The sequence below is a fragment of the Roseiarcus fermentans genome (genome assembly GCF_003315135.1).
Lineage (GTDB): Bacteria > Pseudomonadota > Alphaproteobacteria > Rhizobiales > Beijerinckiaceae > Roseiarcus > Roseiarcus fermentans.
The window spans coordinates 57672-157632 of record NZ_QNRK01000015.1 but is presented as its reverse complement, the minus strand read 5'-3'; the positions used below and the strand labels follow the sequence as shown (position 1 = coordinate 157632).

Below are 99961 nucleotides of genomic sequence, written 5' to 3'. Positions count from 1 at the left end.
ATGCCCGCCTCCCGCGAATCATGGCCCTTCTATCTATCACGCTGTTTCCGCTTCAGGAATCCCCAACCATCGAGTCAATCACGCGGAAACCGTATGATTTCTCTGCCGGGGCCGGCGCAATCTGGTGGCAAAGTCCGCGCTATGGCGCCTGCCTGAGGGTCCGGACGCAAAGGCTGGCTTGTCAAACTCGTCAGCCATGGGTTCTTCTGGCGCATCGATTCCGCGCTCGCCAACCTGCGGCGACGGTTTGCCGGTTCCGACGGTCACGCGTACACTGATGCGCCTCGAAGAGGATCTCATGCGCGACATTCTCGATCGTCGGCAAGCCCCCGCCCGGCGCCGCTTCGACGTCGACGGCTACGACCGGATGGCCGAGGCCGGAATCCTCACGCCAGACGACCACGTCGAGCTGATCGGAGGGGAAATCTTCGCCAAGCCGCCGATCGGCAGCGCGCACGCCGGAAAGACCAACCGGCTCAACCGGCTGTTCGCCGGCGCCGCGGCCGACGGCCTCGCCCTCGTCAGCGTGCGGGGCCCGCTGCGGCTCGACGCCTGGAACGAGCCCGAGCCGGACGTGATGCTTCTGCGGCCGAGGAACGGCGACTACAAGGATCGCCACCCCGGCGCGGCCGACGTCCTCCTCCTGGTCGAGGTCTCCGAGAGCTCTCTCGCCTATGACCGCGGGACAAAGCTTCCGCTTTACGCCCGGTTCGGCGTGCCGGAAGTCTGGATCGCCGATCTGCGGGGCGCCGCGGTCGAGGTTTACCGCCAGCCGGACGGCGGGGCCTACGGCTTCACGCAACGGCTGACCTCGGGGCCGCTCGCGCCGGCCCTCGTCCCCGGCGTCGCGATCGACGTCGGCGCGCTCCTGGCGTGACCGGCGCCGCTGGCGGCCGTCGCCGGAAGGCCGGCCGCGCCCGCGGCGCGACGACCCGGTGCGTGAGGCGGCCGACGGCCGACCCGCTTCCCGTCACGGCAGATCGGACAGGGTCTTGGGCCCCGGTCCCGGGGTGATCAGCGCCGGCCATTGATGCGAGCCGAACGGCGCCATCGGCGGCAGATTGACCGGAATGTCGCGCTTCTTGTCCTCGTCGATCACCACCTGGCGGGCGTCGCCGCCCATCAATTCGTAGTCCATCAGATGGTAGTCGCCGAAAAAGGCCGCGCCGACCGAACGGTCGGCGATGATCCGGGTCATCGACTCCATCATGTCGTCCGGCGTCGTGGTGAACGAGATGGTTTCGATCAGCAGAAGTCGATCGTTGATCGCCTCGGGCGGGAAAAACTGCGCCAGCACGGCGAACAGGACGTTGTTTTGCCGGGTGACATAGATCGTATTGCTCGCCGCGTAAGTCTTGTTCCATGCGTCGCCGAGCATCGCCTTCCAGCCTGCGAGGACGTCCATCCAGTGCTCGACCTGCGTCTGCGCCGCCCAGGCGACGTTCTTTTTCAACAGCGGTCCCTGCTTCTTGGCGAAGTCCTGCAACAGATCGGCCGAGATCGCGTTCGCCGCGAGCGTAGCGTCCATGAAGGCGATGTTGTTTTGCAGGATCGCCCGGCTAACGGGCTTCCAGTCTTCGCGCATCGGCGCGGCGTCGAGCCCGTCGAGGGCGGACTGCATGCGGCTGCGGTACGCGAGCAGCGGGCCGCGCCACGTCCGGTCGTCGGGGCTGTCGAGATAGGGAAGGACCACTTCGGTCAGCGCCATGGTGCTGTGGCCGACCGACTTGAGCAATTGATAGGTGATCGGAACCGGCGGCGCTTCGAGCGGCGCCATGCCCGGCCGATAGAGCAGGAAGCGTCCGCCCGCGCCGGTAAACAGGCCGAGAACGATCGGATGTTCGGCCCGAATGGTGTTTTGGAACAACCGCGCTGCGTTCGTGTAGAGTTCGAACATGGTCGTGTTGAGCGCGAGGATGTTGGCGACGCCGACCTCGGCCGGGCTCGACGTCTCGACGCCGACGATCTCCCCGAGGCGGCTCGACGCCATGTCGGCGTCGGCTGGCGCTGCGCCGAGCGCGACGGCGACCGCAATCGCTGCGCCGGCGCCGCCGAGCGCTTTTCCAAATGACTTCATTGACCGTCTCCTCATCCCCGACTACGGGCGCGGGCACTCAGCCCCTGTTTCGACCCAGGCCGAGATGAGCGCCCTCGCCTGATCCTGCGTCCCCGGGGCCGGCTCGCGGCCCGATCCGGGCGCCCACGCCCAGCCGACCAGATGATCGCCGCCGACATGCTCCACGAGCGCCGCCAGCGAGCGGCCGCCGTTTCGCGCCGGATCCCGGATCTGGGCGCAGATCTCTCCGAGCGTCCTTCCTTCCCAGCCCATCTCGCGCGGCGCGAGCCGCCAGGCCGGATTGCCGGGGACCCGCGCCGGTTCGAAATTCGCCGCCTGATGGCAGACCGGACATCGGAGCGCCGGAAGTCCGAGTCCGTCCGGTCCGCGCTCGACCGGGGGTTGATGCAGGCGCGCCGTGTCGCCTTGGCGCGGACGGTCCCCGGCCGGATGGCAGTTCATGCAGCGCGGACTGGTCAGCACTTTGCCGAGCTCGACGAAATAGGCGGCGGACCGCTCGGCCGGATCGCTGATCGACGAAAAGCTGTCGACGCTGCGAAGGGGGGCCGGCGCGGCGAGCGTCGCCGCGAAAGCAGTCAGAACGACGGTCGGCAGGGCTGCGGCCGCGACGAGCGACGACACGGCGAGGCGGCTCGTCACGGCGACCCCTTGCGAAGATAAAGCGCGGAATCCGCAAGGACGACGTCGCGCACCGCCTCGTGATATTTCACGTAGCCGGTGCAGCGGCACAGGTGGCCGTCGAGCGCCTCGGCGATGGTTCTTTCGAGATCGGCGCGCGCGATCGGCGTCCTCGCCAGGCGCTCCAGCAGGACCTGGGCTTCATTGAGGAACCCGGCGGTGCAATAGCCGCACTGGAAGGCGAAGTGGTTGATGAACGCCCGCTGCAACGCCGACAATTCGCCGCCCTTGGCATGGCCTTCCACGGTGCGGATCGCCTTGCCGTCGAAGCTCGCGGCTGGAACGATGCAGGTCGGGCTGGTTTCGCTCGCGCCGTCGGCATTGTCGACGATGATCGCACAACTGAGGCACTGTCCGACGCCGCAGCCGAACTTGACGCCGGTGACGCCGAGATATTCCCGCAAGAAATCGTTCATCGACAGGTCGTCCCGCACCGCGCTGGGACCGTGAGCGACGCCGTTGACGGTGACGGTGATCGACTTCATCGCGGCGCTCCGGTTCGGATCGCGTCCGCGAGCATGGCCTGCGTCACCGGCAGCGAGCGAAAACGGCAGCCGGTCGCGTCGAAGATCGCGTTGAGCAGCGCCGGGACGACGGGAATCATCACCACCTCGGCCATGCCCTTCGGGCGTTCGTCCGGTTCGACCGGCGCCAGCACCTCGACCTCGAGCGCGTGCAACGGCAGGTCCGAGGCCCTGGCGACGAGATAGCGCCCGAGATTCCAGGTTCCGTCGCCGGGTCCGCCCTCGTAGGGCGGCAACGATTCGAGCAGCGCGTAGCCGACCCCCATGGCGAAGCCCCCTTGCGCCTGGCCGATCACGATTTCCGGCGCCAGCGCCCGTCCGCATTCGAGGACGCTGTAAGCCCTGGCGATGCGGATCGCGCCGGTCGCCCGCTCGACCTCCACGCGCACCAGGGCGCCGCAGAGCGAGGCGTAGCTGGTCCCGATCCGGTTGTAGTCGGTCGGCGGGAACGCGACCGCAGAACGGTCGAGACGGACGAAATCGCCGCTTCCGCGCCGCACGGCGAGGGCGTCGATGTCAGCCGACCACGCCTCCTCGTCGTCGACCCGGAAGGCGGCGCTCGACCAGGCCCAGCGGTTGAAGCCGTGCGTCATCGCGGCCGTGACGCCGTTTTGCGCGTGCGCCCGGGCGGCGAGATCGGCGAGGGCGAGCGGCGCCAACCCGGGCATGACGAGTTCGCCGTCTTTCCACAACGCTTGCCGCCACGCTCCCGCCAGCGGATCGGACTTCGGCACGCGCCACAGATCGAGCGCCGCCGGCCACAGTCCGTAACGGAAGACGATGCGCGCGGCCTCGGCCGCCGCATGCGTTCCGACATGGGCGCCGATGGAAGCGGTGCTGGCGGAACTGATGGCCGGGACCCAGCGCGGGTTCTGCTGCGCGGCGTCCTGCATCTCCTGACTGATCCGGTAGGGGTCGCTCGAGGTGACGAGGCCGAGCGGGTCGAACGCGTCGATCCGGGCGGTCGCGACCTCGTCGGCGATGCGGCCGAGATGGGCCGCGACCCGGTTGGCCGCCGCGGTGCCGATCCCGTTGCCCATCTCGACCGAGTCGCAGGCGATCGAAATCATCCCGCGGGCGTCGATCGCGACCGATCCGAGCGAGCAGTCCGCGCCGGAGCCGTAGTCCTTGGCGGCGCAGGCGACGCCGGTTCCGACGAGGACGCCAGCAGGGGCGCCGGCCCTGGCGTCGGCGCGGTCGCGCCAGATCGGATGCGCCTCCAGCTTGTCGAGGATCTCCGGCGTCCGGACCGACACGATATAGGCGTTGCCGGCCAGGGTTTTCCCGCCGGTCGCGAGGGCGTTGCGGCGGCGGAACGCGATCGGGTCGAGCGGCAGCGTCGCGCAGATCTCGTCGACCAGGGTCTCGAGCGCGGTCATCGTCTGCACCGTGCCGTAGCCGCGCATCGAGCCCGCGGTCACGCCGCGCGAATGGAAGGCGTAGGTCGTGATGTCGGCCTTCGGGGCGTAGTAGATTCCGAGCGCGGCGTTGGCGCCGACGGTCGCGACGTTGGCGGAGAAATTGGCCAGCCCGCCCCCGTCGAGCGCGTGGTCGGCGGCGAATGCGACAATCTTGCCCGTCGCGCGCTCGACCCCGATCTGGGTGCGCATCGCGAAGGCGTGCCGCTTGACGCCGGACTGGAACTGATCGAAGCGCGTGTTCGCCAGCCGGACCGGACGGTCCGGAACGAACATCGCCGCCAGCGCCGCGTAGAGTGGGAACGGCGTGTGGTCGCGGCCGCCGAACCCGCCGCCGCAGGAGGCGAAGTGCATGGCGATGCGCTTCGGCCGAACAGCCTGGTCAGCCGCGCCGAGCATGAAGGCGACCGAATCCGCCGCCTCGTACGGGGATTGAACCCCGAGCACCAGTTCGAGAGTCTCGCGCCCGGCGTCGTACCAGGCCAGCGCGCTTTCCGGCTCGAGGAACATCGGATCGACCGACTGGGTCCGGAATTCACGATCCAGAACCAGCACCGCCGGGTCGTGCGTCGCGAGGTCCGCGCGTATCTGCTCGCCGATGGCTGCGACCCTGGCGTAATCCTGTCCCGTCGGGATCGGCAGGCGGGCCCAGATCGGGCGCTTCCCGTTCGGCGCCGTCTCGAATTTTCCCGGACTGACCCAGCCGTCCTTGACCGGCGAGACAACATCGGGGGCCTCGGGCGTCGGCCCTCCCACGCGGGTGAAGCGGAACGCGCCGTAGCCGGGCGTCTCCACCGGGGCGGTTTCCTCGCCGAATTTTGCGAAGGCCGCGTCACGCAACGCCATGCGCGCCTGGTCGAACAGGTCGAAGTCTGCGAACACAAGCAGCGCGAGCGGTTGGCCGAGATAGAGCGGCGTCGTGTCGACCGGGCAGAACAGGTCGCCTTCGTAAAACGCGGGAACCCGCACGCCGATCCGCGCGACGTCTGCGGCGGTGACGAGCGCCGTCGGAGCGAGCGCTCCGCCGAGCGCCGAGAGGTCGAGGCCGCGGAAGACATGGGTCGCGTCGGCCGCGCGCAGCATGAGCGCGTGCGCCGTTTTCGACGGCCAGCCCGGCATGTCCCCGGCGCGGAAGTCGGATGCGTAGAGCTTGGCGCCCGTCACCTTGGCGACGCCGTCGATGCGGCCGGCCGCATGGATCGCCGGATTCCAGCTCCCGCGCCCCGGCATTGTCTCGCGTGTGTCGAAATCGAGCGGCGCTGCGCCGGCCAGACGGGTAAAGCTGAGTGTGATTCCGCTCGCGACCACCGAGCGAACGAAATTGCGCCGCGACATGGGCATCGAATTCTGCCTCAACTCGGCATTTCCTCCACAGTCTCGGTGCGAGACTCGACCAGAAGGCAAGCCAATAGCTGGCCGTTCGACTTCGGCGGCCTGGACCTGAATCAGTCTCCTTGCGAAAAAACCGTCCCCGATCCACTGCAAACATGTTAGCAAGAGCCGGCGATGATAGCAAGCCGACGGCCCGGCTCAGGCCTCGGACGGCGGCTTGCGCGCGAGACGGCTGCGCACGAGGATCAGCGCGATCGCCGCCGAGCCGAGGCGGGCGACGGTGTTGTCGGCGCGGCTGGTCAAGATGATCGGCACGCGCGCGCCGAGCACGATGCCGGCCATGTCGGCGTCGGCCAGATAGACGAGCTGCTTGGCCAGCATGTTGCCGGCCTCGAGATCGGGCACGACGAGAATGTCGGCCTGTCCCGCGACCGGCGAGACGATGCCCTTGGTGCGCGCCGCCTCCAGCGAGACGGCGTTGTCGAAGGCGAGCGGCCCGTCGAGCACGCCGCCGGTGATCTGGCCGCGGTCGGCCATCTTGCACAGCGCCGCAGCGTCGAGCGTCGAGCGGATGTCGGGCGAGACGGTCTCGACCGCCGACAGGATCGCGACCCTCGGCGTGACGACGCCGAGCGCGGTGACGAGGTCGATGGCGTTCTGGACGATGTCGCGCTTGTCGATCAGCGTCGGATAGATGTTGACCGCGGCGTCGGTGATGAACAGCGCTCGCGGATAGGCGGGCGCGTCGATCGCGAACACGTGGCTGATGCGGCGGGCGGTGCGCAGGCCGGTGTCGGCCGCGACCACCTCGTGCATCAGTTCGTCGGTGTGCAGGGCGCCCTTCATCAGGGCCTCGACCTCGCCCGACCGCGCCATCGCCACGGCCTTCGCCGCCGCCGCATGACTGTGTTCCGTGGCGACGATCCTCAAGCCGGCGATGTCGACGCCGTGGGCCGCGGCCGCCTGGCGGATCTTGGCTTCCGGCCCGATCAGCACCGGCTCGATCAGGCCCTCGCGCGCGGCCTCGACCGCTCCGGCGAGCGAGGCCTCGTCGACGGGATGCACGATCGCGGTCCGGATCGCCTTCATCGAGCGTGTGGCCTCGATCAGCTGCCGGTAGCGCCGGCCCTTCTCGCGCATCTCCGTCACATAGTCCTCGCGCGGCTCGGCGACGACCGCCTTCTTCGGCGCCACCACCTCGGCGCTTCCCGACATGGCGAGGTCGCCGTGCTGGTTGGTGGCGCGGACGCCGACGGTGACGCGCCGGCCTTCCGGCGCCTTGCCGGTGACCTTGGCGACGATCGTCATCACATCGCCCGGCCGGGCGGGGGTGGTCGTCTCGATCGTCTGGCTGACCAGCTTCGTGCCCGAGCCCGGCAGCCGCCCGGCGATCAGGGCGTTCATCAGCGCGCTCGCCCAGCCGGTCTGGCCGGCGTCGACGGCGAAGGCGCGGCTGGCGGCGACCGCCGGATCGACGAGACCGGCGCCCATCGTGGCCGCCTGGGTCGCGAGCAGAGAAAAATCCTCGGGCGTCAGGGTGTGGACGAACCGCTCCTCCTGGCCGACCTCCAACTGGTCGAACGGACGGTTACCAACCTCGGACATGAACCGCTCCCCTGTCGCGGCCGGTAAGTCCCGGACGCGATCTCCGCCCCGGCCTTTCCTTAGCCCAGGTCGCGGCCGGCGCGGATTGACGCCGATCAAACCGTGGACTCGATCGCCGATGTCTATAGGGTTCGGCCGGACGCGCAAGGTCGCAGGCCTTTGGCGTCGCCGTTCCGGAGCCTCGCCATGACCGGACCCGACGACAGCGGACAGGAGGCGACATTCCGCTTCCTCGCCGATCCCGCGACCCACGGCTCGCGCGGGCCGGTCGAGCGGATCGACACCGCGGGCGCGGTTGTCTTTCTCGCCGGCGACGACGCCTACAAGGTGAAGCGGGCGGTCAGGTTTCCGTTCATGGACCTCTCGACCCTCGAGAAGCGCCGGGAAGCCTGCGAGGCGGAGATCGCCGTCAATCGCGACAACGCGCCGGGCGTCTATCTCGCCGCGCTCCCGGTCGTCAAAACGTCCGGCGAGTTGACGATCGGCGGCGAGGGCGAGGTCGTCGAGTGGCTCTGCCACATGCGCCGGTTCGACGAGCGCGCGACGCTCGACCGGATCGCAGAACGGGAAGGCCTTTCCGACGCCCTCGTCGACGCGATCGCGCGCGCGGTTCGCGGCGCGCACGCCCGCGCCCCTTCACGCGACGGGGCGCGCGCCGCCGCCGAACTCGAGACCTATATCGAGCAGAACGACGCCGCCTTCGCCGCGCGGCCGGACCTCTTCCCGCAGGCCCAGGCGCGCCGCCTGACGCGGGAGACGCGTCTCGCCTTCGCGGTGGCGCGGCCGACCCTGCTCAGGCGCGGGCGCGAGGGCTTCGTGCGCCGCGGGCACGGCGACCTGCACCTGAGCAACATCGCCCTGATCGCCGGCGAGCCGGTGCTGTTCGACGCGGTCGAGTTCTCCGACGCGATCGCCAGCGGCGACGTGCTGTACGATCTCGCCTTCCTCATCATGGACCTCGAGGCGCGCGGCCTCAGACGGGCCGCCAACCGGCTGCTCAACCGCTATCTGGCCCCGGAACCGCCGGAAGCGCTCGCGGGACTTGCCGCGCTGCCGGTCTTTCTGAGCCTGCGCGCCGCGATCCGGGCGAAAGTGGAGGCCGCGCGCGGCGACCGCCTTCGGGACGCAGAGCGCGAGGCGGCGTTCCGGCTGGCGCGCGGCTATTTCACGCTCGCCGCGGGATTCCTCGCCTATGTCGCGCCCCGGCTGGTCGCGATCGGCGGCCTCTCGGGCTCGGGCAAGAGCGCGCTCGGCGAGACGCTCGCGCCGCGCCTCGGCCGAGCGCCGGGCGCCCTGTGGCTGCGCAGCGACGCGGAGCGCAAGGCGATGCGCGGCGTGGCGGAGACGGTCAGACTGCCGGCGGACGCCTATGCGCCGGAGGCGACCGCGGCGGTGTATCGTCGCCTCGAGGACAAGGCGCGGCGCGCGCTCGGCGCCGGCGCCGCAGTCGTGCTCGACGCCACCTTCGCCTCGGGCGCGGCCCGCGCCGCGGCCGGCCGCGCGGCCGCCGAGGTCGGCGTCGCCTTCGAGGGCCTCTTTCTCGAGGCGCCGCTCGCGGTCCGGATCGACCGGGTCTCGTCGCGCGGAAACGACGCGTCGGACGCCGATCGGGCGGTCGCGGAACGCCAGAGCGCCGACCCGCTCGCCGAACGGGGATGGAGCGCGGTCGACGCCTCCGGGACGCTCGGCGCGACGGTCGCGCGCGCGGCCGCGAGGCTCGGCCTCGAACCCGACTCGATCGCGGGGCAGGGGCCGGGCATCACTTGACCGACTTCGTAAAATCGTTGTTACCTCCTGTTCATGCCGGGTTCAGCGGAATTCAGGCATGGCGGCGCGAGCCCGGCCATTCGCCGCATCGCCGACATCTGGCCTTCGAGTCGAAGGGCTTTTGCGACCGGAGCGAACTCGGGGAGTGAACATGAGAATCCAATCGTTCAGGACCGCGGCGGCGGCGTTTCTCGTCGCGGCGGCCATGGGTTTGACGGCGACCGGCGCGGCGAGGGCCGAGAGCGTCATGAAGGCGTGCGGCGCCGAGTGGCAGGCGGCCAAGGCGAGCAACACCACCAACGGGCAGACCTGGCAGGAGTTCCTGAAGGGTTGCCGGACCCGCCATGCGAGCGCTCCGGCCGCCGCCGCTCCGGCAGCCGCGCCCGCTCCGGCGGCCGCTCCCGCTCCGGCGGCCGCGCCCGCCCCCGCGCCCGCGCCGATGGCTCCTGCGCCCGCCCAGGCGGCCCAGCCCAAGCCCGCTCCCGCGCCTGCGCCGATGAAGCCGATGGCCAAGCCCACGGGCGCAGGCGAATTCAGCACGGAGGCCGAGGCCAAGGCGCGCTGCCCAAGCGACACGGTGGTCTGGCTCAACACCAAGTCGCACATCTACCACTACGCGGGCACGCGCAGTTACGGCGTGACCAAGCAGGGCGCCTACATGTGCGAGGCCGACGCGGTCGCGGCGGGCGACAGGGCGTCAAAGAGCCGCATCGGCAAGAAGGCGCAGCAGCAGTAGCGCGCGCCTCCGAGTCGCGAACCGACGCGCCGCCTCGTTCCGGACGAGGCGGCGTTTTTCGCGCCTGCCTCGGCTCGCCTACCCGCCGCCCCAGGTCAGGAACAGGCCGATGTCGCCGAGGACGCCGTCCACGTAGGAGACGATCCGGGCGCTGAAGCCGAAGCCTTGCGGCTTGAGCTCCTTGCGCCAGCGGTCGTAGACGTCGGCGGCCTCGCCGCGCAGGGTCTCCTCCCAACCCTCCTCGGCGACGTCGATTCGCCGGCCGCCGTCGGTGCACAGATCCGAGGGGAATTGGAGCAGCAGATACTCCGTCTCGCCCTCGCTCGCGGCGAGCCTGGCGTGATCGAGCATGTCCTGCCAGAGCTGCGCGTCGACATGCCGATCGACCAGCGCCTTCACCTGGCGCCGCCGGTCGAGCTCGGTCGCTTTTTTCTCTCTCTCCTTGTGGTCGACCGTCTCCGACTTGAAGGAGTTCACCCGGGCGCGAAAGTCCGTTGCCGAAACCGCCAGCGCCGCCGGGGGCGCCGCGGCCGGCGCCTGCATCATGCGGATCGCGGCGCCGTCGCCATGCGACGCGGTCGGCCGGTCAAGCCCGCCGCGCAGGGACGAGCCGCCGATCAGGGATTCGAGGAAGCTCAGGAAACCCGCGCCGGGCTCCTCGTCCAGACGGGCCTTGGGAAGGCTCTCGACCACCTTCAGGAGGTCCGCGCGACTGACGACCCCGATCACCTGTCCGTTGTCGATGACCGGAAGCCGCTTGACGCGATGGGCGATCATCGCCTCGGCGATGTCCTGCGCCGACGCCTGCGGGCCGATGGTGACGAGCGGCGCGGACATCACGCCGCGCACCGGCTGGTCGCCGTGGCTGGCGAAGGCCGCGTCGGCGCCGGATCCCTCGGCCAGCATGCCGAGCCACCAGGCGCGGCGCGCCTCGTTCTGCCCGAGCAGGTCGCCGTCGCTGACGATGCCGATCGCTTCGCCCGAGGCGTTGAGAATCGGGATCGCGCCCACCCCCTTCTCCAGCATCAGCCGCGCCACCTCGCGGATCGTCGCGGTCTCCTCGGCCACGATGGCCGGCGCCGTCATCAGGTCGCTCGCGCGCAGGCGCAGGGCGCTCTCGGATTGGGTGTGCGTCATGCTCGGTCCTCGGATTTTTTCGCGCTGTGGGGGACGCCGTGCGAGCGCCCCAGCGCCCGGACGCGTACGCCGGCCAGACGACCGGACGTTGACACACAAATCGCCTGTCGATGCAAGGTCTTTCGAAACGGCGGATCGCGCCGCGGTCGGGCGGGCGCAGCGATGGGAACCCTCGATGGCGGCGCCCGTCGCCTGCCGGGCGGGCCCACCCGGCGACCTCGGGCGGTTGCGTTCCGGCGCCTTCCCGGCGCCGCCTCCATGTTGGGAGTGATCTCGGCTGGAAATGGATGCATAGTTCGCCGTCCCGGGCCGCGAGAGCCCGTCGTCCGCACGCGGGGGAACGCCATGTACGCCCAGGGGCTGAACAGCACGGATCCGGCGGCGGTCGAGGCCGAGGACCCGGACAGGCTCGCCGCCTTCCAGGCGCGCATCGACGCCGAGGAGAAGATCGAGCCCAACGACTGGATGCCGGCGCAGTATCGCCGCACGCTCGTGCGGCAGATCTCCCAGCACGCCCATTCCGAGGTCATCGGCATGCAGCCGGAGGGCAACTGGGTGACGCGCGCGCCGACGCTCGCGCGCAAGGCGCAGCTCCTGGCCAAGATCCAGGACGAGGCGGGACACGGGCTCTACCTCTATTCGGCGGCCGAGACGCTCGGGGTGACGCGCGAGGCGCTCTACGACCAGCTGCTGTCGGGCCGGGCCAAATATTCGTCGATCTTCAACTATCCGACCCTGAACTACGCCGACATGGGCGCGATCGGCTGGCTCGTCGACGGCGCGGCGATCATGAACCAGATCCCGCTCTGCCGCTGCAGCTACGGCCCCTACGCCCGCGCCATGATCCTGGTCTGCAAGGAGGAATCGTTCCACCAGCGGCAGGGCTACGCCATCATGGTCGCGATGTGCCGCGGGAGCGCGGAGCAGCGCGCCATGGCCCAGGACGCGCTGAACCGCTTCTGGCAGCCCTCGATCATGATGTTCGGCCCGCACGATTCGAACAGCACCCATTCGGAGCTGTCGATGAAGTGGAAGATCAAGCGTTTCACCAATGATGGCCTGAGGCGGAAATTCATCGACGCCACCGTGCCGCAGGCGCATTCCCTCGGCCTCACGATCCCGGATCCCGATCTCCGCTTCAACGAGGCGACCGGCCACTGGGAGCACGGGGCCATCGACTGGGACGAGTTCGCCCGTGTGCTCGGCGGCGACGGCCCGTGCAACCGGCAGCGGCTGAAGCATCGCCGGGCAGCCGAGGCCGAGGGCGCCTGGGTTCGCGAGGCCGCCGCCGCCTACGCCGCAAAGCGCCGCGGCGCGAACGAGCGCGCCGCTTGACGCAAAGCCATGAGGATCCCGACCATGACCGAAACCGCGACCCCCTTGTGGGAAGTGTTCGTCCGACCGCGCAACGGGCTCGCCCATCGCCACGTCGGCTCGCTGCACGCGCACGACGCGATGATGGCGTTGCAGGCGGCGCGCGACGTCTACACCCGCCGCGGCGAGACGCTGTCGATCTGGGTCGTCCCGTCCTCGGCGATCGTCGCCTCCGACCCCGCGGAGAAGGACATGATGTTCGAACCGACGGCGACCAAGATCTACCGGCATCCGACCTTCTACGACGTGCCCGACGACGTCGGCCACATGTGAGGCTTTCGCTCATGAGCTTCGCCTCCTGCGATCCCCGCGCCGCCTGGCTGATGCGCCTGGGCGACACGACCCTCGTTCTCGGCCATCGCATGACCGAGTGGCTGTCGCGCGCCCCGACGCTCGAGGAGGACATCGCGCTCGCCAATCTGGGGCTCGATCTGATCGGCCAGACGCGCCTCTTCTACACCCGCGCCTGCGAACTCGAGGGCGGCGCGCGCGACGAGACCGACCTCGCCTACCGCCGCGCCGAGCCCGACTACCGCAATCCGCTCCTCGTCGAGCAGCCCAACGGCAATTTCGCCGACACGATGGCGCGCCATCTGATCTTCGCAGGCTTCGCGACGCCGCTCTACCAGCGCCTCGCGGCGTCCTGCGACGCCGAGACGGCGGGGATCGCGACCCGCTCGGCGCGCGAGACGACCTACCATCTGCGTCATGCGGGCGAATGGATGATCCGGCTCGGCGACGGCACCGACGAAAGCCACGAGAGGGCGCAGGCGGCGCTGGACGATCTCTGGCCCTATGTTCCCGAGTTGTTCGAGGCCGACGACCTCGACCGCGCCGTCGCCGCCTCCGGTTTCGGCGTCGATCCCTCGACCCTGCGGGACGACTTCGACGCCGCGGTCGACGACGTCCTCGCCCGCGCGCGGCTCGCGAAGCCGGCCGAACCGCGGGGGCAGCGCGGCGGCAAGGCCGGCCGGCACAGCGAGCATCTCGGCCACATTCTGGCGGAGCTGCAGTATCTGCAGCGGGCCTATCCGGACGCACGGTGGTGAGCCAAGCTCCCGTCGACCCGGTCGCTGACCGCGCCCGCGCTCAACGCGCGCGGCTACAGGCCGCCCGCGCCGCGGCGGCGCGCGTGACCGACCCGGAAGTCCCCGTGCTCGGGATCGACGACCTCGGCATCCTGCACGACGTCGCCATCGACGAGGCCGGGACGGTGACGGTCACGATTCTGCCGACCTATTCCGGATGTCCGGCGATGGGGGCGATCGCGCTCGGGATCGAGGCCGAACTCGCCAGGGACGGCTTTCCCGAGGCGCGCGTGAAGCTGACCAACACGCCGGCGTGGTCGACCGAGCGCATGAGCGAGGCGGCGCGCGAAAAACTGCGCGCCTGCGGGATATCGCCGCCGGAGCGGGCCTCCGGCAAGCGCGCGCTGTTTTCGCCGTCACCCGACGTCGTCTGCCCGCGCTGCGGCTCGCCCGACACCGAGCGGGTGTCCGAATTCGGCTCGACCGCCTGCAAGGCGCATTGGCGCTGCCGCGCCTGCCGCGAGCCGTTCGACCACTTCAAATGCATCTGAGACGCCGATGAGCCGCTTCCATTCCCTGGAAATCGTCGACCGCAGGCAGGAGACGGCGGACAGCGTGTCGCTCGCCTTCGCGGTGCCCGAGAGCTTGCGCGGCGCCTTCGCGTTTCAGCCCGGCCAGTATCTGACCGTCAGGGTCACGATCGACGGCGAGGAATGCCGGCGGTCCTACTCGATCTGCTCGGGGGCGGACGAGGGCGAACTGCGCATCGCGATCCGCGCGGTCGAGGGCGGCCGGTTCTCGCGTTTCGCGGCCGAATCGCTCGGGCGCGGGGCGCGGCTCGACGTCGCGCCGCCCGAAGGGCGGTTCACCGCCGAGATCGGCGCCGACCGGCATTACGCCTTCTTCGCCGCCGGCTCCGGGATCACCCCGGTGATCTCGATCGTCCGCTCGACCCTCGCAGCCGACGCGAGGGCGCGCGCGACCCTCGTCTACGGCAACCGGACGAGCGCGAGCATCATGTTCCGCGAGGCGCTCGACGACCTCAAGGACCGCTATCTCGGCCGCCTGGCGGTCTTTCACGTGCTGTCGCGCGAGCGGCAGGCGTTCGACCTGCTGAACGGTCGGATCGACGGCGCGCGCGTCGCGCTGTTCGCGCGCACGATCGTTGCGCCGGCCGACGTCGACGCCTGGTTCCTGTGCGGCCCGTTCGGCATGATCGAGGACGGGCGGACGGCCCTCCTCGCCGCCGGCGTCGAGCCGTCGCGGATCAAGGCGGAACGCTTTTCCACCGACGGCGCGCTCCCGCCCGCCCCCGGGCCGGCGCCGGCGCGCGCCGGGCACGAGGGGGAAGCGCAGGTCGACTGCATCCTCGAAGGCCGCTCGCGCCGCATCGCGGTCGAGCCGGGGCGGCTGATCATCGAGGCGGCGCACGGGCAGGGGTTCGAGATCCCCCATTCGTGCAAGGGCGGGATGTGCTGCACCTGCCGCTGCAAGGTGCTGGCGGGCGCGGTCGCGATGGACGTCAACTACTCGCTCGAGCCCTGGGAGCTCGAGGCCGGCTTCGTGCTCGCCTGCCAGTCCCGGCCGCTGACGCCGGCCGTGACGCTGGACTTCGACGCGGCGTGAGAAAAGCCGGCGAGACCGGTTTTCGAGTTGGTTTCGAGCGACGGCAAGGGCTTGCGTGGCCATTTGCGTCCCGCCGTCACAGCCGGGCCGCTTCTCCCGACCTCGTCTCGAGCGTGTCGAAGGACGTTCGAGGGGGACACGGACCCCGTGCGCGCGGATCGGCGAGGTCGATCCGGGCCAGCGAGCAGGCGAGCGCGAGGCGATCGGCCCCGCGTTTCCCCGATCGCGCGTCCATGCTATTGCGCGGACGGCTTTCCGAACCACTTTTCGCTGATCTGCTGGTAGGTGCCGTTCTCGGTCAGCTTCAGCAGAGCCGCGTTGACCGAGTGCCGCAGCTCGGAGTTGAGCGGGAAGATGACGCCGTAGTTCTCCGTCTTGAACGGCGCGCCGACCAGACTGAACTTGTGGGTGGCGTCGTTGTTGACGAAGTATTGCATCACCGGCGCGTCATAGACGACGGCGACAGGCGCGTCATGCTGGTCGGCGCCGTTGCTCACGGCGGCGGCGGCCTCGACGAAGTTGGGATATTGCATCACCGATGCGTTGAGAGCCCTGAGGAAGGGGACGGCGGTCGAGCCGCTGACGGCGGCCACGCGCTTGCCCGCGAGGTCGTTGGGACCCTTGATGTCGGTTCGCAGCGACGACAGGGTCATGGCGCTCGCGAGCAAGCCGGTGACCGAGGCGAAGGCTGCGAGGCAGGTGAACGTCCAGATGTAGTTGAACAGCCAGCCCGCGGCGCCGCCCGGCCTGCCCTCGGCCACGAGCAGCACCTTTTCCGCCGTCCATCGATACGCCTGCGCGACGCCCGGCCAGTAGGACCGAGAGACCGGCCAATGCGACGACCCGGACAAGCGGTGCGTCAGCCACGCGACGTGCGCCGGTACGAGAAGCGCGACCAACGCCAGGCCGATCGCCGCGTACAGCCGCGGCGACAGCAGCGCGTTGAGCCAGTCGAGCATGCCGCCCCCTTCCGACGCCACCATGATCTGCAGGCCGGAGCGGAACATGGGCTGGGAGAAATCGAGCGTCTTCTCGCGCTCGGCGGTGATCGAGACGGCCGAGATGCCCACCGGGTTCCCGCCGCTTCTCACGGCGTCCAGCAGTTCGATCAGAGTGGAGTAGGGCTGCAGGTGACTCCTGATCCCCGCTTCGCTCGCGATCGCGCGCCACAGATCCACGCTGAAGCCGGAAAGCTCCCCGGAACCGTCCCTGATGACGAAGGGCGGCACGACGCGCGTTGCGACCGCCAAATCATTGACGCCATTTGGCGCCGTGGAGCCGGTTTGCGCGGTTGCAGGCGCCGCCAGCAGGGGTAACAGAAGAGCGAGCGCGCGGAAAACACGTAACCAGTCGTAGTGAAAACCCAATTGCCGACTCAGCAGATCATGTATATTGCGAACCATAAGCCTATGCCCCCCATATTAGCGATGATGCTGGCGTCAGCGAGTGCGTAACCGGGCATCAACTTGCTCATTCTGGTTGATTTTTTTTAGTTGTAATTGCAGTAATGAGCACAATTCGAGAATAAATGTTTATCTGAATAAATAAAACGTGAGTCATATTGTGGATTTTATCGATCCTTGGGCACGGCGCTAACGAGGAATTAGGCCATTCTTCTGACACCGAGGGTCTCTTATCCAACAAGATTACGACGTAAACTAATTACCAGATCGCCAAGCGTACTGCAAGCGCGGCGTCAGGGGGAAAGAGACGGCGCTATTGGGTCTAAACAATATTATGAATTTTTTGCGACGCGTCATGATTTTGGTGAAGCGGGAGAATTTCTCCCACGACGCTGACGTTGGGGAAGTTACCCTTCGCAGCCTCCGCTTTTCAATCGACGCTCACTATCGGCAGTCCGGCGACCCAGCGTTTCACGAACTTACGAGGCCGATGCCCTTGACTCTTTTGTAGCGTGCTTGTCTCACTGTTAACTTAAAGTACGGGATGAAACGCGCACGCCGACGGTGATTTGAATGTCTACCCGTTCCCTGCAGGTCACTGAGTTTCTTAGGCGCGCGTCCGGCTCGAAGCGGCTCGAAGCGGCGGCGCCGTTGGATCACTTGGCGCTTGAGCCGCACGACCACGACAGGATCATGACCGCTCTGCGGAAAGCGGACGCAGGGGAACCTCTCGACGAGGCCGAACAGTTCGCGATCGAGGCGATCGTCATCCCCGATTATCGCCCCGCCCTCGAGATTGTGGCGAACGACTACGGCCCGGTCGCGAACCCGGCGTGGTCGCGCCTCAATGACGAGGACGTGCGCGCGCGGCTGAAGCCGCTCTTCCGTTCCGTCGGGCGGATCCAGGTCGACGGCTACCCGGGGCATCCGCTCTTCGGCGCAGGCTTCGTCGTCGGCCCCGACCTGGTCATGACCAATCGCCATATCGCCGAACTCTTCAGCGTCGGCGTCGGCAAGAAGCTGATGTTCCTGTCCGGGAGAAGCGCGGCGATCGATTTCGACCACGGCCCCGACCGTGGCGGCGACGCCATGCCGGTGCGTGAAGTGGCGATGATCCACCCCTTTTGGGACATGGCCCTGCTGCGGGTGGAGGGGTTGACCGACGCGCATCCGGCGTTGTCCCTTCAGGTCGACGCCGACGACGAATTTGCGGATCGGGACGTCGTCCTTCTCGGCTATCCCGCGTTCGACTGGCGAAACGCTTCGGGAGTCCAGGAACGGGTTTTCCGGGGCAATTCCAATGCGAAGAGGATGAGTCCGGGACGAGGCGTCGGTCGCCGGTCGCTGGCGAGTTTCGGCCACGAAGTGTCGGCCTTCGCCCATGACGCCTCGACGCTCGGCGCCAACTCCGGCGCGGCGATCATCGACCTCGAGACCGGAAACGTCATCGGACTTCACTTCACGTCGCGCTACCTCGAGGCGAACTACGCGGCGCCCGCCTGGGAGATGGCTGGAGACCCGCACATCGTCGAGGCCGGCGTGAATTTCGCCTCGTCCGTCCGCCCGAGCTCGGCGCGCGGCGCCGAATGGTGGAAGTTCGCGCTCGAGGGAGCGGCGGCGCTGGCCGCGCTCGGCGGCGCGGCGATGCTGGCGAGCCAGGCAAGCGCGGCCGAACCCGACGCCGGCAAGACGTCGCCGGACGCCGGCGCGCCCGTTTCCGGCGCCCATCAGCCGGACGCAAGAGCCCAGGGCGGCGACGCCGCCGTCGCCGACCGCGTCAAGAAAGCCGCGCTGGAGGCGCTCAAGGGCAATTCGATCGAGGAGGCGGCGCTCAACGCGCTCGGCGACTCGTCGCTGGCCAAGCTGGCGCGGGCGGCCGCCAGCAACAACGCCATCAGCAAGGCGGCGCACGATGCGCTCGGCGGCACATCGCTCGGCCAGGCCGCCGGCGCCCTGTTCGGCGACAACCCCCTGGCCAAGGCGGCGAGCGCCGCATTCGGCGGCGCCGCCCCGGGCAAGGCGTCCGACGCCGGCGGCGCTCTGGCGGGCCTGGCCGGCCTGGCGGGCGGCGGTCCGCCGGATCTCTCCGCGCAGTTCGCGGCCCTGACCGGCGGCGCAAGCGCGACATTGCCAGCAGCGAACGGCGCGCCGGTCACCGTTCCCGTCCAACTCAACCTGCGCATCAACGTCGTGTCCGGAGTCGGGTCGGACGGCTCGCCGGGCGGCGGCATCCTCCCGGTTGGCGCCGAGGGCGGGATCCCGGTCAATTTGAACTTCAGGTTCGAACACGAGATCAATCACACCGGCGCGGTCAACCACTCGGGCGAGGTCAATCACAGCGGGGGCTCCGGGGGCTCCGACCCCTTGAAGAGCCTGCAGAGCTTGACAGGCATCAAGGCTCCGGGCGGCGTGCAGAGCCTGTTGACGAGCGGGCTGGGCGTCGGCGTCGGCGCCGGCGTCGGCACGTCTGTCGGCCCGATGGTGTCCGCGCTGGGGTCCGCTCTGGGGTTCAAGAGCTCCTCCGCCGCAGCCACGCCGGCGTCGCCCGCCGCCGCCCCGACCGGCGCGTCCGCCGCCGTTCCGGCCGGCGCGTCCGCCGCCGCTTCGCCCGGCGCGTCCGCCGCCGCTCCGACCGGCGCGTCGGCCGGCGGATCGGCGACCCCGGGATCAACGGCGGGCGGTCCGGCGGCTTCAGGGGCCGGAACGGAAGCCGCCGGGCCGGCGGATCCTGGCCCCAAGCCCGGGGACGGGGAGCCGCAGCCGGGGGCTCCGGCGCAGCACGCTCATTCTCATTCCTTGGCAAGCAGCGACTCGCTGGCGCTGCCAGCCACCTCCGATTCGGCGAGCGGACCGCTCGGCGTCGAGAGCCCCGACAACGGAAGCGCCGCGCCGAGCGCCGCGAGTTCCTTGCCGTCCCTGTGGAGCTTTGCCAGCGCCCCGGCGACCACGGAGGCGCCGGCGCCGGCGCCGGTGGTGCGTTCGCTGGCGTCGACGCCCCCGCCCAGCCCCCTTCCGCAACCTCCCGATCCAATCTCCAAGATGATCCATTCGGTCTTCCCGGACCCGCCAACGTATTTTCCATCGACGTCCATCCCCGAACCCTCGATGGCCGTCATGGGGGCCATCGGCTTCGGGGCGCTCTTCGGCCTGGCCTCCGTACGGAAATGGAGCCGGGCGCGCGCCGGTCCCGGCGGCAGGCGGGGCGCGCCCTCCGGGCCGCGCTCCGCGTAGTGGAGACCCCGCGCGAACAGGCGCGCGGGGGACGTCGAGACACCCCAGGGCGCGCGCAGGCGGCGCGCGCGCCCGGACGGCCCGCCTCAGTCTTTCGGGCGCAGGTCGACGATCCGCTTCGCCTTGCCCTGCGAGCGCTCGACGCCGCCGGGATCGACCACGCGCACCGCCGCCGTCACGCCGACGACCGACTTGATGTGGTGCGCGAGTTCGCGCGCGCCGCGTTCGCGCTCGGCTGCGCTCGCCGCATGGGGCCGCGCCTCGACCACCACCGTCATCGCGTCCATGCGCTCGTGACGGCCGAGCTCGATCTGGAAGTGCGGCGACAACGTCTCGCACTTCAGCGTCTGCTCCTCGATCTGCGACGGGAACAGGTTGACGCCGCGCAAAATGATCATGTCGTCCGAGCGCCCGGCGATCCGCTCCATCCGGCGCATCGAGCGCGCCGTGCCCGGCAGGAGCCTGGTCAGGTCGCGGGTGCGGTAGCGGATGATCGGCATCGCCTCCTTGGTGAGCGAGGTGAAGACGAGCTCGCCGGGCGAGCCGTCGGGCAGGACCTCGCCCGTCTCGGGATCGATGACCTCGGGATAGAAGTGGTCCTCCCAGATGTGCGGCCCGTCCTTGGTCTCGACGCATTCGCAGCTCACGCCCGGCCCCATGACCTCCGAAAGGCCGTAAATGTCGACCGCGTGCATGTCGAAGGCCTGCTCGATTTCGGCGCGCATGGCGTTGGTCCAGGGCTCGGCGCCGAAGATGCCGACCTCGAGGCTGCAGGCGCGCGGATCGAGGCCGGCCCTGCGGAACTCGTCCAGGATCGCCAGCATGTAGGATGGCGTCACCATCACGATTTCCGGCTTGAAATCATGGATGAGCTGCACCTGGCGCTCGGTCATGCCGCCCGAAACCGGAATGACCGTGCAGCCGAGCCGCTCCGCGCCGTAATGCGCCCCGAGGCCGCCGGTGAACAGGCCGTAGCCGTAGGCGACGTGAACCTTCATGCCGGGCCGGCCGCCCGCGGCGCGGATCGACCGCGCCACCACCTCGGACCAGACGTCGAGGTCCGCCTTGCTGTAGGCGACGACCGTCGGCTTGCCGGTGGTGCCGGAGGAGGCGTGAAGGCGCGCGATGCGCTCCTGCGGCACCGCGAACATGCCGAACGGATAGGTGTCGCGCAGGTCGGTCTTGGTGGTGAACGGGAATTTTTTCAGGTCGTCGAGGCTGCGGCAGTCCTCCGGGCGGACGCCCGCGGCGGCGAATTTCGCGCGATAATGCGGCACGTTGTCATAGGCGTGGCGCAGCGTGCGGCTCAACCGCGCGAGCTGGAGCGCCGCGATCTCGTCGCGCGAGGCGATCTCGATCGGATCGAGGCTCTGGGTCCGGGAGGCGAAAGTCGTCATCGGCGGGTCCCCCCTTTGCGCTTCAGAAGAACGTCCCCGGCGCCGTGCGGCTGATGCCGCGGAACTCGGCGATCGGCGTCCCCTGTTCGTCGGCGACGCTGACGTCGTAGACGCCGCTGCGGTCGACGCGCCGCACTTCACGCGCGGTCGCGGTGAGCCTCGACCCCTCGCGGGCGGGCCTGAGATAGGTGATCGAACAGTGCTGCGCGACGCAGCGCTGGTTGTGACTGTTGCAGGCGTAGGCGAAGGCCGTGTCGGCGAGCAGGAAGATGAAGCCGCCGTGGCCCGTGCCGTGGCCGTTGGTCATCGCCGCGGTCAGGAGCATCGACAGCGAGGCCTCGCCCGGACCGACCGCCTCGATCCGGATGGCGTGTCGCTGCACCGTGTTGTCTTCCGCCGACATCAGATCGGCGCACCTGCGCGCGATGTCCTGGGGCGACACCGGGTCAGCCCTTGCGGCCGCGAAAGTCCGCCGGCCGCTTTTCCAGAAAGGCGCGCACGCCCTCGACATATTCGTCGGCCGCGCCCGCCTCGCGCTGGAGGTCGCGCTCGCAATCGAGCTGCGCGTCGAGGCTGTTGGCGGACGAAGCGAGAAAGGCGCGCTTCATCAGGCCGTAGGCGTGGGTCGGACCGGCCGCGAGCCGCATGGCGAGCTCGCGCGCGACCCCCATCGCCTGGTCGTCGTCGACCGCGCGCCAGATCATGCCCCAGGCCTCCGCCTGTTCGGCCCCGATCGGATCGGCGAGCAGCATCAGGCCGCGGGCGCGCGCTTCGCCGACGAGCCGGGGCAGAAACCAGGTGGCGCCGGAATCGGGCACGAGGCCGATGCGCGCGAACGCCTGCAGGAATTTCGCCGATTTCGCCGCGACGACGATGTCGCAGGCGAGCGCGATGCTGGCGCCTGCGCCCGCGGCGGCGCCGTTGACCGCGCACACCACCGGCTTCGGCAGGGCGCGCAACGCGCGCACCAGCGGATTGTAACGGGTCTCGATCGTCTCGCCGAGATCGGGCCGTTGGCCCGCCGGCGCGACCGCGCGGTCGGCGAGATCCTGGCCGGCGCAGAAGCCCTTGCCCGCGCCGGTGAGCAGGACGACGCGGCAATCCTGGTCCTCCGCCGCGCGTCGCAGCGCCGCCGCCAGCGCCTCGTGCAGCGCGACGTTGAAGGCGTTCATCCGGTCGGGGCGATTCAGCGTCAGCGTCAGCACGCCGCCCTCCTGCGCCTCGATGAGGACCGGTTGCGGCGATGGGTCGGCGGCGTCCGCCATGGTCGTCCTCCCGAGACGATTGCGAGCTTGTTTGGGAGCGGACTATAGATTGACCGACCCGCCGGCAATCGCAATCTGCGCGGCAGGGAGCGCGTGGCGCCGGGGCGGAACCAGGGACCGATGAGCGAAGCCTTCCTCTGCGACTATGTCCGCACGCCGATCGGGCGCTACGGCGGCGCGCTCGCGACCGTGCGCGCCGACGATCTCGCGGCGATCCCGGTGCGCGAGCTTCTGCGGCGCAACCCCGGCCTCGCCGGGGCGGTGGAGGAGGTGGCGCTCGGCTGCGCCAATCAGGCGGGCGAGGACAACCGCAACCTGGCGCGCATGGCGCTCCTGCTCGCGGGGCTGCCGGACGCCGTGTCCGGGGTCACGCTGAACCGCCTGTGCGCCTCGGGCATGGACGCGGTCGCCGCCGCCGCGCGGGCGATCAAGGCGGACGAGATCGAGCTCGCCCTCGCCGGCGGCGCCGAATCGATGACCCGCGCGCCGCTGGTCATGGGCAAGGCCGAGACGGCGTTCCAGCGCTCGGCCGAGACGTTCGACACGACGATCGGCTGGCGCTTCGTCAACCCGCGGATGAAGGCGCTCTACGGCGCCGACTCGATGCCCGAGACGGCGCAGAACGTCGCCGACGACTTCCGGATTTCCCGCGAGGACCAGGACGCCTTCGCGCTGAGATCGCAGGCGCGCGCGGCGGCGGCGCAGGCGAACGGAACCTTCGCGGCCGAGATCGTTCCGCTCGAGATCAGGGACCGCAAGGGCGCCGTCACGAGTGTGGCGAGGGACGAGCACCCGCGCGCCACCACCCTCGAGGCGCTGGCGAAGCTGCGCGGCATCGTGCGGCCGGACGGCAGCGTCACCGCGGGGAACGCCTCCGGCGTCAACGACGGCGCGGCGGCGCTGGTCGTCGCCTCGGCGGCGGCGGCGGCGGCGCACGGGCTGACGCCGATCGCCCGCGTGCTCGGCTACGCCAGCGCCGGCGTCGCGCCGCGGGTGATGGGCGTCGGCCCGGTTCCGGCGGTGCAGACGCTTTGCCGCCGGCTCGGCCTGACGCCCGCGGACTTCGACGCGATCGAACTGAACGAGGCTTTCGCCGCCCAGGCTTTGGCCTGCCTGCGCGGGCTCGGCCTCGCCGACGACGCCGCCCATGTCAATCCGAACGGCGGCGCGATCGCGCTCGGCCACCCGCTCGGCATGTCGGGCGCGCGCCTGGCGGGAACCCTCGCGCTCGAACTGCGCCGGCGCGGCGGCCGCTACGGCCTCGCCACGATGTGCGTCGGGGTCGGACAGGGGGTCGCGCTGGCGATCGAGCGGGTGTAGCCGGGGGCGCGTCAGGTCTCGGGCGGCTCGGGCTCGCCCCGCTTGCGCGTGACCGCCTTGCGGGCGGACGCCTTGCGATCCTCAGCGGTCCGGCCGACGTGCGGCCTTCGCCCCAATTGCCGCCAGTCGGTTTCCTGCATGGCGACGCCGAAGAACCGGGCGGCGCTCTTGATGTTTTCGAAGGCGCGCGCCCGGTCCGCGTCCGCGACCGGGACTCTGTCGCCGGAATGGGCGACGGCGTCGGGCGCTGGACGCGCGTCCGTCGGCGGCGCCTTCAGCCGATCGGGAAGCTGCGCGCCGTCGGCCGACTCGCCTCGCCCGCCCGGCTCGCCTTGCTTCTCATGCGGCTTCGCGGTCGTTTCCATGGCCGTTCTCCGTCTGTCGAAGGGGGAGACGCCCTGCTCCTCCGGTCCCTGCCCGTGGTCCGGGAGGAGCGCTCCGCGCCCGGTCCCGCCCCACGTGCGGATGGGACCGCAGATTCCGCGTCACGCGGCCTTGCGATTCAGGCCCTGCGTGGCGAGCGTGCTGAGAAGCTTGTCGGTCTTGATCTCTTCCTGCAGCGTCTCGTCGAGCAGTTTCGCCGCCTCGTCGAAGCCGAGCTCCTTGGCCCAGCTCTTCAGCGTTCCGTAGCGGCTGATCTCGTAGTGCTCGACCGTCTGGCCGGAGGCCACCAGCGCCGGGTCGAGGGCGTCGGTTCCCTTGAACGCCTCCATGAACTCCTTCGCCTCTTCGATGATGCCGAGGATCGCCTCGCAGGTCTTGCCGCGTGCCGGCTTGCCGATCTGCTCGAAGATCTGGTTGAGGCGTTCGATCTGCCCCTCGGTTTCTTCGCGGTGGGCTTCGAACGCCTGCTTCAGTTCCGGAGTCGTCGCCTCCCTGGCCATTTTCGGCAGGGCGCGCAGGATCTGCTTCTCGGCGAAATAGACGTCCTTGAGGGTCTCGGAGAACAGGTCCTCGAGCGGGTTGGCGGTCTTGCGGGTGGGCATGGCGGACTCCCTGGTGGCTTCGTGTCCCGCCGCCTCAACACTCGGGCGCACCATTGGTTCCGCGCGCTGTCGCCTCTTCTCCCCCCCCGAGACCGCCGGCAAGCGCAACGGGCGCGACGCGCCGGCGCCGGACGTCGGCGTCGGCGCTGAGCGCCGGCCGATCCGTTACCGGCGGCGTGACAGAGACCCACGCGGACGCAGCCGCCGAGCAGGGCCGACTGCGTCGCGAACGGCATCTGCTGTTTGCCCGCCGCCAGTGTGGATCGCGCAGGATAAGACGACCCTCGTCCTGGCCATGTGTCCGTCCCTTTGCGGGCGTCAGTCGTCGCGCTCGGCGGCGGCGTCGCTGCGACTCTTCAGCAACGCGACGAGGCTTTCGTCGCGGCGATGGACGAGATCGGCCATGGCCCGGCCGCCCGCTTCGCGCCGCATCGCCTCGATGACCTCGGCTTGCAAGGTTTCGTCGAGCGCGGGGCTTCCCAGTTCGGCCCAGAGCTTCTGCTGCACCGGGGCGAATTGCTGCATGAAGGCCGCCATGCCGCCGACCCCGCCCCCGAGGTGATAGGTCAGAAACGGACCCATCAGCGCCCAGCGCAAACCGGGACCGTCCGTGATCGCCTTGTCGATGTCGACGAGGCTGGCGACGCCGCTCGCGAGGAGGTGGATCGCCTCGCGGAACACGGCCGCCTGGATACGGTTCGCGACGTGGCCGTACACTTCCTTGTTGAGGCGGATGGGCGACTTGCCGAGCGCTTCATAGAACCTCGTCGCGCGGTCCAGCGCCTCGGGCGCCGTCTTTGCGCCGCCTGCGACTTCCACCAGCGGCATGATGTGCGGCGGGTTGAAGGGGTGGCCCAGCACGACCCGTTCGGGGTGGCGACACCGAGTCTGCATCTCGCTCACGGTGAGCGCGGACGAACTCGACGCGATGAGCACATCCGGCCGGATCAGGCCATCCACGGTCTCGAGCAGCGCGACCTTCAGGTCCGCGCGTTCCGGGGCGCACTCCTGCACGAAGTCGGTCCCCGCGCAGGCTGCGGACAGGTCGGAGCGATAGCGCAGACGCGAGATCGAGGCGTCGGGCGCGAACCCGAGTTCGCCGAGGAGCGGCCAGGCCGCCTCGACGAATGCGAGGAGCGCCCGTTCGCAGTCGGGACCGACGTCGTAGGCGACGACGTCGAGTCCCTTCGCAAGAAACAAGGCGCACCAACTCGCCCCGATTGTGCCGGCGCCCAGCACCGTCACGCGCGCGACACCGGCGATCGTGGTCATGGGCTTACCCTCGGCTGGCGGTGTCGGCGTCGACCAGAACGGCGACCAGCAGCGCGGTCTCCGACCCCCGATTGACCCATGCATGGTTGGTGCCGCGCTGGATCACGCAGTCGAACGGCTTCAACGTTCTTTCTTCTTTGTCGAGCAGCAGCGTGATCTCGCCCGAAAGCAGGATGATGTAGTCGGTCGTCTTCGACCGGTGCATCCCCGGATGGCGCGAGGTGTCCGGTTGCAGATGCGCGCCGTTCATCGCGGCGAACCATTCCGCGTTCGCCTTGCGCTTCTCGGCGTCGGAGAGGTGGGCGGTTTCCGATTCCGGCGCGATTTCGAAGTAGCGGAACAGCGTGCCGCCGGCCGGCGGCTCGAGCCGATCCGATCGCTCGGCGTGGTCGATCCCGTCGCGGGGATCGACGGGCTCGTCGCCGGTCACCCACATCTCGGTCAGCACGGTGATGCGGTTCGACGCGACGCCGTCGATCAGCACGCCCGACTTTCCGTTTTCATCGTCCGTCGTGACGATGCGCCGGAACTCACTCATGATTTGTTCTCCGTCTTTGCGTTGCAACGAGGTGGCCGTCAGGCGCTGCGTTCCTTGAGGCCGAGGACCGCCAGGACGATGACCAGTCCGAAGATCACGCTCTTCATGGCGACTGGCAGCAGCAAACCGGTCAGGACGGTGGTGAGCGCGGTCAGCAGGAGCGCGCCGCCGAGCAAGCCGAGGAAGTGTCCCCGGCCGCCGGTCATCAACGTTCCGCCGATGACGACGACCGCAATGGCGGGCAGCAGATACGGCTCGCCCATGTCGTTGAACGCCTGCCCGGAGAACCCGACCAGCATGACGCCCACGATCGCCGAGCAGCCGCCGCTGAGCGCGTAGGTGCGGACCAACGTGGCGTCGACGGGAACGCCGGAGAAGAACGCGGCCGTGCGGCTGGCGCCGACCGCCTTCAGCCGGCGCCCGTAGGCGGTGTGACTGACGAGGATGGTCGCTGCGGCGACGAACAGCGCGAAAGCGAACACGACCGGCGTCATGCCCCAGAGGCGTCCCGTCATCAGCCAGGCGATCGCCGGAGGCGCGACGCCGCTCGGCGTTCCGTTGGAGTAGACGAGCGAAAATCCGGCGATGACGCCGTCCATCGCCAGGGTCATGATCAGCGGGAACATCCCGAACAGGACGATGCCCAGTCCGTTCAACGCGCCGATCAGGCCGCCGACCACGACCACCGCGGGGACCGCCCACAAAGCCGCGCTGTTGGAGGCGTCCGCCCAGGCGGTGAGCAGGATCCCCGCGAAGGTGATCACCGCCGGCATCGACAGGTCGAGGCCGCCGCTGATGACGACCGCGCCCTGGCCGAGCGCGAGGACCGCCATGAACGAGGACAGCACCAGCAACGAATTGAAGTAGGTGCTCGGCGTCGTGCGCGCTCCGAACAGGAGGGCCGTGAAGACGAGAATCAGGAGCAGCGCGCCGTAGGCCGGCGCCACGAACCGAAGGGTCGGCGCATTTCGCGTGACCCAACGCGCCAAGCCGCCTGCGGGCAGGGTGTCGTCGTCGCGCACGGCGCGCGCCGTGGTCGCCTTCGGCGAGGTCGCCTTGCGCGGCGCGCTCGGCGCGCCCGTGTCGCGCCACGCGGCCCATTTGAGGCGCAGGGCGCCGACGTGATTCCACACCGGCGCGCCGCGGCCCAGCGAACCGCTGAGCACGGCTGCAATCAGCAGCGCGCCTTCGACCGTCGACGCATAGTAGGTCGGCACGTTGAACACGAGCAGCAGGTTGACGATCAGCATCAGCGTCAGCGCGCCGAACACCGTCCCGACGCAACCACCGCGGCCGCCGGCGAAGGAGGTGCCGCCGAGCACGACGGCGACGAAGATCGGCAACAGCATCGGCGGTCCGACCGTCGGGTCGCCCGATCCGGTTTGCGCCGTGAGGAACACGCCCGCGGCCGCGTAGAACACGCCGGCCAGGACATATACGGCAAATTGCACGGTCCGGACGGGCACGCCCTTCGCGCGCGCCGCTTCGCGGTCGCTTCCGGCCGCGTAGAGGTAGGTTCCGAACGGCGTCGCGCGCATGAGAAACCAGATCGCGATCGCGGCGGCGAGGAACACGGCCGACATCGGCAGCGCGCCCGCGATCGCATCGCCGGTGAGCGCCGCCGAATAGTCGGGCGGGACCGCGCCGCCCGGCTGTTCGAGGATCAGAAGCGTCAGACCCTCGACGATGAACATCGTGGCCAGCGTCACGATCACGGGTTGCAATCGAAGGAAGACGATGAGGAAGCCGTTGAAGGCGCCGACCGCGGCGCCGGCCGACAGGCCGAGAAACGTCCACAGCGCCATCGACGCGGGCGTCGCCGTGACGTGCGCGGCGATCAGGCAGTTGGCGAGCGAGATCACCGCGCCGGCGGAGAGGTCGAGCCCGCCCGCGATGATGACGATGGTTTCCCCGATCGCCGCGAGCGCGAGCGCGGTCGCGCTGTTGGCCGTGCTGGTCAGGTCGTAGTAGCTGAAGCCGTTGGGAAGCTTCAGCGACAACAGCAGGACGACGGCGACGAACGTCGCGACGGCGACCAACAGGCCATGGTTGCGCTTCATCATGCGCTGGAGGACGCGCGGCGCGCGCAAGGCGCTCGGGACGGCGCTCACGAGGCTTTCTCCATCGTCCCGGGACCGGAGCCGGCGTCGGCCCCGAGCATGCGCCAGCCGATCGTCGCTTCCGTCATCTCGGCGCCGGTCAGTTCGGCGCCGACCCGGCCGCGATAGAGGACGAGGACACGATCGGCGAGGCCGACGAGTTCCGGGACCTCGGTCGAATAGAAGAGGACCGCGCCGCCGGCGTCCGCGAACTGGCGCAGTAGACCATACATCTCGTGCTTGGTTCCGACGTCCACGCCAGGGGTCGGATCGAACACCAGCAACACCTTGCAGTCGGACAGCAGCCACTTGGCGAGGACGATCTTCTGCTGGTTGCCGCCGCTGAACGAGCCGGCCGCCTTGTGGTGGGCGCGCGGGTGCACCTGAAGCCGGGCGAACGCCTGGTCGACGACGGCGCGCTCGCGGCGGCGATCCACCCAACCGAAACGGGTGAACGTGTCCAGGGTCGCGAGGGAGGCGTTTTCGCCGCCGGTCATGGTGAGCGCCAGGCCTTGAATCTTGCGGTCTTCCGGCACCAGACCGACGCCCAGCCCGGCCCGGATCGCATCGCGGGGCGAAGCGAGCCACACCCGCCGGCCCGCGACTTCGAGCGAGCCGGCGTCCAGACGCTCCACCCCGAACAACCCGTTGAAGAGTTCGAGCTGGCCCATTCCCTGAAGGGCGGCGACGCCGAGAATCTCTCCCGCCGCCAGGCGAAGCGAGACGTCTTGCAGGCGGTGGCCGATCGTCAGAGTCTTCGCCTCGAGGACGGGCGCGCGCGCCGGACGGGAGGCGTCGCGCCGGCGCGGAGGAAAGGCCGCCCCGACCGAACGACCCATGATCAGGGTGAAGACGTCGGCGTCGGAAACGTCCTTGGCGGCGAAGCTGCCGACGTGTTTCCCGTTGCGCAGCACGGACAGGGCGCTGCAATAGTCCCGGACTTCCTGCATCCGATGGGTAATCAGGACGATTGTGGTTCCGGCCGAGCGCAGGGCGGCGATCCGGTCGCCGAGCCAGCGAACGTCGCGTGACGACAACGCCGCGGAGGGTTCGTCGAGCAGCAGGATCTTCGGCCTTCGCGAGATCGCCCGTGCGATTTCGATCTTCTGGCGCACCGAGAGGTCGAGGTCGCGCACCTCGTCGGCCGGGTCGATGTCGTGCAGCTGCAGGTCGGCCAGAACCTGCGCGACGCGCCGGCGCGCCGCTCTTCGATCGCGCAGGAACCCGAATTTTCGCGGCTCGTCGGGGAGAAGGATGTTCTGTTCGACGGTCAGGTCCGGAACCAGCGGGATTTCCTGAAACGCGGTTTCGAGCCCGAGGCGGCTCGAATCCTCGCGGTTCGCGAGCTGGACCGGACGGTCGAAGAATGCGATCTCGCCGGCGTCGGGGCGGACGACGCCGCTCAGGATCTTCACCAGCGTGGATTTCCCGGCGCCGTTCTCGCCGAGCAGCGCGTGGGTCGCTCCGGTTTCGACGGCGAAGGTCGCGTCGGACAACGCGACAGTTGCGCCGTACCGCTTGGCCACGTGATTCAGCGCGATTGCGAGGGTCATCGACTCAGCACACGGTGATTTGCCGGCCGCGACGCGGCGTACACCCGCTCGACCGGCCGCAAAGGTCGGAGGCTGGCGAACGTCGTGTCGCCCGCCTCCGAAGTCTCGTCTGTGGGATGCTTCAAGCCGCCGTCAGTCGGGCTGGCCGACCAGCGCCGCCTTGAAGCCGACTTCCGGCGTCGCCGGATTGTAGATGACCGAGAACCAGCCCGACGGAACCAGGCCGGGGTCGAAGGTGTTGCAGCCGCCCTTCAGTTCCTCGAAGCTGCCTTCCTTGCACAGCTTGATGTTGTCGTTGGTGACGACGTCGAGCGGCATGGTGGTCAGCTTGTCGACCTTCTTGCCTTCCAACACGTCGAGCGCCAGCTTGAGCGCGAGGGCGCCGGCGCCGGGGTGGCTTTCGAGCGACACGCCCGGCGCGCCCATCGGAACATAGGTCCCGCCGGCGCCTTCGGCCGCGCCCTTGGGCAGCATCATGACGCGCATCCCGTTGGTGCCTTCGGCGCCGCAGGGGATGAGGGTCTTCAGGCCCGACTCGATCTCGAGCGACCACGACTGGATGCAGGCGGTGGCGCCCCACACGCCCTGAATGTCCTCCCACTTGCGAGTCGCCATCGCCTCGGTGAGCCCCTTGCGCGCGACCGCCTGCGACCACATGCCGTTCGGTTCGGCGACGATCTTGATGTCGGGATATTTCGCGAACACCGCATGCGCGGCCTTGTTGCGGTCGGTGTCGACCGACGTTCCGGGAACGCCGGTGACGAAGATGAGGTTGCCCTTGTGGTTCATCGCCTTGGCGACCCATTCCGCGCTCAGCGTCGCGAGCTTGGTCTGGTCGGTCACGACGTTGTAGGCGCAGGGTTCGGTGACGGAGGAATCGTAGGCGAACACGACGACGCCGTGGTCGCAGGCGTTCTTGATCGCCGGGTTCAGCGCTGTCGGCGAGATCGGATAGACGATGATGGCGTTGGCCCCGGCCTGGACCATCGCGTTGATCTGCTGGATCTGCTTCTGGGCCACCGGTCCGGAGACCTGAATCTGCAGGTCCACCTTGTCGGAATTGGCTTTCGCCATCGCCGTGACCATGTTCTGCGCCTCGGCCTGCCAGTCGTTGCCGACGTAGCTCATGCTCAGGAAGACTTTATATTTCTTGTCGGCGGCGTCGGCGGCTGTGGCTGTCAAGGCGCCGGCGGCGAGCAAGCTGGCGAGCCCGACGGATTTCATGATACCGCTCATCGTCATGCGTAACCTCCCCATAGTCCATGCCGCAGGTCGTTGCAGCGAACAGCACGGTGCAGCACACGTCACTTGCTCTTGCTTTGTCGGCAAGGCGCAAGGCTGTGCAATTTGTGGTAAGACGCCGGCCGCGGTCGCGACGGATTGGGATCGCGACGCCTCTGGGCCTGTCTTATCGTCGCTTAAGCTATCTGCTATCGAGACGCGCGAAAGGTTTTCCGCCGACAAATGGGGGGTCTTGTGGCGACAAAATCAGAGCGCTCGCGAGCCGGGTTCTCGCCGCCCCTTTGTGGCGGCGTCGATGGATGGTAAATAACGATCAGGGAGAGCGCTTCGTTGCGAAGGACGGACGCGCGTCGATCGCCGAACGGGGCGTCGCGCGTCGGGAGAGGCGGGTACGGCATTGATGCACAAGACATCGAGCGCGCCGCGATCCATGAGCGCGCGGTTCTACCCGCCCTACAAGCTGTCGGTCCTGGCCGAGGTGATGGGCGATTTCGGGTGCCCGAAGCCGACCGTTCTCCATGGGACCGGCCTCGACCCCGCGTCGGTCGACGATCCTCGAACCCGCACCTCGATCGAGCAATATCTGACGGCCTGCGCCAATGTGCTCCGGTTCTCGAGGGAGCCGGCCATCCCGTTTCTGGTCGGCAAGAAACTGCATCTCTCGGCTTACGGAGCCTACGGCTTCGCGCTCCTGTGCAGCGGAACGGCGCGCGAGAGTTTCACGCTCGCGCTTCAGTATCATTCCCTGGCCACTCCGGTCCTGGCGATCGACTGGTACGAAAACGCCGAGCACTTCATCTGGACGTCGCCGGCGGAAACGCGCCTCCTTGTGAAGCCCGATCTCAAGCAGTTCATCCTGGCGCAGCAGCTCTCCCAGCACTACATTCATGTGAAGGAGGTCGTAGGCGGCGACGTGACGCCGCTGCGAGCGGAATTCGCGTTGCCGAAGCCGGAAACCTGGCGCGTCTTCGAAGAGCACCTGGAGTGCCCGGTCTTCTTTGATCGTCCGAGGACGGAACTGGTCTATCCGAAGTCTGTGCTCGACGTCGTCCCGCCGATGACCAACCGCGTGACGGCGACGCTGATGCGGGAAAACTGCGAGTCTCTGCTCGGCCAATCCGACGCGCTGCCCGACATCGCCGGGGAGGTGTTCCGCATGATGATGGACCGCCCGGGCCGGTTCCCGACGATCGAGGACGTCGCGGATGCGCTCGGCATGACCGACCGAACCTTGCAGCGCCGGCTGTCGGCGCAGAACAAGACGTTCTCCGACATCTTCGACGACGTCCGGAAGGTGCTGGCCCTCGAATATCTCAAGTCGACCCAGGCCAGCGTCGAGGAGATCGCGGAGTTGCTGGGCTTCGCCAACGCCGCCAATTTCCGAAAGTCGTTCCGGCGTTGGACGGGAAAGCGGCCAAGCGCGTGTCGTTCGGCGCCTTGAGCGCCGCGCGAACGCAGCCGCCGCGGCGGCGATCGGCCCCACGCTCGCTTCAGCCTGCGCCCGACCCGGTTGCCCCTCGGCGATGTCCCTATGGTATTCGACTTCGATCCAGTCCGGCCCGCGGCCCGAAACCGCGGCAGGCCGGAGCGTGGTCGAGGGAAAAGGCATGACGACGACGATGCGCAACCGGTGGACAAGGCGCTCGCTGACCGCGCAGGCCATGGGCGAGATCGACCCCGTGACGAAGGGCGTCGTGCCGCCGCTGCACCTGTCGACCACCTACGTCCGCGACGAGGACAACGGCTATTCGTCCGGCTTCGTCTACGGCCGGCCCGACAACCAGACGACGCGCGAGGCGGAAGCCGTGCTCGCCATGCTGGAGGACGCGGAAGCCGGCGCGCTGCTGTTCGCCTCCGGCTCCGCCGCGGCGACGGCGGTCTTTCTGGCGCTCTCGCCCGGCGACCACGTGGTCGCCTCCAGGGTCATGTACTGGGCGTTGCGCAACTGGCTCGCGACCGAGGGCGCGCGCTGGGGGCTCGCCGTCGAGTTCGTCGAGTCCGACGACCTCGCCGCGCTCGCGCGCGCGGTCAGGCCGGGCGCGACGAAGCTCGTGTGGATCGAGACGCCGTCGAACCCGCTGTGGACGATCACCGACATCGCCGCCGCCGCCGACATCGCCCACCGGGCGGGGGCCAGACTCGCGGTCGATTCGACCTGCGCTTCGCCCGTGCACACGCGACCGCTCGCCCTCGGCGCCGACATCGTCATGCACTCGGCGACCAAGGTGCTGAACGGCCACTCCGACGTGATCGCGGGCGCGCTCTGCGCACGCGAGGACGACGCCTTCTGGAACGCCGTCAAGACGGTGCGGAAAGGGCAGGGCGGCATTCTCGGCCCGTTCGAGTCCTATCTGCTGATGCGGGGGATGCGGACGCTGCACGTGCGTCAGGAGCGCCAGTCGGCGTCGGCGCTGGCGCTGGCGGAGCGCCTCGCCGCGCACCCGCTCGTCGCCCGCGCGCTCTATCCCGGCCTGCCCCAGCATCCCGGCCACGACCTCGCGGCGCGTCAGATGGAGAACGGGTTCGGCTATATGCTGTCGATCCAGGTCCGCGGCGGCGAGGCGGCCGCGATCGGGACGGCGGCGCATGTCGAGTTGTTCAAGCGCGCGACCTCGCTCGGCGGGGTCGAGAGCCTGATCGAGCACCGCGCCTCGATCGAGGGGCCAGGGTCGCCGTGCCCGGTCGACCTCCTGCGGCTGTCGACCGGCCTCGAGGACGTCGACGACCTCTTCGCCGATCTGGACCGGGCGCTGCGGGCCGGACACGCGTGAGCCCGCGCCGCCCCTGCGCTGACGCGCCACATGTCGGAGGGGCGCGACGCCGGGTAGGAGGTCGTTGGGGGCGTTCACCGCCAGGCGATCTTGTCATGCGACTCGAAGACATCGTGCAGACTCGTCCGCTTTCCAACCGGGTCCTGGCGTTCGCCGCGCCGCAGGCGAACGACAATCTGAGTTTCGCCGAGCGCGTGAAAGCCGAGATCGCGCAGGCCGCGAGGGCGGTCGGCGAATCCTACAGCCAGCGCGAATTGGCCGGATTCGCGACCGACGCCAGCGCAGTCCTGCAATCGCTTCGTGTGAGGCTCGCGGCGCGCCCGACCTGACGCGACGCGCTACCCGCCCGCCGCGGGCGACGCCGAAACCCGCGCGCGCGCCGTGAGCGCGGCGAGCGCCTCTTCGGCGGCGCGGACGCCGCTCGCGCAGGCGCCGTGCGCGGTCGAATAGTCGCTCGGGTCGGTCGCTTCGCCGGCGAAGAAGACGCGGTCCTCGAAGGGCCGGGCGAGGTCCTGGCGCGCCGCGGCGGAGCCGGGCAGGGCGTGGCTGTAGCCGCCGCCGATGCGGGTCATCCGGCTCCAGCCGGTCGCGACCAGCGGGCGAAGTTTGGCCCGGACGTCGGACCCGAACAGGCCCGCCAGTTCGTCGGTCGCAAAGGCGAAACCGGCCGCCGGGCCCTCGCGTTCGAGGATCTCCGCCCCGGCGCCGCCGAAGAAGCCTTCGATCACCGGCCATCCGAACGAACGGATCATGTAGGCGCCGGTGCGCGCGTCGCAGGGACGTCCCATCACGTGGCTGTCCGGCTCGAACGGCCCGTCGCCGAGAATTTCCAGAAACACTTTTTCGTTCCGTCCGAGCGGCAGGCGCGCCGCCGCATCGAGCCACGGCGCCAGCGCCGGGGGAAGCCTGATCGCGCCGCTGCTCAGCACCGCCGTCGAGACCGTCACGATCACGGCGCGGGCAAAGATGTCGCCGGACGGCGTGGACAGCGCCACGCCGCGCCCGGCGAGCGCCAGCGCCTCGACCGGCGTCGCGCAGCGCAGCGCCACGCCGCGGGGAAGGCTCGCGGCGACGAGGGTCCCGTAGCCGGAGGGAAGCCGCCAGTTGCCGCCGCCGGCGGCGTCCTCGTAGGCGAGATAGTCGGCGACGGAGAGGTCCTTCAGCGCTGCGCCGTTGAGATAGCCGGCGATCGCCTCGATGTAGCCGTTCCAGGGGTCGCCGGATGGAAGCGCGTCCGCGGCGCAGTCGCTGTCCGGCGGCGACTTGGCGAGGCGCCGGCTCCAGGCCGCGAAGGCCAGGTCCGCCGCCCTTTGATCCGCCTTGGGAAAACCGAGGTCGCGGTGCTGCCGATCCCAGGCCGGCGCGCGCCTGTCGACCGCGAAACCGCACGCCTCGGCGATCCGCGTCCAGGGGTTGCGGGTCGCCGAATGCAGCCATTCGCAGCCGAGATCGAGCGGCAGGCCGGCGATGACTTCGGTGAAGGCGCGGCCGCCGATGCGGGCCGAGGCTTCGAGAATTGCGACGGAAAACCCGCTGTCCGCCAAGCGGCGCGCGGCCCCGACCCCGGCGGCTCCCGCGCCGATGATGACGACATCGGGATCAGCGACCATCCCGGCTCCACGAACCGCACGAAACCCGGAGGCTCATAGGGCGCGGGATCGGAACGGGCAAGCCCGCTGGCGGGACGTCCCGCCCCGGGCGGCGGGTCTCCGCCGCTCAGGCTCGCCACGGTTCAAGGGGCGCGGCGATCCGCGCCGCGCCCCTCCGACTTGAATGGGTTACGAAGTCGCCTTGCGGACGGCGTCCTTCGCGTCGCCGGCGGCCTTGTGGGCCTCGCCCTTGACCTTGTCGACCTTGCCTTCGGCCTCGAGCGACCTGTCGCCCGTCACCTTGCCGGCCGTTTCCTTGATGGCGCCCTTGGCCTTGTCGGCCGCGCCCTTGACGTGTTCCCGATCCATGAAACTCTCCTGTTCGTGGAGCGCAGCGTGGACCCGTGACCGCCGACTTCGGCGGACGCGAGGTCCGCGCTCGCGAGAGCGGAGCCTGACGACGGCTCCGCTGCGACCCAACGCCCCGGTCGAGGTACGGTTCCGGGAGAAAAAAAGGATTCTCGCAATCGCCGGACGCGGCGTCAGCCGCGCAGCGCCTCCCCCGCGTCGAGCGGCGGCGTCAGGAAGGCTGCGGCGGAACCGAGGGTCTTCCGGCCGCGGTTGACCTCGCGGCGCGCGATCGCGCGCAGATGAACCTCGTCCGGCCCGTCGGCGAAGCGCAGCGCCCGGCCCCAGGTCCAGAGGTCGGCGAGCGGCGTATCGGGCGAGAGGCCGGCTGCGCCGAAGGTCTGCATGGCGCGATCGAGGATCGTCACCTGCATCCGCGGCGCGACCGCCTTGATCATCGAAATCTCAGCCGCCGCCGCCTTCGCGCCCATCGTGTCGATCATCCAGGCGGTCTTGAGGGTCAGGAGGCGCGCCTGTTCGATCTCGCAGCGCGACAGCGCGATCCATTCCGCGATGGGCCCGTGCTCGTGCAGGTACTTGCCAAAGGTCTTCCGCTCCAGCGCGCGCTGGATCATCAGCTCGAGCGCCAGCTCGCACTGACCGATCGAGCGCATGCAATGATGGATGCGACCCGGCCCCAGGCGCGCCTGCGCCAGCGCGAAGCCGCTTCCCTCCTCGCCGAGCAGGTTGGCCTTCGGGACGCGCACGTCGCGGAACAGGATCTCGCAATGGGTTTCGGCCGACAGATGATTCATCACGCTGATGTTGCGCACGATCTCGACGCCGGGCGCGTCCATCGGCACGAGGACCATGCTCTGGCGGCGGTGCGGCTCGGCGTCGGGGCTGGTGAGTCCCATGACGATCGCCACCTTGCAGCGCGTCTGGAGCGCCCCGGTGATGAACCATTTTCGTCCGTTGATGACCCAGTCGTCGCCCTCGAGCTCGATGCGGGTCGAGATGTTGGTCGCATCCGACGACGAGGAGTCGGGCTCGGTCATGGCGAAGCACGAGCGGATCTCGCCCTCGAGCAGCGGCTTCAGCCAGCGCTCGCGCTGCATGGGGCTGGCGAAGAGATGCAGAAGCTCCATGTTGCCGGTGTCGGGCGCCGAGCAGTTGAACACTTCCGACGCCCATTGCAGCTGGCCCATGATCTCGGCGAGCGGGGCGTATTCGAGGTTGGTGAGGCGCGTGCCGGGCTCGTCGGGCTTCAGGCCGGGCAGGAACAGGTTCCATAAGCCCTCCGACTTCGCCAGCGCCTTCAGTTCGTCGACCACCGGCGGCGGGTTGAGGCCGGCCGCGACCTCGCGCCGCCAGCGGGTGGCGTTGGGAATGACGTAGCGGTCCATGAACTCGCGCACTCGCGCGCGCAGCGCCTCGACCTTCGGCGAATATTCGAAATTCATGGTCTCACTCTCCTTGATTGTTCCGTCTTTGGTTGCGTCCCGCGCAAGTTCATCCGCCCGGCGTTGCGAGCGAGGCGAAGCCTTCCTCGCAACGCCGTCTGGCCTGCATCGCAGTCATGTCTTCGCGTCGCCGGCGCCGCGCCGCGGCGCGCCAAGAGCCTCGATGCCGCCGATCGCGTAGGCCACCGCTCGATCCAGCACGGCCGCGACGTCTCTGGTGTCGCAGCCGTCGTCGGACAGCGCCTTCAGCCGCTTGAGATGGGTGTCGGTGCACTGATGCGGCAGCGCCGTGGCGAAGTGCAGCGCCCAGCAGACCTCGGGTCTCGGCAGATGCGGCAGAGCGCGGGCGAGGGCGGCGAGAAAGCCGCGCAGGTGGCTGACGTCGGTTTCGAGGATTTCGCGCAAGTCCGGCGTCGCCTCGGCGAGCGCGCGCGCGATGAAGCGCGACGCCGTGTCCTTGCCCGAGGCCGGGTCGCGCCACAGGATCGGCGGGCCCATCAGGGCGCGCAGGATCTCCTCGAGCGGCGCGTCGCCGCCGTGCCGCGCCTCGGCCTCGCGCAGCAGGGCGTTGCGCTCGCGATTCAGTTCCTTCGCCCGGACGGCGAAGACGGCGAGCAGCAGTTCGCTCTTCGATCCGAAATAGTAGCTGATCGCCGCGAGGTTCACCGCCGCCGCCTCGACGATGTCGCGCACCGACACGCCGTCGAATCCGCGCTCGGCGAACAGCCGTTCGGCGGCGAGGAAGATCCGCTCGCGCGCGTCCGCGGCGGCCGGCGGCGATCCGGGGCCTGGCCGGACCTTCGACGTGGCGGGAGCCGCCTTTCCGGCGCCCCTGGCCTGCCGGGGGCGGGCGGCGCTCTCGCCGGAGCGGCGGTCGACAGGACGTTGCGGCAAACCGGCCCCCCTTCGCCGTTGCGACCGGAAGGCGCTTCCGGCGCGCTTCGACCAACCGGACGATAGCCGCTCCGGCATGAAAGTTCAAACGTTCGTTTTAGAGCGCCGCCGCGGCTTCGGAAAGGCCCGGCGCCGGCGCGGCGACGCGAGCCCTGCACCGGCGACGAGGCCCATCGTCGCCCGGCCGGCGGCGCCCTCCGATCGCCGGCGAAGGTTGACCCGCCGCGCCCAAGCTGCGAAAAACCGCCGCAGCGGCGTTGCTGCAACCGCCAAAATCCTTCAAAAAAGGCCAGAAGAATCGAAGTCGAGGCGGGTTGCGGCCTTTTTCGAGGGTGGGCGAGCATGGCGAATCGACTCGAGACGGCGGCCCAGACTGCCCGCGACCCGGTGCAGATCGATCTGGCCCTGCAGGGCGGCGGATCGCACGGCGCGTTCACCTGGGGCGTGCTCGACCGGATTCTGGAAGAGCCCTGGTTGAAGATCGAGGCGATCTCCGGCGCCTCGGCAGGCGCGATGAACGCTGCGGTCCTCGTCAGCGGCTACATGCAGGGGGGCGCAGAGGGCGCGCGCAAGGCGCTCGACGGTTACTGGGCGAGCGTGGCGGAGGCCGCCCGGTTCAGCCCGCTGCAGCGCTCGCCGCTCGACCGGCTGATGAACCGCTGGAGCCTCGACACCTCGCCCGCCTATCTCGCGATGGACCTGATGTCGCGGATGATCTCGCCCTACAGCCTCAATCCCCTCGGCCGCAACCCGATCAGCGACATCCTCGAGAAGAGCATCGATTTCGCCCATCTCGGGGAGGCGTCGATCAAGCTCTTCATCACCGCCACCAACGTCCACACCGGGCGCGGCCGCGTGTTCCGCAACAAGGACGTCACGCCGGACGTGCTGCTCGCCTCGGCCTGCCTGCCGACGATGTTCCAGGCGATCGAGATCGACGGCGAGCCCTACTGGGACGGCGGCTACGTCGGCAACCCGACGATCACGCCGCTGGTGCGCGAGAGCGACGCGCTCGACGTCATCCTGGTCCAGATCAATCCGACCCTGCGGGCCGAGACGCCGCGCACGGCGACCCAGATCCTCAACCGCCTCAACGAGATCTCGTTCAACTCGCCGCTGATGAAGGAATTGCGCATGATCGCGCTGCTCCGCCAGGCGGCCGACCCCGGCGCCGGCGAGGGCGCGCGCTGGGCGCGCATGCTGATGCACACGATCGCCACCGACAAGCTCGCCGAATACGGGGCCTCGTCCAAGCTCAACGCCGAAGGCGAATTTCTCACGATGCTGAAGGCGGACGGGCGGGCGGCCGCCGACGTCTTCCTCGGCGCGCACGGCGCCGACCTCGGCAAGCGGTCGACGACCGACCTCGACGCGCTGCTGGCGGAGGTGTGAGACGATGAGCCAGTCCGATCTGATCGGCCTCGCCGGGATCCTCGTCGGCCTCGGCGTCCTGATCGCGCTCGCCTTCAGGGGCTGGAGCGTGCTGCTGCTCGCGCCGATCGCGGCGGTGATCGCCGCCCTGTTCGCGCGCGAACCGCTGCTCGCGCACTGGACCCAGACGTTCATGGGGAGCGCCGCGGGGTTCTTCGCCCAGTTCTTCCCGCTGTTCCTGCTCGGCGCGCTGTTCGGCAAGCTGATGGAGGATTCGGGCTCGGTGACCGCGATCGCCGACTTCATGAGCCGCAAGCTCGGGCCCCGCCGCGTGATCCTGGCCGTGGTGCTCGGCGGCGCGATCGTCACCTACGGCGGCGTCAGCCTGTTCGTCGCCTTCTTCGTGATCGCGCCGATGGCGCAGAACCTGTTCCGCTCGGCGGGCATCCCGCGGCGGCTGATGCCGGCGGCGATCATGCTGGGCACGGCGACCTTCACCATGTCGGCGATGCCGGGCACGCCGTCGATCCAGAACACGATTCCGATGCCGTTCTTCGGCACGACGCCGTTCGCCGCGCCCGGACTCGGCGCGATCGCCTCGGTGATCATGCTGGCTTTCGGCCTCTGGTGGCTGCAGCGCCAGGAGGCGAAAGCCAAAGCCATGGGCGAGGGGTTCGGCAGGGGCGCGCTGCCGTCGGCGGTCATGCTCGCCGACGCCGAATCGCTGCGCGAGCGCGCGACGACGGCGCACGAGTTCGATCCGGCCGAGATTCTTCACGGCGAGCAGGCGAGGACGCAGCCGTCGTTCGCGGCCGCGGCGGCGCCGATCGTCGTCGTCATCCTGGTCAATCTGGCGATGTCGCTCTACGTCCTGCCGCGGGTCGACCTGAGCTTCCTCGCGCGGCCCGAATGGGGCGGCGTGACGCCGTCCGCGGTCTCGGGGGTGTGGGCGGTGATCGTGGCGCTGACCGCGGCCATCGTGACGGCGCTCGCGCTGAACGTGCGGCGCATTCCCGATCTGCGCGCGACGATGGACGCGGGCGTCAACGCCGCCGCGCTGCCGGTGATCAGCGTCGCGAGCCTCGTCGGCTTCGGCGCGGTGGTGGCGGCGCTGCCGGCCTTCGCCGTGGTGCGCGACGCCGTGCTCGGCATCGGCGGCGGCCCGCTGGTCTCGCTCGCGGTCGCGACCAACGTGCTGGCGGCGCTGACCGGCTCGGCTTCCGGCGGCCTGACGATCGCCCTCGACGCGCTGGGCCCGACCTTCATGGAGCGCGCGGCGCTGATCGGCATGGACCCGGCGCTGCTCCATCGCGTGGCGGTGATCAGCTCCGGCACGCTCGACAGCCTGCCGCACAACGGCGCGGTGGTGACGCTGCTCGCGGTCTGCGGCTCGAACCACGGCGAGGCGTACAAGGACGTGTTCATCGTCGCGATCGTCGGCGCGCTCATCGCGCTGGCGGTGGTGGTGGCGCTCGGGACATTCGTCGGGTCGTTCTGATTCCGGCGACGTGGACAATTCAGCGGCTCTTTGCAAGGACGGAAACGTGTCTCCATCCGGCTTTCCTTCGATACCGGGGCGCAGGGCCCGGCTGGCGGCGCTGGCCGTCGTGGCGCTCGCCTTCGCCGCCGCCGGCTGCAAGCGCGAAGAAGCGGCCGAGGCGCCTCCGCCGCGCCCGGTCCGGACGGTGATCGCGGAAAGGACCGAACTCGGCCAGTCGGTCGTTCTCACCGGCCAGATCCTGGCGGAGAAGGAATCGGCGCTCGCCTTCCGCATCGGCGGGCGGATCATCGAACGCTCCGCGGACGTCGGCCAACGGGTGACGCCCGATCAGGTGCTGGCGAAGCTCGACCCGCAGAACGAGCTGAACGCGCTGCGCTCGGCGCGCGCGGCGCTGTCGGCCGCCCAGGGGCGCCTCGAGCAGGACGCCAACCAGTTCCAGCGCCAGCAGCAGCTGCTCGACCGCGGCTTCACCACCCGGGTCCTGTTCGATCAGGCGCAGCAGGCCTTCCGCACCGCACAGGCGTCCGTCGACGACGCCAAGGCGCAACTCGAGATCGCCGAAGACCGGGTCGGCTTCACTGAACTGCGGGCCAACCTCTCGGGGACCATCACTGCGCGCCGCGCCGAGGCGGGCGAGGTCGTGCAGCCCGGACAGACGGTGTTTCAGGTGGCGCGCGACACCGGATGGGACGCCGTCTTCGACGTGCCGGCCCAGGTGATCCGCTCGGCGCCCGCCGACGCAGACATCGTCATCGCCCTGACCGACGACCCGACGGTCACGGCCAAGGGACGCGTCCGCCAGGTCGATCCGCAGGCCGACCCGATCACCCGCACGTTCAAGGTGCGCGTCGCCGTGACCGACCCGCCGGCCGCGATGCGGCTCGGCGCAACCGTGACCGGGCGCATGGACACGGCGTCGGGCAAGGGCATCTCGGTTCCGGCGAGCGCGCTCACCGCCGTCGACCGCAGTCCGGCCGTCTGGGTGGTCGACCCGACGAGCCAGACCGTGGCGCTGAAGCCGGTCGAAGTCCTGCGCTTCGACCCCGGGACGGTGGTCATTTCCGGCGGGCTCGACGGCGGCGAAATCGTCGTCACCGCCGGCGTCCAGGCGCTCCATCCCGGCCAGAAGGTGCGGGTGCTCGGGGCGCAGTCATGATCGGGCCCAATCTCTCCGATTGGGCGCTCAAGCACCGGTCGTTCATGGTGTTCGCGATGCTCGCGATCACCCTCGCCGGGATCATGTCCTATTATCGGCTCGGGCGCAGCGAGGACCCGGCGTTCACCTTCCGCACCATGATCGTGCAGGCCGCCTGGCCGGGCGCGACCCTCGACGACACGCTGAACCAGGTGACCGAGCGGCTCGAACGCAAGCTGCAGGAGACGAAGGGTCTCGACTATCTTCGCAGCTACACCAGCCCCGGCCTCACCACGATCTTCGTCAACCTCAAGGGCTCGACGTCGGCTTCCGAAGTGCCGGACATCTGGTACCAGGTGCGCAAGAATGTCGGCGACATCCGGCGGACGTTGCCCTCCGGCGTGGTCGGGCCGGGCTTCAACGACGACTTCGGCGACACCTACGGACTGATCTACGGCTTCACCGCCGACGGCTTCACCCACCGCGAGCTGCGCGATCGGGTCGAGGACATCCGTTCGCGCCTGCTCAACGTTCCCGACGTCTCCAAGATCGAGATCCTCGGCGCGCAGGACGAACAGATCTTCGTCGAGTTCTGGACCCAGGTGCTGGCGGGCCTCGGCATCGACCGCGCCGCGCTCATCGCCGCCTTGCAGGCGCAGAACGCCGTGATCCCGGCGGGCGAGCTGCAGACCGGCGACGAAAAGCTGTCGATCCGCGTGACCGGCGCCTTCCGTTCCGAGAATGACCTTCTCGACGTCAATTTCCTGTCCAACGGCCGCCTGATCCGGCTGCGCGACATCGCCGAGGTGCGCCGCGCGCTCGCCGACCCGCCCCAGCCGATGTTCCGCGTCAACGGCAAGCCGGCGATCGGGCTCGCGATCGCCATGCGCGACGGCGGCGACATCCTGGCGCTCGGCCGCAACGTGAAGAAGGCCCTCGACGCGGCGATGGCGGACACGCCGATCGGCATCGACGTCGCGCTCGTCTCCGACCAGCCCGTCGTCGTGAACAACGCGATCGGCGAGTTCATGGAGTCGCTGTGGCAGGCGATTGCGATCATCATGGCGGTGAGCATCGTCAGCCTCGGGATCCGCCCCGGCGCCGTGGTCGCGCTGTCGATCCCGCTGACCATGGCGATCATCTTCCCGATCATGGAGTATCTGAACATCGACCTTCAGCGCATCTCGCTGGGGGCCCTGATCATCGCGCTCGGGCTGCTGGTCGACGACGCCATGACCACCGTCGATGTGATGACGTCGCGGATGGCGGCCGGCGAAAGCAAGGCGAAGGCGGCGACCTTCGCCTACAGTTCGCTCGCCTTCCCGATGCTGACGGGTTCGTTCGTGACCGCGGCGGGCTTCGTGCCGATCGGCTTCGCCAAGAGCTCGGCCGGCGAATACACGTTCTCGATCTTCGCCGTCGTCACGATCGCGCTGATCGTGTCGTGGTTCGTGGCGGTGCTGTTTGCGCCGCTTCTCGGCGTCTGGCTCCTGAAGGCGCCCGACAAGGCCAAGCCGCAGAAGCCGAGCCGCATCGTCGGGATGTTTCGCTCGATCCTGCTCGCCGCCATGCGTCGCCGCTGGCTGACGGTCGCCCTGACGCTCGGCTGTTTCGTACTCTCGGTCCTGGCGCTGCCTTACGTGCCGCGGCAGTTCTTCCCCGCCTCGGACCGGCCGGAACTGGTGGTCGACCTGACCCTGCCGCAGAACGCCTCGATCTATGCGAGCGACAAGGCCGCCGCGAAGCTCGACGCCATGCTGAAGGACAACCCGGACGTCGCCAGCTGGAGCAGCTACGTCGGGCGCGGCGCGATCCGGTTCTACCTGCCGTTGAACGTCCAGCTCGCCAACGACTTTTTCGCGCAGGCCGTCGTGATCGCCAAGGACGTCGCGGCGCGCGACCGGCTGAAGGCGATGCTGGAGACGAAGCTCGCCGAAGACCTGCCCGGCGTGGTCGCGCGCGTTTCGCCGCTCGAACTCGGGCCTCCGGTCGGCTGGCCGGTGCAGTATCGGGTGAGCGGCCCCGACCTCGCCCAGGTCCGGTCGATCGCCTTGCAGCTCGGTCAGGTCATGGGCGGCGACGCCGGGCTCAGGCGCGTAAACTACGACTGGATGGAGCCCGCCCGCAAGGTGCGCGTCGAGATCGACCAGGATCAGGCCCGGCTTCTCGGGCTCAGCTCGCAGGCGCTGTCGTCGTTCCTCAACACCGTGATGACCGGCGCGCCGATCACCCAGGTGCGCGACGACATCTATCTCGTCGACGTCGTCGCCCGCGCCCAGGACGAGCAGCGCGTGTCGCTCTCGACCCTGCGCGGCCTGCAGGTGCCGTTGCCGAACGGGCGCACCGTGCCGCTCAGCCAGATCGCGAATTTCGAATTCGATCAGGAATATCCGCTGATCTGGCGGCGCGACCGCACGCCGACGCTGACCGTCCAGGCCGACGTCGCCGGGGGCGCGACGCCCGAGGCGGCGGTCGAAGCGCTGGCGCCGGCGATCGACACGCTGCGGTCGACGCTGCCGAAGGGCTACAGCATCGCCGTCGGCGGGACGGTCGAAGAGAGCGCCGCGTCGCAGGCTTCGGTGTTCGCCAAGGTGCCGGTGATGCTGTTCCTGATGCTGCTGTTCCTGATGGCGCAGCTACACAGCTTCAGCCGGTTGGCGCTGGTGCTCAGCATCGTGCCGATGGGCCTGATCGGCATCGTCGGGGCGCTGCTCCTGGCCGGGCGGCCGCTCGGCTTCGTCGCCATCCTCGGCATCCTGGCGCTGATGGGCATGATCGCCCGCAACGCGGTCATCCTGATCGAGCAGATCGAGACGGAGCGGCGCGAGGGGCGCGGCGCCTGGGACGCGGTGGTCGAGGGATCGGTCTCCCGCTTCCGGCCGATCATGCTGACGGCGATTTCGACGGTGCTGGGCTTCATTCCGATCGCCCCGACCGTGTTCTGGGGCCCGATGGCGTTCGCCATCATGGGCGGCCTGTTCGTCGCGACCGTGCTGACGCTGCTCGTGCTGCCCGCTCTCTATGTGATCTTCTTCCGGGTCCGGGAGACGCCCGAGGCCCGGGTTGGCGCCAGCTCCCGCGCCCAGGCGGTGACGGGTTGACGATTGCCTTTGGGAAAGGAGACCAGAATGAACACGATGGACCGGCGAAAGTTTCTGGTCGCGGCGCTCTGCGGCGCGGGCGCGGGACTGGCGCTCGCTCCCCTCGCTGCGTCGGCGCTGCCGCTCGACGCCGGCGCCGCCGGCCGGCTCGCGGGCGAGATGAACGACGACGTCGAGCGGGCGCAGGTCGTCATCGTCAACGGACGGCCGCGCCGGCGCCGCTGGGTCTGCTGGTGGCGCCGCGGCCGGCGCGTCTGTGGCTGGCGCTGGGTCTAGGCGGGCGGGGCCGCCGATGAACGCGCCGCTCGCACGCGGGCTCGGCTTTCTGCTGCTCTGGCTCGCAGTCGCCGGCCCCAGGCCGTCGGACCTTCCGGTCGGCGTCGCGGTCGCCGCCGCGGCGGCCTGGACCAGCCTGATCCTCGCGCCGCCCGCCGGCGCGCGGCTGAACCTTTCCGCCGCGCTGTCCTTCCTGATCGAGTTTCTGAGCGGGTCGCTGTCGGCGGGGCTCGATGTCGCCAGGCGCGCGCTTGCGCGCACGCCCGACCTCGAGCCCGGCATGCTCGAAGTTCGGCTCGCGCTCGCGCCCGGCTTCGCCCGCAACGCCTTCTGCATCATCGCCAATCTCATGCCCGGAACGCTGCTGACCGGCTTCGACCCCGACGACGCCCACAAGGCCTGGGTGCACGGCCTCGACGTTCGCCAGCCGATCGCCGCCGATCTCGCGGCCGAGGAGGCCGCTTTCCTCAGGACGCTCGGCCATGACTGACGCCCTTCTCGTCGCCGCCGGAGCGATCCTTCTGACCGTCGCCGTCGGGCTCGTGCGCGTGCTCTACGGCCCCCGCGAGGTGGACCGGATGATGGCGGTGCAGCTTCTCGGCACCGGCGGCGTCGCGGCGCTGCTCCTCGCCGCCGCAGCGACCGAGGTCGCGGGCGTCGAAAACGTCGCGCTCGGGTTGGCGCTGCTGTCGAGCTTCGCCTCCGTCGCCTTCGTCGTCGCCTCCCCGCGGGCCGACCGCCGATGAGCGCGGCCCTCGACGTGTTCAGCCTCCTCGCGATCGGCGCGGGCGTGTTCTTCTTCGTCGCCGGGACGGTCGCGCTGGTCCGCTTCCCCGATTCGCTCTCCCGCCTGCACGCGCTGACCAAGGCCGACAATCTCGGCCTCGGGCTGGTGGTGATCGGATTGCTGCCGCGCGCCGGGTCGCCGCTGGCGGCGTTGAAGCTCGTCGTGCTCTGGGCGCTCGTGCAGGTGTCGAGCGCGACGGTCGCGCAACTGATCGGCGGCGCGCTGAGGCGCAGGGACGCCGAGACATGACGGTGTTCGACGCGCTCGACCTCGCGATCGCCGCGCTCGTGCTCGGGGTCGCCGCCTGGACCATCGCCGCCCGCGAGATGTTCAGCGCGGTCGTCGGCTACGTCGCCTACGGGCTCTTGCTGGCGATCGTCTGGGTGCGCCTCTACGCGCCCGACGTCGCGCTGACCGAGGCCGCCATCGGCGGCGGCGTCACCGGGGTCCTGCTGGTCGTCGCCTCGAAGCGGCTCGGCCGCCTGCCGCAGCCGGAGGCCGGGCCGGGCCTCGGCCTGAAGCTCGCCGCCGCCGGGCTCGCCGCGCTGGTCGCCGGCCTGATCGCGGCCGCCTTGCTCTATCTGCCCGACCCCGCGCCGTCGCTCGCGCCCGAGGCCGACCGCCATCTCGCCCAGACCGGGCTCGGCAACGCGGTCACCGCGGTGCTGATCGCCTATCGCTCGTTCGACACGATGCTGGAAAAGGTGGTGCTGGTGCTGGCGGTGGTCGGCGTCTGGTCGGTCGCGCCGGACCGCTTCTGGGGCGGCCGGCCGGCGCCGCTCGGGCCGGCCTCGCCCGACCCGGCGCTCGTCTTCCTCGCCCGCGTCCTGGCGCCGGTCGGACTCGTGATCGGCGTGCAGATCTTCTGGGTCGGCGCGGACGAGCCGGGCGGCGCCTTCCAGGGCGGCGCGATCCTGGCCGCGATGGCGATGATCGTGATGATGGCCCGGCTGATGCGGCCGCCGCGGATCGGCTCGCGCCGGCTTCGCCTCGCGCTGATCGCGGGCCCCGCGGTGTTCCTCGTCGTCGGGCTCGCCGGGCCGTTGATCGCCGGGAGCTTCTTCGCCTATCCCGCCGGCTTCGCCAAACCGCTCATTCTGTTCATCGAAGCCTTCATGGTGCTGTCGATCGCGGCGACGCTGCCGCTCCTGGTGGCGGGGCCGCCGAACGGGGAGGGCGAGCCATGAGCCCGGGAACCATTGCCGGCTTCGTCGGCGCCGGGCTCGTCGGCCTCGGCCTCTACGCCCTGGTGGTCGACCCGAAGCCGCTGCGCAAGCTGCTGGCGTTCAACCTGATCGGCAGCGGCGTGTTCCTCGTCTTCGGCATCGTCGCCCGGCGCGGCGCGACCGGCCGCTTTCCGTTCGATCCCGTGCCGCAGGCGATGGTGATCACCGGCATCGTCGTCGCCTTCGCCGCGACCGCGCTCGCGGTCGCGCTGATGCTCCGCCTCGCCGAGGAGACCGGGACGGTCAGCCTCGATCCCGACGCCGGAGCGAAGCCGGACGACGGAGCCGAGGACAAATGATGCGGCTTCCGGACGATCGACGCGATGGGGCGCGACTCCTTCCCCAGCCCTTGCTCTACGGCATGCACACATCTCCTTGCCGGCGCGATCTGCGAGCGACGAACGGCGTCCCCGCCCCCCTTGTGGGGGCGGGACAGGGTGGGGGGTCTCACGGACCTCTCAGTTTCGCGGCTGGAAAGGCCCAAAACGTCGAGTTCAGCGTAACCCCCCTCCTCGTTCCTCCCCCACAAGGGGGGAGGAGGCGCACGGCGCCGACCGGTTTCGTGCGGGCCCCAAGATGTGTGCATGCCGTAGAGCCCTTGCTGGGAACGGTGGCCCGCAGGGCCGGATGGGGTGTGGCCGGCTGCTTCGATGCGCGTCGGATTGCACGATCGGCGCATATGGGAATGCACGAGCGTCGCCGCAAATCGGCGGGCGAGGGGACCTGCTTTCCGCACCCCATCCGGCCCCTCGGGCCACCTTTCCCGGCAGAGCCGGGGCAGGGGCGCCCCGCATGACGCCGGCCGACGTCCCTACGGCGGGCGGCGCGCTGCTGGCGCTGGCGATCCTGCTTCCCGCGGCGGGCATCCTCGCCTCCTTCGCCCTCGGCGGCCGCTGGCCCGAGCGGATCGCGCTCGGCTCCGCCCCGTTCGCGCTGGCGCTGGCGCTCGCCATCACGGGCGAAGTCTGGCGCGCCGGCCGGCCGATCGTTTACGCCATCGCCGGCCTGTCGCCGCCGCTCGGCATTGCGCTCCGCGCCGACGGCGTCTCGGCGGTCATGTTGGTGGTGACCGCGCTGATCGTCCCGGCCGCCGGCCTTTACGCGCGGCCGTTGTTCGCGACGCCGCCCGACGGGCGGGAGACGCGCAAGGCGTTCACCTTCTGGATCATGCTGCAGGCGATCAGCGCCGCGCTGGCGATCGTCTTCGTCAGCGGCGACCTGTTCAACCTCTATGTCGCGCTCGAGCTGCTCACCTTCGCCGCCGTGCCGCTCGCCTGCGTCGAGGGCAAGCCGGAGACGCTGGCGGCCGCGCTGCGCTATCTCCTGTTCGCGCTCGTCGGCTCGATCTTCTACCTGCTCGGCGCGGCGCTGCTCTACGGCGCCTTCGGCACGCTCGACATCGCGCTGCTCGCGGAGCGGATGCGCCCGGCGCCGGCGGTGACGGCGGCGGCGGCGCTGATGACGGCGGGGCTGCTCGCCAAGACCGCCCTCTTCCCGCTCCACCTCTGGCTGCCGCCAGCGCACGCCAATGCGCCGGCGCCGGCGAGCGCCGTGCTCTCCGGCCTGGTCGTCAAGGGCTCGTTCTTCCTGACCGTGCGGCTGTGGTTCTATGTCCTGCCGGCGCTGCCGGCGATCGGCTTCGACGCGATCCTGGGCGCGCTCGGCTCGGCGGCGGTGCTGTTCGGCAGCGTCATGGCGCTCCGGCAGCCGCGGCTGAAGCTCCTGATCGCCTATTCGACCATCGCCCAGATCGGCTACCTGTTCCTGATCTTCCCGCTCGCCGCCGGGGTCCACCCGTGGACGGCGATGGGGTGGAACGGCGGCGTGATGCAGGTGCTCGCCCATGCCTTCGCCAAGGCGGCGATGTTCCTCGCCGCCGGCCTCGTTTACGAGTCCCTGGGGCACGACCGGATCGATAAATTCGCCGGCGCGGCGCGGGCAATGCCGCTGACCTTCCTGACCCTCGGCCTCGGCGGCCTGTCGCTGATGGGCCTGCCGCCGAGCGGCGGCTTCGCCGCGAAATGGCTGCTGCTCGGCGCGTCGATCGCCTCGGGGCAGTGGGTGTGGGCGCTGGTGCTGCTCGCGGGGGGTCTGTTGGCGGCGGGCTATGTCTACCGCATCCTCGCCCCGGCGCTGGCGCGCGCGCCGATCGTGCTGAAGGCGCCGCCGCGGCGGGCGGGCGAAGCGGTGGCGCTGACGCTCGCCCTGGTCGCGGTCGCGCTCGGCTTCATGCCGGACGCCTTCTTCCGCCTTCTTGACATCGGCCGGCCGGCGCTGGCGACGGCGGGCCTGCCATGAGTCTCCTCGGCCCCATCCTGCTGGCGGCGACCCTGGCCGTCCCGGCGGCGTTTCTCGCCGCGTGCTTCGTTCCGCGCTGGCGGGACGAAGCGCTGGCCTGGCAATGGCTCGCCCCGGTCCCGGCGCTGCTCGCAGCCGCCGCCGCGCTGGTCGCCGGGCCGTTCGACCTCTCGGCGCCGGCGCTCAAGCTCAGCCTGCGGCTCGATCTGCCGGCGGCGCTCCTGCTGGCAGTCTCGGCGCTGCTGTGGATCGCCGTCGGCGCCGGCGTCTTGCGCGCCCCCGCCGCGCCGCTCGACCGGCGGGTGGCGGTGTCGTGGCTCCTCACCCTGATCGGCAGCCTCGGCGTGTTCGTCGCCGACGACCTCCTGTCGTTCTACCTCGTCTATGCGCTGGTCAGCATCCCGGCCTGGGGTCTATTCGCCTTCGACCCAGCGCCGGAGACGCAGCGGGCGGGGCGCGTCTACATGGCGATGGCGCTGCTCGGCGAAGCGTTTTTGCTGGCGGCCTTCGTCCTGCTCGCCGCCGGCGAGCCGCACGGCAGCCTCCGGATCCCCGACGTGGTCGCGGCGCTGCCGGTCTCGCCCTGGCGCGACGCGGCGCTGGCGCTGATCGTCGCCGGCTTCGGCGCCAAGATGGGCCTGGTTCCGCTCAACGGCTGGATGCCGCTCGCCTACGCCGCGACGCCGATTCCGGCGGCGGCCGTGCTCAGCGGCGCCGGCGTCAAGGCGGGGGTGATCGGCCTCGTCCGCTTCCTGCCGCTCGGAATTCCGCTCGTGGGATGGGGCGAAGCGCTGGCGGCGCTCGGCTTCGTCACCGCCTTCTATGGCGTCCTCGTCGGCGTGACCCAGCCAAACCCCAAGGCGGTGCTCGGCTATTCGAGCGTCAGCCAGATGGGCGTGATCGCCGCGGCCCTCGGGATGGCGCTCGCGGCCGGCGACGCGGGCGCCCCGGCGCTGGTGGCGTTTTACGCCGCCAACCACGTGTTGGTGAAGGGCGCGCTGTTCCTCGCCGTCGGCGCCTTTTCCGCACGCGGCGTGCGCCCGGGCCTGTGGTCGCTCCTCGCCCTCGCGCTGGCGCTGAGCCTCGCGGGGCTGCCCCTGACCGGCGGCTTTCTCGCCAAGGCGGCGTCGAAGCCTCTGTTCGGATATGGCTTCGCCGCGCTCCTCGCCGCGGCCTCCTCGGCGGGCAGCGCGCTCCTGATGCTGCATTTCTCAGCGCGCCTGCCGGAGGCGTGGCGGTACGAGGCGACGGCGAGCCCGGGGCCGCTGGTCCGCTTCTGGCCGGCGGCGGCGCTCGGCGCGCTGGTCCTGCCCTGGCTGCTGTTCCCGTTCGTCGGCGCGGTCGGCGACGCGCTGTCGCTGGCCAAACTCTGGGACGGGCTGTGGCCGATTCTGCTCGGCGGGCTGCTCGCCTATGCGCTCGCGAGCGCGGCGGACCGGCTGCCGCGCATTCCGGTGGGCGACACGATCGTCGTCGGCGAGGCGGCGTTCGCCCGGATGCTGCGGGTTGGCGCGCTGTTCGACCGGCTCGACGCCGCCTTCAGCCGCTGGCCCGCGGCCGCGTTGGCGCTGCTCGCGATCGCGCTCGCGCTGGCCTGGGCGGCGGCGCCGTAGCAGTCAAGCCTGACGCTTGGTTCCCACGCCGCGGGACCTGACCCCGCCCGCGGATGGCGGAAGCCGACGTTTCGCGGTCGCCGCAGACGCGACCCCTGGACGCCTCGATTGGCGGCGGAAGCGGACGTACCGAGGTCGGCAAGTCTTCTCGAAGGGCCAATCCGCTATTTGTTCGCGCCGGACCGAGCCTGAATGAAACCGACGATCAGGCGGCGCAGCTCTTCGGGCTGCTCGTTGATCATGTTGTGGCCGCAGCCGGGAAGACCCGCGAGCCAGGTGTTCGGGCGAGTCTCCGCGATTCTGAAGGCGTTCTCCGGCACGGCGACACGGTCGAGGAGGCAGGTGATCGCGAGCATCGGCGCCGTTCCGCCCATGCTCCAGGCGTCCTTTGGCGTCGCATCGCTGGCCTTGGCCTCAGCGGCTGCGACCGCCGGGAACTCGCCTTCGCCCGCGTCCTTTTCGGCAAGACGCTCGTTTCCAGGGGCGTACATCAACCTCGCCTGCAACGACAGCCATTCGGCCTTGGGCACGTCGGGGTCGAGGTACCGCTTGTAAAGCGCCATCGTTTCCTCCGAGGGCAGGACCTCGCCGCCAGCCCCGACCAGAATGATCGTCGCGACGCGGTCCGGCTTTGTCTGGGACGCGGCGCGCATGACCCTGTTGCCATAGGTCTTGCCGGCCAGATGGACCTTCTGCGCGCCGAGCGCGTCGGCGATCGCCCACACGTCGTTGCCGTAGTCGACCAGCGTCAGGCCGTCGATCGGACCGTCGCTCGCGCCGATCCCGCGGTAGTTGTAGACGACCGTGCGAATGCCGGCGGACGCGATGGCCTTGGCGAGATCCGTCAATTGCGACGCCGGCCGTCCGTTGCCGGCCGCCAGGATCAGCGTTTGCGGTCCCTCGCCGAAGACGAAGGCTTCGATGGTCTGACCATGCGCTGAGATCAACCGCCGCGCATCGTCGCTCGCCCTCGCGCGAGGTATTGACGCCAGACCGAATGCGCCGATGGCCGCCGCCGCCGCGATCGCCGTGAACAATCGTCTCGCCGTAAGGGTCAAAGCTTGAACGCTCATCCGTCCCCTCCATTGGACCCGTGTATCCTGCAGCCCGAGGCCGCGCGCTTTGCTGCGATCCGTCAGGTCGCCTTATACACACTCTTACCTTCGTTGATCCTTTCGGCGACCTCGAGCGCGATCAAATCCTCAGGCTTCACCGCGAGCGGGGGCGGCTTTCTCGCCAAGGCGGCGTCAAAACCGCTGTTCGGCGCCGGCCTCGCCGCGCTCCTCGCCGCCGCCTCCTCGGCGGGCAGCGCGCTCTTGATGCTGCATTTCGCGGCGCGCATTCCGGTGGGCGACACGATCGTCGTCGGCGAGGCGGCGTTCGACCGGATGCTGCGGGTTGGCGCGCTGTTCGACCGGCTCGATTCCGTGTTCCGCCGCTGGCCGGCCGCGGCGCTCGCCCTGCTGGCGATCGCGCTGGCGCTGGCCTGCGCGGCGGCCGGGGCGGGGTAGGGCGCTTTCGCTCCACGGCACGCACACATCTCCGGGGTCGCGGAACCCCTTCCCCAGCTTTGCTGGGGAAGGTGGCGCGAAGCGCCGGATGGGGTGTGGGCCGACGCACGAACCTCGAGCCATTTGCACGGGCGGCGACGCGCATGGCGACCCCTCCATGCGTGACGTCCTCCTCCTCCGAAGCGGGGCGCATGGCATGACCACAGACGCGAAGCCGTAGCCGCCGGCGTCCGGCTTTCCGCACCCCATCCGGCGCTTCGCGCCCCCTTCCCCAACCTTCGTTGGGGAAGGGGCGCCGTCCCGGCCGCGCTCCCCGGCGGGGACAACCTCAAACCCCGCTGTCACCCTCGATCTCCACCCGCTGCGGCGCGAGCAGGCTCACCCGGCCGCCCGCGCCCACCGTCAGCGCCTGGACGTAGAAATGCGTTCCGCGCCCTTCCGGCCCCATCACCGGCGAGGGCGCCGAGACCACGGTCAGCGCGCCGCAGGCGCCCGTCCAGTCGACATGGCGATGGCCGTGCATCACCACGAGCCGCGCGGCGTAGGGCACGAGCTGGCGCAGGAACCAGGCGCCGTTGATCAGCGACGTGGCGATCCGTTCCGAGAAGGCTTTCACCGGCCGCGGGTATTCGGTGACGTGATGGTGCAGGGCGACGATCCAGCCCGCGTGCGGGTGCGCGTCGAAGGCCGCGGTGAGGCGTCTCGCCTGATCGGCCGGAATCATGCCGAGCGCGTTGGTGAACGAGAAGTGGGTGTCGGCGTTGGAATCGAGGATCGCGACGCCGAGCCCGGTTTCGCCCTCGGGCGGCAGGATCAGCGGGAAGGCGTCGTTCCAGAGCCGCTGCAGGCGGCGCGACAGGGCGAACCCGCTCCGGTCGGCGAACGCCTCGATCGCCGCCCGCGACGGGTCGAGCGCCTCGGCGAGCGGAACCCAATCGCCAGAGGCCGTTCTCGGGGAGAGGGCAGGGGTGACGGGCGAGGCGACCGGCTGCGGCGGCTCATCCCCCGCGCCCCTCATCCTAACCTTCTCCCCGCGAGCGGGGAGAAGGGACGTAAAGACCCGGTCGCCCTGAACCGCGGCGATCGCCGAGAGCGTCCGCATCCGCCGCAGCGCCTTCATCGGGCTGAACGGCAGGTCGAGCCGGGCCGGGTTGGCGCGGTCGACGATGTTGACGTCGTGGTTGCCCGGCAGGACGAGCGCGCGCGCAGCGAGCGCCGGGAAACGGCCGAGGATGGCGAGGAACTCCTCCCATTCCGCCGACGTCCCGGCGTCGGTCATGTCGCCGGTGAAGAGGACGAGGTCGACCGGATCGGCGGCGTGGACCGCGGCGAGCCGCTCGAGCGCCCGCTCGAACCGTCCGTTGCCGCGCGCGCCGGCGCGGCCGCTCTCGATCCTCGTGCCGAAGCGCTCGCCGACCACGTGCACGTCCGAGAGATGGGCGACGCGCCAGACGCGGGCGCCGGGCGGCGGCGCGGCCGGCGCGAGATCGAGCGGCTGGTCGGCGAAAGCCTCGACCACGCCCCAGATCAGCGAGGCGATGGCGAGATAGGCCGACATGACCACGATGGTGTTGGCGATCGTCGGCAGGAGCAGATGGCGGGGCGAGGCGAGATCGGCGACCGAGCCGATCCAGCGCGTCGCCGGCCAGACGAGGACGGCCACGCCGGCGGCGAGGACGAACAGGATCACCCCCGCCGCGGCGCAAGCCACCGAGCGCATCCGCGCGAGCTTGGGGCCGGTGCGACCGCCGAGCCACCGCTCGGTCAGATGGCGGATCGCCTCGCGCCAGAAGGCGTAGCCGGGCTGCACGGCGAGCGCGTTCAGGGACCAGAAGTTTTCCTCGATCAGCCGCAAGACGGGGCGCCAACCGTAGGCCGTCGCGACCGCGACCGTGATCGGCACGGCCGCCAGGACGATTCCGGTCGCCTCGGCGAGCCGGCTCGCGGCCTCGCCGATCCAGCCCGTCAGGAACAGCGGCGCAAAGCCGAGCAGGACCGCGGGCGCGAGAATCTGCGCCGTCCAGATGGCGGCGAGCTTGGGCAGGCTGATCTCGCCGATCAGGCTGCCGGCGATGGCGAGCAGCGAGCGCTGCTTGGGCGCGGAATGGTCGTTCTCGAAGTCGCCGCGGCGCGGATCGAGGATCGCGCGGGGCGGCGTCCGGGTGTCGGGCGGGGGCAGGTCGTTCATCGCGGCGCTCGCAGGGTCGCGACCCGCATAGCAGGGCGGGGCCGGCATCGATAGCGGGCGGGCGTCGCCGCGTTGCCGACATCGCGAAGCGCCGTGGCCCGTCATCGCGAGGCGCGAAGCGCCGTGGCGATCCAGGGGGACGGGCCGAAGCTTCGGTCCAGCGGCGCCGCCGCCTGCCCCGCCGCCCGGCGCAGCGGCCCTGGATCGCCGCGTCGCCCTGCGGGCTCCTCGCGATGACGGTGTTGACTGAAAGTGTGGGTCGCGCGGCAACGGCCGAGGCGGCCGTTCGCGATGAGCCGGACAGGGCGCGCCCCGGGAGGGGCTGCGTCCCGCCGCCCGGGCGCGCGGGGATGCGCGCCCTCCCGCTGAGCGGCGCGGCTGCAGAGCGGCCCGCGGCCGGAAAATTTGCCGCGGGCGACGTTTGCGCTATGGAGGCCGCGCGCCGCGCGTCGGGCGGCCGGCCAGTCAAGGGGCGAGAGAGCGATGACGTCGGACTCTGTTTCGCGCGCTTCGCTCGCGATCGTCGCCGCCGTCGCGCTGGCGGCTGCGGCCTATTTCGCCGACACGGTGTTCGCGCCGCTGACGCTGGCCTTGTTCATCATCGCGCTCGTCTGGCCGTTTCAGCGCTGGCTCCAGTCGCGCATTCCGGCCCTGCTCGCGCTCGCCGTCACCATGACGCTGACGGTCCTCGCCATGCTCGTGTTCGCTTCGCTCGCCGCCTGGGGCTTTGGGCGGGTCGGCCGGTCGCTGATCGCCGATTCGGCCCGCTACCAGGCGATCTACGACGCGGTCGTGGACTGGCTCGACGGCCACGGCGTATCGGTCGCAGGCCTGTGGGCCGAGCATTTCAACTGGAGCTGGCTCTTGCGCGGCGCCCAGCAGATCACCGGCCGGGTCAACACCACGCTCGGCTTCTGGATCATCACCCTGGTCTACGTCATTCTCGGGCTGATGGAGGTCGAGGACGCGGACCGCAAGCTGCGGGCCTATCTCAGCCCCGACACGGCGCGCGTCGTCGCCGGCGCCGCCGCCGACACGGCGCGGAAATTCCGCAAGTACATGCAGGTCCGCACCCTGATGAGCGTCGCGACCGGCTTGCTGGTGTGGGCTTTCGCCGCCGCGACCGGGCTGCAGTTCGCCCTCGAATGGGGCGTCATCGCCTTCGTCCTCAACTACATCCCGTTCATCGGGCCGTTCATCGCCACGCTCTTCCCGACCTTGCTGGCGATGGCGCAGTTCGCCACCTGGCAGGCGGCGCTCGGCGTGTTCGTCTGCCTCAACGTCATCCAGTTCGTCATCGGCAGCTACGTCGAGCCGCGGGTGTCGGGCGCGGTGCTGGCGATCTCGCCGTCGGTGGTGCTGCTGGTGCTGTTCTTCTGGACCTTCCTCTGGGGCCTCTACGGCGCCTTCATCGGCGTGCCGATCGCCATCGCCGTGCTGACGGTTTGCGAACACGCGCCTTCGACCCGCTGGATCGCCGACCTGCTCGGCGGCCCGCTTCCCGGGGGCGTCCGGGAAAAGGCGCCGGCGCGCCGCTGAGGCGAAGGCCCGTCGGCGGCCCCGCGGCCCGCGCTCTCCTCCTGGCGTCGCGCCGGGGCGCGCCAGTCAGGACACGAGGGAGCGGCGCGCATGGGCTCACAGCGCGGTCTTCGCCCACGCCGTCGCCGCCGCCAGCAGCGCAGCTGCGAGCGCCGGCAGCGCCAGGGCGGAAAGCCCGAACGCGCCGTAGGCCGCCGCGCCCGTCACGCCGCCCGCGACGATTCCGAGCCACAGAGACAGATAGGGCAGGGGCGCCGACGCGGGGCCGGCGCCGCTCAGTGCGTCGGCGAGCGCCTCGCCGAACTTGACGAGCGAGCCGGTGACGTAGGTGAGCCCCGTCGTCGTTCGCCCCGCCGAATGCAGGATGCCGTTCTGCGCCCCCATGGCGAGCGCCATCAGGAAGCCCGAGGCGAGCGGCGGCGCCGGGAGGCCTGGGACGAGGCCGAGACACGCCGCCTCCAGCGCCAGGAGAGCGGGTCTGCGCCATGCCCCCGCGGCGTTGGCGATGAGGCGCCCGACCACCACGCCCGCGACGAACGCCGCGATGATCGCGCCCGCCGGCGCTGCGCCCGACCACGACATCTGCCCGGTCTGGATGGCGAACTGGGTCGAGTTGCCGCTCATGAACGAAACGAACAGGCCGCCGAGGAGCAGGAAGCCGACCGCGTCGACAAATCCGGCGAGCGCCAGCAGCCCCACCGCCAGCGCCAGGTCGTCGCGTTCGGAAGGAGTCACCAGAATCCTCTCGCGGGCGTTCACGCCTTCCGCGTAGTCCATTGCCGGGCGAGGGCCAAGAGGCCCCGCCGCGGCGGCGCGGCGGGGCCTCTGCGGCTCAGGTGGTTCCGGCGAAGCTCACGAGCCCGTCCACGCCGAATCTCGCAGGAGGCGCGGCGCGCAAGGGCGCGTCGCGGCGCCGGCGCGCGCCCGCCTCGGCGACAGCCGCGCCAGACGGGTCGCGCCCGCCATGGCCAGGAATCCGATAGCCGTGAGCGCGATCGAGCCGGGTTCCGGCGTCTGCGCGGCGACCGTCGCCACCTCCTCGCTCCAGTAGGATGGAAGCCGGTCGTAGAGATCGCCGTCCGACGCGGTCATCACCTGGTCGGTGATATAGACGTAACCGACGTTGCGTACGTAGGCGAGCGCGACGTCGGCCGCCATCCCCGCCGCCGAGGTTTCCCCGGACACGATGTTGCTGAAGGTAGGCGCGGGGTGGACGTAGACCCAGCTCGGCGGCGCCGTGGCGGGATAGGTGGCGGCGTTCACTTCGACGGTCGTCAGCGTGTCCGCCGCAGCCAGATAGGTTTGACCCGTGGTCGTTCCCGGGTTCCCGATCACCTGGTAGGGCCCGAGCGCCCGGACGAAGCCGTAAAGCTGCTGGTAATAGGGCAGGGCTGCCGCGGAAACGCTCATCTCGTCGACGAAGAAGCCGTCGATCAGGCCCGGGTACTGGGACAGGTAGGTCTCGATCTGGGCCTCCATCGCGCCGACCGGCGCGGCGCCGTAGAGCGTGTCGATATAGGCCACGACCGTGCCGCCCGCGCTTTCGAACCCGGCGAGCGCGGCGGCGTAGCTCGGATCCGCGCTCGTATCTGGGCCGCCGACCGGATTGAAGATCGCGGTGATCCCGACCTTTCCGGCCGACGCCGTCATTTGCGCCCAGCCGTCGGTTTGCCCCTCGGTTCCGCCCGTCCCCGGATCGAAATAGGCGGGAACGAGAAGGCGCATGTCGCCGGCGCGCGAGGCCGTGGGACCAAAGGCCACGACGACGGCCAACGCCAGACCCGCCGCCGCCCGTCGGACGAAAGGCCGCCTGCCGCGGCCGACCGGGGAGGAAATGCGGGACCCGGATTCCCGCGAGGCCTGTTCTATCCACATTGTGCCGCCCCTTGCCCCGCTCACGGAGCTCGTTCTGCCGCGGCTTCACTGTGAATGCAGGCGGTCGACGGCGCAATTTCATTTTGCTGACCAGGGTCAGACGCCGGCGGCACGCCGCGCAGGGCGGCAGGTCGGCGAAGACCGCTGCGCCGCCCGCGCCTGGATCGCTTCGTGCCCCTCGGGATTTCTTGCGATGACCGAGAATGGCGTCCAGCCCGTGCGGTCAGCGCCGCCGGCGCGGCAGGAACGCAAGTCGCTGTGGCCGGCGCCGGCCGGACGGCCTACCCGGCGCCGATCCGCTCGACCGACCGCGGGGCGCCGCCGTTTGCGCGCGCCGTCTGCCCGCGTCGCCTCGATTGCGCCATCGCCCCGGCCATGGCGACCATCCCCAGCGCGGTGAGGACGACCGCGCCCGGCTCCGGGACCGCCGCGCCGCTCGCCGCGACCGTCGCCACTTCCGCGTTCCAGTAGGACGGCATCCGGTCGTAAAGAAAGCTGTCGGTCGAATACATCGATTGGTCGGTCACGTAGACGTAGCCGGCGTTGCGTTCGCGGGCCAGCGCGATGTCGGCCGCCATCCCGGAGACGCTGAACTGGTCGGAAATCGTGTTGACGAACGACGAAGCGGGCTGGGCGGCGACCCAGGACGGCGGCGTGGCGGCCGGGTAGGCGGCGGCGGCGCCTTCGAACGTCACCAGCGTGTCGGCCGCGGTCAGGTAGGCGCGATGGGTGTCCCCGCCCGGGTTCCCGATCACCTGATACGCGCCGAGCGATTTCACGAATGCATACAGCGCCTGATAGTACGACAGACCGGAATAGTGACTACTCATGTTGTCGATGAGAAAGCCGTCGATCGCCCCCGGATACTGAGACAGGTAGGCTGTGACTTGAGCTTCGGCATCGGCGAGCGGCAGCGCGCCGTCATGCGTGTTGACATAGCCGACGACTCTGCCGCCGGCGCGTTCGAGGTTTGCGACGGCGACGGTGTAGATGGGAACCGCGCCCGAATCCGGCCCGCTGTTCGGGCTGAGGATCGCCGTGATCGGAACCTTGCCGGCCGACGCCGCCAGCTGCGCCCAGCCGTCGGTGTATCCTTCCGTTCCGCCGGCCCCGGGCGCGAAGTAGGCGGGGACGAGCAGACTCAAGGTTTCGGCGCGGGCCGCCGCTGGAACGCAGGCGGCGATCGCCGCCGCCGCGATCGCCGCCAGGCGACGAGGGCGAATGGGCCTCCGGTTCTCGGTATCGGCCAGGATTCCGGATCGAAATCCCCGAGTCGATCGACGGGCGTCCATGTTCGCTCTCCCTCGTTGTCAATTTTTTCTGTTACAACTTAAGTCCTATTGTGAATGCATCTCGTCAAAACGACAATTCACTTTTTCAGACGATAGTCTTGATGCGTTTATTTATAATGTAAACTAAGCTGCTGGTCAGCGATCCCGCAGGAATCTAGTCGGGCGAGGCTGCCGCCGCGGCCTCGCGGCGGCCAACGAAACCGGCGGCGACGCCGGCGACGTCCGTTTTCGAAGCCCCCGGTCGCGGGCTGCCCGTCCTTGCGAGTAACTGCCAACCCCGTCATTGCGAGGAGCGAAGCGACGAAGCAACCCATGCCGCCGCTTGCCTCCTGCGGAAAAAATCGCTCCGTCTTCTGCTCGCAACGAAGGGCGGCGGGACGATCAGAGGGCGCAACAGCAGCCCAGCGGCCCTGGATCGCTTCGCTTCGCTCGCGATGACGGCGCTGTTCGCTGCCGGCTTGGGAGTTACCCTTGCGCGCCGCGCCGCGCCGCGCCCCGAGCGCCGGCCCGCGAGCATCGGATCCGCGCTGCTATCGCGCGACGTCGACTGCGACGTGTCGCGTCTCGACCGCAGCCGGCTCCCACGCGCGCCGGTACACGAACACGATGTCGGCGTGGCCCGGGCTCAGCCCGCGAATCGACCACAGCCGCTCGCCCGGCGCGCCGGGTCTGTCGCCGCCGCTGCGACGGCCGTCGTCGGCGATCGCGACGATGTCCAGTCCCCGGCTCGCCGCCGCGTCGATCGCCCAGGCGTAGCCGGTCGACGGGTTCTCCGGGAGGATCAGGGCCCGGATCTCGCCGGGCGCGAGGCGGATCGCCGGCCCGCCTTGGGCGAACAGCGGCGCGGCGATCGACGCGCACATCGCGCCGAGCGCAAGCGTCAGCAGCCCGGCCCTGGTGGCTTTGCGCATGCCGGCTTCCCCTCCGTCCTCAACCTCCGCCATCTTCCGGCCGGCCACCGGCGCATTCAAGGGATCGGAGGTCGCAGGCAAAGCCCGGGGGCGACGGGCCGACGGCGCGCGCCCTTCCCTCGCCGGGGGGTTTCGTGTAAGAGCGCGTAAAAATCGCGAGGCCACGCGTTTTCGCGCCAGCCGGCGCATTCCCGTGACCTTCCCGTCGCAATGACAACGCTGGAGAGCGCTCCGGCGCTCGTGAGCAACCATACCCCCATGATGAAGCTTCGCAACATCGCCATCATCGCCCACGTCGACCATGGCAAGACGACCCTCGTCGACCGGCTGCTGCAGCAGTCCGGCGCCTTCCGCGACAACCAGCGCGTCGCCGAGCGCGTGATGGATTCGAACGACCTCGAGCGCGAGCGCGGCATCACCATCCTCGCCAAGGCGACGTCGGTGGTGTGGAAGGACATCCGCGTCAACATCGTCGACACGCCCGGCCACGCCGATTTCGGCGGCGAGGTCGAGCGCATCCTGTCCATGGTCGACGGCGCGATCGTGCTGGTCGACGCGGCCGAAGGCCCGATGCCGCAGACGAAATTCGTCGTCGGCAAGGCGCTCAAGATCGGCCTGAAGCCGATCGTCTGCGTCAACAAGGTCGACAAGCCGGACGCGCGGCCGAGCGAGGTGGTCAACGAGGTGTTCGACCTGTTCGCAGCCCTCGACGCCACCGACGAGCAACTCGACTTCCCGATCATCTACGGCTCGGCCAAGCAGGGCTGGATGTCGAATTCGCCCGACAAGCCCGCCGTCGACATGGCGGCGCTGTTCGACCTCGTGCTGAAGCACGTCGAGGCGCCCAAGGTCGGCGCGGGCGGGTTCCGCATGCTCGGCACCCTGCTCGAGGCGAATCCCTATCTCGGCCGCATCGTCACCGGCCGCGTCTTCTCCGGCTCGATCCGGACCAACGCGCCGGTCAAGGTTCTCGACGTCGAGGGCGATCTGGTCGAAACCGGCCGGGTGTCGAAGATTCTCGCCTTCCGCGGCATCGAACGGGCGCCGATCGACGAGGCGGTCGCCGGCGACATCATCGCCATCGCGGGCCTGGAAAAGTTCAACGTCGCCGACACCCTGTGCAGCCCGGAGGAAGTCGAGCCGCTGCACGCCCAGCCGATCGACCCGCCGACCCTGTCGATGACCTTCTCCGTCAACGACAGCCCGCTCGCCGGCACGGAAGGCGACAAGGTGACGAGCCGCGTCATTCGCGACCGCCTGTTCAAGGAGGCCGAGGGCAACGTGGCGCTGCGCGTGGACGCTGCGCCGAACTCCGACGCCTACATCGTGTCGGGGCGCGGCGAACTGCAGCTCGCGATCCTGATCGAGACCATGCGGCGCGAGGGCTTCGAACTCGGCGTGTCGCGGCCGAAAGTGCTGTTCCGCAAGGACCCGGAGACGGGCGAATCGCTCGAGCCGATCGAGGAGGTGGTGATCGACGTCGACGAGGAGCACTCGGGCGTGGTCGTGCAGAAGATGAGCGAGCGCAAGGGCGAGATGATCGAGATGCGCCCGTCGGGCGGCGACCGCCTGCGCCTCGTGTTCCTCGCTCCCACCCGCGGCCTGATCGGCTATCTCGGCGAACTGCTCACCGACACCCGCGGCACCGCGATCATGAACCGCCTGTTCCACAACTGGGGCGCTCACAAGGGCGAGATCGCCGGCCGGCGCAACGGCGTGCTGATCTCCAACGACGCGGGCGAGGCGGTCGCCTACGCCATGTGGAACCTCGAGGACCGCGGGCCGATGATGATCGAGCCGGGCTGGAAGGTCTACCAGGGCATGATCGTAGGCCAGCACACGCGCGACAACGACCTCGAAGTCAACGTGCTCAAGGGCAAGAAACTCACCAACATCCGCACCCACTCGAAGGACGAGGCGGTGCGCCTGACGCCGCCGATGCAGATGACGCTGGAAAAGGCGCTCGCCTACATCCAGGACGACGAACTGGTCGAGGTGACGCCGAAGTCGATCCGCCTGCGCAAAGGACTGCTCGACCCGAACGACCGCAAGCGCGCCGAGCGGGCGAAGGCGACGGAAGGCGCGGTGTAAGCCGCGCGCGCCGAGCGCGTCTACTGGCGCGCCGGCGCGACCCGGTTCCAGAATTCGTCGAACTCTCTCGTATCGAAGAAGGCGACCGCGTTGATCACCTTCCCGTCGCTCATGCGAAAGTACCAGGTGTAGGTGTTGCGATAGGGCTCGCCGTCATTGGCCGTGGCGGCGGCGTCGAAGAGGGCGATCACCATGTCGCCGTCCGCATAGATTGCGCGCACCTCGGGAACCAGTCGCGTCGCCATGCGGGCGTTGAAGGGGCCGATCACCTCGTCGAGAAAGGCCTGCCGGTTGGGGTAGGTCTTCGACAGCGGAGACGAGCCCACGATCGTCCAATCGGCCTCTTCAGCGAGAAGCTCGAACGGGCTGCCCGTCCCCGCGCGCCATCTGTCGAAGCTCGCCTGGACGATCGCCCTGTTGCGCTCTGTTTCTGTTTGGCTCTGCATCTTCCTCTCCCGGTCGTGGCGTCACGGAGTCGACACTCATGGGGCAAGCGCGGCGATCAGCATGCGCTGCGCCGGCGCCAGTCGAGCGGCGGCCTCCTCCGGTACGCCAGCCCCGCGAAGCATGGCCGCGATCGGATGGAAGGCGATCGACGCCTTGCCGTCCTCGCGCTCCCGCACCAGCGCGCGCAGCGGCAGATCGAGCGCCGCCAGGGGCGTCGCGAGCATGATCGGCGTGCCGCCCTTGGCGGCGCCGTAGATGAGCACCGTGGCCGGCGGCATGGTCAGGCCGACGCCCCGCGCGTTTTCGGCGTGATCGATTCGGGCGAAGATCGTCATGCCGCTGTGCGCAATCGCTTCGACAAGACGTTCGACCGTGGCGTCGAAAGGCAGCGGCGATGTATGCTCGACGATGTCGGGCGCCTCGAGGTCGCTCATGATCCTGTCTCCTCGCTGAGATCGACAACCAGTTTCCCGCGCGCCGCGCCGGTCTCGATTGCGCGATAGGCGTCGTTGACCGTGCCGAGTGTGAAACGACGTGGGTCCAGGGCGGGCGCGAGCTCTCCGGCTTCGGCGAGCGTCGCCGCCTCCGCCAGGATCTCGCCGTGATGGGTGCGCCCCTCGCCGGTCAGCAGCGGCAAGAGCGTGAAGACGCCTGAGTAGCTGGCGGCCCGGAACGAGAGCGGCGCCAGCGCGTGCGCGCCCCAGCCCAGAGCGCTGACGACGTGGCCAAAGCGCCGCACCATGAGGAAGGCGGCGTCGAGCGACGCCCCGCCGGCGGTATCGAATATGATGTCGAAGCCCTCGCCGCCGGTTTCTCGCGCCACGACCTCGGCCGGCGCCTCCGCCTTGTCCACGAAACGCGCGCCCAGCCGTTCGATCGCCGCCCGCGCGGAGGGCGAACCGGCGCCAAAGGTTCGTGCGCCTCTCGCGCTGGCGATCTGCAACGCCATCTGGCCGACGCCGCCGGCGCCCCCCTGAACCAGGACACGCTGTCCGGCGCGGACGGCGGCGCGATCCACCAGGCCCTCCCATGCGGTGATGAAAACGAGCGGCACAGCCGCCGCCTCGCGCATGGTGAGGTTTGTCGGCTTATGCGCCAGGAGGCGCGCGTCGGCCGCGATGAACTGAGCGAGCGACCCCGGGTGACCGCCGACGCCGCCGGCCATGCCGTACACCGCATCGCCTTCCCGAAACGCCGTCGTATCCTTGCCCACCGCCGCCACGACGCCCGCCATGTCCATTCCGAGGATGGCGGGCAACGGCTGACGCGCGTGGTCGCCCAACCCGGCGAGGATTTTCGTATCGAGCGGATTGACCGCGCTGGCAGCCACCCGCACCAGGACTTCGCCTGCCCCCGGACGGGGCGTGGATACCTGCACAAGCTCGAGCGGCTCGCCCTTCGCCTGAGCGAGCGCGGCCTGCATCAGATCGGGAACGCGGGCCACGGTCAGACCCCGCTCTGTTCGAGACAACCGCGCACCAGCGCGCCAAGATCCGCAGCATGCGTCTCCAGCGCGAAATGTCCAGCGCCGAGCGGTCGCGAACCCATACGGCTGGGGCGTCCGGAGGGCCGGTCTCGCGAGAGGCGACGTCGACGTGGCCGACTGTCTGAGAACGAACGACGGGACGCACGGAATCGCCCGCGAGTCGGTCGGAATTCCGCATCGTGCGGCTGGCCAGGCGCGGGCCAAGTTGACAGCCAACCGGCTGTACCCGCGAATTTTTTCGATCCCGAATGACCGTCGCGTGACGACTGTCATACGGAGCGGCGCGCGCCGCGTTAGAATCCTCGGCGTCCGGAACCGGGAGCGACCATGAAAGCGGTGGCGTTCGCCAACAACGATGTCGCGGTGGTCGCGTGGACCTTCGGCGGCAGGCTGCCGAATTGCCTCGGCTTCGCGGTCTACCGGATCGACGTGCGCGCCGGAACCGAGACCTGCCTTCCCGCCATGGCGACCTTCGAGGGGCAGGATGCGACCGCGCCGGGGCGGACGACCGCCGACGATCCCGTGCAAAAATTCTACTGGAAGGACGTCTACGCCAGGCGCGGCGGAACCTATCGCTACAAGATCGTGCCGATGGGCGGGACGCCGGGCGCGCTCCAGCCGATGCCCTACGGCCCCGCGATCAGCAACACCATCCAGCTCAGTCCGCACTACGGCGCGCTGTCGGCCTATTTCAACCGCGGCATTCTGGCGACCCAGGCGACGGCGCGCGCGCTCGACGCCGACGCCAGCGGCGGGTCGATGGTCGAGAAACTCGAAAAGCACATCGATATCGTCGGCGACCCGCTGCGCAACGACCTCATGGGACAATTGATCGAGGCGCTGACCACGCTATCCGACCAAGCGGCGAGCGACGGCGGCCAGACCTATTGCGCGCTCTACGAGTTCGAGGACCCGGAAGCGATCGACCACTTGAAGAGGGTCGGCGCCAACGCCCATGTCATCCTGTCCAACATGCCGAGCGGCAAGGGCGAGGAGAAAACCAGGGACGCTTACGCCGCCGAGCGCGAGGAGATCCGGCAGGCCGGCCTCGATGCGATCGACCGGTTCATGCCGAGCGGCCACATCGGCCACAACAAGTTTCAGGTGCTGGTCAAGGACGGCGCTGAGGCGGTTCTGTTCGGCTCGACCAACTGGACCGCGCATGCGCTTTGCGCCCAGACCAACAATTCCATCATTGCGCGCTCCCCGGCGCTCGCCGCCGCCTACCTCGACTACTGGAACCGGCTGAAGGACGACACCCACCCGCCGGGCGAAGGCGGCAAGGCGGAGCAGTCGGCGGAGTTCCGCGAGCAGAACGCCGAAAAAATTCCGCCGATCGCGCTCGAGGACGGGAGCGGCGAGGTCGACCTCTGGTTCTCGCCCAACACGCCGCACGCGCGGGCGAGCAGGCCGGGAAAGGACGAAGAGGTCCCCCCCGATCTCGCGCAGGCGTTCGAGATCATCGCCAACGCCCAGCAGGCGATCGTTTTCCTGGTCTTCGAGCCGGGGAAACCCAGCATCATCGATGCGATCGCGGAGGCCCAGAGGGCGAGGCCGTCGCTGTTCGTGCGCGGCGCGGTCACCGCCTCGAGCGCGGCCGGCGAATTCCAAACCGCGATCACCGGAGGCGAGGCGGCGCCGCACAAGCATCGCAAGGGCGATCCGCCGCTTCCCGAGGACTACCGGGTCATCCACGCCCGCGGAATCACCGCGAGCGACGCGTTCGGGCAGTGGGAAGCCGAGCTCAACCAGGCGGGACATGCCGTCATCCACGACAAGATCGTGGTGATCGACCCGTTCTCCGACACCTGCGTCGTCGTCACCGGCAGCCACAACCTCGGCTACCGCGCCTCCTACAACAACGACGAGAACCTCGCGATCATCCGCAATCATCGCGCGGTCGCGGAGGCTTACGCCGCCCACTGCCTGGACGTCTACGACCACTATGCGTGGCGCTACTGGCTTGCGACCGAGGGCGACGAGGCCTGGCACTTTCTGGCGGCCGACGACACGTGGCAGAACGCCTATTTCTCGCCCGACAACCGGGTGAAGTCGGCCGAGCTCGGATTCTGGCTCGCGGCCGTTCCGGCGGCCGACGCACTGCCGACGCCGAACGTCGACGCCTCGACCCGCGCGAGGCCGGCGCTGCAGGCCCAGACCGGCGGGCTCTCGCCGTCGAGCGGCCCGCATTCGGCCGCCGAGGGGCGCGGCTCGCGCCAGGGGCGGATACCACCGCGCCGTGACGAGGACGCTGGCGACTAGAGCCGCTTTGCGGTTCGGTAAACGCGATTCCACGGTCGCCTTGTCCGCGAAGCGGGCAAGGCGGCCGCAGGCCGGGTGGGGAGGAGGCGCACGGCGCCGACCGTTTTCGTGCGGGGTCCAGATGTGGGCATGCCGTAGCCATCGCGCCGGGGCGGGAGGCGCCCGTCGGCGCCTTGCCGCGGCCTCACGAGCCTACTTGCGTTCGACACAATCGCGCGGCACGATTCCCTCACGAACGCTTTGGAGCTGCCGCCTTGCCGACGCCCGATTCGCCCCGAGACTATCGGGAATACAGCAGCGGCGAGATCATCGCCGACGCCGCCGTGCACGGGATCGCGATCGTCGCCGGGGTGATCGGCTTCGCCGTGCTGTTCCAGAAGATCGCGCTGCATGGCGCGATCGCGGACGGGCTGGCGATGGCGGTCTACGCCGCCGGCTTCTTCCTCTTGTTCGGCTTCTCCTGCGCCTACAACGTCACGCCGCCGTCCGACGCCAAGGCGATCCTGCGGCGCCTCGACCACGCCTCGATCTACCTGATGATCGGCGGCACCTACACCGCGCTGCTGTCGCAGGCGCGCGCTTCGCCCGGGCTGGTGGCGCTCGCCGTCGCCGTCTGGGTCGCGGTCGTCGCCGGCGTCACGCTGAAGATGTTTCTGCCCGGCCGCCTCGACCGCTTCGCCGTCCGCCTCTATCTCGCGCTCGGCTGGTCGGCGATCTTCGCGGCGAAACCGCTGGTCGACGCCCTGCCGCTCGATTCGCTCGCGCTCGTCCTCGCCGGCGGCGTCGTCTACTCGGTCGGCGTTGCGTTCTTTTTGTGGGAGAACCTGAAATTCCAGACGGCGATCTGGCACGCCTTCGTCGCCGTCGCCGCCGCCTGCCAGTTCGTCGCCGTGTTCTTCGCCATCGGGCGGTGATCCGCCCTGGGCGATCGGACCCGGTCCTTTACTCCGCCTTCCAGAATTCGCACCGGTGCTCCCGTTCGAACATGTCGGTCGACAGCACGAACGACCGCTCGCCGGCTTGAAGCGACAGCGCCTGGCCGGCGGCGTTGTAGACCGGCCAGGCCGCGCCGTTCCGGTCGCGCGGAACGCCCTGCGCGACGAAGCCGCTCCAATAGGCCTTCATGCTCGCCGCCAGCGCCCGCTCGCCCTCGTTGAAGCGCGGCGCGATCGGTTCGCCGTTGTCGAAGCTCGGGAACAGATAGGCGAGCTCGGCCGCGTGGCCGGCGCCCCACTCGTAGGCGCCGTGCGTGCGCGTCAGGCCCGGTCCGCTCCTGTGCCCGAATTCGTAGGCGTAGACGGGCGCGTATTTCGCGACCTCCTGAATCAGCTTCAGGCTGGAGCAGCCGCCGATGCCGGCGATCAGCCCGGCGTCGGTCGCGATCCCGCCCGACAGGTAGGCGCCGGCATAGGGGTCGGCGTCCCGCGGCCAGGGATATTGGGCGAGAACCCTGTCTGCCCTGGCGCCGAAGGTCTCGCGAACCCATTTCGTGTAGTCGGCCTCGCGCCAGCCGATGTTTCCCTGATCGAACGTCCGGCCCTCGTCGCGGTTGGCGCCGATCACCATCGCCACATGCTGGAACAGCCCCTGCGCCACGGCCTGATGGGGCGGCAGCGGCAGCATGCCGGTCCCGGACGTCGGAAGCGCGGCGACGCCCGGATAGGGGACGTCGATGAGCTTGCCGGTCGGCGCGGCGCGCAGGCACGCGGCGGCGTCCGGCCCGGCGCAGCCGACCCGATCGGCGATCTCTTCGGCGTTGGCGCGGGCCGCGGCGAGGGGGACGCTGACGCAGGAGCCGCTCTGCATCATCGCCTGGGCGAACAGGCCCGCCGAACCGGGCGCCGTCAGATGCGCGCAGACGGAATAGCCGCCCGCCGACTCGCCCCCCACCGTCACCCGCGCCGGATCGCCGCCGAAAGCCGCGATATTGGCCTGCACCCAGCGCAGCGCCGCCTGCTGGTCCATCAGCCCGAAGTCGCCCGAATCGCCGGCGATCGCGGGGTGGGCGAAAAAGCCGAGGGCGCCGAGCCGGTAGTTGAAGCTGACCCCGACCACGCCCGCCTGTTCCACGATCGAGGTCATGTCGGCCTGGTTCGAGCTGCCGTTGATGAAGCCTCCGCCGTGGATGAAGACGTAGACCGGCAGCCTCGCGTCCGCCGCCGTCTTCGACGGCCGCCACACGTTGATGAAGAGGCAGTCCTCCGATTCCGAGCGCGGGCCGTTGGTGCTCGCGGCGGCGGCGCATACGGCGCCGAACGCCTTGGCGTCCCGGACGCCGGTCCAGCCCTCGACCGGCTGCGGCGGGCGCCAGCGCAGGTCGCCGACCGGCGGCGCGGCGTAGGGGATCCCGAGAAACCCTTCGACGCCGCCGTTGGCGAAGCCGCGGACCGGCCCGGAATCCGTCCGCATCACCAGGTCGTCCGGGTCCTGGGCCCAAGACGCCTGCCCCGACAGCGCGGCCGCTGCGGCCACGAGCGCAAAGCACAGGGAACGCATTCGTCCTCCTCCCCAAGCGTCGACGACGCCGCCTTCGTGGCCGGCGCGGGAGAAAGCGTAGCAGTCTTCAGCGCCGCGGCAAGAGGAAGCCCGCCTCAGGCGCCGCCGCAACTGTGCTGCGAATCCGGAAGGGTCCACGAATCGAGCGTGCGCAGGTTGGTGGTGGTGTAGATTTTTCCGCGCGCGTCGCCGGGCGGGCAAGGGGCGGGGATGAACACCAGACAGATCAGCACGTGGTCGCCGCGCCGGGAATTGATGATGGCGGGGACCTTGTCGTAGCTCACCTGAAAGCCGCCGTTGCGGAACGAAACCGATGTCCCGCTGCTGAACGTCGTGTCGCCCTCGAGCCGCGGGCCGATGTCGGCGATCACGCCGCCGCCGCAGGTCAGGATGCGGCCGGGCAGGGGATCGCCGGGCGCCGGTTCGGCCCGCGCGATCGCGGCGCCGAGCAGGAGAATGGCAGCCGCCAAACATGTCCGCACGTCGTCTCTCCCCCGGGCGCGCGCGCCTACGTCACCTCGAGCGCCAGCCGGCCCGTCACCGTCTTGCCGTATTCGTTGACCGCCTCGACGTCGACCCGCCAGGCGCCGGGGGCGAGGTCGGCCGGCAGGCGGGCGGTCCAGAGGTGCGACGACGGATCGGCCTTGACCCACGCCTTGCGGGTCGCCTCGTTGCGGGAAAACACCTCTTCGACGAAGGGGTCGGGACGCAGCTCGCGTTTCATTGCGACCGGCGGCCGGTCGCCGATCCGCATCGTCACGTTCGTCTTCTCGCCGGCGTCGAACACGTTGGCGACCAGCGTCGAGGCGCCGAGCGCGGCGCGGGCCACCGGCGAGCCGAGCAGCTGCTCCTGCCGGAACGCCCGGTCCGTCTCCTTGGCGATGCCGTGAAATCGGCTCAGGACCGAGAGCCGCATCTGCCGGCCGTTCGGCTCCTTGGCCGGCACGAAGCGCGTGGAATAGTCCGAGCCGTCGATCGACAGAATGTGAAAGCCGTTCGGCGTGCCGTCGCGGCTGTCGGCGGAGGCGACGCCGCGATGGTCGAACGGCCCGCTCCACCACGAGCCCGACAGCGCCGTCAGCACGTGCTGATGGTGCGGCGTCTCGCCGCTCCAGCCGTCGTCCTTGCCGAAATAATGGTGCTCGGTGGTGTGCGTGTGGCCGGAGAAGCTGACGGTATGCTTCCGCCCTTCGAGCAGCGCGAAGAACGCGGCCATGTTGGCCGTGTTCTGATAAGCCTCGGTCCCGAGGAAGGTGCGCAGCGGAATGTGCATGACGGCGACGATCAGCGTCTCGGGGGGCGTATGCGCGAGCAGGTCGCGGACGAAGTCGAGCTGCGCCGCGTCGAAGCGGCCCTCGTATTTGCCCGAGCCGCGCGGCTTGGTCGGGTCCGGGCCGAGATAGTCGACGTTGTCCAGCATCAGGAACAGCGTCTGCCCGTAGAAGAAGGCGTAGTAATTCGGTCCGTACACCCGCTTGAACGTTTCGCGGCTGTATGTGCGGTCGGGCGCCTCGAAATTGAGGTCGTGGTTGCCGCCGATATTCCACCACGGCAGGCCGATCGTGCCGATGATGGCGTTGAGGCGCGGGTAAAGCGACAGGTCGTCGAACATCACATCGCCGGCGGTGAGACCGAATTGGGCGTTCGTCCCGCTGAGCGCCTGGATCAGGTCCTCGCGGATGAAGTCGACTTCCGCCTCGTTCTCGGGCTGCGGGTCGGTGATCAGCACGACATCGAACGCCTTCGGCTCGTCCTGCCTTTTCAGCGCGAAATCGAGCGAGGCGGGCAGGGGGCCGGTCGGCGCGATCCCCTCGAACAGGAGACCCAGCGACGCCGGCGAGCCGATCGGCCGATGGTGGCGGTAGAAGCGCGGCAGGTTGGTCGCCGGGTCCAGCGGCGGCCCGTAGCCCGCGGGCTTGACGACGAAGATCGTCGCTTCGTCCGGCAACGGCAGCGCGTAGCGCCCGTCGGGGCCGGTGACCGCGACGTCGCGGCCATTGGACACCAGGACGCCGGCAAGGCCGGGGTTGCCGGGTCCCGCCGCGCTGGAGCCGTCGCGATCCTCGAACACGACCCCCGACACGGTCGCCGCCGCCTGGGCCAGCGCCGGAGCGGCGTCGACCGCCGCCAACGCCAGCGAGCCGGCCGCGGCGAGAAGCGCCTCGCGCCGGGTCAGTTCGATGTGGTCCGCCATGCTCGGCCTCCGCTCGGGAACGGCGATCAGACTACGCGGGCGCGACGGCAAGATGAAGGTCCGCCTTTCGTCCGCAGGCGGGAGACGGGGGTCCCGGCTGCGGCCGGCCGGGAGGGCGGGGATCGCGGCGTCGCTCGGGGCCTTGTAAAGCGGCTCGCGCATCGCCATATAGGGGGCTCGATATTCAGCAGGACACTTTTTGCCGTGGGCGATTTGCTTCGCCCGTCGTGATTCTCCTCCTTCAGAAATCGAACCATCACGTGATTTCCGCGCAGCGGAGTCGCGTTCCTACAGACAGACTAGGCAAGACATCATGACGACAGGCACCGTTAAGTGGTTCAACGCGCAAAAAGGTTTCGGATTCATTCAGCCGGATGACGGCGGGGCCGACGCCTTCGTTCACATCAGCGCCGTCGAGCGCGCCGGCATGACCGATCTGCGCGAAGGTCAGAAGATCAGTTTCGATCTGATCAAGGACGCGCGCAGCGGCAAGATGTCGGCGGGAAATCTCCAGACCGCCTGAGCGACGCCGCGCGACCCCGGGCGCGCGCCTGCGGCCTCTGGCAAGCGGTCCGCCGCCCGACGTGAAATGAAGGGTCAGGTTCGCTCCTGGCCCTTTCTGTCGAGAGAGGCCAACCATGGCTCAGCAGAAATTCGCGATCGGTCAGATCGTCGAACACGACACCAGAAGCACGCCGAAATCTCGGCCTGACGGGCCTTTCAAGGTCGTTCGCGTCCTGCCCTCGGAAGAAGGCGGTACGCAATCCTATCGCATCAAGAGCGACCGCGAGGCGTTCGAGCGGACCGCCAAGGAATACGAAATCATCGCCGTCGTTCGCAAAGCCACGGAAGACGCGGAAACCGTATTCGCGTTCTGAACGCGCAGCCGAACACGGCTCGTCGCGGCGTTCCCGCGGCCGCGCGTCGCTACCCGACCTGACCGCGGTGCCGCAAGAACGCGTCCGCCAGCACGCAGGCGACCATCGCCTCGGCGATCGGAACGGCGCGGATGCCGACGCAGGGGTCGTGGCGGCCCTTGGTGACGATCTCCGTCTCCTCCATCGCGCGGTCGACGGTCTTGCGCGGCGTCAGGATCGACGAGGTCGGCTTGACCGCGAAGCGCGCGACGATCGGCTGCCCGGTCGCAAGGCCGCCGAGAATCCCGCCGGCGTGGTTGGAGAGGAAGCGCGGCCGACCGTCGTTTCCCGCCCGCATTTCGTCGGCGTTCTCCTCGCCCATGAGTTCGGCCGCGCCGAAGCCGTCGCCGATCTCGACCCCCTTGACCGCGTTGATGCTCATCAGCGCGCTGGCCAGCTCCGCATCGAGCTTGCCGTAGATCGGCGCGCCCCAGCCGGGCGGGACGCCCTCGGCGACCACCTCGAGCACTGCGCCGACCGACGACCCCGCCCGTCGCACCGCGTCGAGATAGTGGACGAAGCGCCCGACCGCCTCCGCGTCCGGGCAGAAGAACGGGTTCTTCCCGATCTGGTCCCAGTCCCAGTTGCGCCGGTCGATCGCGAGCTTGCCCATTTTCACCAGCGCGGCGCGGATCGTCACCCCGGGAATGACTTTTCGGGCGATCGCGCCCGCAGCGACCCGGGCGGCGGTCTCGCGCGCGGACGAGCGCCCGCCGCCGCGGTAGTCGCGAATGCCGTATTTGGCGTCGTAGACGTAGTCGGCGTGGCCGGGCCGGTACTTGTCCCGGATCTCGCCGTAGTCCTTCGAGCGCTGGTCGACGTTGTCGATGAACACGGCGATCGGCGTTCCGGTGGTGACCTGGCGGCCGGTCGCGTCGTCGGTCATGACGCCGGAGAGAATGCGCGCCGTGTCGGGCTCCTGCCGCTGGGTGGTGAAGCGCGAGGTTCCGGGCCGGCGCCGGTCGAGCTCGGCCTGGATGTCGGCGGCCTCGAGGGCCAGGCGCGGCGGGCAGCCGTCGACGACGCAGCCGATCCCCGCCCCGTGGCTCTCGCCGAAGGTCGTGACCCGGAACAGATGGCCGAAGGTGTTGTGCGACATGGGTAGGCTCCATAGCGGCCAGCCTCGCGCCGCGTCAAACGGCGCGCGCGCCCGCGTGTCGAAACCTTTGCGAACTCCTGTAACAGACCGCCGCCCGGCGACGAACAGTCTTCGAGCCGCTGTCGGCTCGCCACGGAGGATTTTCATGCCCAAGACGTTCGCCGCCGCCTGCCTCGCCTGCGCGCTGGCGCTGTCGCCGCTCGCAGCCGTCGCCCAGACCGACACGTCGGGCGGGGCCATGCCGGACAAGTCGATGTCCATGGCGCCGAAGAAGCCGATGGCGAAGCATCATTCCATGCACAAGAAGCCGATGGCCAAGCCGGGCATGGCCAAGAGCGGGGACATGCAGCCGAAGATGTGAGCCCGCGCATCGCCGCGCCCGGCTCGATTGCGGCGGCCCGCGGTCGGGCCGTTGGGCGAAGGGCGGTGCGAGGCGCACGCGGCGGCGGGCGAACGGTCGCCTTCCGCGTCCGCCGGGCGTTCATCTTCAATTCATCCGCGGCGGCGCACCCTCTCTCGATTACTGGGCCGAAGAGCCCGCAACGGAGAGAGGACTCTCGATGCTCATGAAGCTCGTCGCCATGTTCAGGAAATTCGCCGCCAGGGTCGCCGCCGTCGGCCTCAGCGCAGCGCTCGCCTTCTCGCCGCTCGCCGCCTTCGCCCAGACGGACGCGGCGCCGGCTGCGCCCGCGATGTCCGCGCCCGCCGCCTCGGACGCGGGGACGCCGGCCAAGGCGCCGATGAAGGCGAAGAAGCCGGCGAAGAAGCATACCGCGAGCAGCAAGAAGACCCACACCGCCAAGAAGAGCGCCGCGCCGGCCGACGCCGCGCCGGCTGCGCCCGCCGCTGGGGCCGCGCCCGCCAATCCGCAGTGACCCGAAAACCGTAGCCTCCCGAGGTCGCCCTGCGACCTCCTTTCGCGCCCGCCCCGTCCTTCGCGACGGGGCGGTTTTTTTTGTCGGCGCCGTCGGCTTCCGCGCCGGCGGGCCGCGTGCGATCGTGACGCGACGGAGGCGAGCGTCATGGCGATGGTGGAATTCTGGTACGAGTTCGCGAGCACCTATTCCTATCCGGCCGCGCTGCGCGTCGCCGCGCTCGCCGCCGAACGCGGCGTGGCGCTCGCCTGGCGGCCGTTTTTGCTCGGGCCGGTGTTCGCGACCCAGGGATGGCGCGACTCGCCGTTCAACATCTATCCCGCCAAGGGGCGCTACATGTGGCGCGACCTCGAGCGGATCTGCGCGGCGCGCGGCTTGCCCTTCCGCCGGCCGGAGCCCTTCCCGCAGAACAGTCTGCTCGCCGCCCGGGTCGCGCTGGCGCTCGACGGCGACGACCGGGCCGGGTTCTCGCGAAACGTCTATGCGGCGGAATTCGGCGAGGGGCTTTCCATCGCCGACCGGGCGTTGATCGTCCGGCTCGTGGCCGACCTCGGCCTCGACCCCGAGGCGATCCTCGCGCGGGCCGAGAGCGACGCCAACAAGTCGAAGCTCAAGTCCGAATGCGCGCGGGCGATCGCCCTCGGCGTCTTCGGCGCCCCGACCCTCGCGACCGAAGACGGCGAACTGTTCTGGGGCGACGACCGACTGGAGCAGGGGCTCGACTGGGCGGCGGGCGGAGGCGGGTGACGGTCGAATCCCGCGGCTTCCCCCTCATCCGGCGCTTCGCGCCACCTTCCCCCGCAAGGGGAAGGAAAACCTTTCCCACAGGGAGAGGGACAGCGGCCGGAGGCCGCAGGGCGAGGGGCCGCCGACGCGGATCCGGTCTGGGATGGTGCGCGTCTCGCGCACCCACGACCTAACCCCCGAGCCTCGTCAGCCACGCCTCCGCCTGGGCGCGGACGTTGGCGGGCGCCGTGCCGCCGTAGGAGGTCCGGCTCTCCACCGAGCGCTCGACGCCGAGCACCCCGAACGCCTCCGCGGTGATCTGCTTCTCGACCGACTGGAGGTCGGCGAGCGTCAGGCTCTCGAGCGCCGCGCCGCGCTCGCTCGCCAGCGCCACGATCCGGCCGGTGACGTGGTGCGCCTCGCGGAACGGCATTTTCAATGTCCTGACCAGCCAGTCGGCGAGGTCGGTGGCGGTGGCGTAGCCCGACCCGGCCGCGGCCTTCATCCGCTCCGGGTTCGGGGTCAGGTCCTCGACCATGCCGGTCATGGCGGCGAGGCAGAGCGACAGGGTCTCGAGCGCGTCGAAGACGCCCTCCTTGTCCTCCTGCATGTCCTTGGAATAAGCGAGCGGCAGGCCCTTCATCACGGTGAGGAGGCCGATCAGCGCCCCGACCACCCGCCCCGTCTTGCCGCGCACGAGTTCGGCCGCGTCCGGGTTGCGCTTCTGCGGCATGATCGAGGAGCCGGTCGAGAAGGCGTCGCTGAGGCGCACGAAGCCGAACTGCGGCGTCGTCCACAGCACGATCTCCTCGGCGAAGCGCGAGAGATGAGTCGCTGAGATTGCGGCGGCGGCGAGCGCCTCGAGCGCGAAGTCGCGGTCGGCGACCGAGTCGAGCGAGTTCGCCGTCGGCCGGTCGAAGCCGAGCGCCGTCGCCGTCGCCGCGCGGTCGATCGGGAACGAGGTGCCGGCGAGCGCGGCGGCGCCCAGCGGGCATTCGTTGAGGCGGACGCGGGCGTCGCGGAAGCGCCCCGCGTCGCGGCCGAGCATCTCGACATAGGCGAGCAGGTGGTGGCCGAAGGTCACCGGCTGCGCCGATTGCAGGTGGGTGAAGCCCGGCATCACCATGCCGGCGCAATCGCGGGCCCGCAGGGCCAGCGCGCGCTGGAGGCCTTCGACCTGGAGGAGGAGCGCGTCGATCGTGTCGCGCACCCAGAGGCGGAAGTCGACCGCCACCTGGTCGTTGCGCGAGCGGGCGGTGTGCAGGCGGCCGGCCGCCGGCCCGACGATTTCGGCCAGGCGGCTCTCGACGTTCATGTGGATGTCTTCGAGCGCGCGCGAGAAGGTGAAGGTCCCCGCCTCGATTTCGCCCTTGACTTCGTTCAATCCCCTGGCGATGGCCTCCGCGTCCGCCGCCTCGACCACCCCCTGTTGGGCGAGCATGGCGACATGCGCGAGGGAGCCGGCGATGTCCTGGGCGGCGAGCTTGCGGTCGAAGTCGATTGAGGCGTTGATCTCCTCCATGATCTTGGCCGGCCCGACTGCGAATCGCCCGCCCCACATCGCGTTGCTCATGACGAGGAAGCCCTGGATGGTTGGAATATGACGACGCCCGGATTTCAGGCCGGCCGATGGCGCCTCGCGGCGGCGGTCGGCGCCCTCGCGGGAGTCGTCGCGCTGGCGCTCCTATACGCGAGGCCCGCGCCGCCGGACAAGGGCGCGAACGGCTGCGGGCCGGCGTCCCGGGCGGTCGCGGCGCGGCTCGCGCCGCTGGCGAAGGGAGAGGCCGCGCCCGTGCGCGCAGCCTCCGACCCGACGCCGGCGCCCACGCTCGCCTTCGAACGGCCCGACGGGTCGAAGACCAGCCTCGCCGATTTCCGCGGCCGGGCGGTGCTCCTCAACCTGTGGGCGACCTGGTGCGTGCCGTGCCGGACCGAGATGCCGGCGCTCGACGCGCTGCAGGCGACAAAAGGCGGAAAAGACTTCGAAGTCGTCGCGGTCAACGTCGACACGGCGCGGCTCGAGCGGCGCGCCGCCTTCCTCGACGGGGCCGGCGTCAAGACGCTCGGGCGCTACGCCGATCCGAGCGGCGACGCGTTCGAGACCCTGCGCCGGGACGGCAAGGCGCTCGGCCTGCCGGTGACGCTCCTGATCGACCGGGAGGGCTGCGAGGTCGCCGCCGCCGCCGGCGCGGTGGCGTGGGATTCGGCCGACGCGCAGGCGCTGATCGCCGCCCTGAAGGGCGGATAGGCGGACCGGTCGCCGTCGCGCGGCGCCTCCGCCTGACGCGGGCGTGCGCCGCAAAACGGCGTATTGCACAAATCCTCGGCGCCGCATGCGGTGTTCGCAGGCTCATACGGCCGCGGACCCTGTCGCGCGGTCGCTGACCGCGGCCCGCCGCACAGCGGCGCAGGGCCGGTCGTACGACCCGGTCGGCGCCCGTCCCCCGCCCCGCCGAACCGGCGCGCCGACGCTCCCCGCGCCGCCGCCGTCGCCCGAGACCTTCGCGCCCACGGTCGGGCCGGCCGGGGCCCGCCCGAGGGGACCGTTCAGCCGGACGTCTGCAGCGGGGGGAGGGCGCCGCCGGGGACCGCCTCCAGTCTCACTTCGGCGATGCTGACGCTGACGTCCGCGGGGGGCGCCCCGAACGGGGCGCTCGTGACGATCATGCCGGCGCCGGCGCGCACGTAGTCGGCGGCGTTGGCGACCGTGACCCCGCCCGCCGCCGCGATCAGCGGCGGCAGGTTGCGGGCGCGCGCGATCGCCGCGACCTCGCCGACCGCCGCCACGCTGAACCTCTCCAGCTGGATGATGTCGAAACCGGCGTTGATCGCCTCCTGCGCCTCGGCGACGTCGTCGACTTCGATCGCGATCTTCTTCTCGGGGGCGACGAGGCGCAGTCTGTCCATGACCGTGGCGAGCGGCTTGTCGCGCAGGAAGGCGCGGTGCTCGGCGAAGATCAGGATCGTCTCGGACAGGCCGGCGCGATGCAGGATCGCGCCGCCCGCCGTGACCGCGACATGGGAGAGCCGTCGCCCGCCGGGGAACGCCTTGCGAGTGCAGGCGACGCGGACGTTGGGGTTGACCGCTTCGACCGCATCGACCATCGCCCGCGCCGCCGTGGCCATCCCCGACAGGGTCTCCACCATCGTCTGCGCCGCCTTGAACACCAGATGCAGATCGGCCGCGTCGCCGTCGCCGGCGAGCAGCTTGGCGCCGGCCGCGACCGACTCGCCCGATCGCCGGTGCAGCACCACCGGGATCCCGCGGCGCATGAACATCGCCGCCGCGAGCTCGGTTCCGGCGATCGTCATCGGCTTGCGCGCGTAAAACACGACGTGGCCGCGCCGGCCGTGAAGCCCGAGCGCCTCGGTCGTCAGATCGCCGCCTGCCGTATCCTCGACAAGCAGCGGCTCGGCCAGATCGTCGAGGCGCTCGAACGCGTGGGATGATGCGTGGGCGTGCGGCATGACTCTTCACTCTCCTTCAGACGTCGATCGCGATCATGGTCGGACGCCTCGCTCACCGCTGACGCGGGCATGCCGACTTCGAGCGCGCGCGCGTCGAACGCCTCGTCCGGCGCCGAGGCCGTCGCCAATCGTTTCGGGCCCGACCCCGAGTCATCCGCGCGCGGTTGGCGCTCGCGACCCCTCATGCCGGGAAGACCGTTGCGGGCGGAGCGATTCGCCGATTGGGCCCCGTCGATACGCGAGCAAGGTTCGGGCCACGCTCCGCCCGTCGCGCCGTCCGGTCTTCAAACCGAAGGCGGCGCTTTCCGGCCTCCGCCGGCCCTTCCGCCGCGGGGGCGCGCGCGGCCGCCGCCCGGATGTATCGCCGCGTCGGCGCGACGGATTGTCGGAAACCCGACGAAACGGCCATTCATGGGTTGGCGAACCCCTCGATCCCAACCAGTTCGCTGCGACGACGGAAGGGCGCCGCCCCCGGGGAGAGGCGGAGCGCCCTGACAGCCGAGGCGGGCGCCGACCAACGCCGTCCAAAGCGAGCGAAGCGATCGAGGGGCCGCTTTCGCTGCCGCTGCGGATCGCCGCGTCGCGCTCGGGCTCCTCGCGACGAAGTCCGCGCCGGCTATTCCCGCTTGCGCGCCAGCCGGCGGCTGGCGGCTCGCAACTACTGAAACAGCTTCATCGCATTCGCCACCGTCCCGTAGATTCCCCACAGCAGCGGAATCCCGACGAAGCTCCAGGCCAGCGCCAGCTCCAGCGCGGTCGTGCCGCGAACGCTTTCGTTCCCCATCGTCGCCTCCTTCAGCCCACGCCGATCACGTCGTCGGCGCTCTCCGGATTCATGTGGTGCCGGTCGTCGACCGCCTTGATCAGGAGATTGGCGATCAGTCCGACCACCAGAAGCCCCGCCATGATATACATAGTAACATTGTAAGCCTGCGCCTTCGGCACGCCGGAGTCGATCTGATACTGACGAATGTAGTTGACGAGGACGGGTCCGAGCACGCCCGCGACCGACCATGCGGTGATCAAGAGGCCATGGATCGCGCCGACGTAGCGCGTGCCGAACATGTCCCTGAGATAGGCCGGAACCGTCGCGAATCCGCCGCCGTACATGCTGAGAATGACGAGGAAGCACAGGATGAACAGCGGCAGGTTGCCGGCGGCGCCGAACCAGGGCGCGAGCGCGTAGAGGACGATGCCGAGCAGGAAGAAGAGCGTGTACGTGTGTTTGCGGCCGATGGCGTCGGAGATCGAGGCCCAGAAGAAGCGTCCGCCCATGTTGAAGATGCTGAGGAGCCCGACGAAGCCGCCGGCGGCCGCGGCCGTCACGCGCCCGGGAAACATCTCCTGGCTCATCGCCGACGCCTGGCCGAGGACGCCGATGCCCGCCGTCACGTTCATGCACAGGACGACCCAGATCAGCCAGAACTGCGGGGTTTTCAGCGCCTGATAGACGTAGACGTCGCGCATGGTGACCAGCTTCTTTGGCCTGACCGGGGGGACGTAGCCGGCGGGCCGCCAGCCGGCCGGCGGGACGCGGACGATCGCCGCCCCGACCAGCATGAAGCCCGCATAGACGAGGCCGAGGACGACGAAGGTTTCCGCGACGCCGACGTGCGTCGGCGACGAAAAGGCGGTCATCAGCCACACCGAGAGCGGCGAGGCGATCATCGCGCCGCCGCCGAAGCCCATGATCGCCATTCCGGTCGCCATGCCGGGACGATCCGGAAACCACTTCAGCAAGGTCGAGACCGGCGAGATGTAGCCGAGGCCCAGCCCGGCGCCGCCGAGCACGCCGTAGCCCAGATAGACGATCCACAGCTGATGCCAGGCGACCCCCAGGGCGCTCACCAGAAACCCGCCGCTGAAACAGATCGCCGATGCGACCATCGCGCGGCGCGGCCCGCCCTCCTCGACCCAGCGGCCGAACAGCGCCGCCGAGGCCCCGAGAAAAAAGATCGCGATCGAGAAGATCCAGCCGAGGTCGGTCAGCTTCCAGTCGTCGGGAGCCGATTTCGTCACGCCGATCAGCCTCGACATCGGCAGATTGAAGACGCTGAAAGCATAGGCCTGGCCGATGCACAGGTGGATGCACAGCGCCGCCGGCGGGACCATCCAGCGGCTGAAGCCGGGCCTTGCGATCGTGCGGCTCCGGTCCAGTATCGACACGACGCTCATCGAACGCTTCTCCCCCTCGTGCGAAACGACAGGCGGCCGGAAGGCCGGTCCTGCATCGACTGGCCCCTTTTTTGGGCCTCGTCTTCGGCGGCTTTCGGCCTCACCGCAGCCATAATCTCGCATGCTACCGACATCGGCCCGTCTGACAACTGCTGAAATGTCCATGAGGCGATGTCGGCGTCGGCGAACCGCGTCCCCTGTTCGCCGGGGTCGCGGCGGCATACGCCTTCGGACAGGCGACGCTTCGCCACGCGCTTCGCTTCCCCGATCCGGCGGGCCCGACCCCGGGGCCGGGAGGGGCGGGAGCTGCGGCGTTTTCGCGCCCGCGGAAGGCGCGACCTTTTGCCCTGCGCCGTTGCCTTAAATCGATAAGACGTTATTGTCCGCGCCGCCCCGGGCCGCGCCCGCGTTGGTTTGGGCGGCGGTCGGACTTGAGGCATGGCGACGGACATCCGCATAGCGCTGGACGCAATGGGGGGCGACAACGGCCTCGCCGTGGTGATGCCGGCGGCGTCGATCGCGCTCGAGCGCCGGCCGGACATCCGTTTCCTGTTGTACGGCGACCGGAAGGCGATCGCTCCCTATCTCGCCGCCGACCCGCGCCTGGCCGCGCGGGCCGAGGTCTTTCACACCGATGTCGCGGTCAAGATGACGGACAAGCCGAGCCAGGCCTTGCGCGCCGGGCGGCGGGTGTCGTCGATGTGGCAGGCGATCGAGGCGGTGAAGACCGGCAAGGCCGACTGCGCCATCTCCGCCGGCAACACCGGCGCCCTGATGGCGATGGCGAAATTCTGCCTGCACACCATGGCCGCGATCGACCGGCCGGCGATCGCCGCGCTGTGGCCGACGGTGCGCGGCGAATCGATCGTCCTCGACGTCGGGGCGACCATCGGCGGCGACGAACAGCACCTCGTCGATCTCGCGGTGATGGGCGCGGCGATGGCCCGCATCGTGTTCGACATCGACAGTCCCACGGTCGGCCTGCTCAACGTGGGAACCGAGGAGATCAAGGGGGTCGAGGAGGTCAAGGCCGCCGGCCGGCTGCTGCGCGAGGCGCGTCTGCCGAACATGACCTACCGGGGTTTCGTCGAGGGCGACGACCTCGGCCAGGGCGTGGTCGACGTGTTCGTGACCGAGGGCTTCACCGGCAACATCGCGCTCAAGACCGCCGAAGGCACGGCGCGCCAGCTCGGCCAGTACATGCGCGACGCGTTCGGCCACAGCCTGATGTCGCGCATCGGATTCCTGTTCGCGCGCAAGGCCATCGCCGCCCTGCGCGAGCGCATGGCGCCGCGGGCGCACGGCGGCGTGTTCCTGGGCCTTGACGGCGTCGTCATCAAGGCTCATGGCGGCGCCGACGCCGAAAGCTACGCCGGCGCCGTGGAGCTCGGTTACGACATGGTGCGCCAGGAACTCCTGGCGAAGATACGTGAAATGATCGCTCACGCCAGCGACGGCCGTCCGGCGGCCGCTTCGCAGGCGATCGACACCTGACCCGGAATTTCTGAATGTTCTCCAACCTCCGTTCCTGTGTCCGCGGCGTCGGTTCGGCGCTTCCCTCCCGCTGCGTCGCCAACGCCGAACTCGTCGGCAAGGTCGACACTTCGGACGAATGGATCCGCCAGCGCAGCGGCATCACCCAGCGCTACGTCGCCGGCGAGGGCGAGACGACCTCGACGCTGGCGACCCGGGCCGCCGAGGCGGCGCTCGCCAACGCCGGGCTCGCGGCCTCGGACATCGATCTCGTCGTCGTCGGCACCGCGACGCCGGACTACACCTTCCCGGCGGTCGCGACCCAGGTGCAGGCCAGCCTCGGCATCGTCCACGGCGTCGCCTTCGACCTTCAGGCGGTCTGTTCGGGCTTCGTCTTCGCCGTGACGACGGCCGACAAGTTTCTCAGGTCCGGCTCGAACAAGCGCGCGCTGGTGATCGGCGCGGAGACCTTCACCCGAATTCTCGACTGGAATGACCGGACGACCTGCGTGCTGTTCGGCGACGGGGCGGGGGCGATGGTGCTGGAGGCGCGGGAGAGCGACGGCGCCTTCGCCTCGCCCGGGGTGATCGCTGCGCGGCTGCGCTCGGACGGGCGCCATCGCGCCAAGCTCTACGTCGACGGCGGCCCCTCGACCACCGGGAGCGCCGGCCACCTCCGGATGGAGGGCAAGGAGGTGTTCCGCCACGCAGTCGGCATGGTCACCGACGTGATCCAGGGCTGCCTCGACGACGCCGGCTGCGCGGCGAGCGCGATCGACTGGTTCGTGCCGCACCAGGCCAACCGCCGTATCATCGACGCCTCGGCCGACAAGCTCGGCATTCCGCGCGAGAAGGTGGTGGTGACCGTCGACCGGCACGCCAACACCTCCGCCGCCTCGATCCCGCTCGCCCTCGACCTGGCCGTCCAGGACGGCCGGATCAAGGCTGGCGACCTCGTCATGATCGAGGCCATGGGCGGCGGCTTCACCTGGGGCGCAGCGCTCATCCGCTGGTAGGACGTTCGACGGCCGGTCCGCCCGCGGCCTCGACGGGCGCGCCTCGCGATCACGCGGGCGGCAGCGCTCGTTCGACGGTTTGTGCGCGAGCGCCCGGCGCTTGTCCGGTCCCGGGCGTCCGGGACGGCGAAGGGGGCCGTCGCCCGGACTTGCGCCGATCGCAATTCCTCGATCTTCCTGCCCGGGCTGGCTCGGCGGGCTGGGACGTCGCGCACGTCCTGCATTTCACATTTCTGACACATTGATGGTTAGTTTGCCGCCCGTCACGTCGATCGCGCCCTGCGACGACGAACGTCAGAATGATCGCGTCAGGTCGGTCGTCAAACGGCCAGTTTTACCCCGCGATTGAATGCCGATTCGTGATCATCGGATCAAATATAACGTTCCAGTTATAACTGAATACGCAGAAACCGAATCTTAAGATTCGGTTAATTCTGCGTTGACGAAGGAGTATTGGTTTGAAGACAGTCATGACGATTCCCGCCGTGCTGACCGCCCTGACGATTTCCGGCGCCGCCGAGGCGAGCGGACGATACCAGCCGCCCTCGATCGCTTCGGCGGCGCTCGCCTCCGCCTCTGCGAACGACGCCGCGGGCGGGGCCTCCGCGTTGCGGGCCGAGGCTTCCCAGAGCCGTGGGGACGTCGTCGCGGAAGCCGAGCGCTGGCTCGGCTCGCGCAACATGACCGGCAAGGGCGGGCCGTGGTGCGCCCACTTCGCCTCGTACGTCCTGCAGCGCACGGGTCATCGGCCGCTCGCCAACGGGATGGCTTCGTCCGCCCTCGGTTACGGCCGGCGGCTGGTCGAACCCAAGGTGGGAGCGCTCGCGGTCGTCACCACCCGGGACGGGTTCGCCGCCCATGTCGGCTTCGTCTCGGGCCTTCGCTCCGACGGCTCGATCGAGCTCATTTCCGGCAACTGGGGGCGGCGGGTCACCGACTCGGCCGTCTCCCGCCGCTCGGTCGTGGCGTTCGTCGACGTGATGTGAGCGCGACCGCCGGGCGCGGCTGGATCGCGCCCGGCTCTCGCAGGGCTCGTTCGGCGCCGCCGCCCGTTAGGCTCGCCGAGGCGTTCACGAGGATTATGACCGTCGATCGTGTGAAATTCATTGACAACAGACAGCATCCTGATGTTATAGCTGGGGAAGAGCTGAAGTTTCGATTGCCGCCGCTCGGCGAAAGGGTGCTCCCGTGAGCGCTATAGACAGGTTCGTCGCGCAAGGAAGGAACGCCGTGCCGGCGCGGTTTCTGACCGACATGGCGGTCAACCGCGCGCTGACCAGAACCTTCGCGATCGGCGACGAATTCCTCGACGATCGCGGGCTCGACGCGTTCGACGACGACGACGCGATCTACGTCATCGCCTTCGACCGTGTGGGCGGCGCTTACCTCGGCTCCGTCCGCCTGAGACCGACGGTCAAGTCGACCCTGCTGCGCGACGCCGCGCCCTATCTGCTGGAGTTCGGCGAGACCATCGAAAGCCCGCGCATTTGGGAGTTGTCGCGGCTGTGCACGACCACCCGATCCGAACACAGGAGAAGGCATGGCGCCGACGCGGTCGCAGGGGAGTTGGCGGCCGCCGCTTTCGAGGTTGCGGGCCGCGCGGGCGTCAACCAGTTCGTCTGCGTGACCGACGATCCCACATTTCACGCCCTGGAACGGATCGGCTGCGCGCCCAAGTTGAAGCCGAGGCCGGCGAGCGGACCGGGATCCGCGCCCCACGTCGTGTTCCTCGACGTCGGCCAGATCCCGTTGAAGAGGATCCAGAACCGACGCGCCAAAGCCGCGATGGTCGAATTTCGCGGAAATCTGGCCGAACGGCGGTAGCGGCGCGCGTGCCGGCGTCGATGCGTCCGCCGCGGAAGATGCGCGGCGGCCTCGGATCGGTGACGCCGCTGCTCGGCCCTGCACATGCGCTGCCCTTCGACGAGCGCTTCGCGACGCCTTTGCGGAGACGATGCGGCGCTTCTCCTCCCACGCCGAAGGAATCGGCGGTTGGAGGGGCGCCGCGATCGGCGAACCGGGCGCCGGATTCGCAGACGGCCGCGCTCCTGCGCCGCGACAGCCCCGCTCCCGCGCCGTTCGGATCGGGTCCGTGAATATTTCAGCTCGCTTTATTTATTGCACAGCATTGTCTTGGGTATGAATGTATGATGTTTTTGTGCCGTCGGCCAGTCTGATGGCAGGCTCAGCCGAATTTAGAGGAGCATCATGATAGACTGTCGGGCAGAGGTCGTGAACGCGCTGTATTGGGATCCTGCTATTCCCCGTGATCGGGTTACGGCGCAGGTGGATCAGGGCCTGGTGACCCTGAAGGGCGTCGTGGAGCGCCCGTACCAGAAGTCCTATGCCGAGGCGATCGTGCGACGCGTCCCGGGCGTGAGTGTCGTCAAGAATGAAATTGCCGTCAAGGTCGTGCCCGAACTCCGTCAGTCGCTGTCGAAACCGTAGTCGATCGCCGCCGGCGCGAAGGGGCCGGGAACTGGGGAGTTGCAAGATGGCCGATTGGAAAGTGTTTTACCGCGACCAGCTCGACACCGACAGAACGGTGGGCGGCGCGCCGAGCATGGAGGCCGCTCTCGAGCGGGCGAAAGATCTTTATTGCCAGCAGCGCGCCGCAATATATCGGATCGAAGGGCCCAACGGCCGGTCCTTGTCCAAACAGGAAGTCCTGAACTGGGTCCATGACCACCGGCATTAGCCGGCCGTTCGAGGCGTTACGCAATTTCTCCGGAAGTCGGATCGGGCGGCGGCTGCGCTGAAGGCGCGCCGCCGCCGCTTCGATTCCTGGCGATTCCGGTCCCGCCCCAAGGCGCCGCCTCGGGGCCCGTCGTTGCCTGGCGGGGGCGCGAGGTCGACCGCGCGGTCGAATCCGGACAGGCTTGATCATTTGGTGAAGTCGGGTCAGCCGGACCGGGTCGCGCTCTTGACCATTGGGTGAAGCGCGCGGACCGGAGCGCTCGAGCCTCCTTCGCCGCAGCGCCCCGCGTGGCCGCCAACCCGTTGAAAAGACAGAGCTCTGACCCTCGCGTGGCCGGCGCGCCAGGCGCCCTCGCCACGCATGGCGCCGCGCTTGCAGACCTCGTCCTCGCCGGCCGCGGGCTCGTCCCGCAAGGCCCCGAGAAACCGAAGCGAGGGAAACGCCCGTGGCTCTGCTCGAACGCCATGAATGGTACGACATCGCGCGCTCCACCAACTGGACGCCGACTTACGTCTCCGAGGACCAGCTCTTTCCGGAGGTCATGACCGGCGCGCAAGGCGTGCCGGTCGAGAAGTGGGAGGTCTACGACGAGCCCTACAAGGTCTCCTATCCCGAGTACGTGCGGATCCAGCGCGAGAAGGACGCCGGCGCCTATTCGGTCAAGGCGGCGCTCGAACGCAGCCGCATCTACGAGAACGCCGACCCCGGCTGGCGTTCGATCCTGAAGGCGCACTACGGCGCGATCGCGCTCGGCGAATACGCCGCCATGAGCGCGGAAGCGCGCATGTGCCGCTTCGGCCGCGCGCCGGGCATGCGCAACATGGCGACCTTCGGCATGATGGACGAGAACCGCCACGCCCAGATCCAGCTCTACTTCCCGCACGAATACGCGCCGAAGGACCGCCAGTTCGACTGGGCGCACAAGGCTTACCACACCAACGAATGGGCGGCGATCGCGGCGCGCCACGCCTTCGATGATCTGTTCATGGCGAGGAGCGCGACCGAAATCGCGGTGATGCTCACCTTCGCCTTCGAGACCGGTTTCACCAACATGCAGTTCCTCGGCCTCGCCGCCGACGCCGCCGAGGCCGGAGACTTCACCTTCGCGAGCCTGATCTCGTCGATCCAGACCGACGAGTCGCGCCACGCCCAGATCGGCGGCCCGGCGCTCCAGGTCTTGATTTCCAACGGCCGAAAGGCGGAGGCGCAGAAGCTCGTCGACATCGCCATCGCCCGCGCCTGGCGCATCTTCTGCATCCTGACCGGCCCGTCGATGGACTACAACACGCCGCTCGAGCACCGAAAGCAGAGCTTCAAGGAGTTCATGCAGGAGTGGATCGTCGGCCAGTTCGAACGCTCGCTGATCGACCTCGGCCTCGATTTGCCCTGGTACTGGGACAAGATGATCGCCGAGTTCGACTATCAGCATCACGCCTATCAGATGGGTCTGTGGTTCTGGCGTCCGACCCTGTGGTGGAACCCGGCCGCCGGCGTCACGCCCGAGTGCCGCGCATGGCTCGAAGAGAAGTATCCCGGCTGGAACGCGAGCTTCGGCCAGGCCTGGGACGTCATCACCGACAACCTGCTCAACGGCCGTCCCGAGCTCACCGCGCCGGAAACGCTGCCGATCGTCTGCAACATGAGCCAGATCCCGATCTGCGCCATCCCTGGCGACGGCTGGAACGTCAAGGACTATCCGCTCGAATACGAGGGCCGGCTCTATCACTTCAATTCGGAGATCGACCGCTGGATCTTCGAGCAGGATCCGCAGCGCTACCGCGACCACATGACTTTGGTCGACCGCTTCCTGGCCGGAAAGATCCAGCCGCCGGACCTCATGGGGGCGCTCGCCTACATGAGCCTCCAGCCTGGCGAGATGGGCGACGACGCCCACGGCTACGCCTGGGTGGAGGCCTTCCGGAAAGCGCCGCCGCTCGCCGCCGAGTGACGCCCCCTTCTCCGCGAAGCGGGGAAGGTGTCGCCGAAGGCGACGGATGGAGTGTGGCGTGCGGACGCTCGGGTCGAGGGCTGGCGCGACACTTTGTGCAAGCCTGCCGACGCCGGAGAAGCGGCCCAAACCCCATCCGGCCCTTCGGGCCACCTTCCCCAGCCAAGCTGGGGAAGGTTCGCCGACGCCGCTCTGTTCTTAACCCGATTTCCCAAGAGGAGCCCGACATGGCCCTGTTTCCCATCATTTCCAACTTCGAGCGCGACTTCGTGCTGCTGCTGCTGCCCGTCGACGATCAGAACACCATGGACGAGGTCGCCGCCGCCGCGGCGCATCATTCGGTCGGCCGCCGGGTCGCGCCGCAACCGAACAAGGTGATCCGCGTGCGCCGCCAGGGCGCGGGCGAATTCTTTCCCCGCGATCAGCGCCTCTCCGAGACCGGCGTCAGGCCGATGGAGGCGCTTGAGTTCATTTTCGCGGACGCCTGACCATGACCTTCAAGCAAGCCTGCACCCTCGACGACCTCTGGGAAGGCGACATGGCCGAGGTCGAGGTCGACGGCCACACGGTGCTGCTCGTCTGGCCCGAGGGCGGCGAAATCCGCGCCTTTCAGGGCGTGTGTCCGCATCAGGACATTCCGCTTTCGGAAGGAAAGTTCGACGGACGCGTCATCATGTGCCGGGCCCATCAATGGACGTTCGACGCCGGGACCGGCGCCGGCGTCAATCCCGGCGACTGTCGGCTCGCCGCCTATCCGGTGAAGATCGAGGGCGAAGCGATCCTCATCTCGACCGAGGGCGTCGCCCCGACCTTCGCCCACACCTGACCATCGAGAGGAAACGCACGTGAGCGCCACCGACACGCGTAACGCTTTCAAGAACAATCGCGTCGGCCCGATCCTGCGGGCCGGGCCGATCACCGCCGGCGTCATCGAGGCGGCGGAGGAGGACAATCCCGGCAAGCAGATCCGGGTTGACGACAAGATCGCCTATGTCCGGATCGACACCGAAGGCGAGCTGATCCTGCGCCGCGAGACGCTCGAACGCGCGCTCGGCCGGCCGTTCCGCATGTCGGAGCTGGAAGTCAACCTGGGCTCGTTCGCCGGACGAATCGAGACGACCGATGACTTCGTCCGTTTCTACTACGAAAAAACGCTTTGAAACATTCCGGGAGGAACCCATGAACCAGCCTGCCGTTCTCCAGCCGCTGAAGACCTGGAGCCACCTCGCCGCGCGGCGCCGCAAGCCGAGCGAATACGAGATCGTCTCGACCAACCTGCATTACACCACCGACAATCCGGACGCGCCGTTCGAGCTCGATCCCAACTTCCCGCTCGCGATCTGGTTCAAGACCCATCGCAACGCCTCGCCGCTGAAGCACCCGGACTGGAACGCCTTCCGCGATCCGGACGAGATCGTCTATCGCACCTACAACATGCTGCAGGACGGCCAGGAGAATTACGTCTACGGCCTGTTCGACCAGTTTTCCGCGCGCGGCCATGACGCGATGCTCGATCATGGATGGGCGCGTCGATTGGCGCGGCTCTACACGCCCTCGCGCTATCTCTTCCACTCGCTGCAGATGGGTTCGGCCTATCTCTGCCAGATCGCGCCGGCCTCGACCATCTCCAACTGCGCGACCTACCAGACCGCCGATACGCTGCGCTGGCTCACCCACACCGCCTATCGCACCAAGGAGCTGTCGAAGAGCTTCGACGACGTCGGCTTCGGCGCCGGCGAGCGCGACACCTGGGAGAACGATCCGGCCTGGCAGGGTTTTCGCGAGCTCGCCGAAAAGGGTCTGTGCGCCTACGACTGGGCGGAAGGGTTCGTGGCGATGAACCTCGTCGCGCGTCCGGCGGTCGAGGAGGCCGTGCTGCGCGGCCTCGGCGCCTCCGCCCGCCACAACGGCGACACGCTGCTCGGCCTGCTGACGGACGCCCAGCTCGTCGACGCCGACCGACACCGCCGCTGGAGCGGCGCGCTGGTCAAGATGGCGCTCGGCGTCGCGGCCAACAAGGCCGTGCTGGACGGCTGGGTCGCGAAGTGGGCCCCACTCGGCGACGCCGCCATCGACGGCTATTGCGCGCATCTTCCCGACGCGCCCGGCGCGGCCGAGACGGCGAAGGAGGCCGCGGCTGCGTTCCGCAACGGAATGGGGCTGTAACGGAGGCGGCGTCCCGCAGCCCGGGCGCGCTGGTGACGCGCGCCCTCCCATTCCTCGCAAGATCCGCTCGCGTCGCTCGAACCCCGTTGCTCCCATGACCCACCGCGTCCAGTTCGAATCCGGCGAGTCCTTCGCGTTCTGCGATGACGAGGACACGCTGCTGCGCGCCGCCTTGCGCGCAGGCCTCGGCTTTCCCAACGATTGCGGGGTGGGAGGCTGCGGCAATTGCCGATTCGAGCTCGTGTCGGGCGACATGGAGACGCTGTGGCCCGAGGCGCCCGGGCTCTCCGAGCGCGAGCGCAGGCGGGGCCGGCGGCTCGCCTGCCAGTCGAGGCCGGCGAGCGCCTGCGTGGTGAAGGTTCGGCTATCCGACGAATATCGGCCGGCCGTTCCCGGCTTGCGGCTCGCGGCGCGGCTGACCGATCGGCGCGAGATCGCGCCGGGCATGGGCGAGTTCACGTTCCACACCGAGGCGCCGGCGCGTTTCCTCGCCGGGCAGTTCGCCATTCTCCATCCGCCGGGCGTCGACGGCGCGCGCGCCTATTCGATGTCGAACCTGCCGAACGAGGCGGGCGAATGGCGGTTCGTGATTCGCCGCGCGCCCGGCGGCCGAGGCAGCAACGCGATGTTCGACCGTCTCGCGATCGGCGACGCCGTGACCATCGACGCGCCCTATGGACGCGCCCACTGGCGCGGCGACCCTGTGCGCGACGTGGTCTGCGTCGCGGGCGGCTCCGGGATCGGCCCGATCGCGGCGATCGTGCAGGCGGCGCTGCGCGATGGCGGCGAGCGCCGGATTCACGTGTTCGAAGGCGCCCGGACCGAGGCCGACCTCTGCTTCCGCAAGCTCGTTCCGGGAGAGTCTCCGGCGCTCGTCTACGCGCCGGCCCTGTCGGCCGAGGCGGAGGGAAGCGCCTGGGCGGGGGCGCGCGGTTTCATCCACGCCCATGTCGAGGCGCACGCCTTTCCGGTCGAGCGTTGCGAATTCTACTTCGCCGGACCGCCGCCGATGATCGAGGCGATGAACGACCTCCTGGTGATGCGCTGGCGCGCCCCGCTGGCGCAGGTTCACACCGACAAGTTTTTCTGACCGGACCGGCAAGAGCCGGCGTCGCATTCCTGATGCAACGCAGTCGTGCGGCGTTGACAGCGCTCAGCCCGAGCGTCATCAGTATCTTCCGACCTGCGACGGACGTGGACCGTATCCGCGAACGACGAATTTTTCATGTTTTTAGTACATGCTTTTCGAGCGCGCCCCTTTCTTGGGCGGGGACAGCCACCATGCCTTCGAATCCCGAGTTCGTATTGAGCGCCTTGCCCGCGGGGGGAGCGTCGCAACGCAGCCGCGTCGACTGGCGGCGACCGCGCAAGACCCTGACGACGTCGCTCGTCGACATCGACGTCGCGATGACCAATATCGTGTTCCAGCACGGGGGGAGCCTGAGCGCGCTCGACTCGCGCAGGCCGTCGTCGGTCATCGACTACGCCATCGAGGGAGTCGTGCGGGGGGCGGAGCCGGAGGAACTCGGCGACGGCCGCTCCGATCCGGTTCGACTCTACGTTTCCGGATACAGCGCGAACGACCGTCTGGACCGCGACGAGGACATCGATCAGCGTTCCGTCTGCTACATCGCCCACGACCGAAGCCCGGATCGCGCGTGGCGCACGAACATCTATATCGAAAGCGCCATTTTCCGCCGCCTGGTCGAACTGTACGCGTCCAAGCGCATCGACTTCGCCAAAATCTCGGTGCTTCTGAAGGTCCTGCGCGACCCTTCGGGCAAAGTCGACGTTCCGGTCTCGAAGCATCCCATGCTGCGGGCGGCGGGCGACCGCCGCGTCGAGCACAGCCGCGCTCACCTCATGTCGGTCCAGACCGCGCTCGCGGCGAACCCTCCGGTTCGTTGGGCGCAACCGCCGCGTCCCGGATGGTGAGGCGTTCACACGCTCAGCAAGCCGCGATAATCGTAGAGTAAATCGTCATTGGAGAAAAATATCGATAATTATATTGACTGACGACAGTCCTCCCGCTAGTTTGTGGGCGAACTCCGGCGCCGGCAGAAGCGTCGAAGCGGGAGGCCTGATGAACGTCCACGTCCATCGAGCGCGAGCGACGGCCAGGACAGCGAGGCTTTGTCCCGCCTCCGCGGCGGACCGGCCGGGCGGGATCGCCGTTCCGGCCATCCACGACCTCGCCAACCGGCTGCGGTTCGCCCCGAGCCAGGGCCGGATCTGGCTCGACGACCAGCGCATGATGCTGATGCACGTGTCGTCGCTCGGCGCGCTGCGGCAGGAGTTGATCGAGAGCCTGGGCAAGGAGACGGCGCGCGGCCTGATCACCCGCATCGGCTACCAGGCCGGCGCGCGCGACGCCGAGATGGCGAAGAAGTTGCGCTCGGGCGCGAGCGCCATGGATCACTTCCTGGCCGGCCCGCAACTCGTCTCGCTCGAGGGCATCGTCCACTGCGAGCCGATCGCCATCGACATCGACGTCGCCAGCGGCCGCTATTTCGGCGATTTCTATCTCATCGACTGCGCCGAGGCGGAGGCGCATCTGGCGAGCTACGGCGTCGGCGACGAACCGACCTGCTGGATGCTGGTCGGCTACGCCTGCGGCTACACCTCGACCTTCATGGGGCGGCCGATCCTGTGGCGCGAGATCGAGTGCCGCGGCATGGGCCATGACCGCTGCCGGGTGGTCGGACGTCCGGTCGAGGAGTGGAGCGACGACGCGCGCGACGACCTGCGATTCCTTCAGATCGGCGATTTCGTCAAATGGACGGCCGCTCCGGCCTCGACTCCGAACGCCACGCAGCGGCTCGCCTCCCGTCCCGCCGGGGGCGGGGAGAACTCCTTCGGCATGGTCGGGATCTCGAGCGGCTTCAACACGGTCTGCCACATGGTGAAGAAGGTCGCCCCGACCCAGGCGACCGTGCTGTTCCTCGGCGAAAGCGGGGTGGGCAAGGAGATCTTCTCCCACAACCTGCACAGGCTGTCGAAGCGCGCCAACAGCCCCTTCATCGCCGTCAACTGCGCCGCCATCCCCGAGCAACTCGCCGAGTCGGAGCTGTTCGGCGTGGAGAAGGGCGGATTCACCGGCGCCACCGTCTCGCGCCCCGGCCGCTTCGAACGGGCGCACGGCGGCACCCTGTTCCTCGACGAGATCGGCACCCTGAGCTTCACCGCGCAAGGCAAGCTCCTGCGCGCGTTGCAGGAAGGCGAGATCGAGCGCGTCGGCGACACGCGGGTGCGCAAGGTCGACGTGCGCGTCGTCGCCGCCACCAACGTCAATCTGCGCGACGCGGTCCGCGAGGGCGCATTCCGCGAGGACCTCTATTTCCGCCTCAACGTGTTCCCGATCCGCGTGCCGCCCCTGCGCGACCGGCGCGACGACATTCCGCTGATGATGAACTGGTTCATGCAGCGGGCGTGCAAGAAGCACGGCAAGACGGTGACGGGCTTCCGCGAGCGCGCAGTCGACGCGCTGATCAACTACCGCTGGCCCGGCAACGTGCGCGAGATGGAGAACATGATCGAGCGCGCGGTCATCCTCGCCGACGACGGCGGCGCGCTCGACCTCTGCCACCTGTTCACGGCGGGGGAGGAGGTCAGCGTCGCGACCTTCGTGGTGCAGAAGAACGGCGCGCTGCGCGCCGACGACCGGCTCGGCGAAGAGGAGCCGGCGTCGCCGACCGCGCTTCCCGCGCTCGCCGACACCGAGGCGCGCATGCTGCGGCTCGCGCTCGCCGAAGCCGACGGCAACCTGTCGCTGGCCGCGCGGCTCCTCAGCATCAGCCGCCCGACGCTCGCCTACCGTCTGCGCAAGCACAAGATCGCGGCGGCCTGAGCGGGGCGCCGCGCCGCCGCCGCGCGTGAGGTCGGCGGCGAAGGTGGCGATTGCGGGCTCTCGCCCGGATCAGGCGAGCGCGCGCCTGCGTGCGGCCCGGCGCCACCCGGCGAGGCCGAGCCCGACGAAGCCGAAGCCCATCATCGCCCAGGTCGAGGGTTCGGGGACGGGCGCGAACGAGACGCCGCGGATCGAGACCCCGGCCGGCGCGGAATAGAGCGTCGTGAACGATTCGCCGCTCACCTGCGTGTATGTCGTGTCCGACAGCGTGTCGGTGATCTCGTAGAGATACGAGGGAGACAGTTCGTTCAACCCGTAGGAGGTCGCGAACAGCTCGACCGCGCCGTTCGCGAGCACCTTGCCGGTCAGGCCGAACAGGCCGGTGACGCCCGGCGCCGTCGGCGTGTTGCTGTTGGCGTTCGCGCTGTTGACCAGATTCAGCCCTTGGTAGAGGTCGTAGTCGAGCGTCCACACTCCGCCGACGAGCGACCATTTCTGCAATCCGCCGTCGCCGAGCGCGGCCGCGTTGGCCGAGCCGTTCTTCGGCGATCCGCTGTCGGCGACATACATCGTGGTCGCGTTGGCGAAGAAGAACTGCTCGGGGCTCAGATAAACGAAAGTGTTGCCGGTGTGACCGACCGCCTGGCCGTTGCGGGCGTGGTTGACGACGTTGTCGGTGGCGTTGGTCACGTCGATCGACCCGGCGTTGGCGCCCGAGGAGTTGACGCCGGCGATGAGCCGGTTGGCCACGAGCCCTGTCGCGGAGGTCGGAAGCCCGCCCGTCGAATTGGCCAATGATCGGATGTCGGAGGAATCGTTCGGCGAGCCCTTGGCCGCGAAATCGCGGGACACGTCCAATTCGTTGCCGCTTCCGGTGTTCACGATCTCGACGATCCGGGTCTCGGTGGCGAGAAGCGGGTTCGCTGTGCCGTTGGGGGTCCCTTTGGGGGTCGTGGTGTTGGCGTTGATCGGAGTGGCCGTCGTCGCGCCCCTGTCCGCATAGAACACGCCGCCGGTGCCGTCGCCCGTCACGCCCTGGCCGGACACGTAGAAGGACGACCCGTCCACGGTCGCGACGCTGCGCGGGTTGTTGGTGTTGAAGACGCCGGTCAACGCGGTCGTCGTGTCGACGCCGCCGTTGGCGCCGATCAAAGCGACCACGCGCGGCACGGTCGTGTAAACCGTCCCGGTCTGGTTGGCGGCCGTCAGACTGGTCGTCTGGCCGAGCGCGGACGTGCCGTAGGTGGACGAGGGCGCGCTGTTGAACGTGGCGGCGTTCACGCCGTAGCCCATGAGCGTCAGAGACTTGCCGTCGGCGGACAGCTGCAGAACGCCTTCCGACGCCGAGCCGTATTCGCCGGAGATCGCGGAATTGGCGCCACTCTGCGTCTGCGGCAGCGTCAGGGCTCCGACCGAGGCCGCCGTCGCGCCGCCGTCGCCGAGGCTGAACTCCTGCAGTGTGATCGCCGACGCCGAGTCCAGCGTGGTCCCCGTCACGGTGTCGATGACGAGGTCGCCGCCGGTGAAACTGGCGATGGTGTCCGCCGCAGCGCCGCCGCCGAAGCTTGCAACGAGCGCAGCGGAAACAATCAGCGCGCGCACGGACATCGACTTCCCGTCCATTTCGGCTCCCGGCTGCGAATGTTCCCCCGGATGGCCCCGCGCCTCGGAGGATCCGCTCTCGGACGGGCCCAGTAGGGAACGTTTGCGACAGGCATGTGAACACGAATGCGAACATCGAGCCGGCGCTCGTGCTCCCCGAGCGCCGGAAACCGCCTCTCGGCTCGATCTCCGGCCCGGTGGGCGCCGCGTCCACATGGCGCGTTCCACATGGCGCGAGGGCGCCCCGAGTCCGGCGAGTTTCGCTTCACGCGTCCGTCGTATTCGAGCGTTAAGAGCCGCCACGAACGCAGGCTTGGAGTCTCGCCATGACCGCTGAATACGTCGATCCGCTGCCCATCGTGTGGGATCCGGAGGCCGCCATCGGCGAGATGCTCAAGGGCAAGAAGGGGCTCGTCGTCGGCATCGCCAACGACCAGTCGATCGCCTACGGCTGCGCCCACAAGCTGCGCGCCTTCGGCGCCGAACTCGCCGTGACGTGGCTCAATGAGAAGGCCGAGCAGCACGTCCGCCCGCACGCCGAGGCGCTGGGGGCCACGATCATGGGGCCGATGGACGTGATGAAGCCGGGCGAGCTCGAGAACCTGTTCGAGCGCATCGCCCGGGAATGGGGCCGCCTCGACTTCCTCATTCACGCCATCGCCTTCGCGCCGAGGGAGGACCTGCATGGGCGGGTCGTCGACTGCTCCTGGGAGGGCTTCGCGCAGGCGATGCACGTCTCCTGCTGGTCGTTCATCCGCATGTGCAAGCTCGCCGAGCCGCTGATGACCGACGGCGGCGTCGCGATCACGATGAGCTACTATGGCGCCGACAAGGTCGTGAACCGTTACAACCTGATGGGACCCGTGAAGGCGGCCCTCGAAGCTTCGGTCCGCTACGTCGCCGCCGAACTCGGTCCGCAGGGCATACGGGTTTTTGCGGTGTCGCCGGGCCCCTTGAAAACGCGCGCCTCGAGCGGCATCTCTCATTTCGACGAACTTGTCCAGATGGCGCAGGAGCGGGCGCCGGCGCAACGTTTGGTGGATATCGCCGAGGTCGGCCGCGTGGTAGCTTTCCTCGTCGGCGGCGCCTCATCGGGCATGACCGGCGACACAATTTACGTCGACGGCGGCCTGCACAACATGGCCTGACCGCGTCCCAGGGAGAGGGAAAAGTAAGATCATGAATGATATCGTCATCGTTTCCGCCGCTCGCACGCCGGTCGGCAATTTCAGTGGGGCGTTGAGCGCCCTGTCGGCGCACGAACTGGCCATCGTTGCGCTGAAGGAAGCGTTCGAGCGCGCCGGCGTGGCGCCCGCCGAGGTCGACGAACTGATCCTCGGGCAGATCCTCGCCACCGGCGAGGGCCAGAACCCGACCCGTCAGGCGGCGCGCGGCGCCGGCATCCCGGACGAGAAGACCGCGTTCGGCATCAACCAGCTCTGCGGCTCGGGCCTGCGCTCGGTCGCGCTCGCCGCCCAGCAGATCAGGACCGGCGAAAGCAAGATCGTGGCGGCCGGCGGCATGGAGAGCATGACCAACGCCCAGCACGCCGCCTATCTGCGCAACGGCGTCAAGATGGGCCAGCTCGACTTCCTCGACACCATGCTGCGCGACGGCCTGTTCGACGCCTTCCACGGCTATCACATGGGCGTCACCGCCGAGAACGTCGCGCAGAAGTTCCAGATCACCCGCGACCAGCAGGACGAGTTCGCCCTCGGCTCGCAGCAGAAGGCGAGCGCGGCGCAGAAGGCCGGCAAGTTCAAGGACGAAATCGTTCCGGTGACGATCAAGACCAGGAAGGGCGACACCGTCGTCTCCGACGACGAATTCATCCGCCACGACGCCACGCTGGAAGGCCTGAAGAAGCTTCGCCCCGCCTTCAACAAGGAAGGCACGGTGACCGCCGGCAACGCTTCGGGCATCAACGACGGCGCCGCCGCGCTGATCGTCATGAGCGCCGACGAAGCCAGCAAGCGCGGCCTGAAGCCGCTCGCGCGCATCGTATCCTTCGCCACCGCCGGCGTCGATCCGGCGATCATGGGCACCGGCCCGATCCCGGCGGTGCGCAAGGCGCTCGATCGCGCGGGCTGGAAGGTCGGCGACCTCGACCTGATCGAGGCCAACGAGGCCTTCGCCGCCCAGGCGCTCGCGGTCAACAAGGAGCTCGGCTGGGACACCTCGAAGGTCAACGTCAACGGCGGCGCCATCGCCCTCGGTCATCCCATCGGCGCTTCAGGCGCCCGCATTCTCACCACGCTCCTCTACGAACTGGAGAAGCGCGGCGCCAAGAAGGGCCTCGCCACGCTGTGCGTCGGCGGCGGGATGGGCGTCGCGATGTGCGTCGAACGCTGATCACCAGGTCCAACGTCAACGTGGGAGCTTACTATGGCTGACAACGACAACCCGGCCTCCAAACTCGGCGAGACCATGGCGAGCCAGCTCGCCAACGCCGCCAATATCTACGGCGGGGCCTTCTCGGGCTCGTTCAAGGCGCTGCAGGACTACCAGACCAAGCTTCTCCATCTCGTCCAGGAGAACGCGACGGCCAACATGCAGTTCGCGCAGAAGCTGATGCATCCGCGCTCGCCGTCCGAGTTCGTTGAGTTCCTGAGCACGCACCTGAAGGAGCGCGCCGCCGCCATCGCCGACCAGGCGAAGGAACTCGCCGCGGTCGGTCAGGAAGCGGCGAAGAAGGCCGCCGAGTCGTTCACGCCCCCGAAGAGCTGAGCGCAGCCTCCGAGGCAAAGAAAGATGCGGCCGGTCGCGAAAGCGGCCGGCCGGGTCCCTTACGGGAGGGTCCCGTTCGCGTCGCGCCCGAGCGCGGGCGCCGTGAAGGCCGGCCTCACGCCGCCGCGCGCTCCCGGATCTCGTAGATCTGAAAAGCCTCGCTCACTCCGCGCAGGTTGAGCAGGCGGGACGTGGTGCGGTAGCCCTGTTCGCCGAGCAGCCGCTCCACCTCGGCGCTGTCCATGACCGGCTTCGTCGCCAGCACCGCGGTCGGGTCGGCCAGGTCCTGGACGCGCGCGGCGATGTTCACCGTCTGGCCGAAATAGTCCTGGCGGTCGTCGAGCATCACCGCCAGACACGGGCCTTCGTGCAGGCCGATGTTGAGCGCGAGGTCCTCGCCGCCGCGCCCGGCGTTGATCCTGCGCATCGCGTCGCGCATCCGCATCGCCGCGCGCAGCGCCCGGTCGGCGGTCGGGAAGGTCGCCATCACCGCGTCGCCGATCGTCTTGACCACGGCCCCGCCTTCGGTCGCGACCGCCGCGATCAGTTCGCCGAAGTGGCTACGCACCAGATCGAAGGCGGCGAGGTCGCCCACCCGGTCGTAGAGGGCGGTCGAGCCCCTGAGGTCGGTGAACAGAATGGTCAGACTCGTGATCTTGAACCGCTGCTCGGGATCGAACGTCCCGTCGCGATAGAGATCGCGGAAGGTCTGGTTGCTGAGCAGGCGGGTCGCGGTCAGGAACGGCAGGCGCGCCTCCGACAGCGCGTTCAGCTCGTCGCCGTGGACCCAGAGGCCGGGAAGGGTGCGGCGGCCCGCCTTGTTCTCGAAGGCGATCCGAACCGGGCCGGGCGCGAGCGCGACCGTGCCGCTGTGCGCGTGCGATTCGGCGAAAATTAGCGACAGCGTGCGGCGCTCCTGGGTTTCATCCCCCGACGCGTCCAGGAACATGG

At 69.5% G+C, this 99961-nt stretch carries 93 protein-coding genes (1 of these 93 running past the window's edge); 53 read left to right on the top strand and 40 right to left on the bottom strand.

Going from position 1 to position 99961, the window contains the following annotated elements; genetic code table 11:
• The first annotated feature begins 298 nt into the window (after window positions 1–298).
• A complete protein-coding gene (locus DFR50_RS15020) occupies window positions 299–877 on the top strand; it encodes a Uma2 family endonuclease (protein WP_113890098.1) in 579 nt (192 codons plus the stop codon).
• Window positions 878–970: 93 nt separating this feature from the next.
• Here DFR50_RS15020 and DFR50_RS15015 read toward each other — a convergent pair whose 3' ends face one another.
• From DFR50_RS15015 to DFR50_RS14995, 5 genes are all read right to left on the bottom strand, one after another.
• Window positions 971–2077 carry a hypothetical protein gene (locus DFR50_RS15015; protein ID WP_113890078.1) on the bottom strand — a complete coding sequence of 369 codons (1107 nt, stop codon included), beginning with the start codon at window positions 2075–2077 and terminating at the stop codon, window positions 971–973.
• 21 nt (window positions 2078–2098) lie between these two features.
• Entirely contained in the window at window positions 2099–2716 is a 618-nt protein-coding gene (locus DFR50_RS15010) for an Isoquinoline 1-oxidoreductase subunit (RefSeq protein WP_210208906.1), read from the bottom strand.
• The gene (locus tag DFR50_RS15005; protein ID WP_113890077.1) at window positions 2713–3240 is read right to left on the bottom strand and encodes a (2Fe-2S)-binding protein; all 528 of its coding nucleotides are present in this window, start codon (window positions 3238–3240) and stop codon (window positions 2713–2715) included. Before DFR50_RS15005 ends, DFR50_RS15010 begins: the two co-directional genes overlap by 4 nt.
• Complete coding sequence (locus tag DFR50_RS15000) at window positions 3237–6038, bottom strand: xanthine dehydrogenase family protein molybdopterin-binding subunit (protein ID WP_113890096.1); 2802 nt, start codon at window positions 6036–6038, stop codon at window positions 3237–3239. Before DFR50_RS15000 ends, DFR50_RS15005 begins: the two co-directional genes overlap by 4 nt.
• A 189-nt stretch (window positions 6039–6227) precedes the next feature.
• Complete coding sequence (locus DFR50_RS14995; protein ID WP_113890076.1) at window positions 6228–7634, bottom strand: bifunctional enoyl-CoA hydratase/phosphate acetyltransferase; 1407 nt, start codon at window positions 7632–7634, stop codon at window positions 6228–6230.
• 186 nt (window positions 7635–7820) lie between these two features.
• Here DFR50_RS14995 and DFR50_RS14990 point away from each other — a divergent pair, with 186 nt between their 5' ends.
• Together DFR50_RS14990 and DFR50_RS14985 are read left to right on the top strand one after the other, a co-directional pair.
• On the top strand, window positions 7821–9401 hold the full coding sequence (locus tag DFR50_RS14990) for a bifunctional aminoglycoside phosphotransferase/ATP-binding protein (protein ID WP_113890075.1): 1581 nt from the start codon (window positions 7821–7823) through the stop codon (window positions 9399–9401).
• Window positions 9402–9552: 151 nt separating this feature from the next.
• A complete protein-coding gene (locus DFR50_RS14985; RefSeq protein WP_210208905.1) occupies window positions 9553–10137 on the top strand; it encodes a hypothetical protein in 585 nt (194 codons plus the stop codon).
• A 78-nt stretch (window positions 10138–10215) separates the two neighbouring features.
• Here the strand turns inward: DFR50_RS14985 and DFR50_RS14980 are convergent, their stop codons facing one another.
• The gene (locus DFR50_RS14980; RefSeq protein ID WP_113890074.1) at window positions 10216–11274 is read right to left on the bottom strand and encodes a CBS domain-containing protein; all 1059 of its coding nucleotides are present in this window, start codon (window positions 11272–11274) and stop codon (window positions 10216–10218) included.
• Between the two features lie 345 nt (window positions 11275–11619).
• On the opposite strand from DFR50_RS14980, the gene paaA reads away from it, so the two are divergent.
• The 5 genes from paaA to DFR50_RS14955 are packed head-to-tail and all read left to right on the top strand — an operon-like array spanning window position 11620 to window position 15302.
• Window positions 11620–12609: a 1,2-phenylacetyl-CoA epoxidase subunit PaaA gene (gene paaA / locus DFR50_RS14975; protein WP_113890073.1), complete on the top strand. Its 990-nt coding sequence runs from the start codon at window positions 11620–11622 to the stop codon at window positions 12607–12609.
• Between the two features lie 24 nt (window positions 12610–12633).
• Window positions 12634–12921 (top strand): 1,2-phenylacetyl-CoA epoxidase subunit PaaB, encoded by a 288-nt coding sequence (paaB, locus tag DFR50_RS14970; RefSeq protein ID WP_113890072.1) that lies wholly within the window; start codon window positions 12634–12636, stop codon window positions 12919–12921.
• An 11-nt stretch (window positions 12922–12932) separates the two neighbouring features.
• The gene (paaC, locus tag DFR50_RS14965; protein WP_113890071.1) at window positions 12933–13697 is read left to right on the top strand and encodes a 1,2-phenylacetyl-CoA epoxidase subunit PaaC; all 765 of its coding nucleotides are present in this window, start codon (window positions 12933–12935) and stop codon (window positions 13695–13697) included.
• Window positions 13694–14227: a 1,2-phenylacetyl-CoA epoxidase subunit PaaD gene (paaD, locus tag DFR50_RS14960; RefSeq protein ID WP_113890070.1), complete on the top strand. Its 534-nt coding sequence runs from the start codon at window positions 13694–13696 to the stop codon at window positions 14225–14227. The genes paaC and paaD overlap by 4 nt, the downstream gene beginning before the upstream one ends.
• Window positions 14228–14234: 7 nt before the next feature.
• Window positions 14235–15302 carry a 2Fe-2S iron-sulfur cluster-binding protein gene (locus DFR50_RS14955; RefSeq protein ID WP_113890069.1) on the top strand — a complete coding sequence of 356 codons (1068 nt, stop codon included), beginning with the start codon at window positions 14235–14237 and terminating at the stop codon, window positions 15300–15302.
• A gap of 236 nt (window positions 15303–15538) precedes the next feature.
• Here DFR50_RS14955 and DFR50_RS14950 read toward each other — a convergent pair whose 3' ends face one another.
• Window positions 15539–16552: a transporter substrate-binding domain-containing protein gene (locus DFR50_RS14950; protein WP_170153226.1), complete on the bottom strand. Its 1014-nt coding sequence runs from the start codon at window positions 16550–16552 to the stop codon at window positions 15539–15541.
• Window positions 16553–17398: 846 nt separating this feature from the next.
• On the opposite strand from DFR50_RS14950, the gene DFR50_RS32115 reads away from it, so the two are divergent.
• The gene (locus DFR50_RS32115; RefSeq protein ID WP_170153225.1) at window positions 17399–19936 is read left to right on the top strand and encodes a S1 family peptidase; all 2538 of its coding nucleotides are present in this window, start codon (window positions 17399–17401) and stop codon (window positions 19934–19936) included.
• Window positions 19937–20022: 86 nt separating this feature from the next.
• Here the strand turns inward: DFR50_RS32115 and paaK are convergent, their stop codons facing one another.
• From paaK to paaG, 3 genes are read right to left on the bottom strand one after another with little or no spacing between them, the layout of a single operon-like run.
• Window positions 20023–21333: a phenylacetate--CoA ligase PaaK gene (gene paaK, locus DFR50_RS14940; RefSeq protein ID WP_113890067.1), complete on the bottom strand. Its 1311-nt coding sequence runs from the start codon at window positions 21331–21333 to the stop codon at window positions 20023–20025.
• Between the two features lie 22 nt (window positions 21334–21355).
• Complete coding sequence (paaI, locus tag DFR50_RS14935; protein ID WP_245427795.1) at window positions 21356–21775, bottom strand: hydroxyphenylacetyl-CoA thioesterase PaaI; 420 nt, start codon at window positions 21773–21775, stop codon at window positions 21356–21358.
• A gap of 4 nt (window positions 21776–21779) precedes the next feature.
• Window positions 21780–22598: a 2-(1,2-epoxy-1,2-dihydrophenyl)acetyl-CoA isomerase PaaG gene (gene paaG, locus DFR50_RS14930; RefSeq protein WP_113890065.1), complete on the bottom strand. Its 819-nt coding sequence runs from the start codon at window positions 22596–22598 to the stop codon at window positions 21780–21782.
• 120 nt (window positions 22599–22718) lie between these two features.
• Here paaG and pcaF point away from each other — a divergent pair, with 120 nt between their 5' ends.
• The gene (gene pcaF, locus DFR50_RS14925) at window positions 22719–23918 is read left to right on the top strand and encodes a 3-oxoadipyl-CoA thiolase (protein ID WP_113890064.1); all 1200 of its coding nucleotides are present in this window, start codon (window positions 22719–22721) and stop codon (window positions 23916–23918) included.
• Window positions 23919–23929: 11 nt separating this feature from the next.
• Here pcaF and DFR50_RS14920 read toward each other — a convergent pair whose 3' ends face one another.
• The 7 genes from DFR50_RS14920 to DFR50_RS14890 all read right to left on the bottom strand — a co-directional run bounded on the left by DFR50_RS14920 (window position 23930) and on the right by DFR50_RS14890 (window position 31608).
• Entirely contained in the window at window positions 23930–24283 is a 354-nt protein-coding gene (locus DFR50_RS14920) for a hypothetical protein (protein WP_113890063.1), read from the bottom strand.
• Between the two features lie 120 nt (window positions 24284–24403).
• A complete protein-coding gene (locus tag DFR50_RS14915) occupies window positions 24404–24904 on the bottom strand; it encodes a YciE/YciF ferroxidase family protein (RefSeq protein WP_113890062.1) in 501 nt (166 codons plus the stop codon).
• A 318-nt stretch (window positions 24905–25222) separates the two neighbouring features.
• Window positions 25223–26176, bottom strand: coding sequence for a 3-hydroxyacyl-CoA dehydrogenase NAD-binding domain-containing protein (locus DFR50_RS14910; protein WP_113890061.1), 954 nt, complete (start codon window positions 26174–26176; stop codon window positions 25223–25225).
• Window positions 26177–26180: 4 nt separating this feature from the next.
• A complete protein-coding gene (locus DFR50_RS14905; RefSeq protein ID WP_210208904.1) occupies window positions 26181–26714 on the bottom strand; it encodes a cupin domain-containing protein in 534 nt (177 codons plus the stop codon).
• Window positions 26715–26752: 38 nt separating this feature from the next.
• Window positions 26753–28825 carry an ABC transporter permease gene (locus DFR50_RS14900; RefSeq protein WP_210208903.1) on the bottom strand — a complete coding sequence of 691 codons (2073 nt, stop codon included), beginning with the start codon at window positions 28823–28825 and terminating at the stop codon, window positions 26753–26755.
• On the bottom strand, window positions 28822–30366 hold the full coding sequence (locus tag DFR50_RS14895; RefSeq protein ID WP_113890060.1) for a sugar ABC transporter ATP-binding protein: 1545 nt from the start codon (window positions 30364–30366) through the stop codon (window positions 28822–28824). Before DFR50_RS14895 ends, DFR50_RS14900 begins: the two co-directional genes overlap by 4 nt.
• 132 nt (window positions 30367–30498) lie before the next feature.
• Complete coding sequence (locus DFR50_RS14890) at window positions 30499–31608, bottom strand: sugar ABC transporter substrate-binding protein (RefSeq protein WP_245427793.1); 1110 nt, start codon at window positions 31606–31608, stop codon at window positions 30499–30501.
• A gap of 430 nt (window positions 31609–32038) precedes the next feature.
• On the opposite strand from DFR50_RS14890, the gene DFR50_RS14885 reads away from it, so the two are divergent.
• The 3 genes from DFR50_RS14885 (at window position 32039) to DFR50_RS14875 (ending at window position 34708) form a co-directional block, all read left to right on the top strand.
• Entirely contained in the window at window positions 32039–33049 is a 1011-nt protein-coding gene (locus DFR50_RS14885; RefSeq protein WP_170153224.1) for an AraC family transcriptional regulator, read from the top strand.
• A 166-nt stretch (window positions 33050–33215) separates the two neighbouring features.
• Window positions 33216–34379 carry a trans-sulfuration enzyme family protein gene (locus tag DFR50_RS14880; RefSeq protein ID WP_113890058.1) on the top strand — a complete coding sequence of 388 codons (1164 nt, stop codon included), beginning with the start codon at window positions 33216–33218 and terminating at the stop codon, window positions 34377–34379.
• A gap of 95 nt (window positions 34380–34474) precedes the next feature.
• Window positions 34475–34708, top strand: a complete 234-nt coding sequence (locus tag DFR50_RS14875) for a hypothetical protein (RefSeq protein WP_113890057.1) — start codon at window positions 34475–34477, stop codon at window positions 34706–34708.
• 9 nt (window positions 34709–34717) lie between these two features.
• Here DFR50_RS14875 and DFR50_RS14870 read toward each other — a convergent pair whose 3' ends face one another.
• The 4 genes from DFR50_RS14870 to DFR50_RS14855 all read right to left on the bottom strand — a co-directional run bounded on the left by DFR50_RS14870 (window position 34718) and on the right by DFR50_RS14855 (window position 38673).
• Window positions 34718–35989: a flavin monoamine oxidase family protein gene (locus tag DFR50_RS14870; RefSeq protein ID WP_113890056.1), complete on the bottom strand. Its 1272-nt coding sequence runs from the start codon at window positions 35987–35989 to the stop codon at window positions 34718–34720.
• 168 nt (window positions 35990–36157) lie between these two features.
• Window positions 36158–36337, bottom strand: a complete 180-nt coding sequence (locus tag DFR50_RS14865) for a CsbD family protein (protein ID WP_113890055.1) — start codon at window positions 36335–36337, stop codon at window positions 36158–36160.
• Window positions 36338–36510: 173 nt separating this feature from the next.
• The gene (locus DFR50_RS14860; protein WP_113890054.1) at window positions 36511–37779 is read right to left on the bottom strand and encodes an acyl-CoA dehydrogenase family protein; all 1269 of its coding nucleotides are present in this window, start codon (window positions 37777–37779) and stop codon (window positions 36511–36513) included.
• Between the two features lie 114 nt (window positions 37780–37893).
• Window positions 37894–38673 (bottom strand): TetR/AcrR family transcriptional regulator, encoded by a 780-nt coding sequence (locus DFR50_RS14855; RefSeq protein WP_170153223.1) that lies wholly within the window; start codon window positions 38671–38673, stop codon window positions 37894–37896.
• A gap of 342 nt (window positions 38674–39015) precedes the next feature.
• Between DFR50_RS14855 and DFR50_RS14850 the strand changes: the two genes are divergently transcribed.
• The 12 genes from DFR50_RS14850 (at window position 39016) to DFR50_RS14795 (ending at window position 51981) form a co-directional block, all read left to right on the top strand.
• Window positions 39016–40065: a patatin-like phospholipase family protein gene (locus DFR50_RS14850; protein WP_113890052.1), complete on the top strand. Its 1050-nt coding sequence runs from the start codon at window positions 39016–39018 to the stop codon at window positions 40063–40065.
• Between the two features lie 22 nt (window positions 40066–40087).
• Complete coding sequence (locus DFR50_RS14845; RefSeq protein ID WP_113890091.1) at window positions 40088–41542, top strand: GntP family permease; 1455 nt, start codon at window positions 40088–40090, stop codon at window positions 41540–41542.
• A gap of 46 nt (window positions 41543–41588) precedes the next feature.
• Window positions 41589–42701 carry an efflux RND transporter periplasmic adaptor subunit gene (locus DFR50_RS14840; protein ID WP_245427791.1) on the top strand — a complete coding sequence of 371 codons (1113 nt, stop codon included), beginning with the start codon at window positions 41589–41591 and terminating at the stop codon, window positions 42699–42701.
• A complete protein-coding gene (locus tag DFR50_RS14835) occupies window positions 42698–45781 on the top strand; it encodes an efflux RND transporter permease subunit (protein WP_113890051.1) in 3084 nt (1027 codons plus the stop codon). The genes DFR50_RS14840 and DFR50_RS14835 overlap by 4 nt, the downstream gene beginning before the upstream one ends.
• Window positions 45782–45808: 27 nt before the next feature.
• The gene (locus DFR50_RS14830) at window positions 45809–46057 is read left to right on the top strand and encodes a hypothetical protein (protein ID WP_113890050.1); all 249 of its coding nucleotides are present in this window, start codon (window positions 45809–45811) and stop codon (window positions 46055–46057) included.
• Between the two features lie 16 nt (window positions 46058–46073).
• Window positions 46074–46547 carry a Na+/H+ antiporter subunit E gene (locus DFR50_RS14825; protein WP_113890049.1) on the top strand — a complete coding sequence of 158 codons (474 nt, stop codon included), beginning with the start codon at window positions 46074–46076 and terminating at the stop codon, window positions 46545–46547.
• A complete protein-coding gene (locus tag DFR50_RS14820; RefSeq protein ID WP_113890048.1) occupies window positions 46540–46803 on the top strand; it encodes an MrpF/PhaF family protein in 264 nt (87 codons plus the stop codon). The genes DFR50_RS14825 and DFR50_RS14820 overlap by 8 nt, the downstream gene beginning before the upstream one ends.
• Window positions 46800–47093: a cation:proton antiporter gene (locus DFR50_RS14815; protein ID WP_113890047.1), complete on the top strand. Its 294-nt coding sequence runs from the start codon at window positions 46800–46802 to the stop codon at window positions 47091–47093. Before DFR50_RS14820 ends, DFR50_RS14815 begins: the two co-directional genes overlap by 4 nt.
• The gene (locus tag DFR50_RS14810; RefSeq protein ID WP_113890046.1) at window positions 47090–48031 is read left to right on the top strand and encodes a hydrogenase subunit MbhD domain-containing protein; all 942 of its coding nucleotides are present in this window, start codon (window positions 47090–47092) and stop codon (window positions 48029–48031) included. Before DFR50_RS14815 ends, DFR50_RS14810 begins: the two co-directional genes overlap by 4 nt.
• Window positions 48028–48369: an NADH-quinone oxidoreductase subunit K gene (locus tag DFR50_RS14805; protein WP_113890045.1), complete on the top strand. Its 342-nt coding sequence runs from the start codon at window positions 48028–48030 to the stop codon at window positions 48367–48369. Before DFR50_RS14810 ends, DFR50_RS14805 begins: the two co-directional genes overlap by 4 nt.
• 493 nt (window positions 48370–48862) lie before the next feature.
• Window positions 48863–50368 (top strand): complex I subunit 5 family protein, encoded by a 1506-nt coding sequence (locus DFR50_RS14800; RefSeq protein ID WP_113890044.1) that lies wholly within the window; start codon window positions 48863–48865, stop codon window positions 50366–50368.
• Window positions 50365–51981, top strand: a complete 1617-nt coding sequence (locus DFR50_RS14795) for a proton-conducting transporter transmembrane domain-containing protein (RefSeq protein ID WP_113890043.1) — start codon at window positions 50365–50367, stop codon at window positions 51979–51981. The genes DFR50_RS14800 and DFR50_RS14795 overlap by 4 nt, the downstream gene beginning before the upstream one ends.
• Before the next feature lie 164 nt (window positions 51982–52145).
• Here the strand turns inward: DFR50_RS14795 and DFR50_RS14790 are convergent, their stop codons facing one another.
• Entirely contained in the window at window positions 52146–52928 is a 783-nt protein-coding gene (locus DFR50_RS14790) for an alpha/beta fold hydrolase (protein ID WP_170153222.1), read from the bottom strand.
• A gap of 219 nt (window positions 52929–53147) precedes the next feature.
• Here DFR50_RS14790 and DFR50_RS14785 point away from each other — a divergent pair, with 219 nt between their 5' ends.
• Entirely contained in the window at window positions 53148–53492 is a 345-nt protein-coding gene (locus DFR50_RS14785; protein WP_113890041.1) for a hypothetical protein, read from the top strand.
• A 328-nt stretch (window positions 53493–53820) separates the two neighbouring features.
• Here DFR50_RS14785 and DFR50_RS14780 read toward each other — a convergent pair whose 3' ends face one another.
• Window positions 53821–55680: a metallophosphoesterase family protein gene (locus tag DFR50_RS14780; RefSeq protein WP_113890040.1), complete on the bottom strand. Its 1860-nt coding sequence runs from the start codon at window positions 55678–55680 to the stop codon at window positions 53821–53823.
• A gap of 483 nt (window positions 55681–56163) precedes the next feature.
• Between DFR50_RS14780 and DFR50_RS14775 the strand changes: the two genes are divergently transcribed.
• The gene (locus DFR50_RS14775; protein WP_113890039.1) at window positions 56164–57219 is read left to right on the top strand and encodes an AI-2E family transporter; all 1056 of its coding nucleotides are present in this window, start codon (window positions 56164–56166) and stop codon (window positions 57217–57219) included.
• A 96-nt stretch (window positions 57220–57315) separates the two neighbouring features.
• Here the strand turns inward: DFR50_RS14775 and DFR50_RS14770 are convergent, their stop codons facing one another.
• From DFR50_RS14770 to DFR50_RS14755, 4 genes are all read right to left on the bottom strand, one after another.
• A complete protein-coding gene (locus tag DFR50_RS14770) occupies window positions 57316–57954 on the bottom strand; it encodes a YoaK family protein (protein ID WP_210208902.1) in 639 nt (212 codons plus the stop codon).
• A 117-nt stretch (window positions 57955–58071) separates the two neighbouring features.
• Window positions 58072–58992 (bottom strand): spherulation-specific family 4 protein, encoded by a 921-nt coding sequence (locus DFR50_RS14765; protein WP_210208901.1) that lies wholly within the window; start codon window positions 58990–58992, stop codon window positions 58072–58074.
• A 383-nt stretch (window positions 58993–59375) separates the two neighbouring features.
• On the bottom strand, window positions 59376–60386 hold the full coding sequence (locus tag DFR50_RS14760) for a spherulation-specific family 4 protein (protein WP_113890036.1): 1011 nt from the start codon (window positions 60384–60386) through the stop codon (window positions 59376–59378).
• A gap of 530 nt (window positions 60387–60916) precedes the next feature.
• Window positions 60917–61297: a protease inhibitor I42 family protein gene (locus DFR50_RS14755; RefSeq protein ID WP_245427789.1), complete on the bottom strand. Its 381-nt coding sequence runs from the start codon at window positions 61295–61297 to the stop codon at window positions 60917–60919.
• Window positions 61298–61558: 261 nt separating this feature from the next.
• Here DFR50_RS14755 and typA point away from each other — a divergent pair, with 261 nt between their 5' ends.
• The gene (gene typA / locus DFR50_RS14750) at window positions 61559–63388 is read left to right on the top strand and encodes a translational GTPase TypA (RefSeq protein ID WP_113890088.1); all 1830 of its coding nucleotides are present in this window, start codon (window positions 61559–61561) and stop codon (window positions 63386–63388) included.
• A gap of 20 nt (window positions 63389–63408) precedes the next feature.
• Here typA and DFR50_RS14745 read toward each other — a convergent pair whose 3' ends face one another.
• Genes DFR50_RS14745 through DFR50_RS14735 form a run of 3 tightly spaced genes read right to left on the bottom strand, consistent with a single transcriptional unit; the run spans window position 63409 to window position 65258 of the window.
• Complete coding sequence (locus DFR50_RS14745) at window positions 63409–63834, bottom strand: nuclear transport factor 2 family protein (protein ID WP_113890035.1); 426 nt, start codon at window positions 63832–63834, stop codon at window positions 63409–63411.
• Window positions 63835–63870: 36 nt separating this feature from the next.
• Entirely contained in the window at window positions 63871–64269 is a 399-nt protein-coding gene (locus DFR50_RS14740) for a DUF302 domain-containing protein (protein ID WP_113890034.1), read from the bottom strand.
• Window positions 64266–65258, bottom strand: a complete 993-nt coding sequence (locus DFR50_RS14735) for a zinc-dependent alcohol dehydrogenase family protein (RefSeq protein WP_113890087.1) — start codon at window positions 65256–65258, stop codon at window positions 64266–64268. The genes DFR50_RS14740 and DFR50_RS14735 overlap by 4 nt, the downstream gene beginning before the upstream one ends.
• Window positions 65259–65648: 390 nt before the next feature.
• On the opposite strand from DFR50_RS14735, the gene DFR50_RS14730 reads away from it, so the two are divergent.
• Together DFR50_RS14730 and trhA are read left to right on the top strand one after the other, a co-directional pair.
• A complete protein-coding gene (locus tag DFR50_RS14730; protein WP_113890033.1) occupies window positions 65649–67583 on the top strand; it encodes a phospholipase D-like domain-containing protein in 1935 nt (644 codons plus the stop codon).
• A 254-nt stretch (window positions 67584–67837) separates the two neighbouring features.
• Window positions 67838–68497 carry a PAQR family membrane homeostasis protein TrhA gene (gene trhA / locus DFR50_RS14725; RefSeq protein WP_170153220.1) on the top strand — a complete coding sequence of 220 codons (660 nt, stop codon included), beginning with the start codon at window positions 67838–67840 and terminating at the stop codon, window positions 68495–68497.
• A gap of 28 nt (window positions 68498–68525) precedes the next feature.
• On the opposite strand, the gene DFR50_RS14720 is transcribed toward trhA, so the two are convergent.
• The 3 genes from DFR50_RS14720 to DFR50_RS14710 all read right to left on the bottom strand — a co-directional run bounded on the left by DFR50_RS14720 (window position 68526) and on the right by DFR50_RS14710 (window position 72273).
• Window positions 68526–70079, bottom strand: a complete 1554-nt coding sequence (locus DFR50_RS14720) for a carboxylesterase/lipase family protein (protein WP_113890031.1) — start codon at window positions 70077–70079, stop codon at window positions 68526–68528.
• A gap of 95 nt (window positions 70080–70174) precedes the next feature.
• Window positions 70175–70561 (bottom strand): hypothetical protein, encoded by a 387-nt coding sequence (locus DFR50_RS14715; protein WP_147262774.1) that lies wholly within the window; start codon window positions 70559–70561, stop codon window positions 70175–70177.
• Window positions 70562–70587: 26 nt separating this feature from the next.
• Window positions 70588–72273 (bottom strand): calcineurin-like phosphoesterase C-terminal domain-containing protein, encoded by a 1686-nt coding sequence (locus tag DFR50_RS14710; protein WP_113890086.1) that lies wholly within the window; start codon window positions 72271–72273, stop codon window positions 70588–70590.
• A 313-nt stretch (window positions 72274–72586) separates the two neighbouring features.
• Between DFR50_RS14710 and DFR50_RS14705 the strand changes: the two genes are divergently transcribed.
• Window positions 72587–72796: a cold-shock protein gene (locus DFR50_RS14705; RefSeq protein ID WP_113890029.1), complete on the top strand. Its 210-nt coding sequence runs from the start codon at window positions 72587–72589 to the stop codon at window positions 72794–72796.
• 115 nt (window positions 72797–72911) lie between these two features.
• The gene (locus DFR50_RS14700) at window positions 72912–73151 is read left to right on the top strand and encodes a hypothetical protein (RefSeq protein WP_113890028.1); all 240 of its coding nucleotides are present in this window, start codon (window positions 72912–72914) and stop codon (window positions 73149–73151) included.
• Window positions 73152–73200: 49 nt separating this feature from the next.
• Here the strand turns inward: DFR50_RS14700 and aroC are convergent, their stop codons facing one another.
• Window positions 73201–74289, bottom strand: coding sequence for a chorismate synthase (gene aroC, locus DFR50_RS14695; protein WP_113890027.1), 1089 nt, complete (start codon window positions 74287–74289; stop codon window positions 73201–73203).
• A 145-nt stretch (window positions 74290–74434) separates the two neighbouring features.
• Here aroC and DFR50_RS14690 point away from each other — a divergent pair, with 145 nt between their 5' ends.
• The 3 genes from DFR50_RS14690 to DFR50_RS14680 all read left to right on the top strand — a co-directional run bounded on the left by DFR50_RS14690 (window position 74435) and on the right by DFR50_RS14680 (window position 75911).
• Complete coding sequence (locus tag DFR50_RS14690; protein WP_113890026.1) at window positions 74435–74650, top strand: hypothetical protein; 216 nt, start codon at window positions 74435–74437, stop codon at window positions 74648–74650.
• Between the two features lie 199 nt (window positions 74651–74849).
• The gene (locus DFR50_RS14685; RefSeq protein ID WP_113890025.1) at window positions 74850–75164 is read left to right on the top strand and encodes a hypothetical protein; all 315 of its coding nucleotides are present in this window, start codon (window positions 74850–74852) and stop codon (window positions 75162–75164) included.
• A gap of 147 nt (window positions 75165–75311) precedes the next feature.
• Window positions 75312–75911, top strand: a complete 600-nt coding sequence (locus DFR50_RS14680) for a 2-hydroxychromene-2-carboxylate isomerase (protein ID WP_210208900.1) — start codon at window positions 75312–75314, stop codon at window positions 75909–75911.
• Between the two features lie 169 nt (window positions 75912–76080).
• On the opposite strand, the gene argH is transcribed toward DFR50_RS14680, so the two are convergent.
• Window positions 76081–77463: an argininosuccinate lyase gene (gene argH / locus DFR50_RS14675; RefSeq protein ID WP_113890024.1), complete on the bottom strand. Its 1383-nt coding sequence runs from the start codon at window positions 77461–77463 to the stop codon at window positions 76081–76083.
• Window positions 77464–77490: 27 nt separating this feature from the next.
• Here argH and tlpA point away from each other — a divergent pair, with 27 nt between their 5' ends.
• Complete coding sequence (gene tlpA, locus DFR50_RS14670) at window positions 77491–78138, top strand: thiol:disulfide interchange protein TlpA (RefSeq protein WP_113890023.1); 648 nt, start codon at window positions 77491–77493, stop codon at window positions 78136–78138.
• Between the two features lie 299 nt (window positions 78139–78437).
• Here tlpA and modD read toward each other — a convergent pair whose 3' ends face one another.
• From modD to DFR50_RS14660, 3 genes are all read right to left on the bottom strand, one after another.
• A complete protein-coding gene (gene modD, locus DFR50_RS14665) occupies window positions 78438–79358 on the bottom strand; it encodes a ModD protein (RefSeq protein ID WP_113890022.1) in 921 nt (306 codons plus the stop codon).
• 658 nt (window positions 79359–80016) lie between these two features.
• Entirely contained in the window at window positions 80017–80142 is a 126-nt protein-coding gene (locus DFR50_RS33335; RefSeq protein WP_281016083.1) for an MFS transporter small subunit, read from the bottom strand.
• Window positions 80143–80153: 11 nt separating this feature from the next.
• Window positions 80154–81533, bottom strand: a complete 1380-nt coding sequence (locus tag DFR50_RS14660) for an L-lactate MFS transporter (RefSeq protein WP_113890021.1) — start codon at window positions 81531–81533, stop codon at window positions 80154–80156.
• A gap of 438 nt (window positions 81534–81971) precedes the next feature.
• On the opposite strand from DFR50_RS14660, the gene plsX reads away from it, so the two are divergent.
• From plsX to DFR50_RS14585, 14 genes are all read left to right on the top strand, one after another.
• The gene (gene plsX / locus DFR50_RS14655; RefSeq protein ID WP_113890020.1) at window positions 81972–83027 is read left to right on the top strand and encodes a phosphate acyltransferase PlsX; all 1056 of its coding nucleotides are present in this window, start codon (window positions 81972–81974) and stop codon (window positions 83025–83027) included.
• A gap of 14 nt (window positions 83028–83041) precedes the next feature.
• Entirely contained in the window at window positions 83042–84022 is a 981-nt protein-coding gene (locus DFR50_RS14650) for a beta-ketoacyl-ACP synthase III (protein ID WP_113890019.1), read from the top strand.
• 470 nt (window positions 84023–84492) lie between these two features.
• Window positions 84493–85008: a TIGR02594 family protein gene (locus tag DFR50_RS14645; RefSeq protein ID WP_113890018.1), complete on the top strand. Its 516-nt coding sequence runs from the start codon at window positions 84493–84495 to the stop codon at window positions 85006–85008.
• A 244-nt stretch (window positions 85009–85252) separates the two neighbouring features.
• Window positions 85253–85846, top strand: a complete 594-nt coding sequence (locus tag DFR50_RS14640) for an acyl-homoserine-lactone synthase (protein ID WP_113890017.1) — start codon at window positions 85253–85255, stop codon at window positions 85844–85846.
• A gap of 408 nt (window positions 85847–86254) precedes the next feature.
• Window positions 86255–86470, top strand: a complete 216-nt coding sequence (locus tag DFR50_RS14630) for a BON domain-containing protein (RefSeq protein ID WP_170153219.1) — start codon at window positions 86255–86257, stop codon at window positions 86468–86470.
• Between the two features lie 46 nt (window positions 86471–86516).
• On the top strand, window positions 86517–86720 hold the full coding sequence (locus tag DFR50_RS14625; RefSeq protein WP_113890014.1) for a hypothetical protein: 204 nt from the start codon (window positions 86517–86519) through the stop codon (window positions 86718–86720).
• Between the two features lie 445 nt (window positions 86721–87165).
• A complete protein-coding gene (locus DFR50_RS14620) occupies window positions 87166–88668 on the top strand; it encodes a YHS domain-containing protein (protein ID WP_113890013.1) in 1503 nt (500 codons plus the stop codon).
• Window positions 88669–88895: 227 nt separating this feature from the next.
• Window positions 88896–89156, top strand: a complete 261-nt coding sequence (locus tag DFR50_RS14615) for a toluene-4-monooxygenase system B family protein (protein ID WP_113890012.1) — start codon at window positions 88896–88898, stop codon at window positions 89154–89156.
• Between the two features lie 2 nt (window positions 89157–89158).
• Window positions 89159–89494 (top strand): monooxygenase system ferredoxin subunit, encoded by a 336-nt coding sequence (locus DFR50_RS14610; protein WP_113890011.1) that lies wholly within the window; start codon window positions 89159–89161, stop codon window positions 89492–89494.
• 19 nt (window positions 89495–89513) lie between these two features.
• On the top strand, window positions 89514–89828 hold the full coding sequence (locus tag DFR50_RS14605; protein ID WP_113890010.1) for an MmoB/DmpM family protein: 315 nt from the start codon (window positions 89514–89516) through the stop codon (window positions 89826–89828).
• Window positions 89829–89847: 19 nt separating this feature from the next.
• A complete protein-coding gene (locus DFR50_RS14600) occupies window positions 89848–90834 on the top strand; it encodes an aromatic/alkene monooxygenase hydroxylase subunit beta (protein ID WP_113890009.1) in 987 nt (328 codons plus the stop codon).
• A gap of 94 nt (window positions 90835–90928) precedes the next feature.
• Window positions 90929–91924, top strand: coding sequence for a 2Fe-2S iron-sulfur cluster-binding protein (locus tag DFR50_RS14595; RefSeq protein WP_113890008.1), 996 nt, complete (start codon window positions 90929–90931; stop codon window positions 91922–91924).
• Between the two features lie 191 nt (window positions 91925–92115).
• Entirely contained in the window at window positions 92116–92769 is a 654-nt protein-coding gene (locus DFR50_RS14590) for a hypothetical protein (protein WP_113890007.1), read from the top strand.
• Between the two features lie 148 nt (window positions 92770–92917).
• The gene (locus DFR50_RS14585; RefSeq protein WP_113890084.1) at window positions 92918–94681 is read left to right on the top strand and encodes a sigma-54-dependent Fis family transcriptional regulator; all 1764 of its coding nucleotides are present in this window, start codon (window positions 92918–92920) and stop codon (window positions 94679–94681) included.
• Window positions 94682–94750: 69 nt separating this feature from the next.
• Here DFR50_RS14585 and DFR50_RS14580 read toward each other — a convergent pair whose 3' ends face one another.
• Window positions 94751–96304 (bottom strand): PEP-CTERM sorting domain-containing protein, encoded by a 1554-nt coding sequence (locus DFR50_RS14580; protein ID WP_170153218.1) that lies wholly within the window; start codon window positions 96302–96304, stop codon window positions 94751–94753.
• A gap of 305 nt (window positions 96305–96609) precedes the next feature.
• Here DFR50_RS14580 and fabI point away from each other — a divergent pair, with 305 nt between their 5' ends.
• The 3 genes from fabI to DFR50_RS14565 are packed head-to-tail and all read left to right on the top strand — an operon-like array spanning window position 96610 to window position 99010.
• Window positions 96610–97431 (top strand): enoyl-ACP reductase FabI, encoded by an 822-nt coding sequence (fabI, locus tag DFR50_RS14575; protein ID WP_210208899.1) that lies wholly within the window; start codon window positions 96610–96612, stop codon window positions 97429–97431.
• Window positions 97432–97462: 31 nt separating this feature from the next.
• The gene (locus DFR50_RS14570; protein ID WP_113890005.1) at window positions 97463–98635 is read left to right on the top strand and encodes an acetyl-CoA C-acetyltransferase; all 1173 of its coding nucleotides are present in this window, start codon (window positions 97463–97465) and stop codon (window positions 98633–98635) included.
• A gap of 33 nt (window positions 98636–98668) precedes the next feature.
• On the top strand, window positions 98669–99010 hold the full coding sequence (locus tag DFR50_RS14565; protein ID WP_113890004.1) for a phasin family protein: 342 nt from the start codon (window positions 98669–98671) through the stop codon (window positions 99008–99010).
• A gap of 115 nt (window positions 99011–99125) precedes the next feature.
• Here the strand turns inward: DFR50_RS14565 and DFR50_RS14560 are convergent, their stop codons facing one another.
• Window positions 99126–99961, bottom strand: partial view of an adenylate/guanylate cyclase domain-containing protein gene (locus DFR50_RS14560; protein WP_113890003.1) — the 3' portion only. Its footprint extends 586 nt past the window's final position; the window shows 836 of its 1422 coding nt (coding positions 587–1422); its start codon lies beyond the right edge, outside the window; its stop codon occupies window positions 99126–99128.

Bases quoted from the DNA above. Each gene is read 5' to 3' on its own strand.
- DFR50_RS15020 (WP_113890098.1), top strand. From the start codon at position 299: ATGCGCGACATTCTCGATCGTCGGCAAGCCCCCGCCCGGCGCCGCTTC.
- DFR50_RS15015 (WP_113890078.1), bottom strand. From the start codon at position 2,077: ATGAAGTCATTTGGAAAAGCGCTCGGCGGCGCCGGCGCAGCGATTGCG.
- DFR50_RS15005 (WP_113890077.1), bottom strand. From the start codon at position 3,240: ATGAAGTCGATCACCGTCACCGTCAACGGCGTCGCTCACGGTCCCAGC.
- DFR50_RS15000 (WP_113890096.1), bottom strand. From the start codon at position 6,038: ATGCCCATGTCGCGGCGCAATTTCGTTCGCTCGGTGGTCGCGAGCGGA.
- DFR50_RS14995 (WP_113890076.1), bottom strand. From the start codon at position 7,634: ATGTCCGAGGTTGGTAACCGTCCGTTCGACCAGTTGGAGGTCGGCCAG.
- DFR50_RS14990 (WP_113890075.1), top strand. From the start codon at position 7,821: ATGACCGGACCCGACGACAGCGGACAGGAGGCGACATTCCGCTTCCTC.
- DFR50_RS14985 (WP_210208905.1), top strand. From the start codon at position 9,553: ATGAGAATCCAATCGTTCAGGACCGCGGCGGCGGCGTTTCTCGTCGCG.
- DFR50_RS14980 (WP_113890074.1), bottom strand. From the start codon at position 11,274: ATGACGCACACCCAATCCGAGAGCGCCCTGCGCCTGCGCGCGAGCGAC.
- paaA (WP_113890073.1), top strand. From the start codon at position 11,620: ATGTACGCCCAGGGGCTGAACAGCACGGATCCGGCGGCGGTCGAGGCC.
- paaB (WP_113890072.1), top strand. From the start codon at position 12,634: ATGACCGAAACCGCGACCCCCTTGTGGGAAGTGTTCGTCCGACCGCGC.
- paaC (WP_113890071.1), top strand. From the start codon at position 12,933: ATGAGCTTCGCCTCCTGCGATCCCCGCGCCGCCTGGCTGATGCGCCTG.
- DFR50_RS14955 (WP_113890069.1), top strand. From the start codon at position 14,235: ATGAGCCGCTTCCATTCCCTGGAAATCGTCGACCGCAGGCAGGAGACG.
- DFR50_RS32115 (WP_170153225.1), top strand. From the start codon at position 17,399: ATGACCGCTCTGCGGAAAGCGGACGCAGGGGAACCTCTCGACGAGGCC.
- paaK (WP_113890067.1), bottom strand. From the start codon at position 21,333: ATGACGACTTTCGCCTCCCGGACCCAGAGCCTCGATCCGATCGAGATC.
- paaG (WP_113890065.1), bottom strand. From the start codon at position 22,598: ATGGCGGACGCCGCCGACCCATCGCCGCAACCGGTCCTCATCGAGGCG.
- pcaF (WP_113890064.1), top strand. From the start codon at position 22,719: ATGAGCGAAGCCTTCCTCTGCGACTATGTCCGCACGCCGATCGGGCGC.
- DFR50_RS14920 (WP_113890063.1), bottom strand. From the start codon at position 24,283: ATGGAAACGACCGCGAAGCCGCATGAGAAGCAAGGCGAGCCGGGCGGG.
- DFR50_RS14915 (WP_113890062.1), bottom strand. From the start codon at position 24,904: ATGCCCACCCGCAAGACCGCCAACCCGCTCGAGGACCTGTTCTCCGAG.
- DFR50_RS14910 (WP_113890061.1), bottom strand. From the start codon at position 26,176: ATGACCACGATCGCCGGTGTCGCGCGCGTGACGGTGCTGGGCGCCGGC.
- DFR50_RS14905 (WP_210208904.1), bottom strand. From the start codon at position 26,714: ATGAGTGAGTTCCGGCGCATCGTCACGACGGACGATGAAAACGGAAAG.
- DFR50_RS14895 (WP_113890060.1), bottom strand. From the start codon at position 30,366: ATGACCCTCGCAATCGCGCTGAATCACGTGGCCAAGCGGTACGGCGCA.
- DFR50_RS14890 (WP_245427793.1), bottom strand. From the start codon at position 31,608: ATGACGATGAGCGGTATCATGAAATCCGTCGGGCTCGCCAGCTTGCTC.
- DFR50_RS14885 (WP_170153224.1), top strand. From the start codon at position 32,039: ATGAGCGCGCGGTTCTACCCGCCCTACAAGCTGTCGGTCCTGGCCGAG.
- DFR50_RS14880 (WP_113890058.1), top strand. From the start codon at position 33,216: ATGACGACGACGATGCGCAACCGGTGGACAAGGCGCTCGCTGACCGCG.
- DFR50_RS14875 (WP_113890057.1), top strand. From the start codon at position 34,475: ATGCGACTCGAAGACATCGTGCAGACTCGTCCGCTTTCCAACCGGGTC.
- DFR50_RS14870 (WP_113890056.1), bottom strand. From the start codon at position 35,989: ATGGTCGCTGATCCCGATGTCGTCATCATCGGCGCGGGAGCCGCCGGG.
- DFR50_RS14865 (WP_113890055.1), bottom strand. From the start codon at position 36,337: ATGGATCGGGAACACGTCAAGGGCGCGGCCGACAAGGCCAAGGGCGCC.
- DFR50_RS14860 (WP_113890054.1), bottom strand. From the start codon at position 37,779: ATGAATTTCGAATATTCGCCGAAGGTCGAGGCGCTGCGCGCGCGAGTG.
- DFR50_RS14850 (WP_113890052.1), top strand. From the start codon at position 39,016: ATGGCGAATCGACTCGAGACGGCGGCCCAGACTGCCCGCGACCCGGTG.
- DFR50_RS14835 (WP_113890051.1), top strand. From the start codon at position 42,698: ATGATCGGGCCCAATCTCTCCGATTGGGCGCTCAAGCACCGGTCGTTC.
- DFR50_RS14830 (WP_113890050.1), top strand. From the start codon at position 45,809: ATGAACACGATGGACCGGCGAAAGTTTCTGGTCGCGGCGCTCTGCGGC.
- DFR50_RS14825 (WP_113890049.1), top strand. From the start codon at position 46,074: ATGAACGCGCCGCTCGCACGCGGGCTCGGCTTTCTGCTGCTCTGGCTC.
- DFR50_RS14820 (WP_113890048.1), top strand. From the start codon at position 46,540: ATGACTGACGCCCTTCTCGTCGCCGCCGGAGCGATCCTTCTGACCGTC.
- DFR50_RS14815 (WP_113890047.1), top strand. From the start codon at position 46,800: ATGAGCGCGGCCCTCGACGTGTTCAGCCTCCTCGCGATCGGCGCGGGC.
- DFR50_RS14810 (WP_113890046.1), top strand. From the start codon at position 47,090: ATGACGGTGTTCGACGCGCTCGACCTCGCGATCGCCGCGCTCGTGCTC.
- DFR50_RS14805 (WP_113890045.1), top strand. From the start codon at position 48,028: ATGAGCCCGGGAACCATTGCCGGCTTCGTCGGCGCCGGGCTCGTCGGC.
- DFR50_RS14800 (WP_113890044.1), top strand. From the start codon at position 48,863: ATGACGCCGGCCGACGTCCCTACGGCGGGCGGCGCGCTGCTGGCGCTG.
- DFR50_RS14795 (WP_113890043.1), top strand. From the start codon at position 50,365: ATGAGTCTCCTCGGCCCCATCCTGCTGGCGGCGACCCTGGCCGTCCCG.
- DFR50_RS14780 (WP_113890040.1), bottom strand. From the start codon at position 55,680: ATGAACGACCTGCCCCCGCCCGACACCCGGACGCCGCCCCGCGCGATC.
- DFR50_RS14775 (WP_113890039.1), top strand. From the start codon at position 56,164: ATGACGTCGGACTCTGTTTCGCGCGCTTCGCTCGCGATCGTCGCCGCC.
- DFR50_RS14760 (WP_113890036.1), bottom strand. From the start codon at position 60,386: ATGGACGCCCGTCGATCGACTCGGGGATTTCGATCCGGAATCCTGGCC.
- DFR50_RS14755 (WP_245427789.1), bottom strand. From the start codon at position 61,297: ATGCGCAAAGCCACCAGGGCCGGGCTGCTGACGCTTGCGCTCGGCGCG.
- typA (WP_113890088.1), top strand. From the start codon at position 61,559: ATGAAGCTTCGCAACATCGCCATCATCGCCCACGTCGACCATGGCAAG.
- DFR50_RS14745 (WP_113890035.1), bottom strand. From the start codon at position 63,834: ATGCAGAGCCAAACAGAAACAGAGCGCAACAGGGCGATCGTCCAGGCG.
- DFR50_RS14740 (WP_113890034.1), bottom strand. From the start codon at position 64,269: ATGAGCGACCTCGAGGCGCCCGACATCGTCGAGCATACATCGCCGCTG.
- DFR50_RS14735 (WP_113890087.1), bottom strand. From the start codon at position 65,258: ATGCAGGCCGCGCTCGCTCAGGCGAAGGGCGAGCCGCTCGAGCTTGTG.
- DFR50_RS14730 (WP_113890033.1), top strand. From the start codon at position 65,649: ATGAAAGCGGTGGCGTTCGCCAACAACGATGTCGCGGTGGTCGCGTGG.
- DFR50_RS14720 (WP_113890031.1), bottom strand. From the start codon at position 70,079: ATGCGTTCCCTGTGCTTTGCGCTCGTGGCCGCAGCGGCCGCGCTGTCG.
- DFR50_RS14710 (WP_113890086.1), bottom strand. From the start codon at position 72,273: ATGGCGGACCACATCGAACTGACCCGGCGCGAGGCGCTTCTCGCCGCG.
- DFR50_RS14705 (WP_113890029.1), top strand. From the start codon at position 72,587: ATGACGACAGGCACCGTTAAGTGGTTCAACGCGCAAAAAGGTTTCGGA.
- DFR50_RS14700 (WP_113890028.1), top strand. From the start codon at position 72,912: ATGGCTCAGCAGAAATTCGCGATCGGTCAGATCGTCGAACACGACACC.
- aroC (WP_113890027.1), bottom strand. From the start codon at position 74,289: ATGTCGCACAACACCTTCGGCCATCTGTTCCGGGTCACGACCTTCGGC.
- DFR50_RS14690 (WP_113890026.1), top strand. From the start codon at position 74,435: ATGCCCAAGACGTTCGCCGCCGCCTGCCTCGCCTGCGCGCTGGCGCTG.
- DFR50_RS14685 (WP_113890025.1), top strand. From the start codon at position 74,850: ATGCTCATGAAGCTCGTCGCCATGTTCAGGAAATTCGCCGCCAGGGTC.
- DFR50_RS14680 (WP_210208900.1), top strand. From the start codon at position 75,312: ATGGCGATGGTGGAATTCTGGTACGAGTTCGCGAGCACCTATTCCTAT.
- argH (WP_113890024.1), bottom strand. From the start codon at position 77,463: ATGAGCAACGCGATGTGGGGCGGGCGATTCGCAGTCGGGCCGGCCAAG.
- tlpA (WP_113890023.1), top strand. From the start codon at position 77,491: ATGACGACGCCCGGATTTCAGGCCGGCCGATGGCGCCTCGCGGCGGCG.
- modD (WP_113890022.1), bottom strand. From the start codon at position 79,358: ATGCCGCACGCCCACGCATCATCCCACGCGTTCGAGCGCCTCGACGAT.
- DFR50_RS33335 (WP_281016083.1), bottom strand. From the start codon at position 80,142: ATGGGGAACGAAAGCGTTCGCGGCACGACCGCGCTGGAGCTGGCGCTG.
- DFR50_RS14660 (WP_113890021.1), bottom strand. From the start codon at position 81,533: ATGAGCGTCGTGTCGATACTGGACCGGAGCCGCACGATCGCAAGGCCC.
- plsX (WP_113890020.1), top strand. From the start codon at position 81,972: ATGGCGACGGACATCCGCATAGCGCTGGACGCAATGGGGGGCGACAAC.
- DFR50_RS14650 (WP_113890019.1), top strand. From the start codon at position 83,042: ATGTTCTCCAACCTCCGTTCCTGTGTCCGCGGCGTCGGTTCGGCGCTT.
- DFR50_RS14645 (WP_113890018.1), top strand. From the start codon at position 84,493: ATGACGATTCCCGCCGTGCTGACCGCCCTGACGATTTCCGGCGCCGCC.
- DFR50_RS14625 (WP_113890014.1), top strand. From the start codon at position 86,517: ATGGCCGATTGGAAAGTGTTTTACCGCGACCAGCTCGACACCGACAGA.
- DFR50_RS14615 (WP_113890012.1), top strand. From the start codon at position 88,896: ATGGCCCTGTTTCCCATCATTTCCAACTTCGAGCGCGACTTCGTGCTG.
- DFR50_RS14610 (WP_113890011.1), top strand. From the start codon at position 89,159: ATGACCTTCAAGCAAGCCTGCACCCTCGACGACCTCTGGGAAGGCGAC.
- DFR50_RS14600 (WP_113890009.1), top strand. From the start codon at position 89,848: ATGAACCAGCCTGCCGTTCTCCAGCCGCTGAAGACCTGGAGCCACCTC.
- DFR50_RS14595 (WP_113890008.1), top strand. From the start codon at position 90,929: ATGACCCACCGCGTCCAGTTCGAATCCGGCGAGTCCTTCGCGTTCTGC.
- DFR50_RS14590 (WP_113890007.1), top strand. From the start codon at position 92,116: ATGCCTTCGAATCCCGAGTTCGTATTGAGCGCCTTGCCCGCGGGGGGA.
- DFR50_RS14585 (WP_113890084.1), top strand. From the start codon at position 92,918: ATGAACGTCCACGTCCATCGAGCGCGAGCGACGGCCAGGACAGCGAGG.
- DFR50_RS14580 (WP_170153218.1), bottom strand. From the start codon at position 96,304: ATGGACGGGAAGTCGATGTCCGTGCGCGCGCTGATTGTTTCCGCTGCG.
- fabI (WP_210208899.1), top strand. From the start codon at position 96,610: ATGACCGCTGAATACGTCGATCCGCTGCCCATCGTGTGGGATCCGGAG.
- DFR50_RS14570 (WP_113890005.1), top strand. From the start codon at position 97,463: ATGAATGATATCGTCATCGTTTCCGCCGCTCGCACGCCGGTCGGCAAT.
- DFR50_RS14565 (WP_113890004.1), top strand. From the start codon at position 98,669: ATGGCTGACAACGACAACCCGGCCTCCAAACTCGGCGAGACCATGGCG.